This is a genomic window from Candidatus Phycorickettsia trachydisci, from assembly GCF_003015145.1.
Classification (GTDB): domain Bacteria; phylum Pseudomonadota; class Alphaproteobacteria; order Rickettsiales; family Rickettsiaceae; genus Phycorickettsia; species Phycorickettsia trachydisci.
In genome coordinates this window covers 1-115,343 of the sequence record NZ_CP027845.1, presented here as the reverse complement: position 1 = coordinate 115,343, position 115,343 = coordinate 1, and the positions used below count along the sequence as shown (strand labels likewise).

The following is a 115,343-nucleotide window of genomic DNA, read 5'->3' as shown; positions in this document are numbered from 1 at the left end:
CTTTCAGATAAAACCTACCTTGGTTCCAAGAAGATTTAACAGAAGAGGCTTTATCAGAGCTAGTAATATTAGATATAATCTTATACTTCGCATCACTCACAATCAAAGGATTAAAAACTGTACTAGGAACTACCTTAAAGTTAATAAGGTTATGATCAATATTAATGCTCCATACAGGAGGGGCATACTTTTTTCCTATATCATCGATCATCATATGAGGAGAGTAAGGGGAGGCTTGAAATACTGATGCATCTAATATGATTTTGCCTTTAATTTGCTTATTTTCAAGAGGCGCAAGCAATAAAGCAAGATCATTAGTTGTTAAAGTAGGATCTCCTGAAAAGACAATAACAATATCATTATTCGAAGAAAAAAGGCGAGTTTTGTATCTGTAATCTGGCCCTAGCTCTTTTAATGCAACTAGGGCAGTAATAACTTTCTGACAACTGGCGGGCGTTGCATATACTTTTGAGGCATGTTCCGTTGTAATTCTATTTCCTTTTGTATACCCAATAATATAGGAATAAAATGCAGGTTTTTGGTTGTATAATCTAGGGGAGCAGCTAGTAAGTAATAAAAATAGAATTAATATGCGCATTAACTAAAAAAATCCACTTGAACCAAAACCTCCAGCTTGACGCTCCGTATCTGATAATTCATCTACCTTCTCCCAAGATGCTTGCGTATAGCCGGCAATGATAAGTTGGGCTATACGCATTCCTGGCTGTATAACAAATTCCTCATGGCCTAAATTCATTAAAATAACTTTAATTTCACCCCTATAGTCAGCATCAATTGTTCCAGGGCTGTTTAGAACCATAATACCATGTTTTGCTGCAAGACCTGAACGGGACCGTACTTGCCCCTCATATCCCTTAGGCAAGGCTATGCAAATGCCCGTCGGGACCATATTCCTTGTCATTGGTTTTAAAATAATATCTTCACTAATTGCTGCATACAAATCCATACCAGCACTTTGAGCACTTGCATATGATGGTAGAGGTAAGTTTTTTGCGTGATCAAGTATTTTAACAGGTAATTTCATAAAGAATTTAAATTAATTATTGATAAAAACTAACGGAATATTTTGCCAATGCTCGTAATGTTCTATGGCAAAAAAATCAAAAGGAGCAGAAAGTTTGATAGCTCTAATTATACTATCTTTGATTGCCACCTTGACACTATCTGGAACAGACTCATTTAAAAACTCAAAATTTGATATAGAATTTATGTCTTGGTTTAGATCAAGCATCAAGTTAACTTTAATATGAAGCTTATTGTAATCTCTCATACTTGGAGGTTTATTCCAGTTGCTTTCAATTTTCCGCTGTAATAAAGTCCTAGCATTCGCAAACTCTGCCATATTAGGATTATAATTTGTGCTTGCACTATCCTGGTCGTCTTTATTTTTGCTGCCCGACTTTTTGTTAGACTTATCTTTTGTACCCTCTGAGGCTCTCTCCTTATTTACTTGACCTTTTTGAGATAAGAATTTTTCAAGTTCTTTTAGATTTATCTCTTTCTTAGGCTTTTGGGGTTTTGCTGGCGATTTAGGTTTAGTTTTGATTTCATAAGGTATGACGTTTTTTGGCTCAACTTTCTTAGGTTTATCAGTAGGTTTTGTAGTTGGCGCTTGAATCTCTTTATCAGCTTTTATTGCTTGAGGTGTATCTTTAATTTGTGGAGGGACTTTAGGCTGTTTATTTGCAGAAGTATCAACTTTTTTAGCATCTTCTATTTGGGGCAGTTTACTTTTTTTCTTCAATCTAGTCTGAATATTGTTGATGTCAGACATGCTTACTACATGCATAAAAAAAACATGTTCGCTAGATTGTCTATAAGGCTTATAAAACTTTTTAGAGGCAAATAACGCAAAAAAAGCTATATGAAGAGTAACAGAGATTAAAAGAAATACATTAAAGCGCCTATCCATTTCTAATCAGATTTGCTTACTAGCCCTACTTGATGAAATCCCGCTTGGCCAATTAATGTAATTGCCTTGATTATGGTGCCATAGTTTAAGTCTGTATCACCCTTAATAAAGATCTTGGTATCGTATTTTTCTTTTGTTATAGCTTTAAGTTTTTTAGCAAGGTCTTTGATTTCAACCTTAGTTTGCATGATGTAAAGATTGCCTTTAATATCCAGAGAAACTACTAAAGGTTCGCTCTCAAGGCCCAAATCCTTACTACTTGCTTTAGGTAAATTAACTTCAACGCCACTTAATATAATTGGTGCAGTAACCATAAATATCACAAGCAATACGAGCATAATGTCAATTAAGGGTACAACATTAATTTCGTTTACAACTGTCCTTCTACTACGCTTTCTTAATAACATAAATTATTGAGCAAAATTTTCTTTAATTAATGCAAGATGTACTTCAGAGGTAAAGTCATCCAATTTGTTGATTATTGTATTTAGTTTGTTAGATAAAATGTTATAGAAAACTGACGCTGGTAAAGCAACCGCAATACCAATGGCCGTAATAAATAGCGCCTCAGACATACCAGGTGCAACAACCGCAATACTGACATGCTTTGCAGCACTAATAGACTGAAAACTATTAATAACCCCCCAAATCATGCCGAAAAGACCAACAAATGGAGTGTATGATCCTATCGTTGCAAGCATCGTAAGAGATGTTTCTAATTTATCTACTTCTTTGTTTCGAGCCACATTCATAGCTGCAAGAACCATTGATGAACGTAAATTTATATCCCCTACATTACCAGATACGCTAGATTCTTCTATCCCAGCTCTAAATATAGCAACGCAAGGGTTATTAGAAAATTTTTTAACTTTACTATAGCTTTGATGCAAGGATTGTCCCGACCAAAAATTTCGCTCAAAAAGTCTTATTTTATAATTTATAGTAGAATATTGAAAATACTTATTTAAAATGATCGCAACAGAAACTACGGACGCAATCAGTAGTAGCAGAATTATGAGCTGAGTGATTATATCTGCATTGCTAAGCATCTTAAGCAGGGAGCTGATTTCAAAATTTTTGTCAGGTGCAAGTGGTAAGGATATAATGTTATCAAGATTGTTGTTACTCATAAAATTTAAATGCTAGGTTCAAATAATAAACATCATAACAACAAATTTTAGTAAAAAGTAGAACGAATTTAAAGATTTTTGTTTCACCTACACTGGACAATGGGCGCAATTTGTAGTAATTTATATTTTTGAGGCTTGATAGCTCAGTCGGTAGAGCATAGGACTGAAAATCCTTGTGTCGCTGGTTCGATTCCAGCTCAAGCCACCACCCACCTTTCCATATCTATCATGAATCAGGAAAATAGTTTTCTTATACCTCAAGAAGCTCATTTAATTCGAATCGACAAAGCTTTATCTCTTATATTGAATATCCCAAGGTCACAAATCCAATCTTTCATTAGTCAGAATCTTGTCTTGCTTAACGGAGAAGTAGTAACGAAACAAAATACGTGCGTTAAGTTTGAAGATAACGTTATAATTAAATCTGTTCCCGAAAAGGTTAGAAGAGTAAGGTGCGAAGAAATAAAACCAAAAATAGTGTATGAAGATGATGATGTTATGGTTATTGATAAACCAGCTGGCCTTTCTGTATATCCCGGCAATCAGCATTCAGAAAAATATACACTTCAGGACTTTTTAAAATCTCATTGTCAAAATAATTTATCTGATGTTGGAGGAGAAAATCGCCTTGGAATAGTCCATAGGTTAGATAAAGATACCTCTGGCCTTATGATCATAGCTAAAACTAATCAAGCACATCTAAACATTGCTGAGCAGATCAAAGAGCGTCAAGTTAAAAGAATTTACAAAGCTTTAGTTTGGGGTATGATCATTAAAACCACTGGAACTATTGAAAGTTATATAGACCGCGATAAAGTCAACCGTTTAAAGATGCGTATATCCAAGGAAGGTAAGTTTGCATCTACTTCATATAAGGTGTTAAAATTTTTTCCTAATACAAATATTAGCTTAGTAGAATGTCAGCTTGATACTGGCAGAACTCACCAAATCAGGCTGCACTTGAGTCATATAGGTCATTCCATTGTAGGAGATCAAATGTATGGCAAAAATGATAAAAAGCTTTCGGCACTACACCTAGACAATGACCATCCATTAGTCCAATTCAAAAGACAAGCCCTACATTCGGCTCAACTAAGTTTTGCCCATCCAATTGATAGACGACAATTGATGTTTAACAGCATATTCCCTGAAGATTTACAGAAAATTATTAGTTACTTGGAAGGTCCTAAATAAAGTAGCCAGGTTGACTGAAGAAGTAAGAGGGTCTTACTTCTTCAAGAATTTACCCAAAAAGTAGAGATGCGATATACAATACTGGTTTAAGATTCACAACCTTAAGCAGCAGCCGCTACAGAATCCTGTCCTACCGTATCTAAATGTAGATCATGAGATGACAAATCTGTATTACAGCTATCAATGTCTTTGTTAATCTGTGCATTAGCACAAGAGTTGCCTTGTTCATTTATTGCTTTTTGCATTTCAGAATATACATACTTCATGTCCAAATAAATCATATCCGATGTCGCATAAGCTGCTTCTGAGGTTTTTGTACAAAAGTCACGAAAAAGTTCTGGTATTTCGTTTAAAGATTTTAAAGCTAAAGTGCCTTTTTTATAAGCTTCTTCTGGTAATAATAAAGGTTTAGCTAATGCTTTAATAGTACTAAAGCCAAAAACCATACCATAAAAACCTTTATATAAACTCCATCCAGGATAATTTTGTATATTTTCTCCATAAGCATTTCTTACATTTTCCAAATTACGACTCAAATTGTTATTTTTTAACTCACTTAATTTGGTCACCGAAGTGCCTGCACTTACTACAACTGTAGCCATACCCCTTACTAACTTATATGAGGCTATTCCCGCTTCTAAATTTTTATCAAACATATTTTTGTGACTAACATAAAAAGACTGAAGTGAAGATTGCGCTTGAGAAACTAAATTATTCATAATTTATTATAATTTAATTATTTTATATCAATATTGTATAATAAGTTATATGTAAATTGCAAGTAGTATTATAAGTTTTTAAATATTAAATGGATTATTTATTAAAATTATATTAAATAAATAATAATTATCTTTATCTAAAAATCTAATCACAAACACATCAAATTATTTAGATACGTTGGAAAAGCCATTTTGAAACATATCATCTAGGCAGCTAGATCAATCTTCAAACCACATCAAAAACAATATGGTATCGAAAAGATTAATTATCTAAGTCACAAGCTATTCTATTTGAATCTATCTTGTGCAGATTTTAAATGATTGTTAAAATCTTTATAGTAGGTATATAATACTATTATAACTATAAATATATTACTAACTCATGGATATAATAACTCAGCTTTTTCAGTATGCAAAAGATAAAAATTTAGAAGCATTAAAAAATAACAAAGAAAAATATACCGCACTAGTAGAAGAAAAGATTAAAGCCTTAAAGGAACAAGGTTGCGATATAAATCCACAAGATGAAGATACTAATTTAACTCTCTTACACTTTATAGTATTTGGAGTATTGGATAACCATTTGCTAGATTATTTTACTGTTTCTGATATAAAACAATCAGCTGAATCTCTCTTGCCTTCAGCCGCAGGAGGAAACAACTTGGATGCTGTTAGATGGCTATTAGATAATGGGATTAACGTAAATGAGCAAGATTCATACGGAGAAACAGCCTTGCATTGCGCTGTTTTAAAAGGAAATCTTAATTTAATAAATTTCTTATTAGATAAAAATGCAGATGTAAATATAAGGAATGCTGATGGCGAAACCCCGCTGCAAGAAATTTTTATGACTGGTGGTAGAATTAATGATGATACCATAATTGGTATTATAAAGACTATGATTGACAAAGGTTCTTTCGTAAATCCTGTTGTTAAGTCTGATAATAAGTATTATTTTTCAACGCTTAACCAAGCTGTTGGTTGTCCATTCCAAAATGAGGATACTAGGTTTAAGGCTGTCCTTTTAATAATAGGAAATCTAAAAATAGGGTGGATAAACTTTAAAAAACATATTCCTACATTAAACTTTCTAACCGAAGAAGATAATATTGATCAACTCTTTGCCCAAAACGAAGATATTAGCCTTAAAATTGCTGCAGCACGTAACTTGCATAATGCCTTAAATGAATTTAACCAAGATAATGAAAATCCAAAGGCTAGAGAAGCACAAGAGTACGTATTCAATAAACTATCTGTGCTACTTAGACATTCAATAGCAGAAAATGATATGAAAATAGACGCTGAAAGCGAGTTGGGCGATGTACTCAAGGCTCTTACAATTGACACAGAAATTGGAAAAAGGAAAGTAGAAATGGGCGAAGAGACTGATAGCATTAAAAAACCTTCGGTAGCATTAAGTACGGATAATCAAGAACCTAATACAGTTCTACCGCTTGTCACCAACCACGACATGGATTTATTAGGAGATACCACGCACGCGGATACCCATAATTCTTAGTTTAAACACTATTAGATAAGGTATTTACAGGTATAGAACGCGCTCTGGCTTCCTTCTCTTTTTAGGCTCAGGAACTTGCTCTGCATCTTTATCAGTTTCTTGGTCTTTATCTATTTCTTGCTCTTCTTCCATAAGTTCTGCCACTATTTTATTGTAAACATTTGGATTAAATAGACACTGTTAACAAACTAGTTCTTTTTAGGGGTTTTTTAGGAGCAGACGCGCGGAAAACCGAATAATACTAAACGTATTTGAGGATTTGAGCAGGACTGCAACGTCAAAAACACCAAAAAGAACTAGTTTGTTAACAGTGTCTAATTTCAAGCAGAATAGCATATCCCAAATTACCTGCTAAAAAATTTTGGCTTTCTTGATGATTTGTGTAGGATGTAGTGCAGCTATACCATATTGTACAGCTTACAATATTTACTAACCTTACATTCAGGACATTTTGGTTTGAGAGCTTTACAAATATAGCGACCATGAAGCACTAACCACTGATGAGCCCGCGGTCTCCACTTAATGTCTATAACCTTTAATAAATCTTGTTCAACTCTTTCTGGATCTTTAGAATTTGAAAAACCCATACGATTTGCCACTCGCTTCACGTGAGTATCAACAGCCATAGTCGGAGCTCCAAAGGCACTAGCTAGAATCACATTTGCACTCTTCCTACCAATACCAGGTAGTGTGACAAGTGCATCAAAATTATTAGGCACGGTTGAGTGAAATTTCTCAACTAACACTTTAGAAAGGGATATAATATTTTTAGCCTTGGTATTGAAATAATTGATTCTTTTCACATACTCTTTAAGCTTTTCCTCACCTAATGCAACCATCTTCTCTGGCGTATCACAGATAGCAAACAAGGGAGGCGTAATTTTATTAACCATCACATCTGTTGCCTGCGCCGATAAAACCACAGCAACAACAAGTGTATAATTATTTACAAAATCAAGCTCAATACCAGGGTTAGGATTATCGCTAGCAAAAATATTTAAAACTTCTTCTATCTGCATTTGTTTTGGTTATTATAAAATATTATAAACTACTGAAAAACAATGAACACCTTTATAAAAATAATAGTTACCTTCGGCTTTATCGGTAAAATTCCTGTAGCACCAGGTACATTTGGCTCACTGGCAGCGTTTCCTTTACTTATTCTACTTCATTACTTTGTAGATGCAAACTTATTGGTACAAGCTTCTATGATACTACCCGGTGTCGATATTCGGGTTCTAAAATTTTGCATTATGCTACTTTTTACTCTGTTTTTATTTATAATAGGGACAGTTGCATCAGAGCTTTATATTCAAGATAAACAAGATCAGGATCCTTCGGAAGTTGTAATTGACGAAGTTGTAGGCCAATTACTAACCAGTATTTTATGCCTTTTTGGGCACATGATGTTTGCGATGTATTTAAGACAAGAAAAAATATACGAACAAAAAACATATCTTTTAATCTTAGATCTGTTTGTAACTTTTATTTTGCCTTTTGTGTTATTTAGAATTTTTGATATTTTTAAACCTTGGCCAATAGATTATATTGATCAGAATATAAAAGGCGGTCTTGGTATCATGCTAGATGATGTTTTAGCAGCGATATTTGCAAGCGTTTCTTTTTACGCCTTAATGTTTAACTTTTTAAAATTTAATCCATGAAAGATATAGTTATTTTAGGATGTGGTTACAGCGGAATGATTGCGGCTCTTGCTTTGAGCCACAAAGGTATTTCATCAACAATTATTGAAAAAAGCCCTTGTACAGGTAAATTCTTGCAAGATCCAAGAACAATTTCCATTAACTTAAAATCTAAGGATTTTTTAGAAGAAATTAACCTTTGGAAACACTTAAGAGAATATGCAGCTGATGTAAATGATATATACGTAATGCATAACTATCAGCCTGAAACACTGCGTTTTAGCAAAAATGAGTTAGGTTTAAGCGGAGCGCTGGGTTACATGATAGATGGAGGCAGCTTAAAACAAACGTTATTTTCCCTTGTTAAAGAAAATAAGCTGATCAAATTAACCAAATCTGTAGGCTATAATGATGTCAGCTTTGATGGAGAGGTGTGTAACTTGACCTTAGAAGATGGAACTTTACTAAAACCAGATTTAGTTATCGTAAGTGATGGTAGAAATTCTATTATCAAAGACAAATACTTTGGCTATAGCGTAAATAAGTGTTACGGCGAAGCTGCATTTGTATTTAACATCTGGCACGAAAAAGCTCATAATAACGCAGCCATAGAGCACTTTTTGCCAACAGGACCATTTGCCACCCTGCCCCTTTTAGATCAGAATGAATCTGCTGTCGTATGGAGCGTAGAGTCCGAACTTGCATCTATGTATAAGCTATTAGATAAAAGAGAACTAACTCATCAAATTCAAAAGATTTTAGGAAATTTCTGGGGCGAGGTGAAAATTACAAATGACATTCAACTCTTTAATCTAACAGCACAGGTTACTGATAAATATTTCTTTAAAAACTTAGTACTTGTAGGCGATGCGGCACATCATATTCATCCACTTGCAGGTCAAGGTTTGAACTTGGGAATTATCGATATTGCATCTTTAAGCAAGATTATAAGCAGATACTTTAATCTTGGATTAGAGTTAAATGAGATTGCCTTAAAGGATTATCAAAAAAGCCGCAAATACGATAACCTTAAGATGTTTTTTGCTACTGATTTTATTGATAAGATTTTTAGAAATCAGTCGCTACCATCTAAGGTTATCAAAAAAGTCGGATTTAATTTTCTAAATTGCTTCCCCCGTTTGAAGAATCAAATAATCAAAGCCACAATGTCATAATTTCAATTGTAACTTTATGTTGCCTTGATGAGCCTTATATTTATGACCAAATGCAAAATTATAATTCAGGCTTAATTCAATTCTTCTGCTTTTTAAAGCAGTATTTAGTCCTAAGTTATATACTACGGTCCTACCTAACTTTTTACCTTGATAATTATCAACTCCAACTCCATTGGCATCAAGTAAAGTAGCTTTTGATCCTTGGCCTTTGTTAAATATATCCTTTGAAAGTCCTGCTGAGAAACCATATGCCAAATATGAATCTCTTAAGTGCTTAGTAACCTCAAGCTTTGAGCCTATAATGCCTGCTAATATCTTATTTTTCTGACCTTTCTGTTCAACTAAACCTTCATCCACGATAAAAGATCGATCACCATCCTTAGATTGCAGGTAACGCAAACCCATATGAGGAATTAAGGATATATCTTCCGATAAGCTAATTTTATAATTTAGTAAACTAAATGCCCCAAAACCTTTCGACCTATACTTTGTCCTTTCATCACTAACCTTACTATTGATATGGGATAAAGCAGATTGCACAAATAATTCAGGCGTAATGTCATATTGCCCATAAATTTGAAAAACATTAGACTTAACGCTGGATGCAACCTCATTATACTTAAACTTACCAGTAATATTTAAGTAGGCAATACCAAGCTTAAAGCAATCGCTAAGTATAAAATCACTTCCAACAGCGTAAGATCCCAGGTCTCCTTTATAATCTTGACTAATGAAACCCAGATTACCAGAAATCCATGGTCTGTAAATATAACTAGGGTCTTTTTCACCCGCAGCTGGCAATAAAACTTCATCTATCTGGCTTAAATGAGACTTTATTTGATTCTCTGCAAATAGATATATAGGCAGTACCATACTTCCCCTATCTATATATCCTTTAGTTTGCTCGGATATTTTTGGACTCTGAATAGGTTCTGGATTTAAATCGGGCGCAGGATTTCCACCGCCTTCTGTATTTTCTTCTTCATTTCTATCATCTTCTCCATCCGTACCTTCTGGGTCATTTCCATTCACATCACTTACACTTACAATTCCACTATCTTCACTCTCTGAATCGCTTGATGAATGAGTATCGGACTGAGTTTCGCCTCCTTTATTGGACTTATCTGGTTTTACTCCAATATCTCTCTTCGCTCCACCGCTATCTTCATAATTTCTAACCTCATCGTTTAAGTTTTGCTGATCCGGTGAATTAGTTTGATCAACAGCTTGATCTTGTGTATTAGCACCCATGTAATTACTCAAATAAGCTACGGTAGAAGCAACTGCACCCAGAACTCCACCCAATACACCATAATTTTTTCCATTGTTCTGACCAGCTCCTCCACCTTGATCAGGACCAGCTGCAGGAGGGTTTGATCCAGCAGCAGGAGGGTTTGATCCAGCAGCATGAGGGTTTGATCCAGCAGCATGAGGGTTTGATCCAGCAGCATGAGGGTTTGATCCAGCAGCATGAGGGTTTGATCCAGCAGCAGGAGGGTTTGATCCAGCAGCAGGAGGGTTTGATCCAGCAGCATGAGGGTTTGATCCAGCAGCATGAGGGTTTGATCCAGCAGCAGGAGGGTTTGATCCAGCAGCAGGGTTTGGGACATCTTCCACTATATCAATATCTGATTCGTCATCCTGTTCAGAATTTGCTTCGTGATCTACAAGATGGGGCCCAAGACCAAGATAAGCCCCCGCAGCCGCCATGGCTCCGTAAAACATATTTTTATAACTCCCTCTATTGTTTTTACTATCAGATTCATCCCCAGTTTTTGGTTCTTGATCGGTAGTAGGTTTAGTAGTAGATTCGGGCTCAGACGTATTTGCTGAGGCAAGAGCTGGTACTGACTCAAAAATTGATATTGCAGGAGAAGACGATGCGATTGTAGAACCTAATATATGGTGTTCAGGAACTTCCATTGATTCACCTATATCATTTTTCTCCAGTACTCCTGTCTGATCGTTTTGAGCAGACAATAAACCACCAGAAAATGAATTATTATATGTAGTAGGTAATTGAAGAGGCACACCAGCTATCTTAATCTCATGCTCAAATCTAGTGCTTATTCCATGCTCATTGATACTTATCAAATCATTGGTAATATGACCATTATCCATACTTTCTATATCCGATGCACATTCCACTACAGGCTGATTAATATTAATATCAATAACTAATGACGGATCTGATTCAGGTACTGGCGCTGGCGCAGGAAATGGCCCAGGATCTTGGGAAGTTGGGCGATGAGCCATGACATCACTACCATTACTTTTTGTATTCAATATACCCTCAGGCTGATCGGTATTAGTATTAGGAAATACTGCAGGGTCTGTTGAAGGTAGATCATGAGCCGGCTCACCGCTTGGAACAATAAAATAATTTGCTATTGCTCCAAGAGCCCCAAGAACCGTAATTCCAGGAATCCATCTCTTAATATTTCTTCTACCATTATGATTATTTCTAACAGTAGAAAGGTTAGAATTTCTTTCTTCTGTTTCAATTTCTACAGCCTGTCGCTCATCGCCTTCTTGCCGCAACCTAGATTGATACCCACGGACTAAAGCCTGTATCTTAGTTGCCGCTTGCTGATGTTGCTGCTGTACAGGTTGTGGTTGTATAGGTTGTGGTTGTATGGGTTGTGGTTGTATGGGTTGTGGTTGTATGGGTTGTGGTTGTATGGGTTGTGGTTGCTGTACAGGTTGTGGTTGTATGGGTTGTGGTTGCTGTACAGGTTGTGGTTGTACGGTTTGTGGTTGTAGGGGTTGCTGCTGTACGGGTGCTGATGCAGGAGCTGGTGCAGGAGCTGGTGCAGGAGCTGGTGCAGGAGCTGGTGCTGGTGCTGGTGCAGGAGCTGGTGCAGGAGCTGGTGCAGGAGCTGGTGCAGGAGCTGGTGCAGGAGCTGGTGCAGGAGCTGGTGCAGGAGCTGGTGCTGGTGCCGGCGCAGGAGCTGGAGATGATGCAGATGCTGGAGATGATGCAGGTGCTAGTACCAATGTTGTTGAAGACGGAGTAATATTTTGCCCCCCACCTTGCTGATCATTTATATCTCTATCACATTCTGAAGAAAATAATCCTCTACCACCCCCAGGCTTTTCTAAAGCAGCAGTCTTTTCTTGACTTATAGCCATTTGTTTCATATCTTTATCTCCCAAAGGATCACTAAGAAGGCTCCTACGTTCTAAAAGATCTGGATATTTATCAAGCAATCTTTTTATATTTTCTCTATTAGCATTAGGTCCTACTCTCGAATCCCAAGGTAATTGATTTCGTATTTGAGATGAACTGCTTCCACTCATGCTTTTGTTTATGGCATTAACCTGATCAATAATGCTCGGCCCCGAATCCATCCTATCACTTGCTGTATCCGAGTTTTCTGATTCATTAAACAAATCACTTATACCATCTAAATATTCTTGCCTATTTTCTTGTCTTCCAAGACCGCGATGAGTAGCCAGACTATTTTGTAGCATACTTTGATCAAACCCCCTAGGCATCACACCCCATGCTATAGGATCAATAGCAGTACTTGCACGGTCACTATATAAAGATGCCTCTCTATTTAAATTAATACCATTTGCAAAACCATCACCCGATCCTACACTTCCTGAATTTAAGGAGCTTACCCCAGTAAAATGTCCCGTACTATGAAGGAACGCAGGTCTTGTTCTATCATTTCTTTCAATAGAATTGATATCTATTTCCCCATCTTCAGCACATAAAGCGACGTGTCCCAATAAAATAAGACCCAATAATTTAGACCTAGGAAGCATAACAAAAAACTTAATAATTACTTATAAATTAATACACTATACTATATTTAATTTAACAAATCTATGGTAAAGAATATAGAAATATTATTTATTTTTGACATAACAAATATTAAAATTGTTATTATTGAAATTATTTCCAAAGTAAGCTGACTATACTTTGAGAGTTTTTAAACATAAACTAAAATAATTTAGGAATACTGAGGTTATAACTAATATATTTAAGTTATTACTAGTATTTATAGTCTCAGTATGGTAAAAACTAAAGTAACCAAATAAATTTGAATTATATGATTTTAAAACGTTTACTGATTATTGGTAATAATCTTTTACCCGAAAATTCCGACCAGTTTAAACAAATAGAAAAATTTTATTCTACTCCAGATTCCTTAATTATAAGACACATGGACCAAGATAAATGGATATCCCTCATGGGAAAAATAGATTCTACAACTAGGATTGACATACATGCGCATGGTAGTGATAAACTCGGCTTATCAGAACTACCTTCTGATAAAGTATATGGATTAAGTTTAGGAGAGGATGGATTATGTTATCGCTTTAAAGATATCTTTTCATTCCTAAATATATTAAGCAAAAAGAGTCCTTTACACATTCATATATGGTCTTGTTTTTCTGGTAATGCACACAAAGAAATAACCAGTTTACCAAAAGACTCTATTTTATTCACTCACGTATCTGAGGATCTAGAGTCAAGAGGCATGCTATGTCATCTTGCTTTTAGCAAAAGTATTGAAAAATGGACTAATTACGACACTTCAACATCTAATAAATCTATAAGAGCTATTACATTACAGGCATTTTTAGATAATCTTGCCTTTGAAATATTTGAAGGAGCAGGTATTAGTACTTGGAATTACGAAAGTGTCTACTTCTTTTGGAAACAGCAAAAAGTAACTGAATACGAATTTCACTGTACAGAAGATACATTCCAAAATCCCGAAGAAGTTTTAGTAAGGGAAAATAAAAAATTTAATGAATTTTGTAACAAAATATTGCTCAATGGAGAAACACTTGCCCCCACTCAATTCACAAAAGATCAAGAAAAAATTTTACAACACGGTTATTTAATCAAGAATTTAACAGATAAATCCCAAGAGACAGTGAATTTTTTAAAAGAAGAAGATTTACCACTTTCATTTTTCGATGAAAACATTACCTATATAGATTACTACGAAGGAGCTTGTATAGAACAAAATATAGAACTTATTAGATATTTTCTAGACAAAAGCTGGAACCTAAATCAATTTAATAATTCAAATGGATTTACTCCGCTAGCTTTGATCATCAATAACAACAAGATTAAGCTTCTCTTCGAACAACAGGGTATACAAAGCTCTTTAACTCAAGAGGCATTTGAAAAACAAGAAAGTATTGTTAAATTATTACTGGGTAAAGGAGCCAACCCTAACCTTCCAGGCAAGGATGGTATATCTCCTTTAATGCTAGCTATAGATCAACCTAATCAGTCATTGGTAAAATTGTTGTTAGAAAATGGCGCAGATGCTACTGAAACTTTTAAACATACTATCGTATCAGGAACACCAGAACAGATAGACTTACTACTCAGCTTAGGAGCCGATCCTAATCAAATCATAAATAATGGTCTGTCTGCTTTATATTATTGCGTGTTGTCTAGAAAAGAAATAATCAGCTTATTAATGAAATACAAACCTAATTTCAATGATCCTTTGAACGCAGCAGCTTTCGAAACATCAGTGAGGGCGAAAGATTTGGATACAGTAAAACTATTACTTCAACATAAAATACCCGATTCTTTGAATGTAAAAGCTTTAAAAGCCGCAGTGTGGGGAAAAGACTTGGGCATGGTAAAACTATTACTTGCAGATAGCACTGATTTAGATCATCTAAACAGTGCTATGTCTTTAGCAATATATGATCAAAACTTCAAGATGGTAAAACTATTAGCCGACCACGGCGCTAATGTCGAAAAAGGGTTGAAATCTGCTAAAAGTCTTTCTGAATCCAATGAATTAAATCAGATTATAGAGTTTCTAGAGAGCAAGCTTGAGTCGGATCCACTTTCCTTGATAGATCACGCAAACCACGATATGACGCAAATTGGAGAGATTGAACTTAATGACTCTACGGATAATCAGCATAATATCTAAAGTCCAAATCATTCTTCTAAAACTCTTTCCCCCAAAGACTTATATAATTATTGCGACTGTCAGATCTACGCTTTTTCAAGAAAGCTATACAGCCCTGTAATACAATAGATACGAAAAATTTGATAACTTATCACGAAAAACTTACGGTGCATGGTCGTTAATAAGCTACAATGGCACAAAAGTACAAACTACCATGGATACAGTAAGAACACTATTAAATAACATAATTCAAAATATTGAATGCTATGAAAGGGTGACCCTAGATCCTTTAAGAGCAGATGTAGCAATAGTAGGTTCAGAACAAACTAAAAAAGCTTTAAGGGAAGCGCGTGACAGCTATAGAAAGGAATTATCGGAAAACTACTCCAGAAGGTTAATAGATGCTATCAAATTAGCAGAAAGCCAAGGCAATGATACTAATCCCATATACACAAGAGAAATAAAAAAATATAAGGGCGCATCTATTTTACATTTAATCGCATGGGGACTATTTAGCAACCATATTTACGAAATATTGTCCCACATCAGACCACAGGACATTAAAAGAGGGCTTATGGGATCTGAGCTTATGGAGGCTATAGAAGAAAAAAATACAATATTAAGAGACTGGCTATTAGAAAATGATGCTGATGTAATGTACCGCAAATCATCCGGTTCTTCCGCCTTGCATATTGCCTGCCTAATCAAGGATTATAAAACAGCCGAACGCCTTATTCAAAGGGTGGCCAGAGAAAAAGATACAAGCGCAGTCAAAGAATTCGTAAATGCTGTAAAAGAATCTGGATGCACCCCTTTATACGAAGCCTTAGTTCTTGATTCACCCAATTCTGAAATACCATTAGATAATCATCACATGCTCAAATTTTTGTCTTTATTCATCGAAAATGGAGTAGATTTAGACAAAAAAAACTCTGGTAAGCGTACAGGCGAATATACTATGTTCAACACTATCATTACCTCTCACCTTCTACAAAATTTAGATCTTGCATCAGCGGCTGTTAAAATGTTAAATTCAGGACAAAATATTCAAATTAACCTCAAAAATCCTACAATTAGCAGTTTTTTCACTGATAAAATCAACATTCAAAAGATAATTTTGCTAGAAGAGTATGATTTGTCTCAAAAGTTTACAGCTCTGAATAAAATTAAAGAAGAATTAATAGATTTTGATCATCAAAGTAATAATCTAAAAGAAGATAAGTACAAAATTACATCAGGATTTATAGATGCACAACTAAACACATTATCCAAATTCTTCCCAACCGAAACGTTTAATGCTGCAAGCAAAGTTACCTCAGGCATAGAAAATCTTGACCTCGCTTCCAGCGAAACTAAACCTGAACTACTAGGTCACACTCATGACAAAGAAATTGCTGAAGTTTAGGATATAACAATTTTTACACAATAATTTGATTGTTAAAAATTTATAGTTTATAGTTACTAATAGATAAAAATATAAATTACTACTATGACTACATTGGAATCATTATTAAATGAAATTATTCAAGAGATCAATGAGACTACAATTCGTTTGGCAAAAGAAGTAAACAAATCCATAAATCTTTACAACGAAGCACTTAACGGCTCAGAAGAAGAAACAAGAGAAGCTGATACAAGATTAAAAAAAGCGGAAGAAGATTATGCCAATGCCAGCGTAAATTGTGTAATAGAAGTATCAAAAAAGTATTCTGATCATTTAGTAGATGCTATCAAATCAGCAAACTCACAAGGTAGCGATACTAATCCCATATATTCGGGAGCAATAGAACAAAGTAAAGGTGTTTCTATTTTGCATCTTGCTGCATCTGGTTATTTTGCAGGTGTAATTGAGGAAATACTGCCTTATATTAGGCCACAAGATATTAAAAGAGGTTCCGGATTAAAGCTTGAATCTGAACTCATGATAGCTATCGAAGAGGAAAACACAACCTTAAGAGACTGGTTATTAGAAAATGATACGGATTTGATGTATAAAAAAGCATCCGGCGCTTCTGCCTTACATATTTCTTGCATGGTCAAAGATTATGAAACAACGGAACGTCTGATTAAGAGAGTAGCTCAAGAAAAAGGTATAGAGGCAGCCAAAGAATTTGTAAACGATCAGGATAAGCATGGATGCATACCTTTATATGAGGCCTTAGTTGTAGGACAAAAACACTCAATTGATAATCACAAGATGCTTAAATTCTTAGACCTATTTATAGAGAAAGGTTTTGATTTTAATCAAGAACTTTCACTTACGGATCAATTTAAATGTATGTCATTTAATTTTCTTTTTCATTCTTGTACTTTAGATTCAGATCTTGTTGTATTAACAGTTGTTAAAATGCTCAACTCAGGCCAAGATATTGCAATTTATCTTAAAGATCCTTGTGTTCGGGAATTTTTCATTAACGAAAGTAATATTCAAAAAATGTTTTTGTTAGAAGTATATGATACCCCTCAAAAATCCTTAGCACTTAACAAAATTAAGAAGGCTTTAATAGATTTTAGCAATCAAAATCATCATCTAGAAGAAGCTAAGTACAAAGCAAGTATAGAGTTGATAGATCAGCAGTTAGCCAGATTATCAGAAATCAACTTAATTGAAAGCAACGTCTCGGTCAATGAAGTTGCTCTAGGAATAGAGCATCTCGATATTGCTTCTAATCAAAATCAACCTGGATTATTAGGTCACTCTAACGAGGAAGAAGTTACAGAAAGTTAGGATATAATAATTATTGCATAATAATTTGATTGTTAAAAATTTATAGTTTATAATTATTAATAGATAAAAAATATAAATTACTATTATGACTACACTAGAATCATTATTGAATGAAATAATTCAGGAGATCTCAAAGTCTATAGATCCTTTAGACAATAGAATACATGAACTAAAAGATCTTATGTACGAATCATCAATAGGCAAGTCGGAAGAAGAAGTAGAAAAAGCTAGGGCAGGGCTTGAAGAAACCACAAAACCTTTAAAAGAACTTATAAGCAATTATAAAATAAAAATATCGAAAGAGTATTCTAGTAAACTGATAAAGGCTATCGAATTAGCAAATTACCAAGGTAATGATACTAACCCTATATATTCAGGAGAAATAGAAAAATATAAAGGGATGTCAATTTTACATCTTGCTGCATACGGCTTTTTTGGCGACAAGATTGAGGAAATATTACCTCATATTAGGCCACAAGATATCAAAAGAGGCTCTGGATTAAACCTTGAGTCTGAACTGATGGCCGCTATTGAAGAGAAAAGTATAGTATTAAGAGATTGGCTTTTAGAAAACGATTCTGACCCAATGTACCAGAAAAAATCAGGCTCTTCTGCGCTACATATCGCTTGCATGATCAAAGATTATGAAACAACAGAATGCCTTATCAAGAGAGTAGCTGAAGAAAAAGGTATTGAAGCCGTAAAAGAATTCGTAAATGCCGTAAATACATATGGATGCACACCTCTATATGATGCTTTAGTTATGGGATCTAGCAGAGGTACACTTGATAATGATAAGATGATGAAGTTTTTGTCTCTATTTATGGAAAATGGAGTTGAATTAAATAGGGGAAATTCAGGTAAGGACACAGGTAAATATACAATATTTAATAAAGTCGTTACTTCCCATCTCTTAGAGGAATTAGACTTAGATCGTGCATCAGCAGTTGTGAAAATGCTCAACTCAGATCAGGATATTAAAATTGATCTTAAAAAATCTGAAATTCGTGAATTTTTCACTAATGAAAGTAACATGCAAAAAATACTTTTGTTAGAAGATTATGACGCAGCCCAAAAATCTGTAGCCTTTAATAAAATTAAAAAAGCTATGAATAATTTGGCTTACAGTGGAGAAAGGGAAGGAAAAATCATTGTTAATCAAGAAGGTCATTCTACATGCTATGAAGTAGACCAAGAAGGTTTATGCACAAATATAATTTATATCAAAGAAGCAGACGGCACTACTCACTATAATATACAACTTCCCGATATAATTATTAGTTTACGTTCTTCCATTTCAAGCATAGAAGGTCACATAAGCCAATTATCCCAACCCCTTTTATCTGATATTGATGCAAGCGAAGTTGTACCAGGAATAGAACATATTGATATTGGGGATAATCATATTCCAGTTGAGATATCTGGCCACTCTCATTATGAAGAAGCTACTGAAGGTTAGAATATAACAATTTTTGCATCTAAGAATTATTTGTTAGAATGTTTGAGGTGCAAAAATCTTATACTAAATGTCTAAACTACACATTACCTTTTTAACAACCTTTCCCGAAATATTCCCAGGCCCACTTGGCTTTTCTTTAAGCGGTAAAGCTTTAGAAAAAGGTATATGGTCGTATGATGTAGTAAATATCAGGAACTTTGGCATTACGAAGCACAAGAAGGTGGATGATATTCCGTATGGCGGTGGAAGCGGTATGGTTGTACGACCCGATGTGCTAAGTAGCGCAATTGATTTTGCCTTAGAGCAAAAACCAAATTCACGCATTTTATACACTTCTCCACGCGGTAAAGTGATAAATCAACAAATGGTTCAACAAATCGTAAGCCTTAACAACCAAAGCTTAATAATAATTTGCCTTCGATTTGAAGGTATTGACCAAAGAGTCCTAAACTATTACAATATAGAGGAAGTTAGTTTAGGGGATTTTATACTCTCGGGCGGTGAAATTGCAGCTTTGGCTCTTGCCGATAGCTGTATTAGGTTGCTTGAGGGGGTGGTTGAGAATACCGAAAATTTAAAAAATGAGTCATTTAATCCACAAGGTGAATTAAAGGGGCTCTTAGAATATCCTTTATACACAAGGCCACAAATTTGGAATAGCCTGGAAGTGCCGCAAGTACTTTTATCAGGCAACCATGAAGAAATAAAACAGTGGAGGCGGAATGCTTCTTTAGAAATAACAAAATTAAGAAGGCCAGACTTGCTGGTAAAAAACAATAAATAAGTGTAATTTATATGCATCCTACAGTAGTTCAATTGCAAGAAAGAGAAATACAAAAATTATCTGAAAATAAAAAAGTTCCAGAATTTAAAGCCGGCGATACTTTAAAAGTAAGTATTAAAATTCAAGAAGGAACAACCGAAAGAATTCAAGCTTTCCAAGGTATTGTCATTAGCAAAAGAAACAGAGGTCTCACATCTTGCTTCAAATTATTTAAAATCAGCCACGGCGAAGGAGTAGAGAGAACTTTCATGCAATATGCTCCAAATGTTGTAGGTATCGAGGTTATATCTCAAGGTATTGTCAGAAGAGCTAAATTATATTACTTAAAGAGCCTAAAAGGTAAAGCAGCAAGAATTAAAACTAAAGCTTTTTAATGAACAAGATTGCAATCGCTTCTGATCATAAAGGATTTAATCTTAAAGAAAAGATCAAAAGCTTGCTTGAATCTTTGTCATACAAAGTTATAGACTGCGGAACAAAATCAGCAGATGTATCTGTTGATTACCCTGATTATGCTAAACTTGTTTGTGAACAAATCGTAGAAAACGGTATAAAAATGGGCATTCTAATCTGCGGCACCGGTATTGGAATGTCAATATGTGCCAACAGATTATCTAAGATAAGAGCGGCTATGTGCCACAATCAGTATATGGCCTTTAAGGCAAGATCGCATAATGATGCCAATGTCCTCGTACTAGGCTCTAAAATTGTTTCCACTTCTGAAGCACAAGATATAGTAAAAACCTTTTTAACCAGGGGTTTTGAAGGCGGAAGGCATATAAAAAGATTAGAAAAAATCCACTAAACTAAGGGTCTATTGCAAGGTGATGATTTTTGGGATACTTTTAGAAGGAACTGAACAAAAAATCTAGAATAATAGTAGATCATACAACTGAAATAATAAAAAATTTATCTTGCCCCCGTCATGTTGGATTTAAGTATACTAAACCCCAATCAAAAAGAAGCAGTCCTCAACACTAAAGGCCCTCTCCTAGTCCTTGCAGGAGCCGGTACTGGTAAAACTACCGTTATTACATACAAAATTGCACATCTCCTCGCGCAAAGCATTTGCACCCCAAATAACATCCTAGCTGTTACATTTACTAATAAGGCAGCATATCAGATGCAAGATAGAATTATGCGACTTTGCGGACAAAAAATAAATTATTTAGGCACGTTTCATTCTACTGCTTTAAGGATCTTAAGAACTCATGCGAATTTAATAGATCTTGCAAGTAATTTGACTATTATAGATTATCCAGATCAAATTAAGCTAATTAAAAACATCTACATAGACCATAACTTTGATAACAATAAGCTAGATTATAAAGCAGCTCACCATCTTATTACCTCATGGAAAGATTTAAACCTTTTTCCAGATCAAGTAGATCATCATGATAAAACAGCAGTTGCTATTTATAAGCACTATCAAGATCGACTACAAACAGCTAATTTAGCTGATTTCGGCGATATTTTACTTTATGTGAATAAGATTTTTGACCAATACGAAAGCGTGCTAAGGATGTATCAAGAGCAATTTGACTATATCTTAGTTGATGAGTATCAAGATACTAATAAAATCCAATATGAGTGGGTCAGAAAGATTGCTGGTCAAAAACAAAACATATGCTGCGTAGGTGACGACGATCAAAGTATATATAGCTGGCGAGGTGCACAGGTTAGTAATATTTTAGGCTTTCATAAAGATTTTCCAAATACCCAAATTATTACTCTTTCTAACAATTATCGCTCAACTCAGCGAATACTAGATGTTGCACAAAGCATTATATCTAATAATAAAGATCGATACGATAAAAACTTAAAAAGTAGCGCTTCGCATGCAACTAACCCTATTAAGCTTGTATGTTGCACTAACTCTGGTAGCGAAGCTGAGTTTATATCTCAAGAAATTTTAAAATTATCGCATGATTCTTCCGTTGCAGTGCTTGTGCGAACAAACTTCCAGACTAGAATTTTAGAAGATACTTTCTTGCGAAATAGAATTAATTACAAAATTATAGGCACAACTAGGTTCTATGAACTTAAAGAAGTAAAAGATGTTCTTGCTTACATTAGAGCTACCCTAAACGTAAATGATGATATAGCTTTAGAGCGTATTATTAACGTTCCCAAAAGAGGGATAGGCGATGCTAGTATGGCAAAATTCAGAGCAAATGCTTCTGATCATGGAATATCTCTACATGAAAGTATCAAAATGATGTTGGACGCCGGCTCAATCAGTAAAAAAGGAACAACCGAACTTGAAAAACTAATCCAAGGTCTTGAGAGATGGAAAAAATATTTTATGGAACTCAAGGCAAGCGAAGCCGTTGAGAAGATTTTGGAAGAGTCTGGTTATATGCTAATGCTTGTTCAAAACACATTTGAACAAGGCAAGGTGGATAACGTCAAAGAATTACTTGTCACTATTGGGGAATATGACGATATATATAAATTCTTAGAACATGCCGCATTGGTTAACGAAGAAAAAGAAGAGGATAGCGATTTCGTTGTTAAGGTTATGACAGTGCACGGAGCAAAAGGTCTCGAATTTGACACAGTATTTTTGCCGAATTGGAATCAAGGAATTTTCCCTAGCAGCAAAGGTATGAGCAACTTAGCCGAAGAGCGTAGGGTAGCTTACGTAGCAGTAACAAGAGCAAAGTATAACCTTTATATAAGCTATTCAACTTATATGAAAACAAAGGATAACTACTACGCACCCCAATCTCCTTCCCAATTTGCTTTAGAGATTAAGGAAGATTTACTAGTGAAAGATTCATTTCCTTCATTTGCCTCCCCTTCAAAATTAAACCCTGGTATGAAAATATTTCACAAAATTTTTGGAGCAGGACTCGTTGTAAAAGAACTTGATTACAGTAAATATGAGGTAGCATTTAAAGACAGCGGAATTAAAGTAATTCACAAAGACTTTCTAAGCACCACATGAAAGCCAAAAAGTCCTTAGGACAGCATTTTTTACAAGATGAACATATCTGTGATGACATCGTTGCATCTAGCTGCAGTATTACAGCTAAAACTGTCATTGAAGTAGGCCCAGGATATGGAGCACTCACAAATTCTATATTAAAGAAAAATCCTAAACGTCTTATCTTAATAGAAAAAGATAAAATGCTTGCAGCATACTTATTGACTAAATATAGGGATGCGCAAAACGTCACTTTATTGCAAGAAGATGCCTTAAGGATTAAAATTCCCGATTTAGTAAACGAAAAATGCGTTATTATCTCTAACCTTCCATATAACATCGCATCAAAGCTTATTTGTAATTGGCTCGCGCCAAGTACAAAAGAATACATAGAGCATTTAACATTAATGATGCAAAAAGAAGTTGTAGAGAGAATTTGCTCTGAGCATAATAACAAAGATTACGGCAGGTTAAGCATCTTTTGTCAGATTGCAGCAGATGTAGAAAACAGCTTTGATGTACCTAAAGAAGCATTTAAACCTATGCCAAAAGTTACATCTTCCATACTTCAAGCAAAGCCAAATAATCTGAATATAGAGCCTGAAGTATTTAAAAAGTTTGAGCAAGTCTTGCGCATGTGTTTTTCTAAGCGAAGAAAAATGCTTAAAGGCATTTTAGCCCTCTCAGAAGAAGATTTTAAAAACTTATCTATTTCACCTTCTCAACGTCCTGAAACGTTATTACCTCAAGATTTTCTAAATATTGCAAAGTATCTTTATTAATAAAACAATTTTGTTACATAAACTCGATATGCTAGCATTGAATTAGTTAATTAAGGTATATAAGCAATGCAGCAACCAGATGAACTAGCTTTAACTCCTATATACGAAGCTATTAAGGATAACGATATTACACAACTAGTAAATTTAATAACTCAAGGGTTCGATATAGAAGAACCTGACCCTGAACATAGCAGCCCTTTACATTACGCAATTTCTGTAGACAGAATAGAAGCGGTACGTATCTTGCTTGATGCTAGATGCAATAAAGAAGCTTTAGATTCGAAAGGCAGCACCCCTTTGCATCATGCAATTTATAGAAATAATCTAGCAATAGTCCAGGTACTGCTAGACGCTGGCGCCGATAAAGAAGTTTGGAATCTACACGGTAGCACACCTTTGCATCATGCCATATATTATGGCTACAAAGATATAATAAAAGCTTTGCGTAATGCTGGTGCTGATATTGAAAATTTAGATACACATGGCAGCACTCCTTTACATCATGCCGTAAAACGCAATCTGGAGTCAGTAGTAGGAGATTTGCTCAACGCTAGAGCCAATACTGAAACACCAGATAAATATGACCATACGCCTCTCTATCATGCTATAACTTGCGGCCAGACATTAATAGTAAAAATGTTAGTTGACGCTGGCGCTAACCTCGAAAAAACAGACCATCAAGACAATACACCTCTACGTTATGCCATCAGTAATGCCAATCAATTTAGCAACCAGATTATACAAGACTTACTCAAGTCTGGCGCAGATATATCCAAAATAAGTGTACAAAAAATAATAGGGTATAAGGGGCGCTTTGATTTAATGGTTAAATTATTAAAATCTAAACCTCAAAATTTAGATAAAGATACAATTTATAACATATGTAGCAACAAAATCATATACGATCCAATAAAGTCTCATGGTGTAGTATTATATTTATTCAAATATGCCTTAGAAAATCAATCTTATAAAGAATATATTATGGATAAATTATATGATGCGTTCATAAGACCAGATGGAAAAAATCTGGAATACTTAAAAAACAGAACTAAAGAAATTCAGAGTTATAGTAATCCAGCTATTTACTCTCAAAACAAAAGCCAAGATTACGAAATAATGAAACATTTTGCTGCTTGTTTAAGCGATTCTAAAGAAATCAACACGGAGAATTTGAGCGGCAATAATGTAATGAAATTATATAAAGAGCTTATTATACCATTATATAATAGTATCGATGAGGCCCTAAAACAACCTAAAACATCACCTTTAGAATATCTTCAAACTCGAGTAGAAAAACACTATAATCAAAAAGAAACTCTAGCAGCTATTCCTTACGTTTCATGCATACTTGAATTTTTAGAAGATAAAGATTCCATAAAATTAGCATCTGTGAGCAAGAATCCTTTTGCAATATTTTTTTCTATCAAGACTTCCAATCCTCAACCTTCCGATCCTCATAATGAACAAGTCGTGGATGCTTTAAACAGTCTCAACATAGGGGAATGCGACGATAAGCCAAGTGAAGAAATGTCATAATCATTTCCTTCGAATCTATATCCCTACTCATCAATCATCATAGGTTATATCTAATCTTCCGCAATATCAAGAATATTATTATCCTTAGCAATCATACCTATAAGAATGGTGTTAGGATCAAAATAATCTTTCACTGTTTCTAATAAACTTGCATCTTTAGAACATATATAAAACAATTCATTGATATATCCTTGAATGTCATTTTGTCTTATTTCATTTAAGGATGATGCGAACTTTTTAGGAGATGCTCTCTTACATTTATTGTAAGCGTCAAGTACTCCACAAATTAACTTGACTTCATTATGCGAGTCATCTTTACACTCTTCTTGATCATCTTCTGAAAATCTAAAATCGCGCACACCAAATAGTAAATCAGATAACTGCTTTGTACTCATATGATCAGATTTAGCACCATGCTTGAGTAGAAAAATTGTCTCTCTCGAACATCCAAATTGAGTAGATAAATCTAAAGGTGTTTTGCCTACTTTATTTCGAGCATTAATATCTACTTCTTTCTCTAACAGATATTTAATAAACGGAATATAGTTAAATTTAATATCATCCAATCTACCCTCAGTATGGCGAGCTACTAAATGTAATAAAGTATCCTTATCTCTGTTGGCTAATTTAAAAATATTAATTTCATCCTTAACTTGAGTACTTCTAACCTTGTTTGTTGATTGAAGAATTTTATTTTTGCTCTCAACGAATTGACGAAATTCTTCAAACTTTCCGCTGCATACAATTTCATTGACCTCATACCAAAAGTCCTCCGTATTAATTTTATTGACCTTATAACACGAATCTTTCACAATAATTTTATAACCTTAATTTTAAATTACAATTATCTCACGACCTGGGATGATACCAAAAAGATTACCATTTTGCAATAGATTCTCTATCTCTTTTGCTTTCACTTTTCTAAATCCACCTTAAGCAAAGCCAAGATTTTCTCCAGCCTCAACATTAAAATGAGTTTATTAATAACAAATGCTTTTGCTTTATACTGGTTATATTTAGTCTAATACAGTACCATCAGGATCTCCAACAATAGAGGTACTTCCCAATTGATCTACTAAATTATCATCATCAAAGTGAAAGTTTGTTCGCAATCTCTCCGATAACTCTAACTTTTCCTCTGTAGGAGAATGAGATTCTATATCCTGCATGAGCTCATGAACATGGCTATCTATTATGCCTTTGTATTCTCGAATACTTCCTTCACCAGACCTTGAAAATGCTTCAGCTAATTCTTCGGGATATGTTGATTTGACTTTATTATAAGCATCAAGTGCTCCACAAATTAACTTAACTTTTTCATTCAAATTATAATCTTCAGGATAATCAATTAATTGATAGCTCACACTAAATAATAAGCTAGACAACTGTTCGATATTCATATTACCAGCTTGAGCCCCGTGTATCAGCAATAATTTCGTCTCTGCCGACGCACCATGTCTTAGAGATAAATCTAAAGCTGTTTCTCCTTTATTATTTTTAGCATTAACATCAACTTTTTTGTCTAGTAGGTATGTAATAAATGAATTATAATTATCCCATTCGTCACCACCTTGAGCATTAACGGAATATCCCACTAGATGTAAAAGCGTGTTATCATTCTCATTCTTTGATTGAACCATATTTTCTTGTTCAACTAACTGACGAAATCCTTCAAAGTCATGATACATTATAAAACCTGTAACTTTATGCCATAAATCTTCCATAATAATTCCCTTTATTTAGTTTTAATAATAACTATATTAATGGTCTCATAACTTTAGTGTAATGTCAAAATCTATACATTATGTAAAAAACTCTCTATCTCCTTTTCCTTAACCTGCCTAAATCCACCTTGGGCAAAGCCAGCGTTTCCCCCAGCAGAGCCTTCGAAGCCAGATGCAATCTTCTTTATGAAATCAGCAGTGTTGTATTCACCTTTAGTTGCTCCAATTATTGAAGTTCTCTCATCTTGCAGGCAAATGATGGCGACAATGGAATCTTGGAATTTTTGGGCACAAAAATTGACTACATCTTTAAGGTTTTTACTACTTGAATCACATATCAAATACCTAACCCACAGATCATCTTTTTTAAGCATTTTATGCTCAAATATAAAGCTTTGCTGCAAAAGTTTATTCTCAAGATTTACGATACGTTTGTTACTTTCTTTTTGATTTTCCTCTAAAAACCCTTTTGCTTCTATCAAATTTCTGTTCTGCTCTTGAACTAAATCCAAAGCATCTAAACCAACTACAGCCTCTATCCTTCTTACGCCTGATGCAACAGATGTTTGAGAGACTATCTTGAATAAGCCAATATCTCCACTTCTTGCAACATGCGTACCTCCGCAAAGTTCAATTGAATCGTTCTTGCCCACAGATATAACCCTTACTTTATCGTCATACTTCTCACCAAATAACATCATGGCACCCATAGCTTCAGCTTTATCTTTGTCCATAATGCTGATTTTTACTTCTAGGTTTCTAATTATAACCCCATTAACTTGTGTTTCGATTTGCTCTATCTGCCCCAAAGAAAGCGGCTTGTCATAATTAAAATCAAAACGCAATCTATCTGCTGCAACAAGAGATCCTTTTTGCATTACATGAGTGCCAAGTACCTTTTTCAATGCACTATGCAACAAATGTGTTGCTGTATGATTTTTTCTAATATTATCTCTATACGAACCCTCAACCTCTAAAATTACCCCATCTCCAACTTTGATATCTTTAGCGATAGCAACTGGTTTGCAGAGATGCGCATGAAAATTCAAAAACTTTTGAGTATCAGTCACTTCTAATACATAAGATTCGCTAGTAATTTGGCCGATATCTCCTTTTTGCCCTCCAGATTCTGCATAAAAAGGCGTTTGGTCAGTTATAATCCAAAAATCTCTATTTGGCTTTAGACTATCTACAGTATGGTTATCTTGAACTATACCTATTATTTTTCCTGAAGCATTTAATGTATCATACCCAACAAATTTTGTACTTGGGAGATCTTGTAACTTAAACCATACTGATTCCTGCTTTTCATCCCCAGATCCTTGCCATGACTTTTTACCTTGTTGCTTTTGCTCTTCCATTTTAGACTCAAAGCCTTTTTCATCAACCTTCAAACCCTTTTCTCGCAAAATATCCATAGTTAAATCTAAAGGCATACCGTAGGTATCGTATAACTTAAATGCACTTTCTCCTGACAATACGCCTCCTGGCTTTAAATCTTTAATCTCTTCGTTTAAAACCTTGAGACTATGATTTAAGGTTTCATGAAACCTAGTTTCTTCGCTTAACATTATATTTGCGATCACATCTTTTGCTTTTACAAGCTGCTTCTCCCCCGTGATCTTAATAAGGTCATCAAGCAATAAATGCATACTAGGATCTTTAGTCCCCAGTTGTTGCAAATGACGCATTCCCCTTCTCATAATCCTACGCAAAACATATCCTCTTTCTTCATTTGAAGGAAGAACGCCATTTGCAATTAAAAATGCACTAGATCTAAGATGATCGGCAATGATTCTGTGTGAGAATTTTTTCTCATCGGTTGCTGGAACTTTTGTCAATTTTTCAACTGACGCTATAATTTCTTGGAATAAATCTGTTGCATAATTGTCACACTGCCCCTGTAACACTGCAGCAATCCTCTCTAATCCCATACCGGTATCTATGGATTTCATTGGAAGAGGTACTTTTTTACCTCTTACTTGATCAAATTCCATAAAAACTATGTTCCAGATCTCAATATATCTATCACCATCTTCGTCCTTAGTTCCAGGTAAACCTCCAAATACTTTTTCACCGTGATCATAGAATATCTCGGTACAAGGTCCGCATGGTCCCGTATCTCCCATAGACCAAAAATTATCTTTAATCTTTATAATTCTATCGTCACTAAAACCCGTGAGCTTTTTCCAAATATTTAAAGCCTCTAAATCTTCGGGATGTACGGTAACATACATCTTATTTGCTGGGATAAGGAAATCTTTCGTCAGCAGCTCCCAAGCATAAAATATTGCTTCTTCCTTGAAATAGTCTCCAAAAGAAAAATTACCGAGCATCTCAAAAAATGTATGGTGCCTTGTTGTATATCCAACGTTATCCAAATCATTATGCTTACCACCTGCGCGTACACATTTTTGACTTGATACTGCTCGCTTAAAGCTTGGCTTTTCAAGACCTATAAAGATGTTTTTAAACTGAACCATACCGGCGTTAGTAAACATTAAGCTTGGGTCGCTGCTTGGAACAAGAGAGCTTGATGGAACATGTTTGTGAGAATTTCTAGTAAAGTATTCTATAAATTTATCTCTAACTTCTTTTGTCTTTAAATACATAAATATGATTTTAATTTTAAATCTTTAGGTTATAGTATTGATTGGAGCGAATTTAATTGCAAGAATATTTGATGAGTAAAAAGATAAGATCATGAAATTAGTTATAGTTGAGTCACCCGCAAAAGCAAAGAGTATTAATCAATATCTCGGAAAAGATTATACCGTACTTGCATCTTATGGTCATATACGAGATCTACCATCTAAAAAAGGATCCGTAGTGCCCGAAGAGAATTTTTTAATGAAGTATGAATTAATCGATCGCAGTCAAAAATATGTAGCTGCTATCGCCAAAGAGGCGAAAAAAGCAGATGAAATTATCCTTGCAACCGACCCTGATCGTGAAGGAGAGGGTATAGCGTGGCATGTCGTCGAAGTTTTAAAAGAAAAAAAAGCGGTAAAAGCAACAACGCCAATAAAAAGAATAGTCTTTACCGAAATAACAAAGCAAGCAGTACAAGATGCCGTCAAACATCCTAGAGACATCGACTTAAGCTTAGTAGATGCCCAGCAAGCACGAAGAGCCCTAGATTATTTATTTGGCTTTACATTATCTCCAATTTTATGGACCAAGCTTCCTGGATGTAAATCTGCGGGGCGTGTGCAATCCGTGGCGCTGCGTATTATATGCGAGCGAGAAAGTGAGATTCGTCACTTTAAAAAGGAAGAATACTGGGATTTACATGCAGATTTTGCAAAAGAAAATAACGAGCAGTTTAGAGCTAAGCTGATACAAGTTGATGGTCAAAAGTTAGAAAAATTATCCATTTCTAATGAGAAAGAGGCGTTAGACCTAAAAGAGCAGATGCAAAGTAAGGACTATAAAGTCTTAAGCGTCGAGGCAAAACAACAAAAGCGTAATCCTCAACCACCTTTTATTACATCGACTTTGCAGCAAGATGCATCACGCAAGCTAGGGTTTAATACAAAATTAACCATGCAGCTAGCACAAAGGCTTTATGAAGGCGTAAATATTGATGGAACAGAAGCTGGGCTTATAACATACATGAGGACAGACGGTGTTAATATTTCTGGCGATGCAGTTAATTCCATAAGGAAATTCATAGAAGATAAGTATGGAGATAAATTTCTTCCAAAAGCCCCTCGCGTTTATAAATCCAAATCTAAAAATGCTCAAGAAGCACACGAAGCAATAAGGCCAACCAATATTAATCTCACCCCCCAAAATCTACAAGGAAAGTTGGATGATAACCTACTAAAGCTTTATACTTTAATTTGGAACAGGGCAGTTGCTTGCCAGATGGAAAGCGCACTTTTTCATATAGTAACGGCCAAAATTACTTCTACAGATAATAAATTTTTACTAAATGCAAGCGGATCTACTTTAGTTTTCAAAGGTTTTTATGAGGTATTTGGTCTTGATGATAAAGAAGATGATGATAAGAAACTGCCACCTTTAACAGAAGATGAAAAGCTTGAGTGCAAAGATATAGAGGCAAAACAACATTTTACAGAACCTCCACCTCGTTATAATGAGGCAAGTTTAATCCAGAAGCTTGTTGAACTTGGAATTGGCCGACCATCAACTTATTCTCCAATACTATCCGTCATACAAGAGCGAAAGTATGTTTATCTAGATGACAAAAAGCGTTTTATTCCTGAAAATCAAGGTATTGTCGCAAATGCTTTTTTGGTGAATTTTTTCAGCAAATACGTAGAATATAGTTTTACGGCAGATTTAGAAGAAAAGCTAGATGAAATTGCTGAACATAAGAGAGATGGTAAGGATTTGCTCAATGATTTCTGGACTTTATTTTCCTCAAGCGCTGGCAGTATGCAGGATGTTCGTATTACCGAAGTGCTAGAAAGGTTAGATCGCATTTTATATGATGAGGTATTTGCGAAAGAAGATAAAACGTGCCCTACATGCAAACAAGCAGAGATTTCTCTAAAAATAGGTAAATACGGGGCGTTTTATTCATGCAAAAGGTATCCAGATTGCTCCTTTACCTTGAAACTTAGCACACCTGAGATAAAAGAAGAAATAAATGCCCAAGCACAGGAAGGCACAGCGCCACCCACAACACCACTTGCATATTTAGAAGATCACCTACCTATATACTTAAAGAAAGGGCCATATGGATGGTACTTGCAAGTAGGAGATAATCCTAAAGATCCAGGGTTTAAAAGGGTAAGCATTCCGCCTAATATTAAGCCTTCTGAAATTAACCACGAGATTGCCAAAAAATTAGCATCCCTCCCAAGAAAAGTTGGTGTTGATAAAGATAATCATGAAGTGATTGCTGCAATAGGAAGATATGGCCCATATTTAAAATATAAAGACAAATCTTTTGCTTTACCCAAAGATAAAGATCCGTATACTATTGACATTGAGTCTGCAATATGGATTATTGAAAATAATGTTACAGAAAATAAAAGAACTAAACGAAAATCATAATTTATGAAATCCTACGATAAATTAAGCAATATGGTACACAGAGAAGGTTACATATTTATTGCCATAGCGGTCGCTGCAACTTTTGTATTTTCATCATTAAACACCAATCTTGGTTGGATATGCTTTATAGCAACCATATTATGTGTATATTTTTTCCGCAATCCTCAAAGAGTAACTCCTGTTGGAGACGATCTAATTATCAGCGCTGCTGATGGGATTGTTGTTGGAATTGACAAGGTCCAACCTCCTGCAGAGCTAAAATTTGAAAATGAGATGTTAAAGGTGAGCGTATTCCTAAATGTACTTAATGTGCACGTAAACAGGATACCCGTAACAGGTAAAGTATTAGGTCTTTATTACAATCCTGGCAAATTTATAAATGCATCACTTGATAAAGCAAGTGTTGATAACGAAAGGCAAGCGGTAGTCATAGAAAATAAAAAAGGCGAAAAAATTGCAGTAGTACAAATTGCAGGACTCATTGCTAGAAGAATTGTATGCGACCTTGAAGAAGAGATGGAAGTTAAATCTGGCCAGCGTTATGGGATTATAAGATTTGGTTCAAGAGTTGATTTATATCTCCCAGCAGATACTGTGCCACAAGTTGCAGTAGGTCAAACTGTAGTAGGAGGTGAGACTATTATTGGAAAGCTTGGCACTCAACCAAAAAATACGCTAGAGTTCGAAGTTAGGAATTAAAAAACTAGCCTTGCAATTTCACAACTTATCTTTTTAGCTTCTTTAATACAAATTTCTAAGTCATAATAAAATCAAAAGTTTTATTATCTTATGGAAACAGAAATTCAAGAACAAGATAAAGGTTTTTTACCTTTGGATATATTGATACATGGTGATATGGAAGGAATAATGGGAGATGCCCTCATGCTTTTGTCAATTCATACAACTCGTGAACCAAGTTATTTAGAAACAGTTAAGTATATATGTAAGACTTTGTCAGTCGATCATTCTAAACTCAATTCCTTGCAAAAAAATATAATAAAAGATAACATAACTTACCTAATGGTTCAACATAAGATACCTATGGATGATGTCTCAGATTTAGTAAGCTTTTTAAAGCATCTGGATATCAATATGATTGACTTGCCAGAGACAATTAATTTGCAAAATCTTTTGTTATCTAAATTTGATATTGCAGCAGATATCATAAATAAAGCTTTAACTAAGCACAAAGTGTCAAAAAGAGATATCGACAATTTTTTAATAAAAAGAATTCAAGTATCAGACTTAATAGAAAATATATCAACAGATAAGGAAAATAATTTGAGTAAAATGGCTAAAAAAATGTCATTTCAACAAATTGTGAGATTTTTTACTGATATAGCTGATTACAACACATTTATAGATTTTAAAAATCACATCCAGTCACGCCCCATACCAGTTGATTGTTCTTTAAGGATAGAAACCAAGCTTTTTTATAATTTTTTATCAAAAGGAAGTACAGAAGAGTGTCTGAAATTACTACCTCAAATTGACACTTTAATACAAGATATTAAAAAACAAGAAAATATAGATTTAGAAAGTAAAAGCTCTATAAGTAACGCTTTGTTCACAGAAGCACTTTACCATATGAATAATGCTCAAACCAAATTAGCAATGCACAAAATTTTAGAAGCTATTGAAGTATACCCACCTGATAGTTTTAGAAACGCAGATAGTACAATATTAAATATTGATAACTTTAAAACGTACGAAACAAAGAAATTTTGGCTAGATAAGCTTATTCAAGCATGGCCTTTAGAAGCGGAGATAAAGACAGTTTTGTTAGAGTGGTTTTTAACAGGTTATGTCCTTAAAATATCACTAAATACTAGATTATTAAAAAAATTCGAAGATCTAAAACTTAACCTACAAGCAAATATTAAAATAAGGGAACTAAATAATGCTATAGACTCATTTGAAATATATACTAAAATTTCATTCTATGCTCTTAACTACAATATTGAAGAAGTAGAAAATTTACTAGCAAATTTAGCGATAAATAAATACATACCATCAGAATTTAAATATACCGTACAAATTAATACCTTACGTTTTATATCAAGAAAAGCAGCTGAATCTATTATCCCGATGATAGTACAGCTAAAACCACGAGATGATGATTTTGTATATAATTTAGTTATGGCTGATGTATATATTAATTTAGCTGACAATGTTCCAGAAAAAGCAGTTGAATATTCAATAAAGATTTCCAATTATATCCAAAAAGCTAATTTATTGTTTAAAGATGGGACACACAAAAATTATCTTAAAGCAGTATTGATAAACTTGAACAAGTCTATTGCTCTTAAATCTTTTACACTCAGTAAGGAGTATCAAGAATATATAGATTTTCTAGAAAATATAGGAGAAAACTTTACTATTATAGAAGATCATAGAAGTATACATGAAAAATATCAAGCACTCAAAAAAGAGGCAGAAGAATTACAAAAAAGAGATATATCAGGTGAGCCTGAAGTAGTATATTCTTGGAAAATAGGCAACCAAATCTATGAATCAACAAACCCAGATGTAGTTTTAATAGATCCGGATCAATTAATTTTTGGGATAAATGATTTAAGAGCTACAGAACAGGAACTTGCTCCTTTTGACGAATCATTAAGAAAAGGTTTTATAGCAGATAAGAAACAAGGAAAAGGGTTGAAACTTATTCCAGAATTAAGCCTCATAGAAGCTAAGGACAATAGCGGCAACAGACTGACATATCAAGTGATACATGTCAACCCGGAAGGAGCAAAACTAATAATATCTAAAAATAAATTAACACATAAAGGCGTTAAGATACAGACTGTAAAACCAGAAGGAGCTAAGAAACAATCAGACAAAATGTACTATCAAGGTTGCAAATCTGAAACTTGCCCTACTTTACCAGATCTATCAAAGCATGTGATTAAATGGCAAGAGGTGTATGGTTTAGCTCAATCAACATCGTCTAGAGCTCAAACTAATCTTGGTGGAGGCAGAAGTATATAACTTCATAGCAACAAATTAAACTGATATCTTCAATTTCAAATATCTCCACTTATCTAAAAAATCATCTAGTATAAGTTTAGCTGCAATTTGATCATCCATTCTCTCAGCTTTACCAGCCTTAAACCCAGCTGCGCTTAGCTTCTCTTGCGCCTCTCTTGTAGTACGATACTCATCTTGAAAATACAGTGGCAATTTTGTTGCAAAGCGAAGCATTTGACCAAATTCTTGAAACACTTTATCATCATAACTTTGCGAATCTGGCACTCCTAAAACAAAAAGCCCAACATTATATTTTATAATTAAAGTATTTATCTCTTTAAGAAGAATTTCGGTGCTTGAAGTTTTGATTGTAGTAATAGGAAATGCATTTTTAAGCTGAGTATCAGTTATAGCAATACCTGTTTTTTTAAGGCCATAATCTATGCCCATTGCATTCTGAGATTTTTGGAGCAACTTCTCCATATCTTGGCAAATTTGTTCTATCATATAGATCTAAAACGCGGTACTGATGAATTTAGCTGTTGTTGTTTTATATAAATAAAAAACTGACTGATGGAATCTACTATATCATCATGCCGCGTATCTGGAAAAGATGTAATTTGCTCGATAACTTCATCAACCCAACTACTTTCTTTTGGCAGGAGTATTTGCTCTAGCGTGAAAAAAGGCAAAATTGTAGCAAAGCGCGTGATTTTATCAGTTTTAGGCTTTTTAGGAAGAATATTATGGAATTTTTCTAGTTTTAAGTCTTGAATAAGAGACTGACCGCTTGCTTTATCTTCAATCAAGATAATCTTTGGCTGCCATTTTCTTGCTAAACGTATCATAGCATCTTTAAGGTATGAGTACTCAAGCTTATCAGACAAAAAGTCAATAAGATAATATTTATTTTGACATACCCCCCAAGTAGTACAGACTGAATAATCAGACAAGTGATTAACCTTAATTGCTGTATCCCAGCTTTGGTATATTGCTTCAAATTGAGGCATTTCATCATAAAACCTAATTTCAGATTTTTTAAGCATACCGCACGTAGCTTTTTCTGGATCTTGCAAATATTGGGCTCTAAAGTTTGCTATGCCCATTTCTTGTTTAAGTTTGTCTAACAGCTCTAAAGGTAGCCTTAGAGGATCGATTGAAGTACCTTTTGTAAATATGTAAGATTTTTTAGATGAGCTAAATTGTTGATCTTGATCGCTGATGGCTGGTATTTTTAATAATCTCCAACTTGTTCTTTTCAATAAGTAAGCACTTAAGTCTTTCTCATGAAGACGCTGCATCACCAATATAATTGCACCTTTATTCTGATCATTGAGACGGCTAGTAAATGTTTGCTCGAACCAATTACAAGTTTTTGTTCTTAGTTTATCTGAGTGCACGAAAGTCGGATTATGTGGGTCATCTACAATCAATATATCAGCCCCCTCACCCGTAATCGAACCACCTACAGATGTTGCCAGCCTAAAACCATATTTGCTGGTCATAAATTTTGTCTTAGTGTTACAGGTAGTAGATAGAATGGTATTTGAAAAAAGTTCTTTATACCACTTGGTTTGCATAATAGCTCTGCAGTCCAATGAATGTTTAGTACTTAAAGCTTGAGAATAGCTTGCAACAATAATTCTCTTACTAGGATCAATACCCAAAATCCAAGCTGGCAGTGCAACGCTAATACAAATAGATTTAAGGCATCTAGGAGGAATATTAATAATAAGTCTCTTATGCCTGCCTTTAATAACATCTTCCAAATAATCAGCCATCAGATCAATATACCACGCATTGCTAATGCTTATCCCTGGGTTAATCGTATCAAATACTTTCCAGATAAAGCTTTTGATATCACTACGCAATATTGCTTCTAAAAGCAGTTTTTTATTCATGTTAGACGCCCTGTAGATTTAGTCTAGAACATATTACGCTTTTTATGTGCTTGTACTAACGCAAAAATTAAGAATTTCTTAAAAGTGCCTTAGTAAAAGTTTTGGAATAGAGTTTTTAGTGTTATTGTAAGCCTAAATATTAACTAAATTGCTTATAAAACTATGTCAGAATTTACAAATATCACTGTTGCATATGGCGATGGCATTGGACCTGAAATCATGGAAGCAACTCTTTATGTTTTAAAAGAAGCTAAAGCAAAAATTACGATTAAAACGATAGAAATTGGGGAAAAGCTTTACCAAAAAAAGTATACATCAGGTATCAGCGAAGAAGCATGGGATACAATTTTTAAATCAAAAGTACTTTTAAAAAGTCCTATAACTACTCCTCAAGGTGGCGGATATAAAAGCCTGAATGTTACGTTGCGCAAAGCTTTAGGCCTTTACGCAAATGTACGCCCCGTATCTTCGTTTTACCCGTTTATCACAACAAAACATCCAAAACTTGACTTAGTGATTATTAGAGAAAATGAAGAAGATCTTTATGCCGGCATTGAATATCGTCATACGCATAACACATATGAATCAGTTAAACTAATCAGCCAAACGGGATGCGAAAAAATTATTCGCTATGCTTTCGAATATGCAGTGCGTAATGGCCGCAAAAAAGTAACCTGTTTTGTGAAAGATAATATTATGAAATTCTCAGATGGAATATTTCACAAAGTCTTTACTGCCATTGCTGCAGAATATAAAGGTTTACAATCTGAGGTTTTACTAATGGACATAGGTACGGCAAAGCTTGCCACAACTCCCGAAAAATTTGATGTCATCGTTACTTCTAACTTGTACGGAGATATTATTTCAGATGTTGCAGCTGAGATTTCAGGATCGGTGGGACTTGCAGGATCCAGTAACATAGGCCTTGATTTTGCTATGTTTGAAGCTGTCCATGGTAGTGCACCCGATATTGCAGGCAAAGGTATAGCAAACCCATCTGGTCTTTTAAATGCCGCTGTTGCGATGCTAGTGCATATAGGTCAAGCAAAAACTGCCGCCTTAATTGAAAATGCTATAAAGAAAACTATAGAAGATGGTATTCACACTGCAGACATATACAAAAAAGAATCTTCTAAAGAAAAAGTATCAACTATGGAATTTGCAAAAGCTGTTGCTAAAAGATTAAAGCAAGAACCAAGTAAACTTCCTAAAGCATCTTACCCCGAAACAAAAGGTAAAAATTTTACATTTAATATAAATGCAAGTAGCAAGAAGACTTTAGTGGGGGTTGATGTGTTTATAGACGCTCTTAATACAACCCCAAATAAGATAGCTACAAAATTAAAAAAACTACCAAAATTAGATCTAGTGCTAAAAGTAATTGCGACAAAAGGATTAAAAGTATGGCCTGCGCAAATCGACGAAAGTATATTAACCGATCATTGGTGTTTACGCTTTATGGGTCAGAATATTTCTCATAAAGATACTGTAAAGCTACTGGAAGCTCTTGCAAAAGAGAAAATAGACTTTATAAAAGTAGAACATTTATATGAGTTTGACGGTCAGCGTGGGTATAGTTTATTTCAAGGAGAGTAAACTTTATGTTGTTTTTAACACGCCGTAAAGGAATTTGTAGTTTAAAAACATATATAAATAATGAAAATTATAACTTAATGGTAAGATGAGTCTCAGTTACGGCTGTTTAACAATTTATTATAAGGTTTTTTTATATGCAATACAATAAAGGTAACTTAGCTCTCAGAGTTTTGATGTTTATTTTTCTTTCTTTCTGGATAGCCTCTAGCGCTAACGCTATGGGTTCTACAGCAAGTGATATTATCGGTAATAACTTATGTACACTAGTTAAAAACTTAACTGGTTCTACAGCAAAAGCTATTGGCGTACTCGCAATGATACTTGTATCTTTTGGTGTTATGACTGGTAAAGTAAATACCTGGACTGCAATGTCAACAGTTATAGGTATTTTTGTGCTCTTCGGTGCATCTAGCTTAGTATTATATATTTCAGGTAGTAGTACTACAGGTTGCGTTTAGTAGCTAAAAATGCGTTTGCAGCAGTTTTGTTAAGCTGCCTGCAAACTTCTTCCTATAAATGTCAGGTAATTTTATGCGGTGTAATAATAAAGATAGTGTATCATTTAGAGTCTTATTATTGATCCTACTTTCTTTCTGGATAACTACTAGCGCTAACGCTATGGGTTCTACAGCAAGTGATATTATCGGTAACAACTTATGCATACTGGTTGATAACTTAACTGGTTCTACAGCAAAGGCTATCGGTGTGTTAGCGATGATACTTCTAGCTTTTGGTATTATGACTGGCAAAGTTAATGCTTGGACAGCTATGTCAACAATTATAGGTATTTTTGTGCTTTTCGGTGTGTCAAACTTATTATTATATATCTCTGGTACTTCTACCACGGGTTGTATATAAGCTGAAAAGATGTTTAAAACAATTGAGTTATAATACTTACAAAATTTTAAGTATTAAGGTAAATTTTATGCGATATGATTATAAGGGTAATCTACTTTTAAGAGTTTTATTATTTGTTCTGCTTTCTTTTTGGATAGCCACTAGCGCCAATGCTATGGGCTCTACAGCAAGTGACGTTATAGGTAATAGCTTATGTGTACTAATTCATAATTTAACAGGCGCCACAGCTAAGGCTATTGGAGTTTTGGGTATTATTATTGTCGCAATCGGAATTATGACCGGCAAAATGAAACATTGGACTGCGTTGCCAACTATAATAGGTATATTTGTTCTTTTTGGTTCAAGTACCTTAATAACATACATGGCAGGTGTAGATGTTTCCGGCTGTTCTTAGTCCAAACTCTTAAAAATATTTGTTTGCAGTTTATTCTGCAAACATTTACCATTTCTTCTCTTTTTATTCTTGAATATTTTATCCAAAAATAGTACTCTTATATGAGCTGGTGTTAGGCGTGGCCTTTAACGAATCTGGTCAGGTTCGAAAGAAAGCAGCCATAAGTTCTTGGAGCGGGTTAGCATCAGCCTGAATAATCAAAAAGATCCATGCGTAAATCTTATTTGCCTTTAGCTCGTAAGTATAGACCTACTATTTTTCCAGATATAATAGGACAGGAAGTTTTCACAAAGGTCTTAAGCTACTGCATACAAGAAGAAAAACTTGCGCATAGCTTTCTATTTACAGGTATAAGAGGCATAGGCAAGACAACCTCCGCAAGGATTGTAGCACAAACAATTAACTGCTCTGAGACAAGATTGCAAGATGGAGTTATAGTTAGTTGTCGAAAATGCACAAATTGTATTTCAATTCAAAACCAATCTCATCCAGATGTAATTGAATTAGATGCTGCAAGCTATACAAGCGTTGATAACATAAGAGATATAATAGAAAAGTCTGTATATTTGCCCGTGATGGGTAAATATAAGGTGTTTATCATTGATGAAGCACATATGCTCTCCAAAAGCGCCTTTAATGCTTTGCTAAAAATATTAGAAGAGCCACCAGCGCAAGTAGTCTTTATGCTACTGACAACTGAGCCAAATAAAATCCCACTAACAGTTGCCTCTCGTTGTCAAAAATTCAATTTAAGAAGACTTGGACTAAATGACTTGGTCAAACTTTTGGATAAAGTATGTAAGTCTGAAAATATCGTTTACGAAAAAGGAGCTTTAGAATTAATTGCATATAAAGCAGATGGTTCTGCAAGGGATGGCTTAGTATTATTAGAGCAATCATGGAATCTGGCATCTAGAAATCACGGCAAAATAACTAATAAGCTGCTTGAAGATATACTGGATTTGTCTTACACAAGCTATGCAATAAACTTCATAGATTTTATTATAAAAAAAGATATTACTGCTGCTTTAGATCTTGCGAAAAATCTATATGACCGCAATTTTGATTTTGCAAGCTTATTAGATGCAATCATAGATACCCTCACCTGCCTTACCAAAATCTCATTTGTACCAAACTATGACATCGGCTTTTATAAGCATTATGAGGCTGATTTAAAAAAACTTTTAGATGGTAGTGATATAGGTTACTTAACAGCTTTGTGGCAGATTTTCAATAAAGGTCTACCAGATCTTGCTAGCGGAAAAAGCAGTTTGATGTATTTTGAAATGCTACTGATTAAGGCCATGTATTCTAGGTCTATGCCCAGGCCAACTAATACAGCAAAAACTGAGACGACTCCCAAACAAGAAAAGCCCAAAGTAGTTGTGGAACAAAAGCCTTTAGAACTGAAGCAAGAGGTGCAAGAAGACCAATTGGTAGAGGAAGATTTTGTGGATTTCATCCGCTATACCTGCGCTAAAACGCTATTCGATCTGTATCACTTTCTCATGAACGAGTGTGAAGCGGTTGAGTTTAGCAGAAGTGCTGCTAAATTTGCCGCTGTTAATATTAGTGCAGAGATAAAAAATAAATTAACTAAAGCTCTTGGTTCTTGGGAAAAAGACCTAAAGGTTACCTTTATTAATAAGGTAAAAATCACTTCGTTTAATGAGAAACTTAAAACAGATTTAAAAAAGGATAAACAATTCCAGTTTGTCCAATCAATTTTTCCAGAAGTCGAAATTAAAGAAATAGTATTAGATAAAGTCTCCAAATAATATGCGTTACTACGTTACCTCCCCTATTTATTATGTAAATGACAAACCTCATATAGGACATGCTTATACTTCTATAGCTTGCGATATTATAGCAAGATTTCAGCGCCTTAGTGGCAAGGAAGTAAGATTCATGACCGGCACTGATGAGCATGGTCAGAAAATACAAAAGTCAGCACAAAATGCCGATATCGATCCACAAGAGTTTGTAGATAAAGTGTCTGAAAATTTCCGCGAATTAGCAAATAAGACAGATATTTCTTATGATACCTTTTTGCGTACTACTTCTGAAAATCATAAAAAGTGCGTAAAACACGTGTGGTCAGAATTAGTAAAAGGCGGGCATATTTATTTAGGTAAGTATGCGGGATGGTACAGCGTGCGAGATGAAGCATTTTACCAAGAGAGTGAGCTTGATGAAAATCGTTTAGCTCCTAGTGGATCAGCAGTCGAGTGGGTAGAAGAGCCTTGTTACTTTTTTGCCCTTTCGAAATGGCAAAAGCCTTTACTAGACTTTTACGCAGCAAATCCTGATTTCGTAAAGCCTGTAAGTAGATTTAATGAAGTTATATCTTTTGTCAAATCAGGCTTGCAAGACTTAGCAGTTTCGCGCAAAAGCATTACCTGGGGCATTCCAGTTCCTGACGATGAGGAGCAAGTGATATATGTATGGCTTGATGCTTTGACATGTTATATATCGTCTTTAGGCATTTTTGATAAAGAGGGTAGTTTTAAAGAATTTTGGCCCGCAAATGTTCATATTGTAGGAAAAGATATTTTGCGTTTTCATGCTGTATATTGGCCAGCTTTTTTGATGGCATTGGGTCTTCAGCCTCCAAAGCAAATCATGGCCCACGGCTGGTGGACTAATGAAGGAGTCAAGATGTCTAAATCTTTAAATAATACCATTGATCCAATGGAATTGGTTAAAGATTACAGCACAGACTATTTACGTTATTTCTTATTCAGAGAAATTAGCTTTGGTGAAGATGGGAATTTTTCAAAAGAAAGTTTTATAAATCGAGTTAACAACGAATTAAACAACAAAATTGGTAACTTATGTCAGCGAGTTCTAAGCTTTATATTTAATAAATGTGAGGGACAGCTTCAAGTAGACAGCGTCAATGATGAATTATTTAAAAATGCAAATGAGCTTTTAGGAAATATGCAAAAGCATATGCAGAATTTTGCTCTGCATTTGATGTTAGAAGCTATTATTAACTTAGCTGATCAATCTAATAAGTACATGGAAGAAAAAGCTCCTTGGACTTTAATGAAAAGTGATAGAAAAGCAGCAGAAGAGGCATTGTTTGTTTTAGTAGAGGTAATTAGATATATAGCAATTAGCCTGCAGCCATTTTTGCCAGAATCTGCTAATAAGATATTGGATCAGCTAGGCGTACCTCAAGATCAACGCAAGTTTAGCTGTTTAAGCGAAAATTTTGCTTTGAGAAGTTTTAAGATTAATGCCCTTCCAACACCAGTATTTGCTAAGATATGTTAGTAGACTCTCACTGCCATTTAAATATGCTTCCCGACTCTTTAGAGTCAATCAAAAGAGCAAATGCTGCAGGAGTGAGTTACATGCAAACTATTTGTACAAAGCTAAGCGAAATAGATGAGTTACTTAATATTGTCCAAGAGGATGGAATTTTTGCTTCTTGCGGGGTTCATCCATGTCACATTAAGCAAGACACAGATATTCCATCTGTTGATAGGCTGGTAGAATTATCGCAGCATAAAAAAATTATAGGCTTTGGCGAAACAGGTTTAGACTACTACTACCAACAACATAACAAACAAGCACAAATCAAGTCTTTTACAAATCATATTGAAGCAAGCAGCATGAAAGGATTACCCCTGATAGTACACACCCGTGATGCAGATAGTGATATGAGCAACATTTTGAGATCTGAATATGAAAATAGCAAATTCTCAGGATTAATTCACTGCTTTACATCAGATATAAATTTTGCCAAGAAAGTTTTGGATATAGATTTTTACATCTCTATCTCTGGGATTGTAACCTTTAAAAATGCAGCTGCCATAGTAGAAGTTGTTAAATACGTACCTTTAGATAGGCTTCTAATAGAAACTGACTCTCCATACTTAGCCCCAGTTCCTATGCGTGGCAAACAAAATGAGCCTGCTTTTGTTAGGTTCGTAGCAGAGAAAATTGCAGAATTAAAAAACATCTCAAAAGAAAAAGTAGCCGAACAAACTACCAATAACTTCTTTAAACTTTTTACAAAAGCAGCATGAAAGATATAATAAAAAGAGCTTTGATATCGAGCATAATAATAGCTTTAATGGTCTGGGTAGATCAGTATACAAAAAGCTTTTTTATCGCTTACCTTAAAACTAGGGCTGGCTATATTTTGCACATAAATAGCTTTTTAGATATGGTTTATAGCTGGAATTATGGTATTAGCATGGGCTTATTTGATAGCCATCATAAATACAGTAATGCAATTTTTTTAGTCATAAACTCAAGCATCATAGCATATTTGCTCCTTGCTTATATAATAGATAAAAACTCACCTAAGTTTTATCTAGTAGTTATTGGAGGTGGTGCGGGTAATTTGTTTGATCGCTTTACAAGAGGAGCTGTATTTGATTTTATAAGCGTTCATTATCAAGAATATTATTTTCCTGCATTTAACGTCGCAGATATGTTTATTAGCTTAGGAGTGATTATGTTATTTTGGGAAATTTTTCATCAAAAAAAGAATGGAATATCAAATTCTTAACAGATCAGTTATCAAGATTTCAGGAGATGACAAACATAAATTTTTATCTTCCATCACAACTAACATAGTTGATCAAGACCAACTAAGCTACCAACTTATTCTGTCTGCAACTGGACGTTTAATTTGCGATTTTTTTGTTTTTCCTGGAATAGATGAATATTTTTTAGATACTGGCTTAAAAGATAGACTGCTTAGTACTTTGATAAAATATAAAATGCGCTCCAAGGTGCTTATAACAGAAGAAGATTTACAAGTTGTATATTCTGATCAACCGTTTGGTAAGATGTCATTTAAAGACTCAAGGTATGATAAACTAAGATACAGAAGTATTGTCTCTGATGGTTTGGATAAAGGGAGTGATTTATATATGCAAGATAAGTATGATTATGGAATACCCGATGGAGAAATCGATATGATTCCAGATAAAACAATTCCTGTTGAATTCGGTATAGATATCTTAAATGGCATTAGTTATACAAAGGGATGCTATCCAGGTCAAGAAGTTATAGCCAGAGCTAAGCATCAAGGAGTCGTACGTAAACGCTTATATTTATTAGAAGCAGAAAACGATATTGCAAGTTCCAATGGCGCTGAAATATTGCATCAAGGCGAAAAAATAGGCGCTTTATGTTCAAGCTATAAAAATAAAGGCATATGTTTGCTTCGAAAAGAAGAGCCATTTTTAGAAGCTTCACTAGAAGATAAGACAATTAAGATGAAGATAGCGCCATGGTATTAGATTTTGAAGCTATTATTAGTTTACTAGAAGAAGGAGGGCAAATTGCTACAAGCATGCAACATAACTTAGAGGTCAAGCGTAAATCTGATGGTAGTTTTGTTACCAACGCCGATATCAAGGTAAGCGACTTCATCACCGAAAATTTATCTAAAATTACCCCCACAATTCCAGTGATCTCGGAAGAAGATCATAGCATTCATTTTGTTGGTAAAAAGTTTTGGCTTTTAGACCCAATAGATGGTACAAAGCATTATGTAAAAGGTAAGGATAATTATGCTATTAACCTTGCATTAGTCGATAAACACGTACCTATTATTGGATTTGTCTATCACCCTGCAACAAAAACTCTATTTTTCAATAATGAAGATAAAGTGAAAAAGATTGTCAATGGCAAAGAATCCATAATTCAGCCAGTTGAAGGAAAGTTAAAGATTTTAATGCCCGATAATCAAAAAAATAGCGCCAAAATTTACGAACGCCCAGACTTATTTGCCCAAGTCCCACCCTCCTCTAATGCAAATAGATTAGCAATGGTTATCAATGGAGATATAGACGTTTATTATGTATCTAAAATGCTAATGGAATGGGATACCGCTGCTGCGCATAGCATACTGCAGCAGATAGGGGGAGATATCATGGATAAACAGGGAAACACGCTTGTGTATGGCAAACCTTTGTTCGGCAATTCAGATCTGATAGTATGTAGTAAGAGGGCTATGGATAATAAAGAAATGATATTGAGATTTGCATGATAGATACATTATTAATATATGCCGCAGGTTTTGGCAAACGTATGATGCCCTTAACACAAAATTGCCCTAAACCATTACTTGCAATTGCAGGCAAACCAATGCTATACCACTGCCTTGATTTAGCCACAAAATTTCCATTTAAAAAAATATACATCAATTCCCATTATTTAGCTGATCAAATTAGCGAAGCTGTAAATACCTATAAAAAACAATACCAAGGGACTGCGGAAATTAACGTTTTGCATGAAGAAGTAATATGTGAAACTGGGGGCACAATCAAAAAGTTTTATGACCTTCTCAGAGATCAAGAGGCAATTTTTACCATAAATAGCGACTCCCTTATTACTACTCAAGGCAATATATGGCAAGAGATGCTTGAAAAATGGGATCCACAAAAAATGGATTTTCTAATTTGTATCAGTCCTTTAGAGAGGTGCTATGGGTCGGTCGGTAAAGGTGATTTTGACATAGATACTCAAGGCAAGTTAAATCGAGATAATCCTCAGAGGGCATTCATGTCATGTGGCTTACAAATAATAAAACCATCTCTAATTGCAATCTACCCCGATGATATCTTTTCTCTCTCCAAATACTATCTTTATCCTTCAATTAGTCTCTATGGTCATGAAAATAGCGGCCATTTTTATCATGTCTCAAATCCAGAAGATTACGAAAACATATCTGAAATTATAAAATAGTTAAGATATTGCAAATTTATAGTTAAAATAATATACTATAAAATAAGATGATGTAAAAATTAGGAGTAGTTATATGAAAAACTTTGAAGACTTACTGTGCTACATAAGAGAAAATGATATCGATGGATTCAATTCCCTAGCAGATAAAATATATCTTGATTCGGGAGATAAAAGTAAGGCTATCGTCCAAGCAATAAGAACTGGTAACTTTGAAATGTTTAAATTGGTTTATTCCAAGTTACGTATCGACGAAGGATCAGAGGCAGCCGATGAAGCTATGTATGAAGCCGCCAAGAAGGGCGATATAGATATAGTTAAATTTCTTCACTCTAAAGGATTTGATTTAAATAACACAAAGTTATGGGAAGGCTACACGGCTATACATTCAGCTGCGCTTTCTGGCAATTTTGAGTTAATTAAATGGTTGATAGATAATGGATCTGATATCAAATTAGTAACAAAACGAGGAACAAACCTTTTAAATTTAGCAAGCTACAGTAATTTTACGGAGCTAATGCAGTTATTGCTAGCACAAGGTTTTGACGCAAATTTTCAAGAGCTAGAAGGTGTGTATGCAGACGGCTTCTCACCTTTGCATTGTGCAGCTGGCCATATAGAAGCAGCCGCTTTACTGTGCGAACATGGCGCAAATATTGAAATTAAGGACAAAAATGGATTAACGCCAATATATTTTGCTGGCATATGTGGACAGCTTAAAATGATAGATTGGCTTTATGAAAAAGGTGCAAAAATTGATTTTGCCACAAATGACGGACTAACCTTTCTTCATATTGCAGCACAAAATGGACATCTAAAACTTATAGAGTCACTTATTGAACAGAAATTTGACGTAAATGCTACAACAATCAAAGAGTCTAAAACTCCTTTACGCATAGCAGCTCAGCATAATCAATTCGAAGCAGTAAAGTTGCTTGTTAAACACGGAGCTAATCTAAATCTGCCAGACCACGAAGGAAGAACCCCGGTGTACTGGGCAGCTTGCTGCAACAATCAAGCAATGGTGGAGTGTTTATATGAAAATGGGGCTGACATTTTTGGCAAATATGAAAAAATAGAAGAATCCCTACTTCATGTGGCAGCTGAGAATAATAATACACAACTTATTGAACTATTAATCTCAAAGGGCGTTGATCCTAATATTCGAACTAAGAACGAATACTTTGACTTTTACAGGAGCGAAACCGGAATTTTCTACGAGACACCCATGCATCGTGCCGCAGATTGTCGCGCCTTCGAAGCTGCTAAGCTACTTTTTTCCTATGGAGCAGAGCTCGACATACAAGACGGAGGTAGCAACACTTCCATGTATAACGCCTCGTATCGAAACGACCTTGATTTAGTCAAATGGCTTTATGAAAATGGTTGTTCAATTGATACATTAGGCTGTGAAGGCAGGCCAATACATCGAGCTGCGCGTGGTAATAGTTACGATGTAGTGAAATGGTTAATAGAAAAAGGAGCTGATATTAATGAAAAGCAAGAATGGGGCACTCCACTTGACATATGTCTTGAATCCCAGAACTCAGATGTCGCTATGTTATTATTGAGCCATAAAGTGGCTATCAATATCAATGATATAGGCTCATTCATTCTGGACACCTTTAAATTTCTAAATGAAAGCAAAAATATTAAAGATAACATTCGAGGCGGTCTTTATTTGGTTAACACTTTCAAAAAATTTTTGTCGGAAGACCATGATCCATCTGATTATGGTGGTATTTTCAATTATCCTTGGAGAAATTTTGTTAATTATTATCAAAAATATATTCATTCAGAGATCATAGAAAAATTCATCCAGGAATTATTAGACGAGCTTGTAGAAATCATTAAGGAAAGCAATCTAGATGCTATTGAGGTAAATTTAACAGAAAAAAATGTAATAGAAATATTAACACTCCAAGGAGAATGGATAGAAATTGCCCAAGAAAACAAAGAAAATGAAAAATTACACGATTCATTGGTATCTAATGTTATTGATGAATTAGAAAAACCTAAATTAAAATTGCTACAACAAACTCTCCAAGTTGAACCGCCACATAAGCTCACTCAAATAGCTAAAGATGACATGCTACAAACTTTAGTGTCTTTTTTGAGCCACCCTGATCAAATGAGTTTGGCCAAAGCATATCAAGAAGATACCCAGCCGCAGACAAAGAAGCCTAAAATTAATGCGCCAGATAATTTTGAAAACACACTTCAGATTCCGCTTGAAACATCGGCATCAGGAGAACTGAATGAAAATATTGACCAGCTATAGTTGTATTTTAAGGATTTATCCCAAGTCTAAGAATCGCTTGAATCTGTTGAAAAAGACATAAGTGAATCTTTGGCAATAAGCGATTTGTCGTGATTGTAATCGTAGTTTGTTTGACAGTTTTGGTCCTGATGATCTAAGTCATATACTTTATCATACATATAAAGATTTACTGCTGATCTACGTCTTGCTTCTTCGCGTCTCGTTGTTGGTGAAGCCGCAGGCTTAACGTTCAGAGATAAAGATATCAGCATCTCATCTAATGGCTCATCATTACTAATAATACGATTGTAATCTTTATATATGTTAGCAATTATGGTACCAACATGTTGCATTGCTAAGGCAGCTGCCGGCGTAGAAATTATTTCCTCACCTATAATATTTTGTTTTAAGCCTTTTAATTTTTTTTCAATCCATTCAAGTTTTTTATTAGATCCAGAGGCTTGTAAACTTATTTCCTCACCTTTAAGTTTGGTTATAGCAACGGCTGCTTTTACAATATTTAAGCTTAATTCATCTTCAAGAGGAGATTTTTTTTGAATAATATCATTGATAATTTGGATTTTATTTTGTAATTTGAGTGTTTGTATAGTGGTATAAGTACCAACAACAACCAGATCTAGAAATCCTACAACACTAGCAACAATTGGTAGACCTCTAGACGCTGCCTTGCTCGCTTTTAGGAAGAGGCGAATACCGTATTTTGCTGCTGTATCTGAGATATCTTCACATGTTTGTATAGCACCATTGCTAAGGGTTTTGTATGTCGTGAAGTAAGTATTGAGACCATAATAAAAAGTAATACAATAATCGTGTAATTTAGGTTCTTGCTTTTTGAAATCTTGTAGGGCTTTTTGCACCCTAGCTCTTTCATCTACCCCACTGAGTACCATCATTTGATCATGTTCAATTTGTTGTTCCCTAATAGTTTCAAAGCCCTTTTGTAGATCTGATAATTTTTTTCTAATTGTACCTAAGAATGGCTTTGTGCTATCGAATGACCTACTTGTCATCGATCCAAATACTGATCGTTCAGCTACATTTTGTACATCCTTAAATTTACTCTCTAGATCGCGTAACTTACTTAGATACTTTATTTCAACTTCTTCTATTTTTTCTAGCAACCTTAGTTCGGAATGTTTGTACAAAATACTCATCAATTTTGCATCATTTAAATATTCAGATAGTTCTTGGTTATCGAAAAATAATGCCATTTCTTTGAGTCTTGAAGGGTCTTTAACTAATAGATAACTTTTAGGATAGTGATAAAAAAGGAACTTAAGGGTCCGAGGTCCTTGTCCGCAAATGCTCATTTCCACTAATTTATCGTTAGCATCAGAATCTAAATTAAACACATCTCCATGACGTTCTAATAAATAATATATAATATTAGTGTTACCTTGCATTGCAGCATTACATATGAGGTTTTGATTTAAAGACATATCAATACTGTATTGTTTGGGATAAGTAGTCGATAATTTAAACCAATAGTCCATTAATCGTGGGTCTGGCAACATAGATGCATAGTAAAGAGCTGTGTGTCCATATGCATCCTGCTCATTAAGATCTAAAAGCTTATATTGAGATGGTTTTGCCTTAGTTAATTTTTTGAATAAATCAACTAGATAGGCTGCAGTTTGAGGACTTTGGATTTTATGTATAAGGGGTCTGTTAAACTGTCCTTGCAAATTTGAAATACCCTCCTCTTGTTTAATTGCCTTCTCAAATAGGCATTTAATAATATCAAGCTTATCTTGATAGATTGCGGTATGAAGCGTAGTAGTTCGATTGAATCTATTGCTTGCCCTTATAATATCAATATCATCTCTTGACACTAGAATCTTAACCACCTCTAAGTTATCTTGGCAAATTGCATAATATAAAGGAAAATATCCCCAAATATCCGGTACATTATAATTTTCCTCATCATTTAGTAACTTAATAATTTGTTGTTGATGTTCTTGTAAACAAGCATAATGAAGTGGATAATTGGATTTTAAGATTTCTTTTTGAGTATTCTTAATTGATTCTAAATCTTTGATTTCCATAAAAAGTGGAAGACAAGAACTATAAGTTGGATCTGTTAGTTCTAATTTAGAGACTACCTCTTTTTCGAAAAACCTTTTTAATACATAAGGTGAAAAATTTGCTGCTATATCGATTGCCGTAAAACCTTCTACATCAGGTATTTTTACATCGATATTTTTCATATCTAGAAGTTGCTCAAGTATTTTTACCTGCGCAAAATAGCCAGTCAGTTTATTGAGTAAAAGATGTAAAGGAGTTTGTCCATCTTGATTTTTTTCATTGACCATTTGTGATAACTCTTCTTTATGATACTCGATAAAATCTTCTTTGGCGTACATCACCGCAATATGTAAGGCAGTATTATCTTTGCCATCACGGATTGATGCTGAGTTAGGATGAGAAAGAAATTGGCTTATGCTAGGATGATTGAGTGCTTGTTGTAAAATTGAAGTTGGTATATTGAATATGGCGTCGGAATCGTTATCTTTAAGCATACTATATAAAGGTTCACCAATTCCAAAATTATATTTAGTGATTAATACTTCAACTATGTCGAATTTTCTCTCGATTAATGCAAATGTTAGTAAATTGCGATCTTGGTTGTCTACTTTTGATTCAAGGTTAATGTCATTGATTAAAATCAATTCTATAACTTCGAGTTTATTTTGTTTTAAGGCCCAATGCCCAAGTGGCATCCCATCGAACCAACTATCTAATAATTCAGGCGAAATAACTAAAATATTACCAACTAATTCAGTATCATCTTGGACAATCGCATGTTGAAGTTTTTCTCGAAGATCAAAATTGAATCTCTCTTGTAAAATACAAGATAGTTCCTTATTCTTAACAACTATCATGAATTCACCAGCAATATTCCTATCTTGTATCTGGTCGATTAGTTTAGTATTTAATCCTAATAAATATTCTGCAGCTTGAGGTTTGAAGCAGCTCAAAGCAATTTCTAATAGTTTAGTATGACCTTCTCTGATGCTATGAGCGACTGGGCCTGATTTAGATACAATTTTTTGAATTATGTCAAGGCAGGTGCTATCATCTAGATCTCGCAATAACTCTTTTAGTATCTCTTCAAAATTTATGGGTATTCGGAGCATTTGAGATATTAACCATTCATCCTTAGTTTGAATAATTGCGACAAATAAAGATGTATTGTCTTCAAAAGAAATTTTTAAATTAAAGTTAATATTTTTTTCTGCGAATAAACTAAAAACTCTTGAGTAACTTTTTGAGAACAAAATCAGATCTAGTAAGATTCGAGCTTCTTTGGGTATATACGGATCTTCACTGTCCCAAGGAAGGTTTGCCATAAAATTTATAATATCCTCCTCTTGTCCAAAGGTGCTCAAGGCAGGGAATAAGGTATGCCCCTCTAAGTCATTATGTAAGGTATAAAGTGATAAAAGATTGTATAAGTATGAGTTAAGATCGCTAATATCAAGACTTAATGCTCGATTGAAGCACTTAATGGCGCCTTTATAATCTTCGTTTAAATATAAAATTTTCCCTTGATGATGATATACAAGGGCATCATCAGGATCAATTTTAATTGCTTCATTGTACATGCAAAGGGCCGCATCATACTCACCTAATAATTCTAATATCATGGCTTTACTCCGGACGTATTCTACTGGCACCTCACCATTAAGCTTAGAGCTTAGATATGTATCAAGAGAATCTGGTAGTGTTGCAATATCATTCAAGGTGCCTATTACATCTTTAGAGCGATTTTCCAAAATTTTGATAAAAAATGTTTTAGCTTGATCTTCCTTGCCTAATTCAAAAGCAGCAATAGCTGTGTTATACCAACAAACAGTGTCATTTGGATTTAGCTCCAGTGCGCGCATGTAAGAATTAAATGCGGTTTGTTTTCTATTCGCACTATATGCTGCATGACCGATTAAATTGAAGTATAAGATATTTGTAGGTTCAAATTTTGATGCTTCTTGATATAGAATCATAGCTTCTTCGTCTTTGCCAAAGTACGAACCCAACCATCCTATTTTATAACATACTGCGTGATATCCTGTATTTAATTCAAAAGCTCTATTGTATGATGCAAATGCATCTTTATAGTATCCTTGATCGTGCATCGCAACTCCTCTAGCAAAATGCACCAAGTAATCATCGGGATTTAATTCTATCGCTTTATCATAAAATGAGATTGCATTCGGTTTTTCATCTAATCGGTCCAAACACATGCCATTCCAATATAATAAAGAGGCGTCATTAGGCGTTATCGCTAAAAGATCTGAATAAATACTAAGAGCCTCTCCAAAACTCCCTGCCTTATATAGCAATTCAGCTCTTTTTAACTTAGCTTCAGGACTTTCATCTACATTTGAACTATGAGTCCGAAGGTGATGTTTTGATGAGAATTGTCTTCTTAACTTAGCTCCAAGGCTTCCATCTGCATTTGAACTATGAGTCCGAATGTGATGTCTTGATGAGAATTGTCTTCTTAGCTCGAACATGGTCGTATAACCCAATCTGTTGTTTTATATAATTAGTTAATTAGGTTTTCAATTATGACTTTTTGATTTTGACCTTTAACTTTGTGTAATTATTGACTTGGAGATAGCCTTGGAGAATATTTAAAACTTTAGAAATTCCTAAAATTAAAAATTTTGTAGTAAAAAAGTCACGAACGTTTATAGTTCGTTTAAAAAATTAAATCTTTTGCGAAAATCTTTGCTTGATTTTACTTAGATCATTCTTGTCGATAACTCCAAATAACAAGTTAAGGAGTATATATCCTATACAACTTACTAAAATGATAAAAACCAGACTTATGATTTTAGATACAAAATTTCCTTCATAAAAATAGCGAAAGAATAAGCTCTTAGTGTAGAGAATACTGCCTAAAGTGACCAAATTTAGAATTAGCAATTTAATAATAAAAAGACTCAAAGTCCTGCTAAAAACTAAGTAGTCCATCTTATGTGTTAAAAATAGTAAAAGAAATGTATTAAACCACGCGCTAATTGAAGAAGCAGCCGCAATCCCGAGTATGCCATAAAATTTCATTAGCGTTATATTAAAAAATATGTTGGCAATGACTGTATAAATAGTAATTTTAAAAGGAGTCTTAACATCACAATTAGCATAAAAAGCAGGCGTGAGGATTTTATTTAATATAGACGCAGGTAACCCTAAACATAATGCAATAAGGCATTGTGCCGTAAGGTATGTATCCGAGGCTGTAAATGCCCCTCTTTGATAAAAAATACATGTAATAAAATCCGCGATACAACCAAGACCTATTGCTGCGGGTAATGCTACGATTAGGCCAAGTTTCATACTATTCTCAAGCAAGGAGTTTGCTTGTTTAAAATCGCTTACTCCATAAAATCTTGCAAGCTCTGGTAATAACAAAGTACCGAAAGCCGTACCAATTAAAGCAAGCGGCAATTGAAAAATACGCTCAGCATAACTTAAAATTGATATTGCTCCTTCAATAAAACTTGCCAAAGAAAGAGAGATGAAAGTACTAATTTGAGTGACGCCAAAACTCATGATAGCAGGTAGCATTTGCACCATTAAAAACTTGCTATCTTTAGATATCATAGTTTTTGTTAAATGGCAGCTTAAGCCATATTTTCTAGCACTGTAATGCATAAATACGAACTGCAAACCTCCAGCAAGCAAGATACCGAAAGCAACCATATGAGGGCTTTGCTCGCTTTTATCTAAAAGACATGATCCAATAATAACGGCGTTAAACAAAATAGGACTAACGGCAAAATATAGGTAATGTCTTGTGGCGTTTAATATGCCACCCAAAAGCGCAGATAGAGTTATCAGGATAAGGTATGGCATTGTAATTCGGCACATCATAACGCAAAGAGCAAATTTGCTAGTATTACCAATAAAACCTGGTGCCAAGATATATAGCATTTGTGGGGCAAAAATCTGCATCAATATTGTAATTGGTATGCTAGTACAAATAAGAAGCGTAAAGATTTGATTTGCGAAAATTTTGGATGATTTTGGAGCATTATGCATCTTTTGGCTATACATCGGCACAAATACTGAGGATAAGGCCCCTTCGCCCAGAATGCGTCTAAATAGATTAGGAAACTTGAGAGAGACATTCAGACAATCAGCAGCAGCTCCAGCGCCGAACACATAGGCTATGGTTTGTTCTCTAAGAAGCCCTGAAATTTTTGATAAGAGCGTAAAAAGGGATACCAAAATCCCCGATCTGAATATAGACAATGTACATTAACATAAACTCACTATTAATTAATAATACCAAAAGAGACATCTTTTTGTAAATTAGCTAATGTTAATAAACTGACTGTTTTTGAGAAATTTTTGAGAGATATGGATTAAACTCAAAGATTTGGGTACAGTTGTAAATTTAAAAATATTAAAAATGATATTGTTAAAATTAATGTAAATGTAGTAGCATTAAATTAATATTAACTAAATACGGAGTATTAATATGAATCAGGAGGAACTTGCAATGACTCTTCTAAGTATAGGAAAGAGTGTTATCGAATTCGATAAGCATATAGATGAAAGTCATAAAAGAAAGCGTTCTAGCCGGTCCAATGAGAATGAGGATGCAAGTCATAAAAGGGGGCGTTCTAACCAGTCCAATGAGCATATAGATGAGGGGAGTATTATAACAAAGAGCTCTGAAAAGCCCGATAATCCTATATCTAAAGAAGATATGATTCGGTATTATGCAATGGAGGTAGATGGATTAATACAGGAAGCACAGAAACAAAACTTACATCAAATTGCTTCATGGTTTATAGAAAATAAGGAGGATCTATGTGTTCTTTATGACCCCCAATATACCTACATAGCACCTAGTCATACTCCCCCTGGACCTTCTAGATATTATGAATTGCTACATACTGCTGCTATGCATGATCGAAAGGATGTAATAAAATTTTTATGTCACTTAGGATACGATATCAATCTTTATAACAAAGACTTGGAAACGCCTTTAGGAATTTGTATAGCACAATGCAAAACGGAACTCGTTAAATACTTTTTGGGTCAGGGAGCAGATGTGAACAAGGGTTCTCATTATAATTTTGAATCATTAAATAAAGGTACCCTAGGATTGTTGCTATCTCCTTTGAACATAGCTATGGTAGAAAACAATTTCCAAATTGCTTTATTACTGCGTTCACGAGGGGGTTATATACAGCGTCATCCGTCCGAGATATCGTGGTTATCAAATTTGAGCCCTGGATTAGCAGAAGATAAGTACAAATTTAAGGATGATACATTTCACAGACTGATATTAATGAATGGTTGTTTAGAAGCTGAATGTAAAGATCTTAGGCTTCTTCAACTAAAACCAAAAATCTTCAAAAAAGTCATAAGCTTTGGTAGCAATTTAGAAAAGGTTTTATGTGGCCTCTATTTCCTCAATAAGTCGTTAGAAGAATATTATGAATATAAGAGTGAGAATTTTAAAAATATTATAACTATTTTGATGGAAGAATTAGCTGCTCCAATGCTCAATCTAGCTCATCTTGGCGACCAAAGAGAAACATTCCTTACTAAATTAGAAACAAAAAAAGTATTATACGAAAGAATATCTAATGAATGTTCTAAGATAATCTCTTTAAATAAGCCACCTCTTAATTCAGCAGCAAAATGGGTTACTGTAATCTCTGAACCTAAGGATCAAGAATTTTTAGAAATATGCTCAAGTTTAAAAGAAAAAGTACAAACACATAGCCAAGCGCCAGTTAATGAAGTGAATCTTGCAACTGAAGAGACTCTAGACCAAACGGCAGTAATGGGAGATTATTCGGGCGGCGTTGAAGAAACTAAAGGCAACGGTTAAATTAATGCCACAATTGGCTCATCAATGCTCAAAATAGCTATAAGTCTCTCTGTTTAATACATATTATGTCCACCATTGACGCATAGTGTCTCACCTGTAATAAAACCACTTTCATCTGATACTAAGAATAAAACTCCACGAGCAATCTCTTCTGGCGCTCCTAGTCTTTTAACTGGGATTTGTGCCACTATTGCTTCTATAATATTTTCAGGCATTTTACCTACCATCTCGGTATTAATATATCCTGGTGCAATACAGTTTACCGTGATATTTTTTACAGCGGATTCTCTTGCTAATGCTTTTGTAAAGCCTATGATACCAGCTTTTGCTGCTGAATAGTTAGTTTGACCAACTTGCCCTACTTGAGCATTGACAGAACTTATATTAACTATGCGTCCGTATGATTGATCTCGCATTTTTTCAATTACGCACCTAGACATATTAAAGCATGAGGTAAGGTTAGTATCGATTACAGCATGCCAGTCTTCAGGTGACATTTTGTGCATCATTTTATCTTTCGTGATGCCTGCATTATTGACAAGAATACTAACAGGAGTATTAAACTGATCTTCAATCGCGCCTACTGCTTCTTTACATTCTTTAAAATTTGATACATCCCATTTTTTTACTGTTATATTATGTCTTTTATAAAAATTCTCTGCAGCTTCATCGTTGCTATGATAGCTTGCAACCACCATAAAACCATGTGCATGCAAAGCCTTAGAAATAGCAGCTCCAATACCTCTTGTGCCGCCTGTTACAATAGCGAGTTTTGTCATATAATTACCTTAAATAAGTTGATAAACCAGAGTTTATCTTTAAATATGCTAGCGTGAAGAAGTTTTAGAAAAAATTTATATAAATTTTTTGAAGCAGTGGTTAAAAAGTTATAGATGAGATAAAAGTTGAATTTTATCTTAAAGATTTGTATATTATATATATTGAATTAAATTTAGGAAATTATGAACAGTGAAGCTTCTTTGCCAATATGGAAAACAGTTAAATATCTTCTGAGTCACTTGTGGGAGGATACAAAAAGATTAAAAAGGTTTTTCTGGTTATCGTTAGGATTATTATTATTGGCCGGGATAATAGGTTTTATAGTAGGCATAATAACAGTATTATTAGGGTTTAGTTTTGAAAAAAATAATATATTCTTTGAATACTTTTGCTTGGTTCTCGGATTGATGCTAAGTACAATTTTATCAAGAAGATGTCTTATAGAGCTTTTATCTGACTACTGCAAACTACATAATGCAACTATGAGAGTTTTACAGTATAAAAAAATAAAATACTTATTATACCTTAGTATTTTTTTTCTTTTTGCTGCTACTGAGTTGCCCCACAATTTTCCTCTTATTCCAGCCATTTTGTCAATATCTATATGGGATACAATGATACAACCTGTTGCAGTGATTGAAGGGCCCACTGTACAACCATCTTACAATTGGAGCTGGAAATATATATGGCGTTTATTTGTTATTGCATGGTTAGAATGCCTGGTGTTTGCTTTTATATTAATACTATTGTTTGGTTCTGTTGGAGGAGGATTGTATTTATTGTATTTCTTATGGCCAACACATTATATGATGATTGCTATGATGACAACTTTTGCACTTTTTTGTTTATCATTAATCTTATTCTACATAATGTCTTGGGGTGCTTTTTTAGCGAGATTTTCTCTTTTTCTTTACCTCAATTTTCCTCAAAAATCTGAAGAAAGAGGATCTGATATAGAGCTTGTAGGTAGTACGACAATCTAGCTACAACCCATAGCTAGGGATAACTTTTGCCGGGTCTTGGTTTTTGACTTTAAGTTTTTCGGCTTTAATGATGGATAGGATATCTTGGCAAGTGCGCCCAAAATCATCGTTAATGACCAGATAGTCGTAATCTTTGAAAAATGAGGCATATTTTCTGGCTTTAAGCATGCGTTTTTGTATGATCTCCATCTTATCTCCACGCATTGTCATCCTTTTTTCAAGCTCTTCTAATGAGGGGGGTAAGATAAATATCGTAACAACAGAGAATTCTGTATGAAGTTTGCTAATGGACTTTGCTCCTTGGGGATCAATGTCAAATAATACGTTGTGTCCATTATTAAGATGATCCATGACAAAGTCTTTGGGGGTGCCGTAAAAGTTATCATAGACCTGAGCAGATTCTAGCAACTTATCTTCTTTTAGCATCTGTTTATAAGTCTCATGATCTATATAGTAATAATCTTTACCATCTTCCTCATTATCTCTTTTTTCACGTGTTGTAACAGAAATTGATAGATGCAAATTGTCACAATTTTTTACTAAGTATCTTGCAATGCTTGATTTCCCCCCTCCTGAAGGAGAAGAAAGAATGAAAATAATACCTTTATTCTGTCTCATTTTTTAACACTTCAAGCATTTGATCTAAATTAACAAGACCTTGAGAAAACTCGTCTAGATTCTTTAGAGTATACATATTTTTTGCTGCTTCGTCTTCACCTATAATTATTGCATATTTAGGTTCATACTTATTTACGGCTTTTTGCATTATATCTTTCATTTTACCACCTGTCTCAATACTGCATGCAATATGGTTTTGGCGTAAAGTATCAGCAGTTTTTAGTGCAAAGTGTTTTTCTTTATCTGTAATAGGTAAGATAATAACAGGTTTTGTTTTGCTTATTTTTTGATTACAAACCATCATAAGTCTCTCAATACCTCCAGCAAAACCTATTGCAGGAGTAGAAGATCCTCCCATTAATTCTGCTAAGCCATCATATCTTCCCCCTGCCATTAATGTAGACTGGGCCCCTAAATCTGAAGAGATAAATTCAAACACGGTATGGCTGTAGTAATCAAGGCCTCTTACGATACGCGAGTTTACTACATGGTCTATCTTTAATGCTTTTAGTGCAGCTAGCACTTGTTCAAAATATTCTTTTGCTTGATTAGTATAGTAATCTTGTAAGTTTGGAGCATTTTTGACCAGGCTGATGTCACACTCTTCTTTAGAATCAAGGATACGCAATGGATTAGTATCAAGCCTTATTTTACTTATTTCAGAAAGCTGGTTTTTATGATCATTAAAGTAATCAAGTAATGCTTTTTGATAGTTTTTGCGAGATTCATTGCAACCTAGTGAGTTAATCTCTAATCGGTAGTTAGCAATACCTAAGTTCTGCAGAATTTCGTTTGCAAGAGAGATGATCTCTACGTCGCTTGTATAGTCTTTGAAACCAATAAACTCTACGTTAATTTGGTGAAATTGTCTCTGACGACCAGCCTGTGGGTTTTCGCGTCTAAATACAGGTCCCCAAGAAAATAGCTTTAGCGGCAGTTTATGCTGGAGGCTATTTGTGAATACAGCGCGCATAATACCTGCTGTAAATTCAGGACGCAAAGTCAGGGAATGCTTGCCTTTATCTATAAAGCTGTACATTTCTTTGTGCACTATATCAGAAAAATCTCCTAAACCTCTGCTGAACACTTCAGTATGTTCCATGATTGGGGTGAAGATTTCCGTACAACCACGCAATATCGCTTGTCTTTTTGCAGTCTCTACTATATGACTTAGCCTTAAAGCATCATCAAAAAGTACGTCTTTACATCCCTTTATTGATCTTAAATTAGTCATCTTGGTTAAAATCTATTTGATGTCTTAATTTTAAAATTGCTGTTACATTAATTAGAACCAACAAACCTCCAGATATCATCATGATAGTTAAAGCCCTTTCTGTAGGAAGGTATGAAAAAATGCTAAACAAAATGACAGCAGTAGTAAAGAATATATAATTTCCCCACTTTTTTGATAGAAAACGAGAAGTTTTCACCCCTGCTGTAAAGTATGCTGTGATAGTTGTGTAAATTGCTAAAAATAGGAACGAGATAACTAGAAAGTTACTGTGTGGCAGATAATCATACATAAGGTTTTGCATAACCTCTTTACTATCCAAGACATTTTGGCACCAAGCGCCTGAAGCAGCTACAGCAAAAGCCGTTAGAGTGCATAAAAAACTGTCAGTTAAAAGAGCATATATTGCCATCTGAGCTTGCACTTTCCTTTTATGCGCATTTGTTTCGCTTTGGATTACTGATTCATAACCTATGCCAATGTCACCTGAATATACGGCGGTTCTAACTCCATAATATCCTGCAAGCATCATTGAGCTACCCACAAATCCTCCAATCGGGGCTTGTCCTACGAAAGCTGATTTAAATATGTCTAATATCACTGAAGGTAAAGAGCCTATGTTTGCTACAATAATATATAGGCATATGAAGATATAAAGGAAAACAAAAATTGGTATAAATCTACTGCACATTGTAGCTAATCTATTTACCCCTCCTATCCCTACATACAGAACAATTAAGAGCAAAAATAAAATAATTATAGTTTTATCAATAGCAAAAGTTTTTTGTAAGGTCTGAACTAAGGTAGAGAATTGATAAACTTCAATTGAATATATGCACAATAGTACTGCAGAAAAAGAAGCTAAGAATTTACCTATTATTCCATCAAATGCGGCAGGTATAAAAAACATAGGACCTCCGTCATAATGACGTTTGCTATTTAAGACGCGGTATTTAATTCCAAGGTATATTTCGGAATATTTGATTAACATACCAAAAAAAGCTGTTATCCACATCCAAAATATACTGCCCAGACCTCCTATACATATAGCAGTACTAACATTTATAATATTACCAACACCTACCATTCCCCCCACTGAGGTGATATATAATTTCAAAGGGTTAATGCCTTGAATATCTGTTTCTTCAGATTTATGCCTAGATTTTTTGAAATTATGAGTAAAATTACGTAAAGCATAAAACTGAAAACCCTTTGAATAAAAAGTAAGATATAAGCCGCTGATGCTAAGAAATATAAAAACGACGTAATCCCATAGAAAGTACTCTACAAGCCCTAAGTACCTAAAGATGCTATCAATCATCTTGCTATTACCGCTTTAAGTCTGGATAGAGTTTGATCTTTACCAATTAAAGGCAGTAATAATTTCATCTCAGGACCATTCTCAAGACCAGTTAATGCTAAGCGTAAAGGCAGAAATAGATCTTTACCTTTCTTGCCTGTTAACTTACTTAATTCACTGGTCCATTTGCTCCATGTGGTCTCATCAAAATCTTTCCTAGGAAGGGCTTCTAATGCTTTTTCTATGAAATTAATATCAAACTTAATGTCTTTAATATTTGGAGCAGATTTACAAAGAGTCCACCAATTTTTTGCATCAGTCAACTTTGCAATATTGTTACGTACAGCAAGCCAAAATTCTTCCTTTACTTCTTGTAAGCCTATGTTATCCAAACCGCTCTTTACATCAGCAAAATCAAGATATGATAAAAACTTATGATTTAAAGTCCACAGGTCTTCGGGATTGTAAAAAGTAGGTGAAAGTGAAAATGATGAAATATCAAAATCTTCGATTAATTTCTGTAAATTTTTCTTCAAAGATATAGGCTTTGAGGTACCAAGGTATGCAAAAAAACTATTGACCACCATAGGCTCTATGCCTTTATTCTCAAGTGCTAAAACTTCATATCCTCCAACTCTTTTAGATATCTTATCACCTTTTGCTTTAATTAAACTTAAATGTCCAAACTCAGGTAATTTAGCGCCAAGAGCTTTAAACATTTGAATTTGAATTGCGGTGTTGGATATATGATCTTCCCCGCGAAAAATATGTGAAGTCTTGCAAGCAATATCATCTATTACGCTGCAAAGTAAATATGTAAACGTTCCGTCTTCTCTAATTACAATCGGATCACTGATATTTTCGCCTTTATATAATAAATCTCCCCTTACCAGATCGTTCCATGCAATATCTTCATGCTCAAGTTTAAAGCGATAGTGAGGTTTTTTACCTTCTGCTTTATACTGATCTTTTTGGTCATTAGATAATTTTAATGAGCTGCGATCATAGATGGGCGGCATGCCTGCTGTAAGCTGACTTTTTCGCTTAATCTCAAGCTCAATTTTATCTTCAAAACATTCATATAACCTGCCGCTTTTAAGTAATTTATCAACAACTTGCTTATATTTATCTAAATTATTAGACTGATACATAATTTCATCCCAACTCAGCCCTAACCACTTTAAGTTTTGCAAGATCATTTGCTTGTTATAATCGGAGCAGCGAGATAGATCTGTATCATCTATTCTCAAAATAAATTTGCCTCCCATTTTTCTTGCAAATAGATAATTGGCAAGTGCAGGACGAACGCTGCCTACATGTAGTAATCCTGTTGGAGACGGAGCAAAGCGAGTAATAATCATAGAATTTGTCATTTAAGTCTATAATTTAGGATGGTAGCTTCTTAAGAGATATCTCATCAATTAAGCGATTTACCTTCATAAATTCTTCGAAGGTATTATCGTATATGAAACGAATTTCAGGAATATATTTTAATTTAACTTTGCTAGATAACATCTTGCGTATAGTAAATTTAGCATCATCCAAAGAGCTTAATAAATCTTTTGGAGTAGTGCTGCTACCTGCGCAAGGAACAAAATAGCATGTGATAAGCTTAAGATCCTTTGTAACATTCAGTTTTGTGATAGAGCAGTCAGCAATTTGGCTCCCTTGAATTTTGCTCATCAAGAATATTTCATTTAAGGCACTCTGAATAGTACTTGCAACTCTTAAATGCCTATATTGACCATTATTTTTTATCATTCTCTTCTACATATATGAAAACTTCGATGTTATCACCAACCTGTATATCACTGAAATCCTCGAATCCAATACCGCACTCAAAAGTCTCTTTGACTTCTTTAACATCATCCTTAAATCTTTTTAGTGTCTTGATTTTGCCTTCGTGTAATAACTCTTTACCTCTAAATAACTGACCATAAGAATCACGTTTAACCATACCTTTTGTGACGTATGATCCAGCAATTTTTCCAACTTTAGTGATCTCAAATACTTGACGCACATTTGCTTGACCAATGAACTCTTTGACATAAGTTGGCTCTACAAGACCTTTCATCAAGTTAGTAACATCATCTATTAAATCATATATGACGGAATAATGTCTTATATCAACTTGCAGCTTATTAGATGAAGGCCCAAGTGTTGTCTTGGTGTTAAATGCAAAAATGGGAGCATTTGAAGCACTAGCCAAAACTGCATCAGAGTCATTTACGCTACCAACTGCGCTATGAAGGATTCTTAAATTGACTTTATCTAAATTTATTTTTGCAAGTGACCCCGTAATTGCTTCAATCGAACCTCCCGAATCAGCCTTAAGGATAATTGCAAATTCTTTTGCATCATCTTGTGCAAAAAGGTCTGTAGACTTACGTAATTCTTCAGCAAGTTTAATACTTTTTTCTTTAGATATGTGACTATACTGCTCTGCAATTTGTCTTGCTTGTTTGTCATTCTCGATAGCTACAAACTTATCTCCCGCTCTAGGCACGCTTTCCATGCCAATAATAGTTGCAGGAGTACTTGGCTCTATAGATTTGACGGATTCTTTTTTATGCGTAAAAATTGCTCTAACTTTACCATAGCAACCACCAGATACTATAGGATCTCCTACTTGAAGAGCGCCCCTAGTTAGCAAGATGCTAGTAACGATTCCTCTGTGCTTGTCGATTTTTGCATCTAGCACCACTCCACTACCAAAGGTATCGGGATTTGTTTTTAGTTCTAATAAATCAGCTAGCAGAAGAATAGATTCTTCAAGTTTATCTAGATTAATCCTTTTAAGTGCAGATATAGGTACGAAAATTACGTCACCACCCATATCTTCAGCAACAAGATTATGTATCAAAAGTTCGTTTTTTATGCGACTTACAGCTTGATCCACATTATCGACTTTATCAATCTTATTAACCGCAACTATGATTGGCAGGTTTGCTGCCTTAATATGATTAATGGCCTCAACAGTTTGATGATTAATGCCATCATCTGCTGCTACAATCAAAATAACGATATCGGTAATTTGAGCTCCGCGGCTACGCATCTCAGTAAATGCTTCATGGCCCGGAGTATCAATTAAGGTAATCTTACGTCCATTTGGTAACTTGACTTGATAAGCTCCGATACTTTGCGTAATACCCCCATGTTCTTTACCTGCAACATCTGTTGATCTAATTGCATCTAATAAAGAAGTTTTACCATGATCAACATGTCCCATTACTGTAACAACAGGAGGGCGTGGTTTTAAGTCTTCTGTACTATCAATTTCTCCTTTCAATATAGAGTCAACTGTTATAGCTTCAACTCTTTTAAACTTATGTCCTAAAGCTTCCACAACAAGCTCAGCAGTGTCGAGGTCAAGCGTTTTATTAGCATCAGCGATCATTCCTAAGCTAATTAAAGTTTTTATTACATCTGATACTTTTTCTGACATTTTATTTGCTAATTCGGCCGCAGTGATGCTCCCGTAAAGCTCTACTTCCTTAATAATTTTTTCTTGAGGTTTTGCTTGTTGCTTATTATGTGATTTATGCCTCTTTGACTTATGAAATGTCTGTTCAGACTCTTCTTCAAGATCAAATTCTATCTTTCTTTTATGTTTCTCTTTTAAATTTTTCTTGAATTTAGTTTTAACACTAGGACTTTTTGCAGGCGCTTCCTCTGATTCTTCTACGGATTTGTACTCAGGAGGTTTAGGAGTGGCTGCTGCTGGTTGAGGAGAAGAGGCTTCTTGCAGTATAATTTCAGGTACTACTTCTTCCTCTGTCTCTTTTATAAAATTTGCCTTAAAGATTTCACGCGCTTTAGAGCTCTCTAGTAATTCATCTTCTTCGGAAAATTGGGACGCCTTTTTTAAAACATCAAACCTCTTAATTAACTCCTGATCCGTTAAATGACTCTCCTTAGCACTCTCCATAGAAGGTGTTGCAGGAGTTTTTTTTAACAAATTGCTAGAAGCCTTAAGATCAGCATAGTCTTTAGCGAGTCCTTCTGTGCTGATGTTACCTAGCCTCAGGCCAAGTTTTAGGGGTTTTTTATTAGTCATATTTTAATAGTAAACTTAAGCTTCTAAGGATTTAGCATCCTGAATTAATTTTTCAGCATCTGCCCTGATGATAAGATTATTAGGCAGTATTGCCTTTAAATCTTCAGGCTGCAGTAGTACAAAGTCTTCTAAGCTTTTGATACCTTGCTTTGCTAATTCTAGTATATCTTGCAAGTCTAAAAAGTCCAAAAAGGATATTAATGAATCTTCCACACCTAGTTCTGCTATGCTCTTAGCAGTTTCTTTTTGGGTTTGTTCTATATGGCTCTTAGCTCTTTCTATCAATGCCGTAGCAAGATCTTCATCAAACCCTTCAATATTTAAAAATGTTGCTACAGAAGTATTAGCTATTTGTTTTACGGATAAAAACCCTTTAGCTACCAAAAATTGCGCAAGTACTTCTTCTAAATCAAGTACACTGCACAGCTCCTGGCTTACTGTATGGAATTCCGTCAACCTTCTTTCAAATTCTTGGTCTTCTGTAAGAATTTCAATATTATATCCTACAAGTTTTGATGCAAGACGTACGTTTTGTCCTCCACGACCAACAGCCGATCTTGAAACATCAACAGGTACAACCACTTCAATTTTATTTGAGGTATTAGATAATTGAACCTTTTTCACTTGGCTTACAGAAAGGGCGTTTGTAACGTATTTAAGTATGTTATCGCTCCATGCAACTACATCAATTTTTTCTCCATTTAAGACTTCAGTGATTGCCTTAATTCTAGATCCTTGTATTCCAACACAACATGCAATTGGGTCAGTACCATAATCAACCGCTGAGACCGCAACTTTTGCTTTTGAACCAGGATCTCTTGCAATTGCTCTGATTTGGACTAATCCATCCCTTATCTCTGGAACTTGCATCTCAAATAATTTGACTAACATTTTATTGCTTGTTCTTGATAAGAAAATTTGAGACCCAAAATCTTCGCGACGCACTTCTGCAATATAAGCTTTAACTAAGTCTCCAACCATAAATCTATCAGTTGGAATTAGCTGGTCACGCTTAAGGATTGCTTCACTTTTCCCTAAATCAACGATAAGGTGACCATATTCGACTCTCTTAACAGGCCCCGTAATAATATCTCCAATACGATGGATAAAGTTTTCATATTCTTTTTCTTTCTCAGCTTTCCTGAGGGCATTAGTAATAGCTGTACGCGCTATCATTGCTTCGTGACGACCTAAGTCCATCGGGGGAAGAAGATCAAAAAACTCATCTCCAATTTTCATTTCAGGGTCATGTTTTTGAGCATCTTGAAGAGAAATTTGATCACCAGGCGAAGTCACTTCATCAACCACGCTTAATACCCTATAAAGGTTTATTTCACCCGTTTTACGATTAAATCTAGCTTTAATAAGATGGGTGGTTCCGTATCTGGTTTTGCCAATCTCTTCTATAGCACTTTCAATGCCTACTATGAGATGTTCTTTCTGTATCCCTTTATCTCTTGCAAGAGCATCTACAATGTTTATAATATCACGATTTCCTAAATACATATGTTAACCTTTTAGTATTTTTCTAAATTCTTCATCTGTAAGCATTAAATTAGCAGACTTAATTAATTCCATTGGAATTTGTAAGTCCTTTTGATCTTCATCTTTTGATGATTTTTTATTTTCAAGCATTAAGTAGATATTCAGATCATCTGAACTAACTAACCTTCCCTGAAACTTCTTTCTTTTATCCAAAGCGCTGTATAATTCAAGATTAATATGACGCCCTACAAAACGTTCAAAATCTTTTTGTTTAACAAGCGGTCTTGTAAGACCAGCAGAAGATACCTCTAAAACATAAGAAGTATCACCCAATAACCCTTCCACATCTAAAAGTGGGGAGACGTTGTTACTGATTTCTTTGCAATCTTTAACACTTAAAGGAGTGTTATTTGCTTTTTCCGCAACTAGTCTTAAAATTCCGTCTTTCAGGTTTACTAATATTAGCTCAAATCCAAGTAATTTTATAGTATCTTCTAAAAGATGAAATGCTTTCTTTTCTAACTCTGTAAACCTCATATCAAATTATTTTGGAGCTTAGTTATTTGAAACTATCTCCCATTGTCCATCAGGTGTTCTACAAGCTTTGCCATAAGCCCTTTGGAACTCTCCACCAATTTCTACAACGTGAGTATATTCTCGACAGTGCCTACCTTGATCTGGATAAGTTTTTGTAAGAGTGATTTTTCCGTTATGTCCATTATCAGGATTTTGCCACGCCACAGTTGACCCAGTGGGAGCAGCTTCTAGCGTTCTTTGAGTTGCCTCAGCTGCTAATTTTTTATCTTTTTCATCCATTTTTTGACCAATAGCTCCTCCAATGAGTGCTCCAATACCAGCGCCAAGCACTGTGCTAAATCCGCCTTTGCCAAACTGTGACCCTATAAGACCACCAGCTACTAATCCTATACCAGTACCTACACCTTGCTTATTAGCATTGCATGCAGACAATAAGCTTGCAATAACAAGTAAAACTACGCTATTTTTAATAAGTATGCGTTTCATATATTATTATATTAAAGTTAATCTTTAAGCAGTTTTCTAGAACGGCCAACTTTACCTAGATTAGTATTATAACAAATTATGAATAAAGATCAATTAGTTAAGAATGCATCATATGCTTCTGTTGCCACTGGTGTGTTAATCCTGTTTGTGAAGTTATGGGGGGCTGTACATTCAAGTTCCGTATCTCTTTTAGCCTCTCTTGTTGATTCGATGCTTGATGTCACAAGCTCTATCGTGAACATGCTCGCTGTGCGCGCTGCCCTAAGCCCTCCCGATAGTAAGCATCGCTTTGGACATAATAAGATTGAAGATCTTGTTGTTTTTGGACAGGGGGTAATATTTATTATTTCAGGAAGCTTTGCTTTATATGTTGCCGTAAGTCATATATTATTAGGCCAACATATCCAAAATTCTGAGACGGCATTGAACAGCATTTTAATATGCACAATTTTAACCTTAATTTTAATTTCATACCAATCTTACGTTGTTGGAAAAACTAATTCGCAGCTAATTAAGTCAGATAGGATTCACTATATTTCTGATTTAGGTAGCGATTTGGCAGTTATAATATCTCTGTATGCATCCCAATATTTTCACTACGTAGATTATATATTTGGAATTATTATCGCTCTATATATTATGTCTGCCTCTATAGGACTTTTAAGACAATCTATCAGGAATTTGATAGACGAAGAATTTTCTGATGAAGATAGGGAAAAAGTCCTAGAAGTTTTAAGGAACGACTCTAATGTTTTAGATGTGCATGATATGAAAACAAGATATGCTGGTAATAAAGCTTTTATACAATTTCATATAGGTCTTGATCCAAGTATAAGTCTTATAAAAGCTCATGATATCGCAGATAAAATAGAAGCAAAGTTACAAGAGATCTTTCCCGAGAGTGAGGTTATGATTCATCAAGATCCTTTAGGATATGATAAACATGTACAATACAAAGAAGATTTAAGGCGAAATGCAAAGAATTGAACAAGTAATAAATGGAGCTATTGAAAAGGTAATGTTTAAACGCCATGGCAAGGCTTTTGCTAAAATATTCGCCAACTGGTCAAACCTTTGTAGCCCTTCTCTTGCGTCAATTTCTGTACCTCTTAGTTTAAACAAAATTGATAAGGTGTTGTTTATAAGTTCTCACAATCCCGCAAAGGCAATCGAGCTATACTTTATGCAAGAGGTTATTCTTCAACGTATTAAATTACTTTTAGATTCTCATGGAATTAAGCAAAAAATCGATAAAATTCATGTCCAAAAATATGAATTTTAGATATGTGTATAAAACATATATCCAAACTAGAGTTAATGATCTGACCTTAAAATATTGTATTCATTAACTCAGCTGGATATTAAAATTTCTAAGCTAGAGATATGCTTGTATAGAAATTTTTATTTAAACGATATAAGTTGTTACTCCGGATTCTCCAATTTGAGCAACCTCCACTTCATCAACTTCTTGATTTGATGAATAACCTAAATCTGCATAACCTGTGTTATCTTCAACTATTGTAGATGATGTAGATGGACTGTTGGAGGCATTATCTTCCATATTTAACAGGGATTTTGCTTTATGCATAGTCAGATTAGTTGAGGCCAAAATTTGATATATTTCATCCGATGTTAAATCATAGAGATTTTCGTAGCATTGTGCTACCTGTTCATGTGTATAGCCTTTATGACGTAAACTTTCTATCAAATTTGCCAAACTCGCAACCTCTGAATCTTTATTAGTCTCAATACCTTTAAGTTCTGCGATGATCTCTTGTAATGTCTCCATATGTACATCTTGTGCTTCGTTTAATAATTTGATCTTTGCTTTTACTAGCTCAAGATGAACTTCATGGCTTGGATCGCAATCATAAACCTTAGAGAGATATTTAACTACAGTCTTATTATTTCCATCCGCCGAAGCTTTTGTAGCTAATATCTGAGCAACAGACTTGAAATCTTCTCTTACATCTTCAATATTATCTACCTTTTTAAAATTTTTAAACGCAAGTTTATGATATTTGGTATCACCCGTTAACTCTCCTAAACTTTTGTAACATTTAGCTATTTTACTACTTTCGCAACTTTTTTGTTCTAATACCTCTATTAAGTTTTTTAAGTCTTTGATATAAAGATCTTTATCGACATTGCTATTTTGAAGCTTATTTATAGCTTCATGGAATTCATCAATAATTTCTTGCACGCCATTCTGAGATTTGTCGCATTTTAACTTTTCTAAAAACGATTCAGTATCATCACTGCTTTTCTCGCTCAATTCATGAACTTTAGAAAAACATTTACTCGCTATGTCATATTTTTGTTTGTTAGCAGCATCCATACCCGCATTTGTTAGTGCAGATACTAATTCTTGCTTTGAGTCATTACTTAAAAAATCATAAGTCCACTCAAACTTTTTAAAAGCCTCTTCGTATTTACCTTCTTTTAAAAGTTGTTTTCCCTCAAGAGATAAATTTTTTGGCTTTTCTAAAGCTTCATGAAATTTAGTAATCGCCGAGTCATAATCTTTTTGATGTGCAAGATTAATACCATCTACATATAACTTGATAATAGGATTATCAATTGTTAAAGAACTTGAGAAATATAGTTCGGCAACTTGTTTATATTTTTGTTCACTTAACAGTCTTTGACTCCAACTAGCTGCTGTATATTGTTTACACTCTTGATAATAAAATGCCTCCTCTTTTTTTACCACACGTAATTTTTGAATTGGAGTAGTAGCCAAGTCCATTATAGCTTCATCAATCTTACCCTCCTCAACCAAAGACATTATTTTCGCATTCCGAGCAAAAGCTAAAAAACTCTCTTTTTCATTTTTCTTAAGTTCTACAGGAGTTTCATAGGCTTCAATAAAGCTTTTTTCAGCTCTTTTAAAATTACCTTTGTTATATTCCTCTTTGCCCATATCGCGTAGAAGCCATGCCTTACTTTCCGAAATCTGTTGAAGCCATTTTTTTAATCCATGTTTTTCACCGCTAGCCTCTATACAAAACAAAGCGTCGTTATAAAGTTTTAAACGCTTTGTATAAGATTCCGGCCTTGTTCCCAAGAGAGATGCTTTGTCATATAGACTTTGCACCTCTACTTGCCAATTTCCTTCCAATACTTCTGGTATTTTTCCTTTTAAAGAGTCGCTTTTCCTTTTCTTCAAAGATAACTTTTCTCCTTTACTAGAAGATTTTACAACAAAATTACCATCTTCATCATCGCTCATCTTCATATAATCGCTGTAATTACTTGCCTCATCATCAGAGAAATGGCGGTTGATAACACCATCTACTGCGCGAAAGGATTTACCATTACTAGAACCACTTACCGCGTTTGCAAAATTTGCACTATGCGAACTCGCCCCACTACCCAAGTTATATTTAGCTTTTTTAGATTTTTGCGTCGCTCCTTCTGATTCTAAAGATCTTTTCAAATTAGAGGTATTATCAAATGGGTTTGAAATAATTGAGGAACTAGCGCTTGCAGCATAAGGTACATTTTCTCTAAAGCTTATTCTTGCGTTTCCATTTGTTCCTTGCTCCATCTCCCCTTCCCTGACACGGACCAAGGTCTGGGTTGGATTTTCTATATATTCGTTAATTTGATTTATAGAACGATTACCTTTATCTGTTTTAGCCATAACCTTAAAATTATTTAAGTTTTATAATATTAAAATCTATATATTATAATAAATATTATTTAATATCAAGTAATAATATTATTATTTTAAATATTATTATGTTTAAGTTATTAAATGATAATTATAATTAAGATAAAATATGTTTTTAAGGGTGATTAGATGAATTGGAGAGGTGTTGATTTCACTCTACATAGTTAATTAACCGAAGATTAGGACTTTTCTACTCTGAATTTTTCATTTTATCTAATTGATACTCATGCTCTGTTAGCATGCAAAGTGTTCGTATTCATCGCTAAAATTAAAAACTCTTTGCATAAAAATCTCAATCTCAAGTTAATTGACTATAAAAATAGGCAGAAAAGCTTTAACAAATAAGTTTTTTATGTTTTTGGACTGCATAATTATAGACAGTAGTATCAAAATATATCAAAGCTGTTGAGTTTCACGCACTTTTGTCAGTAAAATACTCAGGTTTGCTAATGATGCCTAATATATTTACATCAAAGCAAGTTGTTGTTTCTTAATATCATCTTGGAATTGGTCAGAAGTATATGGAATACCTCATCTAAATTACGTAAGGTATTCTATGAGACTGATGACATTACTTGCAATACTATCAGAGAGTTTCCTAGCTTGATTAATCCAATTTGAATTTATTGCAGCTCCCCCGTACTTAACTCAAGAACTCCCCATTTATCCACTCCCAATTCTTCTACTCCGGGCTCTTCTAACTTTGCGGGAGTTAAATCATGATGCATCTCCTCACCTGGAATATCAGAAGAAGTGAGTAACTTAATACCATTATCGAAAGCTTTATAACTATGAATGGCAGATCCATATAAACCACCTGAAATATTTAGAGCGCTTTTAGTAAAGTTGATCAGATTGGCTGGTCCAAGAGCAAATTTGAATGCATTATACACCGCAGATGTTGCTGCTGGATTTTTCATAAAAAGAGGATATATTTTATCAAGAGGCCAGGTCACTATATTCAAAGCATTGTTTACAGGGGTGGATAAAACCTGTTTCATTGGAGCCTGCATAGTGCCTTTGGTAGCTTCTGCTATAAATAAATCTTTTGCTCGATCAGCACATTCTAAAGTGTTTTGAATATACTGGGAACCAGCCGCTTGGCCGTAGATATACATTTGTGGAATATTTTTAACAATTGTGCCCAAGTCTTTTGATGCCATTTTAGCGTGACTTTTAGCCTTACATTCTGCAATAAATTTTTCTGAGACCCCCATATATTTAAGATCACTAAATCCGCTATAGAAAGGCTTAGTAAGATTGTTGCCAAATCTATTAACCATTGAACTTAAAAATTTGCTAGAATGTTTAAACATAAAATACACAATTGAATCATTAAATTTACTAAAATGTACCAAAAAAGTACCGTATATGCAATCACTTTATTCAAAAAATCTTATCTTAACTTAATGATTTCAAAACTAAATATTATGTAACACAATAATTTTTAAATCGCAAACAATCAAAAAGCAATCTATTTAGTACGATAGGGTATAACTTTAGGTAAAAATTAGAAATTTGAAAAAGAGGAATATGCAGACTTTTATTCTTGATAATATCATTTTTTCAATTTGCATTTAGATTATAAAAAATTGAATTAAAACTAGACACTGAAATCATAAGAGAAAATTAAATTTTATCTCTCTTTGCACTAAGTGTATTGAAAATTTAAAATCTTGATTATAAATATGTAATTATAGAATCTAATCTAAAATATTTTGTAATTTTATAATGATATACTTTTAAATTTAGTAAGTATATAATTATGAAAAAATTAATAATAGTTATTAAATGCATAAATTAGAATTAACAGAAAACTACCAACAAATTGAAACAGTTATCAAAAATAAATTTCCATTTTTAACACAGGACATTCAAACTATAGATATAGATGGCGTTATAGGAGACGCGATAGTTTTATTATCTACCCATTCAGTTTACCATCCGGAGCTTTTAGAAATTGTCAAGCTAATTTCTAAGGAATTTAAGGATCAAAAGCCTATGCAATATTTATATATCTTAACTAATGTTTCCCATATTATAGATAATCATCCCATAGCAAAGATAGATCTCCCTAGAATTCAAAATAATTTTAAAGAACTTGTGATTTTTTTGAAGGAACAGTATGGAATTGGAACCGAATCGTGGTTAAAAATGATTAATAATCCACTATTTAGAGAGAAAATTTTTGGAAATAAGAAGTCTAAACTTTATCCTTATGTTGAAAATGAAAGTCTCCAAATAATGGATGATGAACTTCAACATATTTATTTACCTCTTAAATTTTTAAGAGATCAAGAACAAATCGATAAGGCTAGTATATACAGGTTGGATATGATCTGGTACAGCGCTTTTGATGATTTAGCAAAAATAGTCAATAAAATATTTAAACAAGAAGAAATAACGGATCAAGAGCTCTGCGATCTGTTTAAAAAAGATGTTTATCTCAAGGGGTTATATACAGAGAATCCAACAAAAATGGAACAAATAAGTAAGTATTTAAAAAACTTCTGCATTAGCTGGACCTTAAGATTTTATGCTGACTTATTAGATATAAAATCATTTAAGCAATTAGAAAGTTGTTTCAATAAGGAGATAAAAGAAATTTATACCTCTTGGTCTTTGAGGATTAAAAATAGATTAACTGATGAACATCTTGTTGTAAATAAAACAAATTTGAATGAGCTTACGAAACTTATTGGCGAATTAGAAGATGGTATTAAAGATTTAAAATCTCAAAAATATCCATGCAAACAAACAATAAATGACGCTTTAAATACTATTGCTAACTATAATTGGAACTATAAAAGTATAGAAAAAGGATTTGATTATTATATTCAATCGATAGAAGAAAGACCTCAGGATGTTTTTAGGCAAGCTGATGTCTACATCACAAGTCTACGTAATATAAGAAATCGTGATACAAAGAATAAATGGTTAGAAAAATACATATCTTATTGGCCTGAAGAGCTTAAAGAAAAATGTTTGACATGGTTTAAGAAAAGTGATGATAGGGTTAGTTCTAGCAGTGAAGAGATTTTTAAAAAACACAATATAGCAAAGCATAAATTGTTGAAAATAATAGCAGATCCCCTTTTGCAAAATGCTATTAAGATGGATTTTTTAATAGATAAAATATTCTTTTACTGTGAAATCAATAAACCGATAGAAAACGTTGCAAATTTATTGAACCAACTGCAAGATATAAATGCCGTTCCCAAAGTTAAGTTTTCGATAGAACTTAGTATTCTTATAGCTTTTTGTAATCATCCTAGGGTAAATGTTCTACTAGATAATTTAGGAATAGCAGATGAGAGTCTTTCTTTAGAAGGTAGTTTAGTGATTGCTTGTGCATTTTATAATGCTTCTTTAAAAGCTTCTAATGAAGCTTCGAAGTATTTAGAGAAATGCGCTCAATATACAACCTTAGTTAATACATTATACGAGAATAATCAAGATCACCTAAAAGATTGCGAATCTTCTATCATTAATATAAACAAGTTATTGGTCATAAAGTTGGTTAGAGAAGGGTCAGAAGATGTTGATTATCGAGAATACCTTGACTATTTAGAAACAATCTCTCCAAAGGACGCTCAAGGTCTTGAAGCTGAGATTAGAGAAGTAGAAAGTTTAAAATACTTTACCGAATTTGTAGAGACCCAAACTTTAGAGCTAACACCAACTCAAGAACAGGAGTCTTTGGATATTGCTAATCTTCAAGAGAATGGGCAATTATCTTCTCAAATCGCAGTTATCGATGATAAAGAAAAATGGAGCCAACTTGTTGATTGGAATGAAAGAGCTCGTAAGTTTCATCAATTACAACAAATGAGAAAGGCTAAATTAACGGAGTTTGCTAAAACATATTGTAAGCATAAAGTCTCTGATTATAAATCTACTTGTCGCTTTGAAGGAGAGGATTATGAGTTTGGTAATCCAGAAGTTTTTGAAGTAAAAAAAGGAGAATATGCAGTAATTACCAGAAATTTATATTTGGATAAAGTAACAAAACAACGGTTATATAACGCTGTGAGTAAAGGTTTTTGTGATTCATCTGAAGAAGAAGGTATCAGGACAATACATAACCAAGATGGTACAGAAGGTTACTATATTAGTAAAAAAATATGAATATGAGGGTTATAGCTCCATCAATGATGGAAACCTCCCAAGGAAAATATATATTTTTTTCAAAGATTATTTATCATGAAGAATTGGGTAGGTTGTATAGCGAAGGTTTTGAAACGAAGGAGATTCCATATAAACCTGGAGATAATGGGTGTAAGATGGCAGAGGAAGTATTAATAGGCGATTTTGATTCTTACGATGATTCTTGGGAAACCCACTCTATGGGTGAAGATTATTTTTATCAAGGTGAAGAAGGTATGTAGTAATAAATTAGGCAATGTGAACTAGATGATCCAGTTTATTAATGGCTTTGTCTGAGTAATAAAAAATTTATACCTCTAAAACAACATGAGAAAAAGCTTTATCTATGAGGGACTTTAGTCTACCGAGCTCTTTACTTGCTGCTAAACTCAGACAATCAGCCGCTAAGTTTATTACTTGCAAATTCACGCCATTCTTCTTTGCAATTTTGCGTAAAGTCTCGATTGCAAGTTTGCCTTCAACAAGCTTATCATGTCCGGAATTAGGATTTTGTATCAGATTTAATCCAAAGCTCATATTACGAGATTTTTTGCTCAACGCAGTAAGCAATGTATCCCCTATAATACCTAATTCACTAGAATTTTGATTCGATCCTAAAGTCCTTGCAAAGAGCTTAATCTCAGAGATACCTTTGGCAAGTATCGCGCTTTTTGTATTCTCTCCATAACTAAGACCGGTTAGTATACCAGATAGTATAGCCAAGATATTTTTCATGATGCCTGATAACTGCAGCCCAATAACATCTGTTGACGGAACCACTATAAACTTATCACTTGATAGAATATCAGCAACCTTTTCAGCTAAAGCCTCATCTTCGGAAGCTAAATTAACAGCTGTAAGATTACCCGCAATAACTTCATCAGCAAAACTTGGTCCACTTAAAACCATAATTTGGTTTTTGAAATTTTGCTTAAAAGTCTCTGATAAAAACTGTTCTTTTACTGTATCTAATCCTTTGGTAGAAATAATTAAATTAACCTCTGGATTGAGATTAATTGACTGCAAATCTTTTATTACTTGGCGTATTGAGTAAGAAGGAGATGCAATTATGATATTTTGATATTGATTTAATTTTTCTAAGTCTAGTTCCGCTTTTATTGTGCTATCTAAAACAAAACCTTTGTTTGTGTTAGAGTGATTAATGGAATTAAAAGTGGCTGGATTTTTTGTGAACAGGGTGCAGCGACCAAATTTATTATTCATAGCTACAGCAAGAGCTGTTCCCCACACACCAGAACCCAAAATGCATACACTATCTTTCATTTACGCAACCTCAGCCAACATTAAATCTCCTTCCACTTTGGATAAATCCACCTCTAGCAATATATTTGACGGCTTTTCACTTGATAACTTAACTTTAATAAAATTATCTGTATGACCGATGCTTCCATCTTCTGTTAAAACTATAGCTTTGCTACCTACATGCTTATTTAGAAACTTTGACAGCTCTTTTTTTCCTTCATCACGCAAAATTTTTGCTCGCATTTTGCGTAAATTCTTTTCAACCTGAGGCATTCTAGCAGCAGGTGTGCCGGAGCGCTCTGAGTAAGGAAATATGTGCAAAAACTGCAGACCAGCCTCTGAGATTAGGTTTTTAGTGTTATTAAACATTTCATCTGTTTCTGTTGGAAATCCAGCAATAATATCAGCGCCGTACGATACATTACCTCTAATTTCTCTTAAACGATGACAAAAATCAACAACCTGTTCTCTAGTATGTCTTCTTTTCATACGCTTTAATATCATGTTATCACCGGCCTGGAGACTTATATGATAATGAGGCATTAATCTTGGCTCATATGCCATTAATTCAAACAATTCATCATCAATTTCTGCAACGTCAATAGAAGAGAGTCTGAGTCTTTTTAATTGTGGATTTAAATTTAATATTCTTTTGATCATTTGGGCTATAGTCGGAGTGCCAGGAAGATCAGAGCCATATTCCGTGATATCTACCCCAGTAAATACAACCTCTTGATAACCTTTAGCAATTAAATAGGCAATATTACTTGAGATTTGACCAATTGGAACGGAACGACTATTACCGCGCGCAAGAGGGATCATACAAAATGTACATCTATGATTACATCCGTTTTGAATTTGTAAAAATGCTCTTGTTTGCTCGTGATATGCGGTAATCATATGCTCTGCAGTATTACGAACTGACATGATGTCGTTGATTAGGATTTTTGGAGCATCAAGCCTGTAGCTTGCTGGATTTAATTTTTCTTCATTGCCTAAAACTTGATCTATCTCAGGCATATCTGTAAATTCTTCAGGTGAGTACTGAACAGCGCATCCTGTAACGATGATTTTGCTATCTGGGTTATTTTTTCTAGCTTTCCTTATGGCTTGTTTTGCTTGACGAGTAGCCTCGGCCGTTACTGCGCAAGTATTAAAAACTATTACATTTTTTAATTTTTCATTAGCAGCATTTTGCTTGATCACTTGACTTTCATATGTATTTAGCCTGCATCCGAAGGTAACAACTTCAACGTCGTTTGCAATTTTATCCATAATATGAACCCGTTGCAATTTTGTGAGCACTGCCTGACATAATGATATCTTGATTTAGAGATGACATAAATAAATTTCCAACATGAAACCTAATTATAACATCTTGATCAATAAATTTCAACTTTTTACCTGCAGCAAAGGTTGCGCATGCTCCGCTACCACACGCCATTGTAAAGCCAACACCCCGTTCCCAAACTTCTAAATCAATCTGATTTTCTATAAACTTTGCAAAATTGACATTTATACCGCCAATTTTTTCAAACATTTTTTGTAGTCTATCTCCTAACGAATGTTTATCTTGGTCGCTTAAGTTATTATAAAAAATAACAATATGAGGATTACCCAAATCAACACAAACTATTTCTTTCGGGTTTAAGCCATAAAGATAAGCGATATCTGTTACGGCACTTGTCTTAGGCATCCATTCAGCTTCAAATTGGGCCTCTCCCATATTAGCCTGAATTAAGCCGTTATCTAAAATTTTTACTTTCAGAACTTTATTCCCAACAATAATCTCCAAATCTCTTTCTTGATGCTGCTCAAAAATATGCAAACCTAAGCATCTTGTTGCATTGCCACACATTTTAGCACTAGAGCCATCAGCATTATATATCTCCATCGAGTAGCGTTTTGGGGAAAGAAAAGAATGTACTATCAACTGATCACAGCCAATTCCCGTCTTGCGATGGGCAATTTTCTGGATAAATTCTGCGTTAAAAGATATTGGTAAATCTTTCTTATCAATAAAGATAAAGTCATTACCAAGGCCATGCATTTTAATAAATGGTATCATAGGAGATGAATTCTTTTTGGCTCTTTTGTCGTCATAAGCACATGCTCAAATCCTCAAATACATTAAAGTATTCTCCGGTTTTCCGCCCGCTTATTCCTAAAAATACCTCAAAAATAATCATCTCGCAAGCAATGCTCTATTAACCATAAATATGATGCCAAAATTTTTGACGCATTACAAACAGTAAACAGAGGCTTATCGCACTTATAAAGGTTGATAACATAAAAAATGATGTCCATCCTAAGTGCATAACGAGAAATCCTGCTACCATAGGAAGAACAGAGCGAGAAATTCCCATAACGCTTGAAAATAAAGCCTGTTGAGTTGCCCTATATTCGCCTTTACAGATTGCTGTAATAAACGATATGTAAGCAGTCATAGCCATACCACCTGTAACGCCTTCAAAAACACTTGTAAATAAATAAAGAGTTAAGTTGTTATCTACGATTGATAACAAAATAAAAAACAAGTGCGCAATGCAGTGTATTAGACCAAAATACCATAACGCTTGTACTATATTAACCTTACGCATCAAATATCCTCCCAGTATCCCTCCAGACATAACTCCTACGCTTGAATAAAGCATTGAGCCAATTGAAATTTTTGCTTCAGTAAACCCAATATCAAGTAGAAATGGATTAATCATTACAGTAATGAAGTTATCGGGAATGCGGTATAAAATTAAAAAGAGAAAAATAATGGATATAAATAACGTTGAACCTATAGGTTTTAATATATCTTGTAATTTTATTTTTCTAGACTCACTCGTATTTTCGCGCGCTTGGCTAATGCGCCCTAAAAGCTTTGGTAAAACAAGTGCTATCAAGAAGATTAAAACAGCTGAGAGTTTATAAATATCTTGCCAAGTTATGTGAATCGAAGCATATATTCCGCCCGAACCTCCTATCAGCATACCCGTGCGATAGCCAAATATATATATTCCAGAGATTGCGCCCTGATCTTTTGGTTTTAGGATTTCACTGCGCAGAGCGTTTGCTAAACTGCTGTACGTAGAGCTTAATAAAGCGATAGTAAATGCAAGAACAGCGACCTCATTTAGGTTTTTATCAGGGCGAGAGCATCCTAAAACAAAAACGCATGCAGCAAGAATGATCTGAAGCACAAATATCCAAGCAAGTGTATGTCCCATCTTTTTTGTCAAATAGGGCAGATTGGACTTATCTATTAAGGGGGCCCATAAGAAGTTTATGCAATAAGGCAAATTGATAAGGGCAAACAGGCTTATTGTAGAATGGGCTATTTGTTCCTTTGCAAGCCAGAAGTTGAGCATACAGGTGCTTAAGACCAAAGAAAGGCCGCAGCTGATTGCTATCAGCAAAATTGCAACTTGTACTTTAAAATGAGCAAAATTTTTTATTTTAATAAACACAAAATTAGTATAGAATCACACAGGATACTAATTTAACAGATTTATTTGATGCTGCAAATGTTGCATATATGTTTTATATCAATTTTGCTTTGCTCGTGTGCTTCAAAAAGCCCTCTATACTTAGCAAATCAGAATTATCATATACAAAATCTGTAAGCGGTCGTGGCGAAAAGGTAGACGCGCAGCACTGAGGGTGCCGTTCCTTAACGGGAGTGGAAGTTCAAATCTTCTCGACCGCACCATGTCAATAGTTTAACTAAAAACTAAAAAAGATGTAATGGCACGTAAAAAGACCTTTAAACCTCTATACGTCGAAAATATCGATGAAATTATTGAGCAAATAAGCGCTCTTTTTGAAGAGGATAAAACCTCAGCCATTAAAACCTTAATAAAAAAACTACATCCAAGTGATTTTACATCCGTTCTAGACCACAGCTCGAACAAATTGCAAAAAGCCATTATTAGCATTACTCAGGACAGCTTTGATCCAGAGAGTATTGTCTGGATGGGAGAAAGCGCTAAAAACGTATTACTTGAAGTTTTAGGATATGAAACACTTGCAAATCTTATCGAAACATTAGATTTAGAAGATTGTATTGAGGTTCTTGACGACTACGATGAACATGTGATTCGTAGCTTAATCGAACATTTTTCAGATAACAAAAAAGCTCTTGTCACTGAAGGTTTAACTTATCCTCACGATACGGTTGGCCGTATTATGGAGACTAATTTCCTAGTCTTTGCCGAACATTGGACAGTGGACCAAAGTATTGCTGCCCTAAAAAGACATAAGATGGATCAAGACCCGCATGCGGCAATTATTGTTGATAAGCAATATAGACCTATTTCTACTATTTCGCTACATAGACTATTTTTTTATAGCGGCGATACTCTTATAAGTAGTTTGTTTAACAAAGGGTTAAAAATTGTACGCGCATATGAAGAAATCAACGAGCTAGTATACTTCTTTAAACAGTATGCTCTTGCAATCGTACCAGTTGTGAATGAAGGGGGTAAGCTTGTAGGTAGCGTATCTATAGAAAATATGCTTTATATTATTGAAGAGAGCACAGAAACCGATATGATGGGATTAGCCGGTGTGCGTCAAGATACTTTTAGCACTATTTTTGAGACCACTAAAAGCAGATTTTTATGGCTTTTTATGAACTTAGTAATAGCCTTTATCAGCGCTATAGTGATATCTAAATTTAGTAATACAATTTCTAAAGTTATTGCAACAGCCTCTATTATGCAAATTGTAACATCGATGGGAGGTAATGCTGGATCACAGGCCATGACCGTAACAGTAAGAGCATTATCAAAAAAGGATATTAATAAATCAAACATAACAAGGATTATTATAAAAGAAATAACAGCTAGTTGTCTCAATGCCATGCTTCTTGGGGGGATTGGATCTTTAGTAATTTTTGTCACTTATGGAGATTCAGTTCTAAGTCTGATATTTGCTGCTTCGGTATTATTAAATTTTATAGTTGCGGGACTCTTTGGCACATTGATCCCAATCATATTAGATAGTATGGATTTGGACCCAGCTACTGCTTCAAGCGTATTTCTCACTGCTCTAACAGATAATTTTGGCTTTTTTACGTTTTTGGGGCTTTGTTATTTATTGTTATGAAGTATATTTTAATGTATTGCTTTTTTTGACAATACTCACACAGATGCTCTAAATATCTCACCAAAAAAATTTAGTTAGTGATCTAACAAATCAAATTTAGATTTTAAACTTTTTATCAAGTTTAAAAATAATTTATTTTCTTCTGTAGCTCTACATAATATCAAACTTCCTTGTATTAATGTGATAACTTCTACAGCCTTTTGCTCAGCTTCTTGCTTATTAAGACCGCGTTCTGTAAATACTAAATAGAATGTATTGATTAATTTATTCAAAAGATTTTTAGATGCTGTTTGTATTTTTGGATTTGCATTAGCAATTGTTGTAACGTCAAGTAAGCAATTACGTTTGCCAAATTGATAAAAATCAGATAAAGCATCCAGCAATTTATAATATTTTACCTTAGGAGCAGCGTCGTTGCTTATTATTTCATTAAATTGCGCTGATAATATTTCATCTACGTATAATATAATTTCTAGAGCTATTTGACTTTTGCCTTCAGGAAAAAAATGATAGATACTAGATTTTTTTAATTTTGTTGCATTCGCTATGCAAGAGATACTCATTTCTGAGTATCCCTTGTTGCAAATTACCGGTATAAGTAGTTCTATTATTTTTCTCTTCATATACTTAGAATGAAACCATATGATAACCTTCCAGCATATATTTTGCAAGGCTTGTTGCCCCTCCTACGTTAGGAATGTGAAATTCTTCTAGTAACGGAAGTGTTGTCACATTGGCTTTAAAAATATCTGCGCAAGCTTTTGATGCTCCTTTTACTTTTTGTTTTACATTCATATATAAAGCATGACCAGGATGTGATGCATCCTCTAAAAGATTTACCCAAAGAGTTCCCGTTCCTTGAAAAAAGATTTGAAATTCCTTACCTTGTTGATTCAAATCATTAGCTAATACTAAAGCATTAAGTACTCTACCTAAAGATTCTTCTTGATTATGGTTTGGGTTTGATAAAATTACGATTCCATATTTATTCATAATATCTTGCTTGTTTTAATTATTAAAATTGTACCGAACGATCGGTACAATTGTTATTTAAACATATATCCCATAAGTTGTCAAGTGAAAATTTTTTTAACGCTTAAAAGTATGTTTATGAATTATAGTTAAAAAGTCTTATAGAAAGTATTATTATGATAAAACAGCACCATTCCTAGTGCACAGGAATGGTTTTAACTGTATCCTTTTTTTCCTCAGGTTTTCTAACTTTGATGACAAGTACGCCGTCAGAAAACGAAGCATCCACCTTATCTGGATTTATGTCAAAACCCAAGTTAATACTTCTTTGAAACTTACCGTACGAAATTTCATAAAGATGAAAAGTAGATTCTTCTTGACGATTTTCATCTTTTTTCTCCCCAGTAATTATAATGCGATCTTTGAGTGTATCTATTTTGATATCGTTTTTATTCACGGCCGGTAATTCTGCCTGAATCACTATTTCGTTTTTAGTTTCAGCAACATTAACTGAAGGAAATTGTCGCATTGGCGTCATTCCATGAATAATTGGCACGTCCGCAAAAAAGTCCTCAAACATACTATTCAAGCGATTTTGAATATTGGATAAAGAAAGCTTATCTTTCTTAGGTGTTAGATTTCTTATCATACAAATACCATGTATTTTTAGTTACACTAAAATGCAAACCTGCACATTTTTATTATAGTATATCTACATATAAGTTTCAATGCCAATCATTCTGACATATTAATTACTAGCAGTAAATAACTATCGAATATCTTGAAAATAATGGGGATGTTATAAAAAGGTACTTACGAGCTACTATGAATAAAAAGCGAAAAGGCTCTTTAGTTTTTAGATTATGTTGTAAAAAAGTAGCGAGATTGATCTACAGCAATTCAAAGGTTATTTAATTTACATGACTCATCTATTTTTAGCTTAAGATAATGATTAAACATATTATAATCATATTATGAGCGATAATAATTACTCTCAAGCTAAAATCCAAATCATCACTGATGAAGCCGAAGCTAAAACTCAAGTTACTACACAAGTAGTTGAATATTTAAGAAGTCCAGAAGCTCGAGCAAATTTCACAGCCGGGCATCTAGAAAAAGCGATTGAAGCCGTAGAAAACTCCAATGATATAGCAGGGCTAAATGGTGTAGTACAAGATTTTGTCGACGTACTTGGTCCCAAAAGCATTAAAGCTTTAGAAAATAATCCCAAAAAAATAAAAGAACTTGCTAATAGCGCTGCCAGGGCTATTATCTCTCAAGTTAAACCAAACGAACAAGGTTTAAAATACAATAAACAACAACACGAAGCAGCTTTATTGAATTTTAAGAAATTAGATAAAAGTAAATTTGATCTTGATAGCATAGGATTGGGAACAGAAATAACAGATATGTTAATACAAAATGCAGATACTTTACAAGCAAGCAGAAAGTTAAAGCCACACTTGGTGGGAACAATTTTAGCGACTCAGCTTGTGGAGCATGACGAAGTTGAAGGCAAAAAAGAAGTAATTGTAGCCTTAGCGGCGGGTATGATAGCAAAAGTTACAGGTCAACAAACCCCTTTTAAAGAGGATTTATCAAAAAAAGGAGTTCCACCATACCAAGTGATCAATGCAATTGTATCAGCAGCCGTAGATATAGCAAATAAACCAGAATACTCTAATCTTGGACCTGAACAAGCCATGATGTTTGGCAAACAACTAGGTAAAAACACGAGAGATGAACTGTATCAAAATAAAATGTCTAATTCTGACAGTTTAGCAAAAATACTAACATCAAAACACCGCGACAGCTACAAGGCATCAATAGTGCCTCCTACAATAATCCAACAACTAGCGTCCTCTTTGAGACCTTTGAAACGTTCTAGAACCATTAGCACTCCCAGACCTAATACAAGGCAAAAGACTGGCCCAAGTCTTTGATAAAACAGGAATAAATTTATAAAAATGGCGATAAACCTTAGTTGGAGTATGATCTATAGCCTCTATACTTTTAGACTAAACTATTGCGTATAAAACTTTTTACCCTATGAATGCTCCCCCTTTATGGTGTTTGTTATTAGGTTGATTACCTCTAGGAGTGGTATTGCTGTGAACTGTCGGTGATCCCAAAGATTGTTGTCTTTCAAGACTACGTTTCATTTCTGCCCCTAATGTTTTTGATAGCTCCTCTCTAATTGCAATATTTTTTGAAACATTTAATTGTTTCGCTATATTACTACCAGCTCTACCACCATGTCGCAGATTTGTATAACAAGAAAATGCTACGGCGTTACCTTCAATGTCGTGATCATAATTTTCAAATAAGTCTTGCGCTTCTTGAATTGCACCTTTGTTTGTAGAATCTTGTTCTAGTATTTCTCTTATTGGCGTAAAACCATTTATGTGATTTACTGCATCTGCCCATGTATCCGTAACCCCTTGGTTTGCTCCTGGAGATGATTTTTGATAAGGATTTCCTTCAGGATTCATAAGGCCTTGTGGTAAAGAAAATACCGCTTCAGGCCCCTCTAAACCTTGTTGTTGCATTTTGTCGCTTCTTGGGACTGTTAAAGTTTTTATTTGATTGTCCACTTCGTTTAATTCTTTATGTGCCTGGTCATAAACTTTGTTGGAGTTATCACTCTCTGCCCACGCTTGCGTTAAAGGAATCTTACTCCACAAGGTAGTATTTTTTACCTTATTTACAGTTGCTTCTTCTAATTTTCCTTCTAACGTTTTCCGTTCTTGTTTTAGTCCAGATAATTTAGCCGCTTCGTCAGCAACTTTTGCCAAACCAGATAAATCTTCTGGTCTAGGTGTTGTGTTTTGCTGATTTTTTGGAACTTCTCCCCAAACAGTTACAGCGCTTTGTATAGGCTCTTTATCGCCGTCTTTCTCGAGAGCCGAAGATGTATTTTTTCCATCAGACAGATTAGGGTCTTTAGGTTTGGGTCCACCCGCTAAATTACCTGTCATTTCACTTAAACGTTCATTTACGCTTTGAGTTTCGTTTCTTGCTGGGAGGTGCAGATCTGTAGTAGATGCTGAATTAGCAACTTTAGCATGTTCTGGGGCAGCCGCAGCTTTATCAGAGGCTTCTTTTGCCAGTTGGTCCAAAGATTTCTTAACCCATGGGTCAGCTGATCGGTTTGAATTGGACTGAATGCTTGGTAATGGTTGTAAATCAGCCTTTGACAATTGTCCCCGTCCTTCAGAATGTTGAGTTGTAGAAGGTTGTGCTTCTGTGCTTAAAGCTTTATTATTTGTTTCGTCTAGAGGGAATGATTGCCCTACTCCCGAACCATACACTGGCCTTTGTTTTTCTTGTTTTCCGGCTGCAGAATTTCCATAAGTTACAGTAACTGGATTAGTAGTTGGCTCAGTTTGTTTATTAACTGAAATATCATTTGACTGTACCCTTATTTCACTTACTTTCCTTAAATCTGTCGTTGTTGGTTGAGGTACAGATGGTGATTCTAGAGTTGTCGGTTGTACAGGCGTTGATGGAGTAGAAGTCTCTACTAATTTCTCACCTCGGTTAACATTATCAGATCCAGTTTTAGTAGTTTGACTTGGTGTATCACTGACTGTTGGCGGGGCTGGGCTAATAACTGCAGGTTGTGATGGACCTGTAGGGACTGCTTGAGGTAGAGGTGAAGAATCTCTTACAGCTGTTGGTGCCTGTGTAGATATTGGAGGTTTAGGAGGCATAGTTGAAGCTTGGCGAGGTCTTGACTCTTCAACACTTTGTGGAACTGGAACAGGATGGGGAGGAGGAACTGGAACAGGATGGGGAGGAGGAACTGGAACAGGATGGGGAGGAGGAACTGGAACAGGATGGGGGGGAGGAACCTGAACCACTTGAGGTGGTATGGTCGGAGCATTTGAGATAGGGGCTAATCTTACTCTATTCTTAGCTCCACTATAGCCTTTTCTATATACTGTGTTAAGTTTGCTTTGATCTTCTTTCGTTGGTCTTTCTGTTATTTGTTGCAATACACTCCGAAACTGTTCTGTGGCTACTTCTTCTCTTTGTGACTGAGGTAGATCTGCAGTTCTTGTTACAGGTTCAGGCGAAGATACTGGAGTTTGGTTTTGTATAGGTTGAGTTTGAGTGTTGATATCTAAGTTTTGTTCTAGGGTTTTTGTTAAGGAGGTTGTCTCCATATTTTTAGAAAATTCCTCTAATTCTTGATTCTTGCTGGTAGTAGTCTTTATAGATTCTTCTACAGATCGCACGAATCCCCCCAAAGCTTTTTTCCTTTCTTCGTCTTTTAAGTTTACGTCTTTTTCTATTTTTTCTAACTCTTTAAACGAAACTAGACCTTCTCTCTTTTGTATTTCATTAAGTTGACTATAGGCCTTACTTGCTTTATCAGGATCGGCGCCTTCTAGTGCCTCAATTTTTAGTTCGATTTCATTCACTTTATTAGAAAATTGTTTATTAGCATCATCTTGTTTTTTGAGAAGTTCATTAGCTTGATTAAACAATGTTGTTAATTCCTCCTTCATTGGTTCAGGCTTCGGAGGCTCTGATCTTTTTATTTCCAGAGGTGGTAGCGGTGTTAGAGAAATATTTTGTTCAACAGGGTTAGGAGCGCTTTGTTCCTTAGTATTTGTGGGTAATGGATGTAAAGGCAAAGAGTTAGTATCCGGTTCTGCCGCTCTTGCGACCAGAGGAGCTGATGGGGGTACATCAGATTCTTTAACTACTTCCGGTGCTGTAGTTTTGACTTTTAGTTTTGGTAATTTTTGTATACTTTGATTAATGTCCGTCAAATTATTATTAATACCTTTTAGGTCATTTCTTAAACTACCTGGTATGCTTAAGATATCGTTAGTTTTAATATATCGTTTAGAATCTGGTGAATTTAAAGTTTCTCTTGTTTTTTCTATTTTTTCCTCAAGTTTGTTAACTTCTTTATTTAATATTTCTCCTATGTTATCACCTGTCAAAGATGTTCCTTGTAACCTGTTCTTGAGCTCCTTAGGCATAAGTGTTGAATTTATAGCTAATTCTTCTAAATCCTTTTGACTTATATCTTGTATTTTTGTCCTTAGTCTACTAACTTCTTGTTGTATGTCATCAATACTTTTTTGTGCTTGAGCATATTGCTCAGTCGTTGCTAATTTTGGCCTTTCAACCTGAATTGCTTTTTCTAATTCTGCATTTTGTTTATCTATATTTGTAGTGACACTATTTAGCAATCCTATTTCTTGCCCATTTTTAGCGGCTACCTCATTAGACAACTTGTTTAAACTTTCCTGCTGATTTTCTTTATCTTCTCTAAATTTTGCTAACCTTTCTTCAAATTCTTTATAATCTTTTTCTAATCTATCTAATGTATCTTTGCCTAGTTTTTGAAGCGATTCTTCCGTTGGAAGATTTGGAGCACCTAGTTTTCTAGCTTCTACGAAGTTTTCCATAAGTCCTGTTTTTTTTGCTCCAGCTGAGCTTGTTGCATCACGCATCTTCCTCAGATCACCTTCTATTTTTTCTATGAGTTTGTCAGCTTCGCTTTGTTTTGGCGTGATCGGTTCTGCTGTTTCGGTTAGAGGAGTAGTAACTTCAGGTTTTACATATTTAGAACTATCAATTACATTAAGGCCCCCGATAGAAACTGTGGCTTTTGTTGGAGCTGGTGGTGCTATTTCTGGTGTTTGGCTTGGAGTTGATGATCCAACGTTTATTGTAAGTGCGTTACTCATATCGGTGTTTGTTGGTACTAAGCTATCAGTTTTTTGAGTTGTATCATCTCCTCTTCTTAAATCAGGAGCTGTAGTCCTAATTTCAGGTGTCTGAATCTCTGCCATTGCTTGGGTAGTGTTCGATGTAGTCCCTACATCTGCACTTGAAGATACAGAGGTTTGTTCTACTTTAAGGCTAGTGCTTCCAGACCTTGCTACAGTTACACCCTTGAGAGAATTTTCTCCAAAGGCTTCTACGTTATTTGATAGCGTGAGATTTTCGCGTTGTTGTAAAAATGACGATTTTCCAATATTTTGCGAAGTTGCTTCATTTTGTAATGGAGATTCTTCTAACGGAGTTTGAGAGGATAATTCTGGTTTAGGTTTCTGAGCCTCTGTCTCTTGTTTTACTATCTGCTCAGGTGCATCGGCTTTTTGTTCTGCAGATGGAGATTGTTTAAATATTTCATTATTTAGAGTTATAGCATGTTCATCTCTTACTGTCTGAATGGATTGATTTGTCTCTTTTGCCTCTTTTATAATACTTTTCAATTTCTCCTCCGTGGGTTTTCCATATTTATCACCATATACCTCAGAATCTAGACCTTGCGCTAAATTTTCAAGCCGTTTATTAAGTTCATCATACCTCTTAGTGACCTTAGTGACTTTATTTTGAGCCTCTTTAATGTCTATTCTGATTACTCCATCCCCTGGTCTATCAACTTTTTCTTGCTTGTCTCTTGCATCAAGAGTATCCATCATGCCCGTAAATCTTGAATTGATATCTTGTATGGCTTGACCAATATTTTGTACTGCCCTCCTAGCTTCTTCTAGGGTCTTTAAAATTTCTTCATCTTTTTGTTGTACAACTGGTGCTTGAGAAGCTAATGCTACACTCTCTCGTTGATCTTGCTGGATTTCTTCTAAAATACGAGCCATTGGAGGTAAGGGAGTGGTTATAGCTTTTTCTGGTTGTGGTGGCGGCGTGATTGCTTGAACAGTTTCAAGTTGAGCATCAAGGCCCATCTTTTTAGAAGATGCTATTGAATCTTTTAGTTTATTTATGTCATCTTCGTTAATTTTTAAAGGAGATTCCAAAGCTTTCCTTTCATCTTGGCTGGGCATAGGAGAAAGTTTGTTTTGAACTCTTTTTAGCTCATTCCTTAATTCTTGTAATCTATCTTCTACTTCTGTATTACGATTTTCAAACTCATTAGAGATTTTTGCATAATCTTGTTTAGCAGGATGATCTTCTCTTAAAGGCTTTACGGTGTTTTTCAATTCTTCAAGACTTTCTCCCACTTCTCCAAGACTATTTAGATAAGACTTACCTTCAGATATTCTTGATTCAAGAGCCTTAATGTATTGCCCCCTATCCATTTCTGCTATTCTAGCTGCTTCTTGTTTTTGAGCTTTTTGAACTTGATTATACTCCCGTAAGGTATTGTTTACTTCTAAATTAGTTTGTTTGATTGAATCAGAAAATTTATTAATTACTTCTATGGCAGTCCCAACATCTCTTATTGGATTTGTATATTTTGGCCTCTCTTCAGTTTTTGGTATGACTTCCCCAGGTTTTTCCATTCTCACCATTTCTTCATCCAGCTGATTTAGCCTATCCTGAATCTCATTACGATCACCCTGTATGTTTCTAAAATTGTTGCTATGTTCTTGGTATTTATCTTGACTATCCTTGGCTTTGTCCTTAAAGCCTTCGACTTCTTCGAGTTTTTTGAGCTTACTCGCATCCTCTTTTAACTTTTCAAGAGCCTTAGAGGTTTGTTCAATAGCTGGATTAATAGTATCTAAATATGTTTGAGATTCATTCTTGCGAGTTTGAATTGCGACAAGATAATCTGCTTTTCCTTTTTCTTCTCTAGCAACTTCTCTACCCTTCATTCCACGATATGCAGATTGTATAGTAGTTGCTGCATTTCTTTTTTCAATTGACCTTTTTAATTGATCTTGCTGTTGCTTTAATCCTTGTTGAATTTTAGCTAACCTTGCTGCAGTTTTCCTTAACCTCTCAAGTTCTTTTTTATCCAAAGTTTTTTGTCCAGCTTCATTAGATTTTTGTATAGAATCAGAGAGAGTGTTAATTAATTTTAAATCTTCCTCGGAACTTCTCACGGGGGCTCCAAATTGTCTACGCTCTTGCTCATCTGGTACAGTAGCATCTGATTGATTAACTCTTTTGATTTCTTCTTCGAGAACAGCTAGACCATTTGCAACCTCTTGACGAAAATTTTGTACTTCATTGAATTTTTCTTGATGTTTTGGTAAGTCTCGTTGAATAGGATGATTAGATTTAAGTTGGGTAGTTTTTTCCGTTAAATCTTCTAGACCTTTTTGTAAATTTTCAACAGCTGGACTTATATCTTTTAAATACTCTCGAGCCTCATCACGTCGATTTTCAAGAGTTGCTATATAATTTTCTTTTGCTTTTTTATCCTCTTCAATCTGCTGATTATTTGATACAGCAACTGCTTGAGGTTCTTGAGGTATTGTCTGAGCTTGAGATGGAGGTGCGGCAAAATTTGCTACTTTTTCCTTAGCGATTTTTTTACTTACGTTTTGGGTAGCAGAGCTAATTGCTGTGGCTACAACATTTGTTGCAAGCCCAGCAGCAGCAGCCATAGCCGCAGCTCCTTCTTTAGAAGTACGTTCTATGGCATTATCTTCTGCAATCTTTGCTGCTTGATTTTCTTTTTTGTCAGCGGAGGTATTTTGTACTGATTGTTGAGTTGTTACAGATTTTGCTTGCTCAGAATTAGAGAGATCTACCGCCTTATCTTGATCTATTTCTTGTGAAGGTTTTATATCAGGCGATAGAGATGAATCAACTATGCCCCCCTCTTCTGCTTGTCTTCCTGAAGGAGGTGGTGGCTTGATATCCTCTGCCTTAGTCCTACGAGCGGGATCGTTAGACTTATTGAGGTCTATTTCTTGCGAAGGTTTTATATCAGGCGATAGAGATGAATCAACTGTGGCCCCCTCTTCTGCTTGTCTTCCTGAAGGAGGTGGTGGCTTGATATCCTCTGCATTAGTCCTACGAGCGGGATCGTTAGACTTATTGAGGTCTATTTCTTGCGAAGGTTTTATATCAGGCGATAGAGATGAATCAACTGTGGCCCCCTCTTCTGCTTGTCTTCCTGAAGGAGGTGGTGGCTTGATATCCTCTGCATTAGTCCTACGAGCGGGATCGTTAGACTTATTGAGGTCTATTTCTTGCGAAGGTTTTATATCAGGCGATAGAGATGAATCAACTGTGGCCCCTTCTTCAGCCTGTCTTCGTGAAGGAGGTGGTGGCGTGATATCCTCTGCCTTAGTCCTACGAGCAGGGTCGTCTTCTATGGCTAATAGTGGTTGTGGCGGTATCTGTATTGTTGGCGGTTGTGGTTGCTTAGCTGCTATTTCTTCTAATTTCATTTTAGCTGCTAAATCTTGCATCCTACTTTCATCTGAGGTGCGTCTACCATCTATGATTCCTCTTAAGGCTCTTTCTTCAAGAACTCTCCTTTGCTCTTCTCCTGCGGATTGACTAATATCTTGTTTGGAAGCGTCTTCTCTGTCTTTAGCTATTAAGGTTGGAGCGATACTTTCAAATTTTCTAATAGCACTATCAACTTTCTCTACAGCACCCGCTCTTCTTTCTTCTTGTGGACCTTCTATGTCTTTAGCTGCTTTTTTAATCCAGCTTGAACGTAATCTGTCAATTTCTTTACCTTCAAGTATCGCCTTGATTACTTCCATCTCTAATCCACTAACCTGTCCCAAGCTACCTTGTTCAATGAATTTTTTGGTACTTTGAGTTGGAACTATAGCTTGTTCTGAAGGTCCTGATTGTGGGGGCGTTTCTACTTTAGGATCTTCAGTTTCAATTTTAGGCTGCTCTTTAGCTCTGGGAGTCTCATTTTGTATGGTAGCGTCATAATCTTGGCTTAATACCTGAAATTCTTTTTTTATCTCTCCGATATCGTTTTGAAAGTTTTGAAAACTTTCTTTTAAATCTTTTGCATTTTCAGTTCCATAATTCTGGGGGTTGTTAATTCTATCCTCTAAACCTGCTAGGCGAGTTTTAAATATATCATATTGCGTATCTGCTTTTATCATCTTAAGCTCATCTTCTTTGACTGGAGTATAAGCCTTTTCATCTTCTTTTCTTTGTTGAGGCGATGCTTCTTGATTAAGTTTATCATCAAAAATATCTAAAACACTTTGACGCTTCTTTTTTAGATTGGTAATGTCTCGTTCCATTGATCCTAATGATTGCTCTGCTTCTTTTAGCAGTTTTGCTATATCTTCAGGTGATTGAATTGTTTGAGGTTTCGATGCAATCTCCTTTTCAGCTGTGTCAAACATTTTTGCAGCTGCATTGAGTGCTGCATCTTGGCCCTCTTTTTGTGCAACAGCTTTTTCGGCTTTGTCAAACATTTTGGCGGCAGCACTAAGTGCAGTACCCTCTATATCTTCTAACGTGCGTTGTGGCTTTGTAGGAGATGGTTGTGGTCTGTATATCTCTTGCTGCTTTTGGCGATTTGGACCAATGTTTACCCCATCTAATGCTAATGCGGGCTGAGATTTTTCAATTTTATCACCAGCAAGACCTTGTGAGCGATTTTGACTTATTTCTGCCTGCAGAGCTCTATAATCACCACATGTCATTCCAAAATAAACTTTTTTACCATCTCTAATGGCATATAACGGCTCATCATCTTTGCCTTTATCAAAGATTTGCTCAAAGCGACCTGTAATTTCACATCCTACTTTTTTTCCTCCTTCAAACTTTACGTTCAAACGAGGTACGTCTGGTGCATCAGGAACCATTTCATTACCATCATACCTTACGGCAAATGACATGCTAACCTCACCCTTATATTCCATGGTATCAGGAATTTCAAGACGCCTACATACCCCTCCATCTTTGTATTTGACAAGGCTTGCAGTAATTCTATCTTCTTTCTGACCATCAACAGTAAATCTAAATTCTTGTTTTCCTGGTCCAATATCTCTCCATTTAATTTCTTGAGGAGCTTGACCAATGGCGTGTATAAACTCTTTACCCGTTTGCAAGAATTGTTGAACAGCTTGTGTGTGTTCTTGTGGTGAATGCTTTGGATCAGTAGGTTTGTCGATTTGATTTAGCTCAGTAACAGGTTGTCTAATCTCTTTGTCTATTTCAACTGAAGCTTGTTGGGTAAGTTCTGGTTTAGGCTCTTGTATTGCTTTTGATATATCTCCAATATCAGGATTGAAGTAAGTTTGTACTAAGTGAAGCTTTTGTTCTAATTCTTTCCTATTATTATCATTGATATAATTCTCTTGTGCTTGTGTGTTATACGCAAAATCCATACATCTAGCTAAGCCTTCGTTATTTTCTAAAGCTCTATTTATGCTTTGCTGATTGGGCATCGTTCTTTGATCTAAAGACTCAAGAGCAATTGTGCCTAGTACTTCTGGTAAATCTGGGTGAATAGTAGATTGATCTACTAAATTCGATAATACAACTGGATTTTGTTCTAATCTACGTCTTAATCCTGGACTATGTCTTAAGGAGCTTACAAAATCTCCCAGAGCTTTTTCGTCTACTTCATTGCCTTCCACTAAACTACGCATCACGAGCTCGTTTGCCATTACAAGTTTTGTTTTATTATCAACAGCACTAGGTTTAATCTGTGCAAATTCTGCATCTGGCATCTTATGATCTGCTAATTTTTTTAAGACTCTTTCAGGTAAGTAGTCTCTCATAGTATCTATAGCTCCAAAATCATATAATAGCCCGAGGGTTTTAATTAATTTCTTTTGCTCCGTTGATTCTTTACTTTCATTAATGAATTTCATTCGAGACTTAGAAGCTGTTGACTCTTTATAAGAGTTGATTGCGACGTCTGCAGGAGTATGTCCTTCTACATTTATACCCTCTAAAAGTCGCGCTCTGTTTATGGGAGTAACGGAGGATAATAAATTTTCGGCGCCTCGAAGATTTCCTTCTTGGATCATAATGTGAAGAAGACTGTTTCCTTTGTCATCCCTAGCATGTATTTCATTACCGAGCCCCCTAGCTGCCTGACGTAACTCTTCCGCATCATTTGTCCGAGCAAATTCATGAGCTAATGGTCTTTCTGCTACTTTATTTTGCTTATTTAACTCTTCGTAGTATGTTTGAATTTTTGAAGTTGTAACTTCATTATCTCTTCCAGGAGTTCTTATATCGCTTAGGATATCTTCGCGCATCTCAAAAGTGCTTTTTTGCTCAAAAGATTTAGGAGTTGATCTAATGTTTATAGGGTTAGGCAGATCGGTTACATTCATACCTTTGGATTTTCTCTTACCCAATACGTTAAAAATTGGCGGCCGTTTATCCACGGTTGGCTGAGGAGTATTTTGAGATGTCTGCTCAGGTGTATTTGTTTGAGCTGGTCCATCTGAAGATTGTGCGTTAGGTTGTGTTCTTTGTCCTTCTATTTGTAGCTCTTGAGGGGTTTTACCCGATCTATCTTGAGTTGGATCAATTTGTCGTTCTTTTGGTTTAAGAGCCTGTGATATTTTTTCACTATTTTGCTTAATATAATTTTTAGCTATATCAATCTTTTCTTCTAAACCTTTACGTTCCGTATATTCTGCCTTCACAGCATCTACAAACTGCATACATTTGGCTAAAGCTGGGTTGTTTTCTAAAGCTCTAGTTATATTTTGTTCACCTGAATTCGTCCTTTGATCTAAAGACTCAATAGCAATCCTACCTAACACTTTCGTTAAATTTGGATGATCTAATGGTTGATTAATCGCTATGTCAGCCAAATTAGATAATGCAGTTGGGTTTCTTTCTAGAGCAAGCCTTAATCCTGGACTATGATCTAAGGATTTCTCAAAATCTGCCATAGCTTCTTTAGCAACAGTGGAGGAGCCTTTGTTTAATGCATCTATAACACGATCATTTTGTATTACGAGTGCATCTTTAGACTGAACGTAGCTGGGCTTAATCTCGTCAAATTCACGATCTGACATCTTGTGATTTACTAAATTTTTGAAGACTTCTGGTGGTAGTCCAGGTTGCAGTGTATCAATAGCGCCAGCCCTAGATAGAACTTCAAGGGCTTTTGTTAAACCCTTTTTATACCTTGTTGGCGAAGTATAAGTAGAGTAAGAAGGAGGCATATAAGTTAAATTATGTTCATCATAAATTGGTTTCCATTCCTTCTCATTAATATAATCATCTACTGAATTTATCAACAATTCAGCTGCTAAGTCAAAAAAGGGGGAATTTTCTGCGTGGGCACCAATAACTGTGGTTGTAGCATTTCTTCCTCTATTATTCTTTTGTTCTAAAAGTACAGCTTGATCTACAGCATTCATTGATCCTCGTAGCAAATTTTCTATTCCTACCATATTGCCCTTTTCGGCCATCTGGTGCAGTATATTATTTCCTTCTTTATCGGTAGCAGTTATATAATTACCTAATGCTCTGGATATGCGATCCCACTCTTCAGGGCTTTCTGTATTCTTGAATTCAAAAGCTAAAGGCTTTGTTTCTATTTTATTTTCATCACGCATCTTTTCGTAATACAGCTGAGTCTTTAACCTAATAGCTTCAATATCTTTTTGAGAATTATTCTCTTTTAGATCTCTAATGATTTCTTGACGCATTTGAGGAATCGTTTTTTCTTCAAAAGGTTTATCTACTCTTGTAGATTTTGTTATGTTAAACATATTAGCTATGTTCATTCCGCTATTACCAAATACGTTTACACTTTTCGTTGATTTATCAGCTTGTTTGGTAGCATCTTTTGTTGTATCTTGAGGCGCTGTTATTTGTGGAGATGGTTGTGTTACGTCTCTTGGCAAAGCTTGTGATTTTTGCTTTGATTTGCTAGTAACATTTTTGATCTGGTTGTTTTGAGCTAATTCTTCGGGCATTTTGTCATCTTTTTCTCTAACAGTCATGCCTGGACTTTTTGTAGCTAAATATTTCACGATAGCTTTATTTTTCAACCGATTAGCTACATCTAATGGAGTCGCTCCAAGTTCATTTTTAGCATTAACCTCAGCACCTTTTTTCACTAAATATTCAACTAAAGTTTTATTTTCTGACTGAACAGCCTCATGTAAAGGAGTTGACCCGATGTTGTTTGTAGCTTTAATATCAGCCCCTTGGTTAATCAAATATTTAACAATATCTTTATTTCCTAAAACAGCGGCTCGATGTAGAGGAGTTGATCCAAAAGTATCCTTAACATTAACATTAGCACCTTGCTCAATAAGAGCTTTTACATCCTTCGCATCCCCTGTTAGAACGGCTCGATGTAAGGGGGCATTACCTAGGTTATCTAATGTGTCAATATCGAGATCTTGTGGACCAGATGAACCAGGAACTATACTTATAGGCTTCGAATTGTGATTTTCCAGAGCGAAATTTTGTGGAGTGTTTGTAGATGAGGTTCTTTCAGAACCTGTTGGACTAACATCCTCTGCATCTCCAAACTCGTCTACTTTTTTGCTGCTAGTATTTGCTACTACGTTTTGGTTTTGATGGATATTAGTAGTGTCATTTGATTCTGGTGGGATGTCATCAAGAGTTATAGAGCCAGAATCAACGGAACCTCTTTCTTCTCCTTCGAAAGACTTTTTGCCTAAGTTTATTTTACCCGAGCTTCTTGTAACATTTTGCCATTCTCCTTGAACATTTCCCAATGTCTGTTGCTCTTGTGTTGTACCTTTAGGTGTGGTTTCTGGAGTAAGAGTAGCTGCTGATGGTGGTGGTGTTGAGCCTGGTACTGAAGTACCTTGTATTTCAGAGGCGTTAGGGGATGACGAGCTAACTTCTGCCCTTAATACAGTTGCTTCTTTGTTTGCAATAGGAGAGAGCGAATCTGCTTGTTGTGGAGGTGGCGGAGGTGGTAAGTCATCAACATTAGGACTCGTCTGGATTGGTGTGTTAGGATCAATATTTTTAGGAGGTGGAGAAGTATATGTTTGTCCTGTACTTCCTAAAGTTATAGAATTAGATTGTGCGGTTTGAGGGGGCTGATTATTTTTGGCATCTTCCAGCAATTTTTTAATCTCTGGATTATTGGAGGTATAGGATAGAGGGGTTTGCCCTATGTTATTTTTCAAATTGACATCAGCACCCCCCTGAAGTAACGTTTTAACTACGTCAACATCTTTAGATCTACGAAAAAAAGATAAGTGCGTATCACCAACAGCTAAGTGCAAAGGAGCGCTTCCGTCCTTGTCTACAGCATTAATCTTTGCGCCTTCTTGTCCAACTAAATACTGCACAGTATCTGGACCTCCTAGTTCAGCTGCGAGATGTAAGGGAATCCTTTTGTTATTGTCTACAGCATTAATATCTGCACCTTGTCCGACTAAGTACTCCGCAATATCTTTCTGCATGCATGTAGCAGCATAATGTAAAGGAGTGCGTCCTGCTTTGTCTAAGGCATTAATGCTCGTACTTTGTTGTCCAACCAAATACTGCACAGTATCTAGATCGCCACGTTCAGCTGCGAGATGTAAGGGAATCCTTTTGTTATTGTCTACAGCATTAATATTTGCACCTTGTCCGACTAAGTAATCCGCAATATCTTTCTGTGCGTGTGTAGCAGCATAATGTAAAGGAGTCTTGCCATTCTTGTCTGGAGTATCAATCTTTGCTTCGTACTCAATTAGATACTGTACAATACTTTGACTTCCATTTTCAATAGCATAATGTAAAGGAGTTTTCCCCCCCTTGTCTGCAACCTCAATATTTGCGCCTCTCTCAATTAAAGACTGGATAGTGCCTAGATTTCCATCTTCAGCAGCATAATGCAAAGGAGTCTTTCCAAGCTCGTCTTGAGTATCAATCTTTGCTTCGTGCTCAATTAGATACTGTACAATACTTTGACTTCCATTTTGAACGGCATAATGTAAAGGTGTAGCTCCTATTCCATCCTGAATATTAACACTTGCCCCTCTCTCAATTAAATACCTCACCATATCTTCCTTTTCGGCATTAGTATCCGCTGAATTCTTTACTTTTTTACGTTGAAATCTAGCAACCTCATGTAAGGCTGTTGGCGTTAGAGCATTCCCCCGCCACTTAGCATTAATATCTACACCTTCTTCAAGTAATCTCTCTACCTCATCTTTGTCTCCATGGCGAACGCAAATAACTAACTCTTGGACTTTTGGTCCGGTGGTTATCTTTTGTTGTGTTGGGTTTTGATTTTTTTGATCATCGTTTTGAGCCATATAATAACCCTTTGGATTTTAATTTAGATCAATTATAAATTAAAAACCGATTTAGGGTTTAAGAAAGCAGTGTTTATACCTATAATAATTCAAAGAAGTGCTTATGTTACCATAGGTAACTATTATGTTAAGAGTAGAGGGATTCACCTGGTAATGAGTACTCATGATGGTTATGGATGAAAGGAACATCGTCTTGGATAGAGTGTATGAGGGATTGGTATTCGGGCTCGAAGTTTGGGGTATGGGCGACAGAAAGGAGATGGATGATTTAGGTATGGCCTTTCTGTTTGGCTAGGTAAGAGGCGTCAAAGCCGTCACAGTCCTTGGCATTGATATTGGCTCCGTGGTGTATGAGGAGTATTACTGATTCGTAGCCGTTATTTGCGGCTGCTGTTAGTAGGGGTGTCATCAGTTCAACCTTTTGACTTAAGAACTATTATATCCTTCCTTAATTATCAGGATATTAGGATAGTAACACTTATGGCTCTCAAACGTTTATCTTGGACTTAGCTCAAGATTACGGTAAAATTAAGATTATTTACCTAAATACTTAAAATATGAGCATTGATTTATTACTTTTTTCATCCTTTTTAGCTTTAAGCTTAATTTTAGGAATCATAAGCAGCACAAAAGTTCACAACATCTCAGAATACGCTATTGGTAATAGAGATTTTTCGACTCCAACATTAACAGCAACATTAATTGCTACATATATAGGTGCAGGAATTTTTTCCTACACGTTAATCGAAACTTACAGACAAGGTATTTATTTTTTAATACCAGCTTCCGCCGAATCAATATCATTGCTTATTGTTGGATATATCTTGGCTCCTCGTATGGGAGAATTTTTGGGCAAACTTTCTATAGCCGAAAGCATGGGAGAAATGTTTGGACCAAGAGTTAGGCTCATAACCGTAATATTCGGCTTTATGAGGTTAATTTGCTATTTAAGTGTAAATTTTAAAGTTTCATCCAAGATTCTAGAGCTAATCTTCGGTACTTCTGGCGAATACGCTACGATTCTGAGTGCTCTGATAGTGATAATTTATTCAACATTAGGTGGCATTAGAGCCGTAACTTTTACTGACATCATTCAATTCTTCACCTTCGGTTGCTTAGTTCCTGTTATAACCATTATTGCTTGGCAAGCTTTAGGTGAGAAAAGCAGTGCCATGGTCTTGCACACCCTAACAACAAGCGCTCTCTTTGATTATAAGGCTGTTTTTGATTTAACAAATCCCAAGTTATATGAAATGCTTGTAATGTGCGTCTTTTTTATGGTGCCTGATTTAGGTCCAGATATTTTTCAAAGAATTTCTATGGGACGAAGTGTAGGCCAAGTAATGAGATCTTTTATGATAGCAGGCTTTGTTTGTTTCTTATTTTAATTTATTGTAGTTGCTCTTGGCATATTTATATTGAGCGATAATCCAAATTTAAAACCTGATGATTTGGTAAGTTATATAATTGATCATTATTCTTATGTAATAGGTTTTAAGGGTATAATTTCTATTGGCATAATGGCTATGATAATGTCCACATCTGATTCTTTAATTAACTCTATATCAATAATTTTTGCTCATGATTTTTATAAACCTTTAGGGTTTATATGGGCTAAAAACGAGCTTTTTGTCGGAAGAATCGCGGCATTATTATCGGGTCTTCTTGCGGTATTTTTTGCCTTGAAAGCTGAAAGTGTATCGCCTCTAATAATTTCTTTTGCTGGTCTATACTTACCCGTGGTAAGCATACCCTTTATTTTTGCTATTTTCGGTTTTAGAAGCTCCGAAAAATCTGTATTATTTGCAATGACAGGATCATTGATAACTATATTTCTTTGGAAAGTACTTTTTTCAGACTCAACAATAGATAGCTTTATACCAGGAATAATAGCAAGCATAATTTTCCTCTTTGGCACACACTACCTCACAGACCAACCAGGAGGATGGGTTGGTATAAAAGACAAAGAAGCTCTCATTGCTATCAAGCAGCAAAGAAGTTTCAAGCTTGGTCAATTCTTTCATTCCATAATAAACTTCGACTTCGTCAAACCTCTAGAAAAAAATAGCCCTAATAGTGAGTTTATGTATGTATACACAGGATTTTTCTGTTTCTTGTCTTTTTATCTAAACCTAATTACTGTTCATTACGATCATACATTTGGTAAGTTCTTCGAAGTTGCAACACCGCTAGTCCTATTTATGGCAACCTCTTTGTTTATTTATCCTTTGTGGCCTGATTACCTAAAGAGTAAAGAAACGATAGTGAGGTTAATTTGGAATATCACTGTATTTTATAGCTTGGTCTTTGTCGGATTTATGTTTGCCATAGCCGGTAATTTTGCCTCTCCTCAGGTTATGATCTTAATGGTTAATTTGATAGTAATAGCTCTTTTGGTCAGATGGCAATGGGCTTTAACTATGATACTAGCAGGTATTTTCGTTGCATGGCGTTTTAGTAATCACCATTTTGCTGAACTAATTGCTGTTAATCAAGGATCTATAAAGCTACAAATTGTTTATATATTGCTATTGATGAGTAGCTTGCTTCTTATATTCTTGAAGCCCAGACAAGAAGGTCAGACATTAGCCATGGCAAGGATTAAACATCTCAAAAGTAAGATCCTTTCTTATGAAGCATGTATGATACAAGCTATGTCTTCAAATTCTAAGGTTCAGAATTTAGACAAATATTATGAAAAAGATGGGGATAATATGTCTATAGCCCATATGTTTTTTGATTTTTATGAAAATTTAAGTCATGAAGAACAAAAAGAGACTGCTAGGCTGATTTTAAGGAGTGTTATGAGGCTTGAAAATTTTGAGGCTAATCTTGCGAGTATTGATGCGCTTGCTCGGGATGATATCAATTTAAGGAAGGAAGAGATAGATTTTACTTACCTTATTCAGGATCGTTTGAGAATTTGCCGTAAGCTTTATGAAGAGGATGGTAATGAGAAGAATTTTATTCTAAATATCTCAGAAAACGTTAAAATACTAGGTGATAGGTTTTATTATGAGCAAATGGTTGATAATCTGATTATCAATGCCATTATGTATTGTACTTCCAAAACTATAACAATTCATTTGGAAAGGTTTGGTCCTAACTCTTTAAGGCTTTATATTAGGATTTAGGGACTTTGGACCATTTATTCAAAGCTCACGTACTAAAAATATGTCCGGTGGTAAAGGTCTTGGTCTTGCAATATGCGAGCATATTATTAAGCTTCATAAAGGTAAAATATATGCTGAAAATAATCCTAAAAAAGGTTCTACACTCTCTTTTATTATACCTCTTTGATCCATAAAGACTAAAAATCATCAACTTCTCCTATTAGCTTAGATGAGCTATGGACAAAAGGAACGTCATCCTCGATGCTGTGTATGAGGGATTGGTATTCTGACTCAAAGGGAGGAGTATGGGCGATAGAAAGGAGATGGATGATTTCGGTATGGCCTTTCTGTTTAGCTAGGTAAGGGGCGTCAAAGCCGTCGCAGTCACGGGCTGCAAGGTTAGCTCCATGGTGGATGAGTAGTATCACTGATTCGTAGCTGTTATTTTCGGCTGCTGTTAGTAAAGGAGTGTAATCGTTTATGTCTTTTGCTTCCATATTTGCTCTATGAGTTAGTAGTAACAATACGATTTTATAATGATTTTTCTCTGCAGATAAATGTAACGGCGTATCTTGATTAACATTAGCGGGACTGACCTCAGCATGGTTTTCGATGAGGAGTTGAACTATGTTGAGATGACCAGCTCTTGAACAAAAGTGCAAAGGAGTCCAAGATCCTTTGGCTAAGGCATTCGCATTTGCTCCTCTTAATAAAAGCTCTTTAGAAGTTTCGTATGCTCCGGATTCAGCAGAAAAATGTAGAGATGTACGACCCGCTAAGCTTTGGTTTGTACTAGTGCTATGGATATTAGCTCCGAGGTCTAGGAGAGTTTGTAATGCTTCGAGTTGATCTGTACCGGCAGCCCAATGGAGGGGTGTTTTGGCTTTGTTGTCAACTGATTCAATGTTAGCACCTCGTTTGACTAATGTAGATATGATTTTAGCATGACCTTTGTTAGCAGCCCAGTGTAAAGGTGTGAAATAGTTATTTTCTTCCTTACATTCAATCTTGGCTCCTTGATTAAGTAATAAGTCAATGATCTCTGGGTAACCTCTAGAAGCAGCGAAGTGGATAGGTTGGTATTTAGCCTTGTTGAATGTGTGGATGTTGGCTCCGTTAGATATTAATAATTGGGTTGCCTCTAAGTTTCCTTTTTCAATTGCAACCAAAAGGGCTGTCCAATCACCTTCGGTTTTAGCCTCAATGAAAGCTTTGTATTTTATCAAAATCTTGAGGATATCTGTATTGTTGTTTAAGGCAGCAATATGTAAAGAGGTTTCGTTGACTTTGAGGGTAGCGGCGATGTTGGCGCCGTTCGATAAGAGTACTTCAGCAGCTTCTTTATTGTTTCTGCTCACAGCAAGAAGTAGAGGGGTTCTAAGGTTTATGGCTATTTCGATGTCGGCTCCGTTGTCAAGTAAAGTTTGGATTGCTTTACATTCGTTGTAGTACGTAGCAAGGTATAGGGGTGTCCAGCCTTGGTTATCCTTGGCTTCGATGTTGGCGTCTTGGGCGAGTAGGGCTTGGATGGCGTCGGAGTCGTTATGAAGGGCGGCCCAGTGCAAGAGAGTACGGCCGTTGTTATCAGGTTTATCTATATCGATCTCTTCTTTGGCTAGGGCTTCGATGGCATTTATATCGCAGTTTTGGGCTGCGGTGATTAGGTTTGTCATAGTATGGTCTTTCTCGTTGTATATCGTTTTGGCGAGTTCGCGTGTTTGTTCATCGTTATTTGGGATGTTTAAGGCGGCCAAGAACTCTGGTAATTCGACAGATTTTTTGGCTTCAATCTTGGCGTATACGGCATCTGCATACAATTTTGCGAATTCACTTCGTAGTTGTGCGAGGTTGTTTATGACGAGCAGGCTGCTGAATGTGTTGATTAATTCTGTTGGATTTTGCTTGATATATTCGGCCATGATGTTCATATGGCTAAGTGCTAAGGGAGCGTTGTCAGATGCTTTGAGTAGGGGTATTGGTGCATAAAAGATGTTATTTATGCCTAGTGTTGTGAGTACCTCTGAGAGGTCGCCCAGCTTTTTGCTACATAGAGCTGTTGTTTGTGAGCCTAGGATTATAGCGATTGCAGACCAGTTGATGTTGTCTTGGGAGTAAGTAAAGAGTACTGGTTTGTCCACGGCGATTGCTTTTTGGATTGTTTGGATTGATGGGGATGGTGGAAGGATTGTGATGTCCTTTACATGGGGTTTCATTAGTTTACTTTGTATGAGAGCGATGTCTTCGATTTGGTAGGTATAATTTAGGTTTGTTGCTTGGTTAAAGGCGTTGGGTTTAGGTTTGAGCTGGAGCCTAAATTGGGGTATGGGCGTGATGACTTGTTCGTAGAAGGTATCGACTTGGAAGTTTTGGGTTATTTGACTTTCATCGATAAAACGCCCCTTTCCGACAAGCTGAATTTGGAGGGTTGGGAGGGTTTCTTTTAGCCTATTGAATAGGGGAGAGTTTTCTTCTTCTTGAGCGCTAAATGATGTAGATTTCAGCTCTGTATCTTTGTTTGTTTCTTTTGATTTAAGCGTCACTACCCACCATGTATATGGGCTTAGCATAGGGTTTTCTTGACTTGCTTTATGTATTTTTTTGAACGTTTGGTTAGTGCTTTTTAAGTCTAGACTGAATGACATTTTAATGGCATCGTGCTGGACGGAGTAAAATTTATTTGCAAACCTATAGTATGAGTTACCGCTGTGTTGCAGCTCGATCTCGCAAGGCTGAAGTGCTGACTTGATTTTTGTATCATCACTGCCTTTGAGTTGTAGTTTAATTTCCGTAAATTTGATCGCTCCTTTATATTTTGGGCTGGTTTTGATATCTGCGTTTAGAAAGACCTGTTTGCCATTTAGCAGGTCTGTGATTTGACTTGCGTAGTTACGATACGACCAGACAAAGAATGGTTCATCGGTAAACTCATCCTCTTTGATTAAGTGATCAACATCGCTGACATAGGTCTTTTCTTTGACTACTTCCCTGATTATTTTCTCCATTTGGTCTTTGAGTTTAGGGATAAACTTTTCATCAGGCAAGCTTAAGAAGTTTGGCAGTTTATCAAAGCTGTCTAAGAAATTCTGGGCAAAAGGGAATGACCATTGTTTGATCACTGATATAGCCATGTAATACTGCTCTAGGGCTATGTTGCGCTGCGTTACTTTTTCTAATTTTTGTATTACTTCTCCGAGTTCACCTGTTGCGATAGATTCCTTAAAGCCTAGTGAATTGATCTGGGCAATGTAGTTTGCAAAGGTGATTTGGTCTTTATATTCTTGGATGTGCTCATGGATTATCATTGACGTCTCAAGAGCTTGGATCATCTTGTTAATTGCATTGCAGAATCCGTCTGCAGAATCGCCCGTGATCTTGCTAAGCTCTGCTTTGATGCTATTGAAAAAGTTTGCTATTTCTGCCTTGTTGAACTCGATTGCAACTACTGACTTATCTTCAAGACTTTTGTGTATATCTTTTACCTGTAAAGTAATTTGATCTAGACGCTCACCAAAAGAGCTGCTCATTTGTTTTTTGTGACCCTGAAGCTGGGTTACTAAACTCTCTGCTTGCTTAATTGCTGTTGTTATCGCTGAAAGCTTGGCCTTTTCAGTTGCAAGAGTTTTTGATAGCATGCCAAGTGCATACATCGCAGGTTTGGTGCTATTTGTTAAGACCGTTATCTGATCTGAATCAATTGTATCCCATGTGCTGCTGAGTTTTTCTAAATTTTCAATCACCAAATCATGCTCCCCAAAATTAGGATTATCCAGCATCCCGATACCTACTTGCACAATTTTTGCTACTATGGCTCCTGGAGGTCCAAATGCCATCCCTGCAGATGATACTAATATACCTAAAGTATTAAATATTAACGTTTTGGTTATCGCATTTTGCACCTTGACCTTGCTGGCTTCTAAATCGATTGCACTACGAGCTGCTTGCCTAATATCACTATCAATCTCTTCTAAGTGCTTTTTAAATTGATCATCGAGCATATTACCAGCATTTTCAATATCTTCCACCAGTCTGCACGCAAACTTCTTGGCCTCATCTATCTTACCTTCTATCTCTTTAGCATACTTTGTCTTATGAGCTGCAATAGCTTCAGCATCATAACTTGCTCCTAACTCTTCTATGTTATTTTTTATGATTGACAAAAACCTATCTATATCAATCACAAGTCTGCCAGAAGCTGCCGCCTTAAGCTGTGATATACGAGTCAAAGCCGATGTATAAAGATACTTTAGTACCTTGACTTCCTGCTCATCGTAAGTCATGTTTGCCCGATGACCAATCCTTTTTGCAAGCAAACAATAAGAATCAAGAAAGTCAAACTTAACCCCAGGTCTTGCTATATACTCCTCAAGTTGTAGCAACTCATTAGCAAAATCAAAGGAGCTTCTCTCTGCTTCTATCTCTTTCAATTTGCTGCTGAAAGATTTTGATAAATTACCCATCATCCCAGACTTCTTGCCCATTAATAGTTGATAATCTACGATGCTTAAATGTAAATTAGGCCTCTTAGTAGCATTATCTCTAAATTCTATAAGTCCCTTATTAGCATGCACATTCCCCGGAGGTGCCTTAAGGTTAAGTGTAGTATGAACAGTCGACCCACCTACGCAACAAAAACCCGACTTGCTACCAATATCAGTCAATTTCAAAACAACTTGCCCCCCTCCACCAACACTACCATCTTCACCACTTACTCCACTTTCGCCTGCCTGAGGTACGTATCTCTTTTCGATCAGCCCTCCAAGCGATATAATATCGTGCGTCCCTGGAGCACCTCCTGGGCCTCCAAAACCCCCAGAACCTCCATTACCACCAACTCCATACCCAAGCTTTTTAGAACCACTTTCTTCACTAAATATCTTCCTGCTCAAACCATACAACCTCTGCTCTGCACGCTCAAATGAGAATTTTTTAACCAGTAAACTACTCCCCTTCTTAAAAAGCTTCCTATGTTCTACAGAATGTTTGTTCTCTTCATGAAATTGCTTTATTGTAATCTCCGTAAACTCCTTAAGATTTAATAGGTAATCTCCTTGCTCCCTAAATAAATGCCGATTGCCCTTAACGATACAATCAACAGTCTCATGCCACTTAACCCTAATCTTATCTAAAAGCCCCATCCCATAAGGATGCCTTCCTATAAATTCCCTAAACTGATTGCTGTATATCACTTGTCTTACACTATCTGTGTACTTCAACCATTCCATCAAAGGCTTTGCCTCATCACCTGTACTCAAATTGTACGTGAAATCCTGCCCCGGTAAACCATTCCCTCCATTCTGCCCAGTACCCCCAGGACCTCCGTCAACATTAATGCTCAAATTCTCTAAATTAAAAAAATCCTCTCCTATACCCCAAAAATGCCCTCCATTACCTCCTTGACTCCCAGAAGCACCATCTATCCCATCTTCACACAAATCCTTCCCACTAACAGAGCGCAATCCATACTCATCTCCAGACTTACCCTTCAAATTAATCATACTTGGAGCAACTATATTCCACGCAGGAGCAATAATACTCACGCACCCTCCCGACAAATCTAAACTACCATCCACCACAACCTCACCTAAAGCAAAAATTCTGATATGCTCAATACCTATCCGAGCAGTACTTATAAACCTAGCAACTCCCGATACCTTCACGCTATACCCTACAAAAGTAACTTGACTATTATCTTGTTGAATAAAATCAAATCCACCACTTTCCAAAGTCTGTAGCTCATTTTTGACTTTACTTAAAACTCCTGCAACTTCAGCCGCCCAGTCTATGCGATAAGAGACACCCAACTTGTTCGACAATTCAGCAAACCTTTTAGTATCAATATTTGGTACAAACTCATTATCATTAAACTTATTTATAAACTCCTCCACAGTTCCTTGAGCACCACCTAAAGAGCTAAGGAATTGAACAAATTCATCAAGTTTATAAGGAGCCAGATCAGCCCCAGCCAGCGCGCACCCTATTTCTTCCTTTAGTAGATCAGTTATTTTCTTTTCTGCTTGAATATTTTTAGCCATATAGATCCTATTATCATAAATTTCCTATCCTCTTAATTAAATCCTTATATTAATTTAATTGCAATATCTTCCTTTGAAATAAAGTGAGATCCCACTTTCAAAATTAGTTGGTAATTGTTACTTTCAAGTTAATATTCCTAAGTTTTACCTCTTAAATAAGTCCTATGAGTAATTAGCTCGATACGATATAAAAAATATATTTTATAGGGCATTACTAAAATAATATAGATATAGAATTATTCCATTTGCACATAAGAAGAATGGCGGCATCAACTATCATACCCTTCTACCGTGAAATTTTCAGCTTTGGACCCAATATGTTGGGCTTTGGAGAATTTATAGTTAGCTCTAAAACAAAGACCCCATCTGGTGATAGAGGTATTGGACTTGCTGTATGTCAAAAGATCATAGAGGCACATAAAGGAAGCATTGTGGCTGATAGCGATGGTCACAGCTGAACCACCTTCACAGTATTCCTACCTCTAAATCAATAGTCTGTCCATATTTGCAGCAACTTGATTTCTAAAACAGATCCGCTACCCTCAACTAAAACTTATAAAACTATTTTTTTGTGATGGTTTAATTCAAAAAATACCAACTATACCTAATTTTTAAAGTTTTACTATGCTCTTAGTGCATTGAAATTAAGGATTATAAATAAAGCCAATAATTAAACTTTATTGATAGATGATATGCTTAATCTCAAAGCAATTTCAATGGAAGAATGGGTTAATCTTATACATAGAAAAAGAGGAAAAATGGATTTGTGGGTGGAAGATTGGGTAGATAGCGCTCGTGATAGGGTGCATAACCTGGATTTAAATATTCCGGAACATCAAGATATTTATCATCAACACGTCACAACCTTCATAATGTTTAATGAAGTAAAGTGGGATGATGAAGACCAAGTTCCTACAAAACCTAAGATAAAACTTAAAGTCTATGATGATACAGCAACACCACCCAATAAAACAATAGGTTTTGGCTTTAATATGGATGCAGCTGGTGCAAGAAAGGAATGGCTAGAAGTATTCGGAGATAAGGTGTCATTTGATAAGGTTAAAAAAGGGTTAAAAATAACAAAAGAACAAGCGAAGGAGTTGCTTGACTATCAAATTAAGAAACGCAGAGATGAATTAGAGCTTTTATTTGGAAAAGATTGGAAACTTTTGAAGCCAAATGAAAAAATGGCTATAGAATCACTTTACTTTAATAGTCCTTCTTTGGTAAGAAAAGGTACTAAGTTTCACGAAAATATAAAGAAGTACATTGAAACTAATGATCCTAAATATTTAAAAGAAACTTGTAATGAAGTAAAATATAAGTCAAATAAAAACAGACATCCAGGTATACAGTACAGGAGAGATAAAGAAGCTAGAATGCTTGAATCAAATAAGTGTCCTATATATTCTAAACCACTTGACGATTTGATCCCTAAAGGTGCATCAATGGATATTAAGCTAGGAAAAACAGTAGTTCCTCGTAGCCAGCCAAACACTCCTTCTAGATCAAATCGAAGGTATTATATTTGGCGCAGCCAGCAAGATGATAAGGTTAGGGTTAATCATCAATTTTGTGATGGCAAAATATTTGATGTAGATAGTCCACCTGATATAGGACATCCAGGCAAAGATTATAACTGCCGTTGCATTCAAGATTTTAATATTCCAGATTTTGTAAACCTGAAGTTATCAGATGAAAAAACAATGGTCAGGAAATATGTGGATTTACCCCAATTACCTAATTTTTGTATAAAGTAGGTAACTAATTCTTGATATTATCCAAGTAATTAGTATTATCACAAATATAATGTGAAAGGATACTGCTTGCTTGGGATGCATATTGTCTCAAGTTATAATTATTTTTGTAATAATCTGCAAGGGCACTAGAAGCTTTGTCAAAATAAAGTAAAATTTTACCATATATTAACATATGTTTTTCATTTCTATGAGCCCATTTAACAAAAACAGAAAATCTCTCCTCAATGGATTGGTTTGCGCAAGGACCTGTTAAATCAAATTTAATATACACACCGGGACTAAAGCTTATAACATCAATAAAGTGTTTAGTCATTTGGTAAGAATCAAAACGTTCTTCGCCAAAATCGTTGGACCAGAATCCACCATGCACATCACCAATTATGGCGAAAAACTTATTAAACTCTTCAATATGTCTTACAGATTTTTTAGCATTAACGATCAATTTACCAGGTCCATCAGTACTTCTTAAGTTATCTGGATACTTTAATACAAACCATAAAGGTATTTTAAAGTATTTATATTGATAATTTGCATCCCAATTTGCCTTTTCTTCTGGAAGCACAACTAGCATATCGTTTGCTATGTAAAAGCTTGATAGTAAATCGAAAAACCTATATATTATGTTTTCTGCATCTAGTTCATTGTGCTCCCAGTAATCCTTCCAACGCCATTTAGGATCTTTGGATAAAATCCTCAATGCGGCCTTTGCCTTTAATAGATCAGCTTTGGTCTTTTTGCTCTTATCAAATTCAATAAAAGCTTTATAGGTCCTAAACAGTTTGTAATTATATTTATTCAGTATTTTGTTTAGCTTTGGATCATTGTAATCAATAGTAGGTTCGGCTGATAAAAGATACTGAATATCTGCTATCAATTCTGATTTACTTACCGCAAAAGCATTATAGAGCCTACCAAAAAGTAGAAACCCTATAATAATTATACGTACCATCATACATCACCTATAAAAATATTATTTTGCATAAATATAGTGTCTACATGTAGTCACTCAATTTAGAATTATAGTACTTTCTTTTTGCCATGGATTAATAATTTTTAAACCCTGGACTTGTTCAAAATCTTTAATATCGCGTGCTACAAATTGTAGATTATAAACTAAAGCAGATGAGGCTACTAAACCGTCAATAGCAGTTGTATTATAAGCACAACATATAATCCCCAAATATCAGCCGCTTTTTTATCTATATTAACAATTCTACCATGGAATTTTTGTATTAAGTCTATCTCTAACCATACTTGATCAAATTGTTTATTTTTCACGAAATCCCTACCGCTTGCATTTATCGAAGCTGCCTTATGATTTTCATTATGACTTAGTACATAAACTTCAATATGTTTTTGATCTAAATCTGAGTACAGATGATTAGAATATAATTCTTTGGCTAAATGGTCTGTCTTATTAACTAAATGATTCTTAGCATTAGTAAGATCTTGCGTAGCCTTTTCTAATTGTCCTCTAGCGAAATTTATAGATCGTTCTGCTTTTGCAACATCATTGTTAAATTTTTGTTCATTGAAATTCACAACCGTATAAGGTTCCCAATCACTAGAACCTTTCCAACTCAACATTTTCACTATAAAATTTTTAACCTCTCTCTATTCTACTGAAGTGTAGTTGTCTCTATTAATACTATTCCTATGATTTTTAGCGGCGCTAAGATAGTTCATTGCATCATTGTGTCCTGTCTGAGCGTCATCATAATTTCTAAGAGCAGAATTATAATCTTGTTGAGCGTTTTCCATTTTATAGAGTAAGCAGTTGTTTAGTTAATGGGTAATAGAATTGAATTTATATAATTTAATAAGAAAATTTTTTTAAGTTTAAGATATTAACCTATAAGCAACTAAAAATTTATCTTTTTTCTTGAAATAGTATTTTGGCTATGTTATTGTTACACAATAATTAAACTATCAAGTATGTATATGACAAGCACTATAAACAAACTATTTAATTACGTATTAGAAATGCGTAAATATGGAGAGGAGGCAGATAATCACCCAGAATTAGAGTCGGAATTAAAAATAAAGTGGGAACAAATTATTGATGAACTGAAATCTAAAAAACAAGAACACTCTGAAGCTGTTGAAAAAGAAATATTACAACTAAAAGCAGCCGGGCAAGATATAAACCCTTATGATCAAAATCAAAACTTTAGCTTATTGCATTTTGTAATAGGAGGATTCTTGGATACAAAATTATTGCAGCATTTTACAATTACCGACATTAAGGACCCTAACGACTTTTTAGCTATAGCTATCTACAACGATAATATAGAAGCTGTTCAATGGCTTTTAGATAATGGCGTCTCCCCTAATGCTCAAGATGAAGATGGCGATACCATGCTACAATTAGCAGTTTGGAATGATGAATCTGGTGAGATAGTTAAGCTACTTATTGATAGAGGTGCTGATATTAATGCACAGAATGCATATGGTCATACAGCTCTCCAAGCAGCTCTGCCTGCTCATGATATAGCAATTATAGAGTTTTTACTAGAAAAAGGTGCAGACGTTAATATAAAAGATAAGTATGATAGCTCTGCTTTAGATAAAATCTTTATACGTTGCTATGAATATGGTAAAGAAATAATTATTCCCGATGATATTAGGCTAAAATTTTTAAAACTACTAATAGACCATGGCGCTCAGGTTACACCGAAAGAGATATCTCAAACTATGTGGTATGACTTTCAATATGAATCAACTAAAAGCCAAGCTCTATTGTTGATGCTAGGTAGTGCCAAGGAGATTAAAATAGATATGGAAAGTTACTCTGTGCGCCAATTTTTCACAGACGAAAATAATATCAAAGCACTATTTGCTGCAGATGGTTATGAAGAACACAAAGCTATTGCAAAGGCGAATCTTTTAAAAAACCTGCAAGATTATAGCCAAAATCATCATGATCAAAAAGTATTAGATATAACTCAGCTAGTAGAACAAGAAATCGACTTATCTACTACAGAAATAGCTGAGAATAATGAATTACCAGATCAGTTATACTATAAAGTTGAACTATCAGGAGATACTGCAATTGATACAATAGACGCCGCTTAGTACACTATCAATTTAAGTCGGCACAAATCAAAATACCAGGGCAATTGCCCTGGATTATCTTAAGAATTTTTACAAAACCAAATCTATACTCTCTCTCAATTTACTTCTTGCAAAAAGTACCCTTTTTGTGCTGCAATATGCAAAGAAGTAAAGCCATCTTCTGTTGAAGCATCAATTTTTGCTCCTTGATTTAAAAGAAATTCTATCACTCCAAAGTGACCATTTTGTACAGCAACGTGCAAAGCAGTCTTACCACTCATCGTGGATGCATCAATTGCTGCTCCTCGATTTAAAAGAAGCTCTACCACTTCAAGATGTCCATTTCGGGCAGCGATATACAAAGCTGCTTTGCTATTTGATGCGGTATCATCAACTTTTACTCCATTATCCAAAAGTATTCTTACTACTTTTTCATACCCCATCCCAGCAGCATAATGAATTGGCATCTCACCTCGATTATCTCTCGCATCACCCCTCGCCCCCTTTTCTAGCAATAGCTCCATTATCTCTATCCCTCCCATTTGAGCAGCCATATGCATTGGAGTTTTACCATAATTATCTCTAGCATCAAGGTTTACTCCTTTATCCAGAAGGATTTTTACCACTTCCGTATCGTCTTTTTTTATAGCCCAATGTAAAAGAGTATCGCTATCACGAAGCGTAACTTCGGTATTTGCCCCCGCATGCAATAGAAGCTTCACCATTTCTGCATCATTCCTGTCTACAGCCCAAAGCAAAGGTGTTTTATCACAGCTATCTATAGCATCAACATTTGCCCCCTTGTCCAATAAAAACCTTGCTGCTTTATGATAACCACTTTTAACAGCCATATGTAATGCAGATTCACCGTCTTCCATAGCGTTAATATCAGCACCACGATCCAGCAAAAGCTCTGCTACTTCATAGTTGTCGCTCAATGTAGCCAAATACAGGAGAGTTGCGCTATCATTATCAATACTTGCTCCGTTATCCAATAGAAGCTTTATTACCCCTAAGCACGGATTCCAATCTAGAGCACGAACTAAGGGAGTACGACCCTCACAATCTAAAGCTTCAGTGTCTGCCCCTTTATCCAAAAGTAGCTCAACTATTTCATGATCAGCACCTACTACAGCTAAGTGTAAAGGGGTATTGCCATCCTTATCCGTAACATCCATGTTTGCTCCGTTATCTAGTAGCAACTTTACCAACCTAGCACTGCCTTGTTCTTCTATGGCTAAAAACAACAGAGTATTACCGCTCTCGTTTGTAGCATCTACATTTGCTCCCTTTTCCAATAGAAGCTTTAAGGTTTCAGAGTCATCTCTTTCCATAGCCCAAAGTAAAGGAGTATATCCTTCACAATTTTTAACCTCAATTTCTGCTCCGTTATCTAGCAGAAGCCTTACTACTTCAGAATGACCATTTTCAGCAGCCCAAAGTAAAGGAGTTGTCTCATTACCAGTTTTAGCTTCAATATTTGCTCCTTTCTTCAAGAAATATTTTACTACTTCATAATGACCACCTGCTGCAGCTCGATGTAAAGGCGTTACGCCTTCTTGTGCAGCTTCAATATCTGCTCGATTGTCCAAAAGATACTTCACTACTTCGTGGTGGCCCTTTTCTGCAGCCAGATGTAAAGCAGTATCGCCATCTATGGTCACAAGATCTGTCTTTGCATCTTTACTTAAAAGATACTCTACTACCCCTTTATGACCATTTTGTGAAGCTATACAAAGAGGGGTATTACCATCTTTGTCCTGCAGATCTATATTAATTCCCTGGTTTACTATAAGTTTCAGTGTTTCAATATCTCCTGCTTTTGCAGAAGCATGTATATCCATATTATATGGCACGTCCATTTGACCACTGTTGTTTTCTTGAGATGTTGTTTCAGTTTCAAAAGTTGGTTGCATATGTAAAACATATTAAAATCTTTCTAAATACATTGTGCATTACTTAGGTTCTTTAACCAACATATAAAATAACAACTAAAACCTAATAATATTTCCCGAAGATGTAAAAATATTCTCTTTATCAATTTTATGTATAACAAACGTTCCTTTTTTATACTTTTT

At 35.1% G+C, this 115,343-nt stretch carries 81 protein-coding genes, 2 tRNA genes and 2 pseudogenes (1 of these 85 running past the window's edge); 44 read left to right on the top strand and 41 right to left on the bottom strand.

Translation table 11 applies throughout. The features are described 5' to 3' along the window. The 5 genes in view from dacB to phytr_RS00405 are tightly spaced (at most 12 nt apart) and all read right to left on the bottom strand, a layout consistent with a single transcriptional unit that may run on beyond the window. Positions 1-598, bottom strand: partial view of a D-alanyl-D-alanine carboxypeptidase/D-alanyl-D-alanine endopeptidase gene (gene dacB / locus phytr_RS00425; protein ID WP_106873927.1) — the beginning only. It extends 653 nt beyond the left edge of the window; 598 of the gene's 1,251 nt are visible here — the first part of the coding sequence; its start codon is at positions 596-598; its stop codon lies beyond the left edge, outside the window. Between the two features lie 3 nt (positions 599-601). Beyond that, a complete protein-coding gene (gene dut / locus phytr_RS00420) occupies positions 602-1,045 on the bottom strand; it encodes a dUTP diphosphatase (RefSeq protein WP_106873926.1) in 444 nt (147 codons plus the stop codon). A gap of 12 nt (positions 1,046-1,057) precedes the next feature. Beyond that, positions 1,058-1,933 (bottom strand): hypothetical protein, encoded by an 876-nt coding sequence (locus tag phytr_RS00415; RefSeq protein ID WP_106873925.1) that lies wholly within the window; start codon positions 1,931-1,933, stop codon positions 1,058-1,060. A gap of 2 nt (positions 1,934-1,935) precedes the next feature. Next, complete coding sequence (locus phytr_RS00410) at positions 1,936-2,340, bottom strand: ExbD/TolR family protein (protein WP_106873924.1); 405 nt, start codon at positions 2,338-2,340, stop codon at positions 1,936-1,938. Positions 2,341-2,343: 3 nt separating this feature from the next. Then, positions 2,344-3,063, bottom strand: a complete 720-nt coding sequence (locus phytr_RS00405) for a MotA/TolQ/ExbB proton channel family protein (RefSeq protein WP_106873923.1) — start codon at positions 3,061-3,063, stop codon at positions 2,344-2,346. Between the two features lie 132 nt (positions 3,064-3,195). Here phytr_RS00405 and phytr_RS00400 point away from each other — a divergent pair. Beyond that, positions 3,196-3,271 (top strand) — tRNA-Phe (locus phytr_RS00400). 20 nt (positions 3,272-3,291) lie between these two features. After that, complete coding sequence (locus tag phytr_RS00395) at positions 3,292-4,257, top strand: RluA family pseudouridine synthase (RefSeq protein ID WP_106873922.1); 966 nt, start codon at positions 3,292-3,294, stop codon at positions 4,255-4,257. 101 nt (positions 4,258-4,358) lie between these two features. On the opposite strand, the gene phytr_RS00390 is transcribed toward phytr_RS00395, so the two are convergent. After that, on the bottom strand, positions 4,359-4,976 hold the full coding sequence (locus phytr_RS00390) for a hypothetical protein (protein WP_106873921.1): 618 nt from the start codon (positions 4,974-4,976) through the stop codon (positions 4,359-4,361). Positions 4,977-5,358: 382 nt separating this feature from the next. On the opposite strand from phytr_RS00390, the gene phytr_RS00385 reads away from it, so the two are divergent. Further along, positions 5,359-6,495 carry an ankyrin repeat domain-containing protein gene (locus phytr_RS00385; protein ID WP_106873920.1) on the top strand — a complete coding sequence of 379 codons (1,137 nt, stop codon included), beginning with the start codon at positions 5,359-5,361 and terminating at the stop codon, positions 6,493-6,495. A gap of 398 nt (positions 6,496-6,893) precedes the next feature. Here phytr_RS00385 and nth read toward each other — a convergent pair whose 3' ends face one another. After that, positions 6,894-7,514 (bottom strand): endonuclease III, encoded by a 621-nt coding sequence (gene nth, locus phytr_RS00380; RefSeq protein WP_106873919.1) that lies wholly within the window; start codon positions 7,512-7,514, stop codon positions 6,894-6,896. Positions 7,515-7,556: 42 nt separating this feature from the next. On the opposite strand from nth, the gene phytr_RS00375 reads away from it, so the two are divergent. Together phytr_RS00375 and phytr_RS00370 are read left to right on the top strand one after the other, a co-directional pair. Beyond that, a complete protein-coding gene (locus tag phytr_RS00375; RefSeq protein ID WP_106873918.1) occupies positions 7,557-8,159 on the top strand; it encodes a phosphatidylglycerophosphatase A family protein in 603 nt (200 codons plus the stop codon). After that, positions 8,156-9,313, top strand: a complete 1,158-nt coding sequence (locus tag phytr_RS00370; protein ID WP_106873917.1) for an FAD-dependent monooxygenase — start codon at positions 8,156-8,158, stop codon at positions 9,311-9,313. Before phytr_RS00375 ends, phytr_RS00370 begins: the two co-directional genes overlap by 4 nt. On the opposite strand, the gene phytr_RS00365 is transcribed toward phytr_RS00370, so the two are convergent. Further along, entirely contained in the window at positions 9,308-13,087 is a 3,780-nt protein-coding gene (locus tag phytr_RS00365; protein ID WP_106873916.1) for an autotransporter outer membrane beta-barrel domain-containing protein, read from the bottom strand. The two genes, phytr_RS00370 and phytr_RS00365, sit on opposite strands and share 6 nt — an antisense overlap. Positions 13,088-13,374: 287 nt before the next feature. On the opposite strand from phytr_RS00365, the gene phytr_RS00360 reads away from it, so the two are divergent. The 10 genes from phytr_RS00360 (at position 13,375) to phytr_RS00315 (ending at position 25,434) form a co-directional block, all read left to right on the top strand. Further along, positions 13,375-15,237, top strand: a complete 1,863-nt coding sequence (locus tag phytr_RS00360) for an ankyrin repeat domain-containing protein (RefSeq protein WP_106873915.1) — start codon at positions 13,375-13,377, stop codon at positions 15,235-15,237. Positions 15,238-15,430: 193 nt separating this feature from the next. Beyond that, positions 15,431-16,621 carry an ankyrin repeat domain-containing protein gene (locus phytr_RS00355; protein WP_106873914.1) on the top strand — a complete coding sequence of 397 codons (1,191 nt, stop codon included), beginning with the start codon at positions 15,431-15,433 and terminating at the stop codon, positions 16,619-16,621. Positions 16,622-16,705: 84 nt separating this feature from the next. Then, positions 16,706-17,944, top strand: coding sequence for an ankyrin repeat domain-containing protein (locus phytr_RS00350; protein WP_106873913.1), 1,239 nt, complete (start codon positions 16,706-16,708; stop codon positions 17,942-17,944). Between the two features lie 85 nt (positions 17,945-18,029). Next, on the top strand, positions 18,030-19,403 hold the full coding sequence (locus phytr_RS00345; RefSeq protein WP_106873912.1) for an ankyrin repeat domain-containing protein: 1,374 nt from the start codon (positions 18,030-18,032) through the stop codon (positions 19,401-19,403). Between the two features lie 67 nt (positions 19,404-19,470). Beyond that, entirely contained in the window at positions 19,471-20,187 is a 717-nt protein-coding gene (trmD, locus tag phytr_RS00340; protein ID WP_106873911.1) for a tRNA (guanosine(37)-N1)-methyltransferase TrmD, read from the top strand. Between the two features lie 11 nt (positions 20,188-20,198). Then, on the top strand, positions 20,199-20,561 hold the full coding sequence (gene rplS / locus phytr_RS00335) for a 50S ribosomal protein L19 (protein ID WP_106873910.1): 363 nt from the start codon (positions 20,199-20,201) through the stop codon (positions 20,559-20,561). Further along, positions 20,561-20,992 (top strand): ribose 5-phosphate isomerase B, encoded by a 432-nt coding sequence (gene rpiB, locus phytr_RS00330; RefSeq protein WP_106873909.1) that lies wholly within the window; start codon positions 20,561-20,563, stop codon positions 20,990-20,992. Before rplS ends, rpiB begins: the two co-directional genes overlap by 1 nt. Before the next feature lie 120 nt (positions 20,993-21,112). After that, on the top strand, positions 21,113-23,137 hold the full coding sequence (locus tag phytr_RS00325; protein WP_106873908.1) for an ATP-dependent helicase: 2,025 nt from the start codon (positions 21,113-21,115) through the stop codon (positions 23,135-23,137). Further along, positions 23,134-23,898, top strand: a complete 765-nt coding sequence (rsmA, locus tag phytr_RS00320; protein WP_106873907.1) for a 16S rRNA (adenine(1518)-N(6)/adenine(1519)-N(6))-dimethyltransferase RsmA — start codon at positions 23,134-23,136, stop codon at positions 23,896-23,898. Before phytr_RS00325 ends, rsmA begins: the two co-directional genes overlap by 4 nt. Before the next feature lie 66 nt (positions 23,899-23,964). Then, positions 23,965-25,434 carry an ankyrin repeat domain-containing protein gene (locus phytr_RS00315; RefSeq protein WP_106873906.1) on the top strand — a complete coding sequence of 490 codons (1,470 nt, stop codon included), beginning with the start codon at positions 23,965-23,967 and terminating at the stop codon, positions 25,432-25,434. Positions 25,435-25,484: 50 nt separating this feature from the next. Here phytr_RS00315 and phytr_RS00310 read toward each other — a convergent pair whose 3' ends face one another. From phytr_RS00310 to alaS, 3 genes and pseudogenes are all read right to left on the bottom strand, one after another. Beyond that, entirely contained in the window at positions 25,485-26,246 is a 762-nt protein-coding gene (locus phytr_RS00310; RefSeq protein ID WP_106873905.1) for an ankyrin repeat domain-containing protein, read from the bottom strand. A gap of 204 nt (positions 26,247-26,450) precedes the next feature. Next, on the bottom strand, positions 26,451-27,158 hold the full coding sequence (locus phytr_RS00305) for an ankyrin repeat domain-containing protein (protein ID WP_106873904.1): 708 nt from the start codon (positions 27,156-27,158) through the stop codon (positions 26,451-26,453). A 134-nt stretch (positions 27,159-27,292) separates the two neighbouring features. Continuing rightward, positions 27,293-29,770 (bottom strand): annotated as a pseudogene (alaS, locus tag phytr_RS00300) (alanine--tRNA ligase); the annotation flags it as partial. A gap of 91 nt (positions 29,771-29,861) precedes the next feature. On the opposite strand from alaS, the gene topA reads away from it, so the two are divergent. The 3 genes from topA to phytr_RS00285 all read left to right on the top strand — a co-directional run bounded on the left by topA (position 29,862) and on the right by phytr_RS00285 (position 35,177). Then, entirely contained in the window at positions 29,862-32,186 is a 2,325-nt protein-coding gene (gene topA / locus phytr_RS00295; RefSeq protein WP_106873902.1) for a type I DNA topoisomerase, read from the top strand. 3 nt (positions 32,187-32,189) lie between these two features. After that, positions 32,190-32,885, top strand: a complete 696-nt coding sequence (locus tag phytr_RS00290) for a phosphatidylserine decarboxylase (RefSeq protein ID WP_106873901.1) — start codon at positions 32,190-32,192, stop codon at positions 32,883-32,885. A 90-nt stretch (positions 32,886-32,975) separates the two neighbouring features. After that, the gene (locus phytr_RS00285) at positions 32,976-35,177 is read left to right on the top strand and encodes a hypothetical protein (RefSeq protein ID WP_106873900.1); all 2,202 of its coding nucleotides are present in this window, start codon (positions 32,976-32,978) and stop codon (positions 35,175-35,177) included. A 15-nt stretch (positions 35,178-35,192) separates the two neighbouring features. On the opposite strand, the gene ruvX is transcribed toward phytr_RS00285, so the two are convergent. Both ruvX and terL read right to left on the bottom strand, forming a co-directional pair. Further along, a complete protein-coding gene (gene ruvX, locus phytr_RS00280; RefSeq protein ID WP_106873899.1) occupies positions 35,193-35,663 on the bottom strand; it encodes a Holliday junction resolvase RuvX in 471 nt (156 codons plus the stop codon). Next, positions 35,660-37,057: a phage terminase large subunit gene (terL, locus tag phytr_RS00275; RefSeq protein WP_106873898.1), complete on the bottom strand. Its 1,398-nt coding sequence runs from the start codon at positions 37,055-37,057 to the stop codon at positions 35,660-35,662. Before terL ends, ruvX begins: the two co-directional genes overlap by 4 nt. A 162-nt stretch (positions 37,058-37,219) precedes the next feature. On the opposite strand from terL, the gene phytr_RS00270 reads away from it, so the two are divergent. The 12 genes from phytr_RS00270 to phytr_RS00215 all read left to right on the top strand — a co-directional run bounded on the left by phytr_RS00270 (position 37,220) and on the right by phytr_RS00215 (position 48,897). After that, on the top strand, positions 37,220-38,653 hold the full coding sequence (locus phytr_RS00270; protein WP_106873897.1) for an NADP-dependent isocitrate dehydrogenase: 1,434 nt from the start codon (positions 37,220-37,222) through the stop codon (positions 38,651-38,653). 134 nt (positions 38,654-38,787) lie between these two features. Then, positions 38,788-39,111, top strand: a complete 324-nt coding sequence (locus tag phytr_RS00265; RefSeq protein ID WP_106873896.1) for a TrbC/VirB2 family type IV secretion system protein — start codon at positions 38,788-38,790, stop codon at positions 39,109-39,111. A gap of 73 nt (positions 39,112-39,184) precedes the next feature. Continuing rightward, positions 39,185-39,511, top strand: coding sequence for a TrbC/VirB2 family type IV secretion system protein (locus phytr_RS00260; RefSeq protein ID WP_158706807.1), 327 nt, complete (start codon positions 39,185-39,187; stop codon positions 39,509-39,511). 67 nt (positions 39,512-39,578) lie between these two features. After that, on the top strand, positions 39,579-39,905 hold the full coding sequence (locus phytr_RS00255; RefSeq protein WP_106873894.1) for a TrbC/VirB2 family type IV secretion system protein: 327 nt from the start codon (positions 39,579-39,581) through the stop codon (positions 39,903-39,905). A 209-nt stretch (positions 39,906-40,114) separates the two neighbouring features. Continuing rightward, entirely contained in the window at positions 40,115-41,683 is a 1,569-nt protein-coding gene (gene dnaX / locus phytr_RS00250) for a DNA polymerase III subunit gamma/tau (RefSeq protein WP_106873893.1), read from the top strand. Between the two features lies 1 nt (position 41,684). Further along, on the top strand, positions 41,685-43,184 hold the full coding sequence (gene metG, locus phytr_RS00245) for a methionine--tRNA ligase (RefSeq protein ID WP_106873892.1): 1,500 nt from the start codon (positions 41,685-41,687) through the stop codon (positions 43,182-43,184). Beyond that, positions 43,178-43,942 (top strand): TatD family hydrolase, encoded by a 765-nt coding sequence (locus phytr_RS00240; protein ID WP_106873891.1) that lies wholly within the window; start codon positions 43,178-43,180, stop codon positions 43,940-43,942. Before metG ends, phytr_RS00240 begins: the two co-directional genes overlap by 7 nt. Beyond that, the gene (gene lspA / locus phytr_RS00235; protein ID WP_106873890.1) at positions 43,939-44,430 is read left to right on the top strand and encodes a signal peptidase II; all 492 of its coding nucleotides are present in this window, start codon (positions 43,939-43,941) and stop codon (positions 44,428-44,430) included. Before phytr_RS00240 ends, lspA begins: the two co-directional genes overlap by 4 nt. After that, the gene (ygfZ, locus tag phytr_RS00230) at positions 44,411-45,169 is read left to right on the top strand and encodes a CAF17-like 4Fe-4S cluster assembly/insertion protein YgfZ (RefSeq protein WP_106873889.1); all 759 of its coding nucleotides are present in this window, start codon (positions 44,411-44,413) and stop codon (positions 45,167-45,169) included. The genes lspA and ygfZ overlap by 20 nt, the downstream gene beginning before the upstream one ends. Next, positions 45,160-45,921: a 3'(2'),5'-bisphosphate nucleotidase CysQ family protein gene (locus tag phytr_RS00225; RefSeq protein WP_106873888.1), complete on the top strand. Its 762-nt coding sequence runs from the start codon at positions 45,160-45,162 to the stop codon at positions 45,919-45,921. Before ygfZ ends, phytr_RS00225 begins: the two co-directional genes overlap by 10 nt. Continuing rightward, complete coding sequence (locus tag phytr_RS00220; protein ID WP_106873887.1) at positions 45,918-46,619, top strand: sugar phosphate nucleotidyltransferase; 702 nt, start codon at positions 45,918-45,920, stop codon at positions 46,617-46,619. Before phytr_RS00225 ends, phytr_RS00220 begins: the two co-directional genes overlap by 4 nt. 73 nt (positions 46,620-46,692) lie before the next feature. After that, positions 46,693-48,897 carry an ankyrin repeat domain-containing protein gene (locus tag phytr_RS00215; RefSeq protein WP_106873886.1) on the top strand — a complete coding sequence of 735 codons (2,205 nt, stop codon included), beginning with the start codon at positions 46,693-46,695 and terminating at the stop codon, positions 48,895-48,897. Positions 48,898-48,923: 26 nt separating this feature from the next. Here the strand turns inward: phytr_RS00215 and phytr_RS00210 are convergent, their stop codons facing one another. Then, entirely contained in the window at positions 48,924-53,411 is a 4,488-nt protein-coding gene (locus phytr_RS00210) for an ankyrin repeat domain-containing protein (RefSeq protein WP_106873885.1), read from the bottom strand. Positions 53,412-53,607: 196 nt separating this feature from the next. Further along, positions 53,608-55,155 carry a murein biosynthesis integral membrane protein MurJ gene (gene murJ, locus phytr_RS00205; protein ID WP_106873884.1) on the bottom strand — a complete coding sequence of 516 codons (1,548 nt, stop codon included), beginning with the start codon at positions 55,153-55,155 and terminating at the stop codon, positions 53,608-53,610. Between the two features lie 229 nt (positions 55,156-55,384). Here murJ and phytr_RS00200 point away from each other — a divergent pair, with 229 nt between their 5' ends. Further along, positions 55,385-56,752, top strand: a complete 1,368-nt coding sequence (locus phytr_RS00200; protein WP_106873883.1) for an ankyrin repeat domain-containing protein — start codon at positions 55,385-55,387, stop codon at positions 56,750-56,752. A 53-nt stretch (positions 56,753-56,805) separates the two neighbouring features. Here phytr_RS00200 and phytr_RS00195 read toward each other — a convergent pair whose 3' ends face one another. After that, positions 56,806-57,531, bottom strand: a complete 726-nt coding sequence (locus phytr_RS00195; RefSeq protein WP_106873882.1) for a 3-oxoacyl-ACP reductase — start codon at positions 57,529-57,531, stop codon at positions 56,806-56,808. A gap of 183 nt (positions 57,532-57,714) precedes the next feature. On the opposite strand from phytr_RS00195, the gene phytr_RS00190 reads away from it, so the two are divergent. Then, positions 57,715-58,515, top strand: a complete 801-nt coding sequence (locus phytr_RS00190; RefSeq protein ID WP_106873881.1) for a hypothetical protein — start codon at positions 57,715-57,717, stop codon at positions 58,513-58,515. On the opposite strand, the gene gmk is transcribed toward phytr_RS00190, so the two are convergent. The 9 genes from gmk to phytr_RS00145 are packed head-to-tail and all read right to left on the bottom strand — an operon-like array spanning position 58,516 to position 68,229. Further along, positions 58,516-59,133 (bottom strand): guanylate kinase, encoded by a 618-nt coding sequence (gmk, locus tag phytr_RS00185; RefSeq protein ID WP_106873880.1) that lies wholly within the window; start codon positions 59,131-59,133, stop codon positions 58,516-58,518. It abuts the gene before it with no gap. After that, complete coding sequence (hisS, locus tag phytr_RS00180) at positions 59,120-60,367, bottom strand: histidine--tRNA ligase (protein WP_106873879.1); 1,248 nt, start codon at positions 60,365-60,367, stop codon at positions 59,120-59,122. Before hisS ends, gmk begins: the two co-directional genes overlap by 14 nt. Next, a complete protein-coding gene (locus phytr_RS00175; RefSeq protein ID WP_106873878.1) occupies positions 60,360-61,685 on the bottom strand; it encodes an amino acid carrier protein in 1,326 nt (441 codons plus the stop codon). The genes hisS and phytr_RS00175 overlap by 8 nt, the downstream gene beginning before the upstream one ends. After that, positions 61,682-63,037, bottom strand: coding sequence for a glutamate--tRNA ligase (gltX, locus tag phytr_RS00170; RefSeq protein ID WP_106873877.1), 1,356 nt, complete (start codon positions 63,035-63,037; stop codon positions 61,682-61,684). Before gltX ends, phytr_RS00175 begins: the two co-directional genes overlap by 4 nt. A gap of 13 nt (positions 63,038-63,050) precedes the next feature. Next, positions 63,051-63,425, bottom strand: coding sequence for a 30S ribosome-binding factor RbfA (rbfA, locus tag phytr_RS00165; protein WP_106873876.1), 375 nt, complete (start codon positions 63,423-63,425; stop codon positions 63,051-63,053). Further along, entirely contained in the window at positions 63,412-65,721 is a 2,310-nt protein-coding gene (infB, locus tag phytr_RS00160; protein WP_106873875.1) for a translation initiation factor IF-2, read from the bottom strand. The genes rbfA and infB overlap by 14 nt, the downstream gene beginning before the upstream one ends. A 15-nt stretch (positions 65,722-65,736) precedes the next feature. Next, positions 65,737-67,227 (bottom strand): transcription termination factor NusA, encoded by a 1,491-nt coding sequence (gene nusA, locus phytr_RS00155; RefSeq protein ID WP_106873874.1) that lies wholly within the window; start codon positions 67,225-67,227, stop codon positions 65,737-65,739. A 3-nt stretch (positions 67,228-67,230) separates the two neighbouring features. Then, positions 67,231-67,743, bottom strand: a complete 513-nt coding sequence (locus tag phytr_RS00150; RefSeq protein WP_106873873.1) for a ribosome maturation factor RimP — start codon at positions 67,741-67,743, stop codon at positions 67,231-67,233. A gap of 18 nt (positions 67,744-67,761) precedes the next feature. Further along, a complete protein-coding gene (locus phytr_RS00145) occupies positions 67,762-68,229 on the bottom strand; it encodes an RT0821/Lpp0805 family surface protein (RefSeq protein ID WP_106873872.1) in 468 nt (155 codons plus the stop codon). Positions 68,230-68,307: 78 nt separating this feature from the next. Here phytr_RS00145 and phytr_RS00140 point away from each other — a divergent pair, with 78 nt between their 5' ends. Both phytr_RS00140 and phytr_RS00135 read left to right on the top strand, forming a co-directional pair. Then, complete coding sequence (locus tag phytr_RS00140) at positions 68,308-69,216, top strand: cation diffusion facilitator family transporter (RefSeq protein WP_106873871.1); 909 nt, start codon at positions 68,308-68,310, stop codon at positions 69,214-69,216. Continuing rightward, on the top strand, positions 69,203-69,511 hold the full coding sequence (locus tag phytr_RS00135; RefSeq protein WP_106873870.1) for a DciA family protein: 309 nt from the start codon (positions 69,203-69,205) through the stop codon (positions 69,509-69,511). Before phytr_RS00140 ends, phytr_RS00135 begins: the two co-directional genes overlap by 14 nt. A 123-nt stretch (positions 69,512-69,634) precedes the next feature. Here the strand turns inward: phytr_RS00135 and phytr_RS00130 are convergent, their stop codons facing one another. Beyond that, a complete protein-coding gene (locus tag phytr_RS00130) occupies positions 69,635-71,875 on the bottom strand; it encodes a tetratricopeptide repeat protein (RefSeq protein ID WP_106873869.1) in 2,241 nt (746 codons plus the stop codon). 653 nt (positions 71,876-72,528) lie between these two features. Beyond that, positions 72,529-73,221, bottom strand: coding sequence for a hypothetical protein (locus phytr_RS00125; RefSeq protein WP_106873868.1), 693 nt, complete (start codon positions 73,219-73,221; stop codon positions 72,529-72,531). 475 nt (positions 73,222-73,696) lie between these two features. On the opposite strand from phytr_RS00125, the gene phytr_RS00120 reads away from it, so the two are divergent. After that, a complete protein-coding gene (locus phytr_RS00120) occupies positions 73,697-76,033 on the top strand; it encodes a hypothetical protein (protein ID WP_106873867.1) in 2,337 nt (778 codons plus the stop codon). 2 nt (positions 76,034-76,035) lie between these two features. Next, positions 76,036-76,293 carry a hypothetical protein gene (locus tag phytr_RS00115; protein WP_158706806.1) on the top strand — a complete coding sequence of 86 codons (258 nt, stop codon included), beginning with the start codon at positions 76,036-76,038 and terminating at the stop codon, positions 76,291-76,293. Between the two features lie 67 nt (positions 76,294-76,360). Here phytr_RS00115 and phytr_RS00110 read toward each other — a convergent pair whose 3' ends face one another. The 4 genes from phytr_RS00110 to phytr_RS00095 all read right to left on the bottom strand — a co-directional run bounded on the left by phytr_RS00110 (position 76,361) and on the right by phytr_RS00095 (position 80,772). Beyond that, complete coding sequence (locus tag phytr_RS00110) at positions 76,361-77,335, bottom strand: NAD(P)H-dependent glycerol-3-phosphate dehydrogenase (protein ID WP_106873865.1); 975 nt, start codon at positions 77,333-77,335, stop codon at positions 76,361-76,363. After that, positions 77,336-78,589, bottom strand: a complete 1,254-nt coding sequence (gene mtaB, locus phytr_RS00105; protein WP_106873864.1) for a tRNA (N(6)-L-threonylcarbamoyladenosine(37)-C(2))-methylthiotransferase MtaB — start codon at positions 78,587-78,589, stop codon at positions 77,336-77,338. After that, positions 78,582-79,382, bottom strand: coding sequence for a diaminopimelate epimerase (gene dapF / locus phytr_RS00100; protein ID WP_106873863.1), 801 nt, complete (start codon positions 79,380-79,382; stop codon positions 78,582-78,584). The genes mtaB and dapF overlap by 8 nt, the downstream gene beginning before the upstream one ends. A 139-nt stretch (positions 79,383-79,521) precedes the next feature. After that, positions 79,522-80,772 (bottom strand): MFS transporter, encoded by a 1,251-nt coding sequence (locus phytr_RS00095; protein ID WP_106873862.1) that lies wholly within the window; start codon positions 80,770-80,772, stop codon positions 79,522-79,524. 156 nt (positions 80,773-80,928) lie between these two features. Between phytr_RS00095 and phytr_RS00090 the strand changes: the two genes are divergently transcribed. Together phytr_RS00090 and mgtE are read left to right on the top strand one after the other, a co-directional pair. Continuing rightward, a tRNA-Leu gene (locus tag phytr_RS00090) sits at positions 80,929-81,014 on the top strand. A gap of 35 nt (positions 81,015-81,049) precedes the next feature. After that, positions 81,050-82,411, top strand: coding sequence for a magnesium transporter (mgtE, locus tag phytr_RS00085; protein WP_106873861.1), 1,362 nt, complete (start codon positions 81,050-81,052; stop codon positions 82,409-82,411). Positions 82,412-82,485: 74 nt separating this feature from the next. Here mgtE and phytr_RS00080 read toward each other — a convergent pair whose 3' ends face one another. The 3 genes from phytr_RS00080 to phytr_RS00070 form a co-directional block, all read right to left on the bottom strand. Continuing rightward, positions 82,486-83,034: a TetR/AcrR family transcriptional regulator gene (locus phytr_RS00080; RefSeq protein WP_106873860.1), complete on the bottom strand. Its 549-nt coding sequence runs from the start codon at positions 83,032-83,034 to the stop codon at positions 82,486-82,488. A 4-nt stretch (positions 83,035-83,038) separates the two neighbouring features. Next, a complete protein-coding gene (locus tag phytr_RS00075) occupies positions 83,039-83,404 on the bottom strand; it encodes a DsrE family protein (RefSeq protein WP_106873859.1) in 366 nt (121 codons plus the stop codon). A 175-nt stretch (positions 83,405-83,579) separates the two neighbouring features. After that, entirely contained in the window at positions 83,580-84,032 is a 453-nt protein-coding gene (locus phytr_RS00070) for an Hsp20/alpha crystallin family protein (RefSeq protein ID WP_106873858.1), read from the bottom strand. 325 nt (positions 84,033-84,357) lie between these two features. Here phytr_RS00070 and phytr_RS00065 point away from each other — a divergent pair, with 325 nt between their 5' ends. Continuing rightward, on the top strand, positions 84,358-85,326 hold the full coding sequence (locus phytr_RS00065) for a hypothetical protein (RefSeq protein WP_106873857.1): 969 nt from the start codon (positions 84,358-84,360) through the stop codon (positions 85,324-85,326). A 99-nt stretch (positions 85,327-85,425) separates the two neighbouring features. Here phytr_RS00065 and phytr_RS00060 read toward each other — a convergent pair whose 3' ends face one another. Then, entirely contained in the window at positions 85,426-99,306 is a 13,881-nt protein-coding gene (locus tag phytr_RS00060) for an ankyrin repeat domain-containing protein (RefSeq protein WP_106873856.1), read from the bottom strand. A 268-nt stretch (positions 99,307-99,574) separates the two neighbouring features. After that, positions 99,575-99,715, bottom strand: coding sequence for an ankyrin repeat domain-containing protein (locus phytr_RS06505; protein WP_106873855.1), 141 nt, complete (start codon positions 99,713-99,715; stop codon positions 99,575-99,577). A gap of 148 nt (positions 99,716-99,863) precedes the next feature. On the opposite strand from phytr_RS06505, the pseudogene phytr_RS00045 reads away from it, so the two are divergent. Then, positions 99,864-102,440 (top strand): annotated as a pseudogene (locus phytr_RS00045) (sensor histidine kinase). Then, positions 102,427-102,606 (top strand): ATP-binding protein, encoded by a 180-nt coding sequence (locus phytr_RS00040; protein ID WP_320410445.1) that lies wholly within the window; start codon positions 102,427-102,429, stop codon positions 102,604-102,606. The pseudogene phytr_RS00045 and the gene phytr_RS00040 overlap by 14 nt, the downstream one beginning before the upstream one ends. A gap of 10 nt (positions 102,607-102,616) precedes the next feature. Here the strand turns inward: phytr_RS00040 and phytr_RS00035 are convergent, their stop codons facing one another. Next, the gene (locus tag phytr_RS00035; protein ID WP_106873851.1) at positions 102,617-108,451 is read right to left on the bottom strand and encodes an ankyrin repeat domain-containing protein; all 5,835 of its coding nucleotides are present in this window, start codon (positions 108,449-108,451) and stop codon (positions 102,617-102,619) included. A gap of 260 nt (positions 108,452-108,711) precedes the next feature. Between phytr_RS00035 and phytr_RS00030 the strand changes: the two genes are divergently transcribed. Both phytr_RS00030 and phytr_RS00025 read left to right on the top strand, forming a co-directional pair. After that, a complete protein-coding gene (locus phytr_RS00030; protein ID WP_106873850.1) occupies positions 108,712-108,909 on the top strand; it encodes a hypothetical protein in 198 nt (65 codons plus the stop codon). Between the two features lie 258 nt (positions 108,910-109,167). Continuing rightward, on the top strand, positions 109,168-110,211 hold the full coding sequence (locus tag phytr_RS00025; protein WP_158706805.1) for a phage minor head protein: 1,044 nt from the start codon (positions 109,168-109,170) through the stop codon (positions 110,209-110,211). A 4-nt stretch (positions 110,212-110,215) separates the two neighbouring features. On the opposite strand, the gene phytr_RS00020 is transcribed toward phytr_RS00025, so the two are convergent. From phytr_RS00020 to phytr_RS06360, 3 genes are all read right to left on the bottom strand, one after another. Beyond that, positions 110,216-111,163 (bottom strand): hypothetical protein, encoded by a 948-nt coding sequence (locus phytr_RS00020; protein ID WP_158706804.1) that lies wholly within the window; start codon positions 111,161-111,163, stop codon positions 110,216-110,218. A gap of 179 nt (positions 111,164-111,342) precedes the next feature. Then, positions 111,343-111,798 carry a hypothetical protein gene (locus tag phytr_RS00015; protein ID WP_106873847.1) on the bottom strand — a complete coding sequence of 152 codons (456 nt, stop codon included), beginning with the start codon at positions 111,796-111,798 and terminating at the stop codon, positions 111,343-111,345. A gap of 27 nt (positions 111,799-111,825) precedes the next feature. Beyond that, complete coding sequence (locus phytr_RS06360; RefSeq protein WP_158706803.1) at positions 111,826-111,972, bottom strand: hypothetical protein; 147 nt, start codon at positions 111,970-111,972, stop codon at positions 111,826-111,828. Between the two features lie 180 nt (positions 111,973-112,152). On the opposite strand from phytr_RS06360, the gene phytr_RS00010 reads away from it, so the two are divergent. Continuing rightward, positions 112,153-113,286 (top strand): ankyrin repeat domain-containing protein, encoded by a 1,134-nt coding sequence (locus phytr_RS00010; RefSeq protein ID WP_158706802.1) that lies wholly within the window; start codon positions 112,153-112,155, stop codon positions 113,284-113,286. Positions 113,287-113,381: 95 nt separating this feature from the next. Here phytr_RS00010 and phytr_RS00005 read toward each other — a convergent pair whose 3' ends face one another. Beyond that, positions 113,382-115,181, bottom strand: a complete 1,800-nt coding sequence (locus phytr_RS00005) for an ankyrin repeat domain-containing protein (RefSeq protein ID WP_106873845.1) — start codon at positions 115,179-115,181, stop codon at positions 113,382-113,384. Positions 115,182-115,343 lie beyond the last annotated feature (162 nt).

Coding starts and splice junctions, on each gene's coding strand:
- dut (WP_106873926.1), bottom strand. CDS start 1,045: ATGAAATTACCTGTTAAAATACTTGATCACGCAAAAAACTTACCTCTA.
- phytr_RS00415 (WP_106873925.1), bottom strand. CDS start 1,933: ATGGATAGGCGCTTTAATGTATTTCTTTTAATCTCTGTTACTCTTCAT.
- phytr_RS00410 (WP_106873924.1), bottom strand. CDS start 2,340: ATGTTATTAAGAAAGCGTAGTAGAAGGACAGTTGTAAACGAAATTAAT.
- phytr_RS00405 (WP_106873923.1), bottom strand. CDS start 3,063: ATGAGTAACAACAATCTTGATAACATTATATCCTTACCACTTGCACCT.
- phytr_RS00395 (WP_106873922.1), top strand. CDS start 3,292: ATGAATCAGGAAAATAGTTTTCTTATACCTCAAGAAGCTCATTTAATT.
- phytr_RS00390 (WP_106873921.1), bottom strand. CDS start 4,976: ATGAATAATTTAGTTTCTCAAGCGCAATCTTCACTTCAGTCTTTTTAT.
- phytr_RS00385 (WP_106873920.1), top strand. CDS start 5,359: ATGGATATAATAACTCAGCTTTTTCAGTATGCAAAAGATAAAAATTTA.
- nth (WP_106873919.1), bottom strand. CDS start 7,514: ATGCAGATAGAAGAAGTTTTAAATATTTTTGCTAGCGATAATCCTAAC.
- phytr_RS00375 (WP_106873918.1), top strand. CDS start 7,557: ATGAACACCTTTATAAAAATAATAGTTACCTTCGGCTTTATCGGTAAA.
- phytr_RS00370 (WP_106873917.1), top strand. CDS start 8,156: ATGAAAGATATAGTTATTTTAGGATGTGGTTACAGCGGAATGATTGCG.
- phytr_RS00365 (WP_106873916.1), bottom strand. CDS start 13,087: ATGCTTCCTAGGTCTAAATTATTGGGTCTTATTTTATTGGGACACGTC.
- phytr_RS00360 (WP_106873915.1), top strand. CDS start 13,375: ATGATTTTAAAACGTTTACTGATTATTGGTAATAATCTTTTACCCGAA.
- phytr_RS00355 (WP_106873914.1), top strand. CDS start 15,431: ATGGATACAGTAAGAACACTATTAAATAACATAATTCAAAATATTGAA.
- phytr_RS00350 (WP_106873913.1), top strand. CDS start 16,706: ATGACTACATTGGAATCATTATTAAATGAAATTATTCAAGAGATCAAT.
- phytr_RS00345 (WP_106873912.1), top strand. CDS start 18,030: ATGACTACACTAGAATCATTATTGAATGAAATAATTCAGGAGATCTCA.
- trmD (WP_106873911.1), top strand. CDS start 19,471: ATGTCTAAACTACACATTACCTTTTTAACAACCTTTCCCGAAATATTC.
- rplS (WP_106873910.1), top strand. CDS start 20,199: ATGCATCCTACAGTAGTTCAATTGCAAGAAAGAGAAATACAAAAATTA.
- rpiB (WP_106873909.1), top strand. CDS start 20,561: ATGAACAAGATTGCAATCGCTTCTGATCATAAAGGATTTAATCTTAAA.
- phytr_RS00325 (WP_106873908.1), top strand. CDS start 21,113: ATGTTGGATTTAAGTATACTAAACCCCAATCAAAAAGAAGCAGTCCTC.
- rsmA (WP_106873907.1), top strand. CDS start 23,134: ATGAAAGCCAAAAAGTCCTTAGGACAGCATTTTTTACAAGATGAACAT.
- phytr_RS00315 (WP_106873906.1), top strand. CDS start 23,965: ATGCAGCAACCAGATGAACTAGCTTTAACTCCTATATACGAAGCTATT.
- phytr_RS00305 (WP_106873904.1), bottom strand. CDS start 27,158: ATGGAAGATTTATGGCATAAAGTTACAGGTTTTATAATGTATCATGAC.
- topA (WP_106873902.1), top strand. CDS start 29,862: ATGAAATTAGTTATAGTTGAGTCACCCGCAAAAGCAAAGAGTATTAAT.
- phytr_RS00290 (WP_106873901.1), top strand. CDS start 32,190: ATGAAATCCTACGATAAATTAAGCAATATGGTACACAGAGAAGGTTAC.
- phytr_RS00285 (WP_106873900.1), top strand. CDS start 32,976: ATGGAAACAGAAATTCAAGAACAAGATAAAGGTTTTTTACCTTTGGAT.
- ruvX (WP_106873899.1), bottom strand. CDS start 35,663: ATGATAGAACAAATTTGCCAAGATATGGAGAAGTTGCTCCAAAAATCT.
- terL (WP_106873898.1), bottom strand. CDS start 37,057: ATGAATAAAAAACTGCTTTTAGAAGCAATATTGCGTAGTGATATCAAA.
- phytr_RS00270 (WP_106873897.1), top strand. CDS start 37,220: ATGTCAGAATTTACAAATATCACTGTTGCATATGGCGATGGCATTGGA.
- phytr_RS00265 (WP_106873896.1), top strand. CDS start 38,788: ATGCAATACAATAAAGGTAACTTAGCTCTCAGAGTTTTGATGTTTATT.
- phytr_RS00260 (WP_158706807.1), top strand. CDS start 39,185: ATGCGGTGTAATAATAAAGATAGTGTATCATTTAGAGTCTTATTATTG.
- phytr_RS00255 (WP_106873894.1), top strand. CDS start 39,579: ATGCGATATGATTATAAGGGTAATCTACTTTTAAGAGTTTTATTATTT.
- dnaX (WP_106873893.1), top strand. CDS start 40,115: ATGCGTAAATCTTATTTGCCTTTAGCTCGTAAGTATAGACCTACTATT.
- metG (WP_106873892.1), top strand. CDS start 41,685: ATGCGTTACTACGTTACCTCCCCTATTTATTATGTAAATGACAAACCT.
- phytr_RS00240 (WP_106873891.1), top strand. CDS start 43,178: ATGTTAGTAGACTCTCACTGCCATTTAAATATGCTTCCCGACTCTTTA.
- lspA (WP_106873890.1), top strand. CDS start 43,939: ATGAAAGATATAATAAAAAGAGCTTTGATATCGAGCATAATAATAGCT.
- ygfZ (WP_106873889.1), top strand. CDS start 44,411: ATGGAATATCAAATTCTTAACAGATCAGTTATCAAGATTTCAGGAGAT.
- phytr_RS00225 (WP_106873888.1), top strand. CDS start 45,160: ATGGTATTAGATTTTGAAGCTATTATTAGTTTACTAGAAGAAGGAGGG.
- phytr_RS00220 (WP_106873887.1), top strand. CDS start 45,918: ATGATAGATACATTATTAATATATGCCGCAGGTTTTGGCAAACGTATG.
- phytr_RS00215 (WP_106873886.1), top strand. CDS start 46,693: ATGAAAAACTTTGAAGACTTACTGTGCTACATAAGAGAAAATGATATC.
- phytr_RS00210 (WP_106873885.1), bottom strand. CDS start 53,411: ATGTTCGAGCTAAGAAGACAATTCTCATCAAGACATCACATTCGGACT.
- phytr_RS00200 (WP_106873883.1), top strand. CDS start 55,385: ATGAATCAGGAGGAACTTGCAATGACTCTTCTAAGTATAGGAAAGAGT.
- phytr_RS00195 (WP_106873882.1), bottom strand. CDS start 57,531: ATGACAAAACTCGCTATTGTAACAGGCGGCACAAGAGGTATTGGAGCT.
- phytr_RS00190 (WP_106873881.1), top strand. CDS start 57,715: ATGAACAGTGAAGCTTCTTTGCCAATATGGAAAACAGTTAAATATCTT.
- gmk (WP_106873880.1), bottom strand. CDS start 59,133: ATGAGACAGAATAAAGGTATTATTTTCATTCTTTCTTCTCCTTCAGGA.
- hisS (WP_106873879.1), bottom strand. CDS start 60,367: ATGACTAATTTAAGATCAATAAAGGGATGTAAAGACGTACTTTTTGAT.
- phytr_RS00175 (WP_106873878.1), bottom strand. CDS start 61,685: ATGATTGATAGCATCTTTAGGTACTTAGGGCTTGTAGAGTACTTTCTA.
- gltX (WP_106873877.1), bottom strand. CDS start 63,037: ATGACAAATTCTATGATTATTACTCGCTTTGCTCCGTCTCCAACAGGA.
- rbfA (WP_106873876.1), bottom strand. CDS start 63,425: ATGATAAAAAATAATGGTCAATATAGGCATTTAAGAGTTGCAAGTACT.
- infB (WP_106873875.1), bottom strand. CDS start 65,721: ATGACTAATAAAAAACCCCTAAAACTTGGCCTGAGGCTAGGTAACATC.
- nusA (WP_106873874.1), bottom strand. CDS start 67,227: ATGTATTTAGGAAATCGTGATATTATAAACATTGTAGATGCTCTTGCA.
- phytr_RS00150 (WP_106873873.1), bottom strand. CDS start 67,743: ATGAGGTTTACAGAGTTAGAAAAGAAAGCATTTCATCTTTTAGAAGAT.
- phytr_RS00145 (WP_106873872.1), bottom strand. CDS start 68,229: ATGAAACGCATACTTATTAAAAATAGCGTAGTTTTACTTGTTATTGCA.
- phytr_RS00140 (WP_106873871.1), top strand. CDS start 68,308: ATGAATAAAGATCAATTAGTTAAGAATGCATCATATGCTTCTGTTGCC.
- phytr_RS00135 (WP_106873870.1), top strand. CDS start 69,203: ATGCAAAGAATTGAACAAGTAATAAATGGAGCTATTGAAAAGGTAATG.
- phytr_RS00130 (WP_106873869.1), bottom strand. CDS start 71,875: ATGGCTAAAACAGATAAAGGTAATCGTTCTATAAATCAAATTAACGAA.
- phytr_RS00125 (WP_106873868.1), bottom strand. CDS start 73,221: ATGTTTAAACATTCTAGCAAATTTTTAAGTTCAATGGTTAATAGATTT.
- phytr_RS00120 (WP_106873867.1), top strand. CDS start 73,697: ATGCATAAATTAGAATTAACAGAAAACTACCAACAAATTGAAACAGTT.
- phytr_RS00115 (WP_158706806.1), top strand. CDS start 76,036: ATGAGGGTTATAGCTCCATCAATGATGGAAACCTCCCAAGGAAAATAT.
- phytr_RS00110 (WP_106873865.1), bottom strand. CDS start 77,335: ATGAAAGATAGTGTATGCATTTTGGGTTCTGGTGTGTGGGGAACAGCT.
- mtaB (WP_106873864.1), bottom strand. CDS start 78,589: ATGGATAAAATTGCAAACGACGTTGAAGTTGTTACCTTCGGATGCAGG.
- dapF (WP_106873863.1), bottom strand. CDS start 79,382: ATGATACCATTTATTAAAATGCATGGCCTTGGTAATGACTTTATCTTT.
- mgtE (WP_106873861.1), top strand. CDS start 81,050: ATGGCACGTAAAAAGACCTTTAAACCTCTATACGTCGAAAATATCGAT.
- phytr_RS00080 (WP_106873860.1), bottom strand. CDS start 83,034: ATGAAGAGAAAAATAATAGAACTACTTATACCGGTAATTTGCAACAAG.
- phytr_RS00075 (WP_106873859.1), bottom strand. CDS start 83,404: ATGAATAAATATGGAATCGTAATTTTATCAAACCCAAACCATAATCAA.
- phytr_RS00070 (WP_106873858.1), bottom strand. CDS start 84,032: ATGATAAGAAATCTAACACCTAAGAAAGATAAGCTTTCTTTATCCAAT.
- phytr_RS00065 (WP_106873857.1), top strand. CDS start 84,358: ATGAGCGATAATAATTACTCTCAAGCTAAAATCCAAATCATCACTGAT.
- phytr_RS00060 (WP_106873856.1), bottom strand. CDS start 99,306: ATGGCTCAAAACGATGATCAAAAAAATCAAAACCCAACACAACAAAAG.
- phytr_RS06505 (WP_106873855.1), bottom strand. CDS start 99,715: ATGACACCCCTACTAACAGCAGCCGCAAATAACGGCTACGAATCAGTA.
- phytr_RS00035 (WP_106873851.1), bottom strand. CDS start 108,451: ATGGCTAAAAATATTCAAGCAGAAAAGAAAATAACTGATCTACTAAAG.
- phytr_RS00030 (WP_106873850.1), top strand. CDS start 108,712: ATGGCGGCATCAACTATCATACCCTTCTACCGTGAAATTTTCAGCTTT.
- phytr_RS00025 (WP_158706805.1), top strand. CDS start 109,168: ATGGAAGAATGGGTTAATCTTATACATAGAAAAAGAGGAAAAATGGAT.
- phytr_RS00020 (WP_158706804.1), bottom strand. CDS start 111,163: ATGATGGTACGTATAATTATTATAGGGTTTCTACTTTTTGGTAGGCTC.
- phytr_RS00015 (WP_106873847.1), bottom strand. CDS start 111,798: ATGTTGAGTTGGAAAGGTTCTAGTGATTGGGAACCTTATACGGTTGTG.
- phytr_RS06360 (WP_158706803.1), bottom strand. CDS start 111,972: ATGGAAAACGCTCAACAAGATTATAATTCTGCTCTTAGAAATTATGAT.
- phytr_RS00010 (WP_158706802.1), top strand. CDS start 112,153: ATGACAAGCACTATAAACAAACTATTTAATTACGTATTAGAAATGCGT.
- phytr_RS00005 (WP_106873845.1), bottom strand. CDS start 115,181: ATGCAACCAACTTTTGAAACTGAAACAACATCTCAAGAAAACAACAGT.